The organism is Bifidobacterium apri, assembly GCF_009299485.1.
Taxonomy (GTDB): domain Bacteria; phylum Actinomycetota; class Actinomycetes; order Actinomycetales; family Bifidobacteriaceae; genus Bifidobacterium; species Bifidobacterium apri.
The window spans coordinates 57,672-173,014 of the sequence record NZ_WBSO01000004.1 but is presented as its reverse complement, the minus strand read 5'-3'; the positions used below and the strand labels follow the sequence as shown (position 1 = coordinate 173,014).

Sequence of the window (115,343 nt, the reverse complement as noted above, 5' to 3'; positions counted from 1 at the left end):
CACATCGTCTACAGTCAGTTCGCGTCCACCAGCCTGATACGCGAGCGAAGAGTCGAGATAGCGGTCCGTGATGACAATATCGCCACGATCCAACGCAGGAACGATGACCTCCGCCACATGCTGCGCACGATCGGCAGCGAACAGCAGCGCCTCCGTTCTCGGGGCTATGTCGCCTCCATGCAGCAGCATCTGCCGCAACCGCACGCCGAGTCCGGTGCCGCCGGGCTCACGTGTCACTACGACCCGTCTGCCTTGCTGCGCGAAATAGTCACGCAACCGTTCGACCTGCGTGGTTTTGCCCGCCCCGTCAACACCTTCAAAGGAAATGAACAGGCCTGCTGGGGCGTGTGCGGTCATTACTGCTCCTTCGTGCCGGTTGCGGTCTTGGCGCTGCGTTTTGCTCGGGATGACGATGAGCCCGCAGCTGCGGTCTTCTTGGCTGCCGCGGTCTTCTTCGCTGTGGACGTCTTGGCCGAAGTCCTCGTTGCCGAAGCTTTCGAAGCCGTCGAAGCGGTCGAGGCCTTCTTAGCGGCGGATTTCCTGGTTGTGGTTTTCTTCGCCGTCGTGCTCTTGGCGCTGGATTTCGAAGTGCGACGAGTGCGACGCTTGGTCGGACCAGCCGCGCGTTTCTCCGCAAGCAACCGGAAAGCCTCCTGCGGATCGATTGATTCGGGGGTGTACTGCTTGGGCAACGTACGGTTCGTCTCACCGTCGGTGATATATGCCCCGTAGAAACCGTCCTTGATTGTCACAGGCTTGCCGGTCTCCGGATCGTTGCCGAGTTCACGCAGCGGCGGCTTGGCGGTTCCGCTACCACGACCACGCCGATACTTCGGCTGGGCGAACAGCTCCTTGGCTTTTGCCAAGTCCACGGTGAAAATCTCGTCCTCACTGTTCAGCGACCGCGTCTCGGAGCTACCGTCAGCCGTGGTTTTGGTCAGATACGGGCCATACCGGCCGTTGCTCGCGGAAATGGTCGCCTGCTTGATCTCACCGGTCTTTGCGTCAGCCTCTTCAACAGTGCCGACGACACGCGGCAAACTCAGTAACTGCAACGCCTGTTCCAATGTCACCGTCTCCGGCTTCATCGACTTGAACAGCGAAGCCATCTTCGGTTTCGCGGCAGTACTCTTCTTACCGCTCTTTGCCGCGCCGGTCTTGCCCTGCGCGTCCTGCGCCTGCGGGATGGTCAGGGAGACATACGGGCCGAATCGGCCGTTGCGCACCTCGACGATGCCACCGGTCGCAGGGTCGGTACCCAGTTCGCGCGGACCGCCAGCGTTGCTGTCAATCAGCTCATGGCCTTTCTCGACGGTCAGCTCGTCAGGGGCGAGTGTCGGCGGCAAGGACGCCCGCTTGGGATTGCCTTCAGCGTCCACATGGTTCATATCCTCAAGATACGGGCCATAGCGCCCGACACGCACGTGCAGACCGTCGCCGATTTCAATGGTGTTGATGGCGCGCGCGTCGATCTCGCCCAGTTGCGCGACCTGCTGTTGCAGACCCTCATGCGCTTCATCGGCATTCGCCGCCGCTCCATCACCGGACCCGAAATAGAAGCGGGTCAGCCATTCCTTGCCGGTCTCCTTGCCTCGTGCGATGCGGTCAAGACCGTTTTCCATATCAGCAGTGAACTGATAGTCCACATACTTCGGGAAATTCGTCTCCAGCAGCTTGACTACGGCAAACGCCAGCCACGAGGGGATAAGCGCCCTGCCGCGCTCGTACACGTAGCCTCGATCGATAATCGTGGAAATGATGCTCGCGTAGGTTGACGGGCGTCCGATCTCCTTGGCTTCCAAGGTCTTGACCAGCGAAGCTTCCGTATATCGTGCCGGGGGCTGCGTTTCATGGCCGTCCGCCTTCACATCGTCGGCGTTGAGCACGTCTCCCGGTTGCATCGGAGGCAACGAAACGTTCTCGTCCTCCTTGCCCGTCTTGTGTTGTGAGGCGGACGCCTTATTCGACACGGCATCGCCGGCAGAAGCGGATGCCGGCTGTGCGGCACGCTTGCCTTCGCCGGTCGCCCGCATGAATCCGGGGAATTCGATGACCGTGCCGGACGCCTGGAATGTGGCCTCGCCGCGAGACCCCGCAGATGCGTTCAGACGCACCGTCGCCGTCGAACCCGTTGCGTCGGCCATCTGCGATGCCAACGTGCGCTGCCAGATCAGCCGGTAGAGTTTCGCCTGATCCGCAGGCACCTTGCGCGCCACATCGTCAGGATCGCGGAAACTGGAGCCTGCCGGGCGGATGCATTCGTGCGCCTCCTGCGCTCCAGCGGTTTTGGTCGCATACTGTTTCGGCGCATCAGACAGGAACTTCTTGCCGAAATGGAATTCGACGGCATGGCGAGCCGCAGCGATGGCCTCTTGCGACAAGGTGACGGAATCGGTACGCATATACGTGATGAAACCGTTCTCGTACAATCCCTGCGCGGCACGCATCGTCTGGCGGGAGCTCATGCCAAGCCGGTTGCCGGCGGTCTGCTGCAATGTGGATGTCGTGAACGGCGGCAACGGACGCCTGCGATACGGGCGGGATTCCATGGATTCCACCGTGAACGGAGCCTCACGCAACGCCTGCGCGACCGCCGCGGCGCCCTCGGCATCAAGCTGGCAGACGTTGTCAGCGAAGCCTGCCGGCGTGAGCTTGCCATCCGCACCGAAATCCTTGGATGTGGCGAGTCTTTTGCCACCAAGCTGCACCATCCGCGCGTCGAAGCGCACCGGCTCACCCTCAGCGCCCGGCGCCGACAAGGTCGCCACGACATCCCAGTAGGGGGCCTTCACAAAAGCCATGCGTTCGCGTTCGCGCTCAACGATCAGGCGTGTAGCCACCGACTGCACACGGCCAGCCGACAAGCCCGGCCCGACCTTGCGCCACAGCACAGGCGACAGTTCATAGCCGTACAGACGGTCAAGCACACGCCGGGTTTCCTGCGCGTCCACCATGTGGTCGTCAACATCTCGCGTCTTGGTCAGCGAAGCCTTGATCGCCTCAGGCGTGATCTCGTGGAACACCATCCGCTTGATAGGAACCTTCGGTTTGAGGGTCTGGACGAGATGCCATGCAATCGCCTCGCCTTCGCGATCCTCATCAGTCGCCAGATACAGCTCGTCAGCATTCTTCAACGCGTCCTTGAGCTGGGAGACTGTTTTCTTCTTATCCGGACCGACGATGTAATACGGCTCGAATCCGTCGTTCACATCAACGCCGAACTTGCCGAACTTGTCCTTCTTCGATGCGGGCACCTGGCTTGGCTGGGCAAGGTCGCGGATATGGCCGACCGATGCGAGCACGGTATATCCATCACCTAGGTATCCCGCGATTTTCTTCGCTTTCGTCGGAGACTCCACGATAACGAGCTTTGTGCCGGCTGTCATTGCCCCTCCTTACGTACTGCTTACGGAACGCCATAATACTCACGGCGTATGGTCAACGCCGCATCTGGTGTGCCGTGCTACTTTAACGGTGGGGCCGGCGGGGCACCGACCAGACCGAGTTTTGTCAACGGTGAAGCGGTGAGTTGCCGCATCGCAAGCACCAGCCCGAATACCAGCATCGACACGCCGCACACCAGCATGGTCGTCGCCACGCAAGCACCAGATTGCGTCCAGCTCGCCCCCAGCGAAAGTCCCGGTTCGATCTGCCACACCAGATACGCCCCATACAGACTCAGCATGATACCGCCGGTAATCATCACGCTGCCGACGATCTGGATACTCGCCGAAGCCGAACGCGTGCCAATCTCATCCATGCCAGACGTGCGCGTGAAAGCAAGAACCAGCAATGCCCATCCGCCGACAATCAGCAAACTCATCACGACATCCGTGGGACGATGCCACTTCCCAGCAACCAGCGACAGCGCGACAAGCATCGCATAGACCGAGCCGACGGCGGCACACGCGGCACGCCACGCACGAGACACCGCGCACACAAGGACCACAACAGCCGCCGCGGCAAGTAACGTATGCCCGGATGGCGCCGTATTGCTGGTCGAAGAATTGATGTTCTGCAAGTACGGACGAGGCAGAACACCTTTCAACAGCGAAGACCCGTAACATACGGCCGCGAACACGACAAGCTGCCCGAGCAGCCACCACCGTTTGCGGATGACCGCGACCACAATCCCTGCAAGCGCGCACACGACACTGATGGCAATCACAGTACTCGATACGGCGAGCAGATGCACCAGCGAGCGCAGCCAAGACGGCAGCGAGGCATTGAGCAACAGCCACACTTCATCATCGAAATTCTGCCCGTTCGCCGTGCGCACGCCCAGCCACCACACGCCAGCGGCGGCGGCAAGCAGCAACAGGGCGAACACCACGCACAGAATCCTGCTGGAAAGGCGCGGGTGGACGGCAAGCGGGTCAAGCCTGGCAAGGCCTTTGTCCATGCCTTCGACTGCGAGATCGCTGTCTCCTGATGCCGTTGCGTTGGCCGGCGACGATTCCGAGGCTTCCGGAGTGCGACCGTCCGAACCGGCGACGCCGCCGTCATGGCCGTCCGCGTTCGCCCGGTTACCGCGGGTGCGTTTGGACGACGCGGATGATTCAAGTGGGTCGGACGGCCAGAGCGCTCTGGTCTCAAGATTGTCGTCGTCGCTCTCCGTACCGGGCAGCGGAGTGAACATCGGTTTCGCCGGCTGCCGGCGCGCTTGCTGCCCCTGAATGTCATCAGTCTGTGGGAAGAGCATGGATGGGCGAGCGCCGGATTCGGCTTGGCCGGTATGGTCTGCGGGTTGGCTGGCCGACGTGGTGTCTGCCGGCTGTTGCGGAACTGTTGACGTTACCGAGTCTGAAGCACGTTCTGGCTGCGATTGCCTGTGTGGGTGTGACGTATCTGAGAATGACGGCTGATCCGGCTGTGTCCCAACGGCACGCACTGATACCGAGGGAAGCGGTGGCATCGGCGGAACACTGGGAATGTTGGGAGTGTGAGCGGCGAGGGCACCGTCTGTATCGCCTGATACGGGTCGAAGCGGCGCGGCCGGGGAAGCCGGCGAAGTCGGCGCCGAAGACGGTTCGGATGCCGCAAACCCGCCGGACGGCACAGATGCGCCGGACGATGGCGCACCCGGAGCAGTATTCTCCCGTGTCGGAGCCGGTGCCCCAGGCATCACCGGGGCAACCGGGGCTTGGTCCTGCTGTGTCACGTGCGGGTCTTGTTCATTCTCGTCCATAATCATTGACTATACCTGCCAGACCCGTACGTGGCATATCTGTGTGCATGTATGGAAACCCTTATTCAAACGATACGTCTATGCGCTATCCATGTTGCAATGCCCCAATCGGACTAATGCGTGATGCTCGAACAGCAGGGCATATTCCTGCCGCTACCCCAGATATCACACCGATGACAGGGCCAAGCAACAGGAGCAACGGATCGACTACCGCAGTCCATGATTGTGAAATGCTCACCACAACGATGATCACCAATCCGATATTGCCGCCGAGTAATCCACCGATAATGCCGATAACAGCGGTTTCAGTGATAATCTGTATCGCGATATCAGTTGTTCTGGCTCCAAGAGATCGCCTCAGACCGAACTCAGGAATTCGTTCGGTTACCGATGCCATAGTCGCGCCCGCAATGCTCACACAACCAATCAGCAATGACAGCCCCGCCAGACCAGCAACCAGACCAGTCATCGACTTGCGCACTCCGCGTGTTGCCTTTGACCAGTCTTGAGGTGCATCGGCAAGTGCACGTTCCGGGGCATCAGCACGCAATGCGTAAGGAGCTTGACGCGCGATGAGTGAAGCTGCCCCCGTTTCCGTTGAGGCCACGGCACGAGCCGGATTCCGCTGTGTCGGTGCACCCAACCAGCCAAGTGCTACCGTATCGGGAATCACCACAGACGTGTCGAGCTGCGGAATGCGCGACGAGGATGACATGATCCCGATTACGGAAAATGACTCTCCGCCCAGATAGATAGTTCGTGGGACAGCCAAATCTGTTATTCCCAACCGTTTCGCAGTTTGAGATCCCAGCATCGCGGCTCTGACGCCTGTATCAACCTGAAAGGCATCCAGTGCCGATCCCGCGGTCATGCCGTGATCGGCGAAACCGGCTATATGGTTATCCGCTGCAATCACGCTATAGCCTGGAAGCATAGACGCCTCCGTGTACGGGTCCGTTGCAATCGAAAGAGGGTGTGCCTCGTCGTCAACGACCCACATCAAAGTCGCATCCGATACACCGTTGAGATTGCACAGACGCTCCGCCGTATCGATCGGGAAGCCCAGAGATGCGTCACCTGCGAGTTTCGGCTCCTGATCGGTGACCCTTACTGTAGTCGCTTCGAGTTGCGAGAATCCGTCGCTGATTTGTCCAGTGGCAGTCTGAACGATCCCGGTGACCGCGACGAAAGCCGCCACGCCCAACACTGTTCCGAACAAAGTCAATATTGTGCGTCCCGGCTGAGCACACAACGACGCAACAACTTCGCGGAACACATCAACGCATCGAATGCTTGAGCCGCGGTACCGGTCTGGCCACGAACCATTCTCCGGATGTCCCGCATGAAAGTTCCATTCGCTATGCATCGGTGCCCTTGCTCACAGACTGTGCGCTGTCTTCGATAATCATCCCGTCGCTCATGTGTATCGTGCGATGGGCGAACCGCGTCTGCGCTTCATTATGCGTTACCATCACCACGGTTTGGCCTTCACGATTCAGGTTGCTGAAAATCTCCATGATTGACTCCGCGCGCTGTGAATCCAAATTTCCTGTCGGTTCATCACACACCACGACCCTCGGGTTGTTGCAAATTGCCCTAGCAATGGCGACGCGCTGACGTTCGCCTCCGGACAAATCCAACGGACCGGAGTTCGCCTTATGTTCCAGTCCTACTTTGGAAAGTGCCCGCCGAGCGCGCGACATTCGTTCTTGAACCGCGACCCCTGCATACAACCCCGACATCGCGACGTTCTCTTCGACACTGCGGTATGGAAGAAGATGAAAAGCCTGGAATACAAACCCGATGTATTGGGCTCGTATTTGCGATTTTCTTCGCTCAGGCATATCGTCTGTCCTCAAAGCGTTGAATCGGTACGTGCCACAGGTCGGAGCATCAAGCATGCCAAGGATGTTGAGCAACGTCGATTTACCGGCCCCAGAGGGACCAAGAATCGCGACAAACTCGCCTGGCATAATGGACAGTGAAACATCACGCAATGCTTCAGTTGGCACGACACCGGGGTATCTCCTGCCAACGTGTTCAAGTTCGATGAGCGGCGTCACCATCGTGTTTTTCACGATTTTCCTCCCACCACGACAGTTGTCCCCGCACGTATAGAACTGCCGTCAGTCCCTGCGATTTCAATCCGCCCGTTTGCATTCAGACCAGTCGTGACTGGGATACGCAGGAGCCTATCGCCTTTCTTGCGGACAATAACCGTTGTAGTACCGTCCGGAGCTTTACCGACAGCAGATAGCGGCACCGTAAGCACTTTCCCGTTCGAGGCGCGCCGGATTATTGTGGCGTCTACGGTTGTATTAGAGGGGATTGCATCCATTCCTCTGTCGCATGAAACCGTGACCATGGTGCTCGTGCCAGATGCCGCGCGAGCATCGCTGATGTTTGATACAGAGCAGTTCTGCATCGCTGATGCATCAAAAGTCACTGTCATTCCCTGTTTGATAGTTGCCGCGACAGCGGAATCGACCGATGCACGGTATACTGTCCCGGAAGTTGATAAGGATACAACAGTCCCGGATGCATTTGCCCCCACCGGCACAGGCAACTCGCTCACTGTCGCCTGCGAGGAAGGAATAAAACTGATTTCACCAATTGGTATCATAATGCCGGTCCGCCGTTCCAGCAGAGACAATGCATCTTGCGCATCGACAAGATCCTGAGTTGCGTCTTGAACGCTGATTACACCACCGTCACCAATCGTGCAGGAAGTATCATCCGTTTCCGATTCGCTCCCCTTTGATGAATCATGATTTGTACATGTGGTAGCAGTTTGAGCTTGTTGCAACTGTCTCCGTGCAGCGCGTACAGCTGCGCGGGCCTGCCGTAAAGCCGAGTCATCGCCGTCATCGGTGCGTTCTGCCCGATAGCCGTGTGAAGCATATAATGTGTCGACCACATTCCTGGTTGCAGAATCGAAAACGGATGTGATCTGCTTTTCCTTAAGCAATCCCATATCCACCAAAGCGCGCTGCAGCTGCGCTATATCCGGACCCTGATCGTCCGGTTTGATATCACGGTATGCAGGTATCGTCCCATGGAAAACAAACAGTGGACGTCCCGAGATCTCCGCGACGACTGTACCGTTGCCTACGCTGTCTCCGACCGCGACAGGCAGCGACGTCACCACCAATGACGAAGATATCGTCTCCTGCGATGTTCCAGCGGATGATGCTGAATCATGCGTCTGGTTTCCGGAGCTTGTCTGTCCCGAACCCGCACCATCTTGGCCTTGCCCAGTCAACTCGACAATATGCTCGGGCTGTATTGTCCCATGTACGTCCACACCATCGACCAGTTCTGTTTGCGTCACCGTCGCAGTGATTAACGATGGCTCCGGTTCCTGCTGAGATGCGGCAACATCCTGGGGAGAACGAATCGTTGACCCTAACATGAATCCGAAAACAGAAAACAGCAAAGAGCACGCCGCAACCACGATAATCCAATGAGCCCTCAACCAGCGCCCTATCGCATTTTTCCGCGTGGTGTGTACTGCCTCGTTCATGGGAACGATATCTTCCCTCATGCCGGCATCGGTAATGTGTTCGCGTTTGCTTCGCTTCTTACGCATTGTCACCTGTTTCACCGATGCTATGCAAGTTCTCGTTTCGCATTGGCATATATGGTTTCGGATAGTTGTTTTATCTGGTCCATCGTCGCTTGGTTGTCCGACACCGCCTGCCGCTCCGCTTCCGCGTATGATTCGCGAATTGTCTGCATGAATCCTGTGGATACCTTGCATGCGGCATCAGCCATGGCGGCTTTCTGCTCCGCAGTGTCCGGCGAAGTCCCCGCCTGCCTGTCAGCGTATTCACCGACCAATTCTCTCGGATCCCTGTTGGTATAACCACGATTTGCCATGCAAGTTCCCCACTGCTGCATCACTCGATGCACTTTGTCCGCAGCGAGAGCCTTGGCATCTGCATCATCGCGGATTTTCTCATATGCCCCCATGGCGGAGAACCAGGTATCGCCATACCCCAGTCGAGCATCGGCCTGGTCAATGCACCCGGTGTTCTCCTCGTTGATCAAGGCATGTATATAGCCCGAGGGATAGGATGCTGAAGCCGCTCCACCGCCTTCGCTGTTTGCCGTGATCGGCGCGGCGTATCCATACTGTCGCGCGGTATCCTCATCAGAAGGCCCCCATGTTGCAGCGAAATCAGCGTCTGCTTCACCTGCGGATTCGTCAGAGGCGCCCACATCACCTTGATATTCAAAACCTTGGGAAGTCATGCAAGCACGTACAAGACGATCTCGCGCCTGATCGACGACATGTTCTCTTTCTCCTTCGAGAAAATACGTGTCAAAGGGGGAAACCCATGGTGCAGCGTCCTCCGCTCGGGATGTCGTTGTCGACGACGGCTGACTCGTACTTTTGTCAGTATGCCCGGAACCGTATAAATCTGCGGCGCTGAGCGCATTGTCGTTCGTATTGTCAGCCCCGCAGGCAGCACACGAGATGCACAACAGCATCGTGCAAAGTACAGTAAGCGAGCGACGGCATGTTCCCACGATATTTCCCCCCGTATGTTCCTTGACTATCGGATAACTTGCAAATCAGTAGCAGCCGTGTGGCACGAGCCGATCCACCCGCAGATATCTTCCGAGGGAATACCCTTTGATGCGTGTCCTTCTGTTTTGATGATAGAACCAGTCCCCACTGTTTTCTTCGTAATTCCATTCCTCACAGTACGCCGTCAGCCGCTGGCCGGGATACCCTGCACCAAGCACTCTGCTACGCCTTACTCCTGTGGAATTACGAATGTTTACCCCAGCCGCACGGTAATCACCTGATGATGCTGCATTCGCTGGAATTGCAAGGCTGCATGTCAACAATGCAATCAGCACTGACACAGCTCCTTTTTTCTTATTCATATTGCTCCTTCGTGATGTGAATAAGTTTTATTACGCTAACATTCATTGTTCTCACTGAAAATGGTATGCCCGCCATTCGGACAGTCGATGCATCCACAACTGCCGACACCCAGCACGGGTGGAAGAAACGCGACGATAGCAGCAATCGACCGGCATCGGCACGTCCAATGACCGAAACTGGGTCTAGAACACCACGTTTTTCCTATACGCCCGACTCCACGTGCCCCTATGCGCAAATGGTAAAAGAAAACCTCCGCACACCCGTCAGAGGCCACTTACCCTTGCTGCATTCCTGCCCTGGGGGAGTTGGGTGACGTAACGCCATGCGGAGGCGTATGTGAGTATACACCAATCGCGCGGACAACACGAATCAGCCGCGCACAACAGTTCAACCCACGTCGCCACGGCCCCTACCCGATTACCAGGGAATGATGTTGTCCCGCGAGTAGTACACGTATCCCGGACGTGGATAGCGGTCAATCAATTCCGTAATCGTGACCGTCCTGTAGCCTTTCGCCCGCAAGGCATCAAGGATATGCGGCAAGGCTGCAGCCGTATGGCTGTGAATGTCATGCATGAGTATGATCGAACCCGACCGCACTTGGGCGGTGACCTTCCACTGGACCGACCTCGCGGTCGCGCCAACCGCCCAATCATAGGAATCGACATCATACAAGGCAATTCCCACGCCAAGTTGGTCGGCAAGATACTGTCGGCTTGCCTCATCCGCGACACCATGAGGGGGACGCAGCAGGGTGACCGGTCGTCCGCTTGCCTGAGCGATACGTGCCGACGCCTCGTCGAATTCCCGATGCTCAGCTCCTGAACGCATAATCATCGGCAAATCCATGTGGGACATCGTGTGGCTGCCCACCGGCATGCCGTACCGCGTATCGTTGCGCAGCATTGTCTGTGTGACATCGTCGACCGCCCCGCCTATCGCGAAGAATGTGGCCTGATCTCCCGCCCGTCGCAATGCCGCTGTGACCTGCTGGCTTGTGCCGGCGCGCGGGCCGTCATCAAAGGTGAGCGCCACGCACGCTGTACGTCCACAATCAATCCCCCGCTCAATATTCCGGGCACGCACCGCCGCATCAGCACGCGCGAACAGCTGTCGTTCAGTATCGAGCAGCGTTCCGTACGACGCCTGATTCGGCTTATCCGTCACGGATTGGGCGGCCTCGATAGCCTTATGCAGCTCGCGGGAAACGCGATGGTCATGCAATCCTGTGGTTTCCCGGGCCAGTTCGCGCACGCCCGGCAATGCTGCACGGATTCTGCCAGCTGTTTCATCCAGCGTCTGGCTGTCTTGCGCCAGCACGCGCACGGCCACCGGATGTTCAGACTTGCGCAGTCGCCCCACCCACGGTTTGAGCGCCAGAGCCGCATCACGATAGACGTTGACATGCGATCGAAGTGCAAGCGGCGACTGTTTCGCCCGGCATGCCGACGGGACATCGCCAACCGTCTGCACCGATGCCGTAGCCTGCCGTCGCTGCGCTGACGCCTGCGCTGCGGTGGCATCGAGCTTGTCCAGCGATTTGCGGTCCACATCTTTGGTCTGGGAGACGCGATTTGCGATCACAGTGGCCTGATTGGATAACGCTGCGACATGCTCATCCATCAGCCGGTACGTATTGCCCCATTCCACACAGTCCGCCAGTGCGCGGCGATACCACGCGTACGCGGCCAGACCGGCGAGCAGGAATACGCTCGAGGACAACGCCACAACGAGCGCCGCAGCGATTGCTAATCTGACGCCTTGTCTCGGCGTATGCGGCTTACGGGTTGCCGCAGTCGCTGAAACATGTGAGGTATCGCGCTGGAGCACCATGGCTTTCCCCTTCCGTGCGGATTCACGCCGTATGACAATCCCAACCCGCCGCATCATTGTCGCATCGCGTACGTCGCGATGTATGCCATTATCCCATGGGGCGGTGACGGGTCGCGGCGTGACAGGTCGATGTCACGACAAGTCCATGATGGATGATGCCACCGGTTCCGCACGGAGGATCAGCCCAAAGAAATCCAAATCAACAATCCGGTCGGTGGATTCTCACACATTTGCGGGAGTTTGGCGGGAATACGGCATTCCGCAGATAAACTCCCGACAGGAGGCTTCGGGGCCGATTTCGAGAAACGCCGGATTCCAACGTTCCTGTTGGGAGATTTTTCGCAAAGGCCCAGGAATGTGACAAACTCCCGGCCCCGGCGTGGGAGCATACCCCCGAATCACGGATTCCGCCGAGTTCTCCCACGATTCCGTGGGGGATCAGCGCCGGGCACGGCCCATCGCCGTAAACCCCGTATCGCATTCAGACATTACCGTCTGACACGCCGCAACCGGCCGGACACCCATCCCCACCGAAGTTATCGCAACCTGTGGAGCAAGACAGCACCCGACAGCATTCGGCACTGACGCCAACGCATGGACGAGGAAACACAAAAGCCCCCGGATTCGGGGGCTTTCGCATGCTTAAGCTCAGACTGATATGGTCATGTCATTTGCCTCAATCGGCGGCATGGCCGGAGTCTGGAATCGGTTACTCCGCGACGACCTTGACGGTGAAGGAAGCGGAGATTTCCGGGTGCAGGGCCACAGTGGCGGGGAATTCGCCGGTGGTCTTGATGGTCTCGACCTTGATGGACTTCGGGCTGATCGGAGCCTTGTCTGCAAGGGCGGAAGCGATCGCGTCTGCGGACACAGCGCCGAAGAGCTTGCCGGACTCGGACACCTTGGCGGCGATCTCGACGACCGTGCCTTCGATAGCGGCCTTGGCGGCGACGGCGTCTTCGCGGGTGGCGAGAGCCTTGGCCTGGCGAGCGCGCTTCATCGCTTCAATCTGAGCGGCGGCACCCTTGGTCCACTTGAACGCGAGACCCTGCGGGAAGAGGTAGTTGCGGGCGTAACCCGGACGCACCTCGACAACGTCACCGGCGTGGCCCAGGTTGGCCACGGTCTGGGTGAGAATGATCTTGGTTTCAGCCATGTCGATATCCTCCTGTTCAGCGACCGGTGGTGGCGTACGGCAGCAGAGCCATCTCGCGGGCGTTCTTCACGGCCTTCGCGATCTCGCGCTGTTCCTGGACAGTCACGCCGGTGATACGGCGGGAACGGATCTTGCCGCGGTCGGACACGAACTTGCGCAGCAGCGCGACGTCCTTGTAATCGATCTCGGTGATCTTGGCGGCCTTGAGTGGATTCGGCTTCTTCTTGAACGGCTTGACCGGCGGTTGCGGCCTCTTGCGTGACATCTGATGTTCTCCTTAGTGCAAACGTATTTACTGCTAAAAGCAAAGCTCTTCGTCAGAACTCGGGTTCTTCGGAATCACCACCGAAATCATCGCTGGATCCGAAAGATCCGAAGCTTGATCCCGACTGGCTGGAACCCGAGGTACCCCATGGATCCGCGGCAGGGGCGGCAGGTGCCTGCTGGATGGCAGGCGCAGCAGAAGCGCCACCGGTGTAGCCGCCCGAGTAGCCTGCGCCACCCTGGTAGCTACCGTTGCCGGCGAATCCGCCATTACCGGTGTTCCCCGCGTTGCCTGCGAACCCGCCACGGTTGCCGGCGAACCCGGAGCCGGAGCTCTGACGGGTCACCTGTGCGGTGGCGTACCGCAGGGAAGGGCCGATTTCGTCAACCTGCATCTCGAGAACAGTACGGTTGGAACCGTCCTGCGCCTGATAGGAACGCTGCTGCAGGCGACCCTGTGCGATGACGCGCATGCCCTTGGTGAGGGACTGCGCGACATGATTCGCCATGTCTCGCCACGCCGAGCAACGCATGAACAGCGCCTGCCCGTCTTCCCACTGGCCGCTGTTGCGGTTGTAGGTGCGTGGGGTGGAAGCAATGGTGAAACTCGCGACCGTCGCCCCGCTGCCGATAGTGCGCAGCTCCGGGTCGGCGGTGAGATTACCGATGATGGTGATTGTTGTCTCGCCTGCCATGACGCTACCTTCTTATCTGTTGCGGATCAGATTGTGAATCGGACGTTTTGTTGAGCTTTGTTTCAGCAATGCTGAACGACTTACTTATCCTTGCGAAGGATCTTCGTGCGGATAACGGACTCGCTGAGGTTAAGCAGACGGTCGAGCTCGTCGCTCGTGGCCGGCTCAGCGGTGTAGTTGACGACAACATAGTTGCCTTCGGTGTTGCCCTGGATCTCATAGGCGAGCTTGCGGCGACCCCAGTAATCGGTGCCGTCGACAGAACCGCCCTCCTTGGTGACGATCTCCAGATACTGCTCGGTCAGCTTCTTCAGACCGCGCTCATCCAGCTCAGGATCGGCAATGAACATCAGTTCGTACTTATGCGCAGACATCACCCACCTCCTTCGGACTAAAGGCCGCGGACCTTCCACGGCAGGAGTGTGTATGCGACTGCCCGCAGGTGCTGCGGACAACCATGCCAGCATACTCCCGGTCGCTGACTTTCGTCGCATGTTCCGCGGCACGCCCGATTTGCCGCCCACTGCGAAACCGTGCGCGCCAGCTTATGCCCCAGCCTTGTTATATTAGGTGATGTTCCAATCCCATCAATCGACCAAAGGGTCGGGAAGGCGCAAGATGTCGGCAATTCTCGAAGGCAAACCGGACAAGCGATTGGCAGTGGTCACGGGACGCGCCTATCCCCAGCTCGCCCAGGAAACCGCCGAATATCTGGGCACCCATCTGCTGGAGACCACCGCATATGATTTCGCGAACGGCGAGATGTACATCCGCTTCACCGAACCGGTTCGAGGCGCTGACGTGTTCGTCATCCAATCACACACCGAGCCAATCAACACATGGCTGATGGAGCAGCTCATCATGGTCGACGCGCTCAAACGCGCATCCGCGAAATCCATCACGGTAGTCGCGCCGTTCATGGGGTATTCACGTCAAGACAAAAAACACCAAGGCCGTGAACCCATCACCGCACGCCTGATGTTCGACCTGTTCCGCACCGCGGGCGCCGACCGCATCATGACCGTCGATTTGCACGCGTCCCAAGAGCAAGGGTTCTTCAACGGCCCGGTCGATCACCTCACCGCCATGCCGGTATTGCTCGACTACGTGCGCAGCTCCATGCCCATGGAGAACGCGACCGTCGTATCCCCCGACGCAGGCCGCATCAAGGTTTCCGAACAGTGGGCTGCGAAACTCGGCGGTCTGCCGCTCGCGTTCATCCACAAGACCCGCGACATCACGCGGCCGAATCATGCGGTCGCGCACGGCATCATTGGCGAGGTCGAAAACCGCGACTGCATCGTCGTCGACGACATGATCGACACCGCGGGCACGATTTGCGAGGCGGTACGAACCTTGCGGTCGGCCGGTGCGAAAAGCGTCACGCTCGTCGCCACGCACGGCTTGCTGTCCGGCCCAGCCATCGACCGGCTCAGGGACTGCGGCGCCCGCGAAATCGTGCTGATGGACACCGTGCCCGTACCGCAGAGCAAGCGCCTGCCTAATATGACCGTCCTGTCCGTCGCGCCGCTGCTGGCAGCCGGCATCCGTTCCGTCTTCGAGTCCGGGTCGGTCACCACGCTGCTCAACGGGCTGCCCGACGACATGCGACCGCGCAACATCTACGCGTAACCCACGGAGCACGCGTAACCCACGGAGCACCATCGAATCGGTTCACCGGCTTGCATCATCACAACGACGCGGTGCTGCAAGCCGCACGAAACCTTACTGCCGAGCCGAAACCAACCGACCACGATATGAAAGCCGGACGATTGCTGAGTATGCGTTCTGCTAGCATGGCTCGCACACGTACACGACCGAAGGTTCGGGCATTGTACTGCGCAGTTACCCTTGCAATCGAAAGGCCATAATGTCACAGAAAATCAAGGTCGGCATTCTCGGCGCAACCGGCATGGTCGGGCAACGCTTCGTCACCCTGCTCGAAAATCACCCGTGGTTCGAGCTGGTCACGCTCGCAGCATCGGCGCACAGCGCCGGTAAAACCTACGAGGAGGCTGTCGGCGGACGCTGGAAAATGGAAACCCCGATGCCCGAATTCGTCAAGTCCATGGTCGTCAAGGACGTGGCGGATGTCGAAGACGTCTCCGCGGATGTCGATTTCCTGTTCTCCGCAGTGAATATGCCAAAGGATGAGATTCGCGCCATCGAGGAACAGTACGCGAAAACCGAAACACCGGTGGTCTCCAATAACAGCGCCCACCGCTGGACGCCGGACGTGCCGATGGTCGTTCCGGAAATCAACCCGCAGCATTTCGAGGTCATCAAGTACCAGCGCAAGCGTCTGGGCACCACTCGCGGCTTCATCGCCGTCAAGCCGAACTGCTCGATCCAAGCCTATACCCCGGCTCTCGCCGCATGGAAGGAATTCGAGCCGCATGAGGTGATCGTCAGCACGTATCAGGCGATTTCCGGTGCCGGTAAGACCTTCAAGGACTGGCCGGAAATGGTCGGCAACATCATTCCGTACATCGCCGGCGAAGAGGCGAAGTCCGAGAAGGAGCCGCTCAAGGTCTTCGGCCATGTGGACGACGCTACCGGCCAGATCGTGCCGTTCGACGGCCCGCTGCGCATCACTTCGCAGTGCATCCGCGTCCCTGTGCTCAACGGTCACACGTCCACCGTGTTCATCAACTTCGGCAAGGATCCGTCGAAGGAAGAGCTCGTCGACCGTCTTGTGAACTACACCAGTGAGGCCGCCAAGCTCGGGCTGCCGCACGCGCCGAAGCAGTTCATCCAGTACCTCACCGAGGATGATCGCCCGCAGGTGAAGCTGGATGTCGATTATGAGGGCGGCATGGGCATTTCCATCGGACGTCTGCGCCCTGACTCCATCTTCGACTGGAAGTTCGTCGGACTCGCGCACAATACCTTGCGCGGCGCTGCCGGCGGTGCGCTCGAATGCGCTGAGATGCTGCACGCGCTCGGGTACATCGAGGCGAAGTAAGCAGCGAAGCAGGTAGCCACGGCAGGTTGCCACGGTAAGCAGCGCGGTAGGTTGCCACAGTAGGTTGCCACGGTAAGTTGCCACGGCGGCTATCGCTGCATTGGGCGGCGGTATCTGATCGTTTGTGTATGGCAAGACATACGCGAATGGGCAGATACCGCCGTTTTTATATCCGGCACGAGGTGTTTTGATCTGTTGTGTATGCCGGGACATACGCAACGGCACAGAGACACCAAAACACCCCAACATCCGAACCTCACCACGAACGTTACGCATGCCAGGGCATACACAACAGCACAGAACCAAGAACAAGAACCCGCCATACCAACAGATCCAGGCAGATACGTATGCCGGGACATACGCCGCTGCTTCCAGGTGACCTCCGATAGTTCCGGATAGTCCCGAATAGTTCCGATGGCATGGTTACCTGTGGCCGGTCACGCATCGCCAGCACCCGCCGTCAGCCGCACACATCGGCAGCACACAAGTTGTCAGCCGCACAGGGCGGTAGCCTGCAGCCAACAACAACCCACAACACAACAAACAACGGAGTGTCTGCACCGACGCAAAAACAGTCGGCACAGGCACTCCGCCATTGCCATCAGTCTGCTGTCCGCGCCCTGCCCACTGCCATACATAACAGGCAAGAGCAGGCAGGGTTCACACCTGAATCAGCGGCCAGTGCCGCCGTACACCACGGCCTCCACCTGATCCGCGTCGAGACCGTAAGCGGTGTGCAGCGCACGCACCGCATCATCGAGCTGATCAAGCGGAACAAGCGCGGCGATACGAATCTCGGACGTGGAAATCATGAGCACGTTGATGCCCGCGTCGCTCAACGCATTGAAGAACTTGGCGGCCAGACCGGCGTGCGTTTTCATACCCACGCCGACCACCGCGACCTTGCCGACGCTCGTGTTCACGTCGAAGGACTGGTAGCCCAGCTCATCATGCTTGTTCTGCAGCAGATCCTGCACCTGCTTGACGGCGGTTTCCGGGACGGTGAATGAAATATCCGCCGTGCCGGTGGACGCGCTGGCCTGTACGATCATGTCCACATTCACGCCGACTTCAGCAAGCTTGGTGAACACCTTCGCGGCCATGCCAGGCTCGTTGGGCACGCGACGCACGGTGATCAGCGCTTCGCTGCGATCGTGCGCGACACCGGAGATGACCGGGGTCTCAGGACCGAGGTCGGGGAACAGGTCGCCCATGGATTTGTTATCGTTCTCGTTCATTGTTTCCTCGAATCAGTGCAACTTACGGTATGTGTTGTGTACGTGTTGCGGTACGTATGTGTTGTGTTTTGTGATCTTGTGATGCGGTTATGTTCGGCGTTCGCCTCGCGTTGGCAGTCCGGAGCTGTCTGGATGCTACTTGCGCGTAAGGTTCGGCACCGATGCCGGGCTGACGCCCTCAGGCAGGATCAGCGTCCCGTTGCGGTGGGAGAAGGAGCTGCGCACATGCAGCGGCATGCCGAAGCGTTGCGCGTATTCGACACAACGCAAAGCGAGCACCTTCGAGCCGCAGGACGACATCTCGAGCATGGATTCATAATCGATGACCGGGATGCGGCGGGCGGTCGGAACGATACGCGGATCGGCAGTGAACACGCCGTCGACATCAGTGTAAATCTCGCACACATCGGCACCAAGTGCGACAGCCAGCGCGACAGCGGACGTATCGGAACCGCCACGGCCGAGCGTTGTGGCGTCGCCGTCCTCATTGATGCCTTGGAAGCCCGCGACGATTGCGACGCTACCTTTTTCAAGCGCATGACGGACACGGTCAGGCTTGACAGCGCGGATATGCGCCGCGCCGAACCGCGCGTCCGTCATGAAACCGGCCTGGGATCCGGTGAACGAGTAGGCGTGAGAACCGGCGGAATGAATGGCCATGGACAACAGGCTCATGGAAATACGCTCGCCTGCCGTCATAAGCATGTCCATTTCACGGGCCGGCGGGGTCGAATCGATGCTCATCGCCTGGTCGATGAGGTCATCGGTAGTGTCTCCCATAGCCGAAACCACTACAGCGACGTCGTTGCCAGCGTTCTTCGTCTCGATGATACGCTTGGCAACACGCTTGATCGAGTCAGTATCGGCGACCGAAGAGCCACCGTACTTCTGCACGATAAGAGCCACGATTGTCCTATCTTCTCTAAAGGAATGTCCTGCGCCCGTATTGTACGCAAGTGAGTCGATTATACGAGCCGCGGAATATGGCGGGTCGCATGGTGACCAGCATACGGAACGGCATAACGGCAAGGTTTTGGCGCTTTATGCCTCGCGTCTGCCGGCGAGTGCCCTGCCGAGGGTGATTTCGTCCGCGTATTCGAGGTCGCTGCCGACCGGCAAGCCGCTGGCGAGGCGGGTGACTTTGATGCCGAGCGGGGACAGCAGGCGGCTGAGGTAGCTGGTGGTCGCCTCCCCTTCGATATTCGGGTCGAGCGCGAGGATGATCTCTTTGATGTCAGGGTTCTGCAGGCGTTCGAGCAGTTTGGGGATGTTGAGGTCTGCCGGGCCGACGTTGGCCATGGGGTTGATGGCTCCGCCGAGTACGTGGTACAGGCCGTGGTATTCGCGTGTGCGTTCGATGCTCATCACGTCTTTGGGCTCTTCGACCACGCAAATCATGGACTGGTCACGCCTGGGATCCGAACAGACCGGGCAGGGGCTGGTTTCGCACACGTTGCCGCACACGTCGCAGAATCGGACTTTTTCTTTGACATCGGTGATCGCTTCGACAAGGTTGCGCACTTCGTCGTCGTTGGCGGACAGCAGGTAGAAGGCGATGCGTTGCGCGCCTTTGGGACCGATGCCGGGAAGTTTGGCGAATGCGTCGATCAGACGCTGGATTGCGCCGTCATAAGCCAATGCCATGGTCAGGCTCCTTCTTGCCTTGGGTTTGTCGACTGGATTGCAACCGTTATTGATTTCGAGCGACGAGTGTCGTGTCGGGATCGGTTGCGGGCGTTTCATCCGTCATTTCTGGGATGAAGCGTCCATACTATTGTGACGGTTCGGCGGCTGAAGATTCTTAGGATTCTTCGGATCGTCGGGGGCGAACTGCTCAATCTTCTTCACTTCGAACAGTTCTTTGAGCTCTTCGACGCTGAGCCCGGTGGCTGTTCCGAGCGATTCGTCGTTGAGCGAATACTCGTCTTCTTCCGGTGGGACCTGTGGACTATCAGGCGTTCCGGGCTGCGGTGACATGTCCCGTGATCCGAAATCGTCCGGCTGTTGCGCCCAGGGATCGTCCTGCGGTTCCACCGGTTCCGGGTAATCCTGCGGTTCTGGAGTGTGCGCATCGGCGATGTGCGCGGAATCCTCCGCCTCATTCCCATCCGCTTGCAACGGCATCCAGGGATCGTCTTGCGGGGTCGTCTGCGTTTGGTTGTTGTTATTGGACGATTGCTGGCCTGTAGTGGGCGATGATGCTGGCTTGTGTGCGTCAGTCGGCGGAATCGGTGCGTCGGGAGAGACGGACATGACAGGCGCGACAGGCGTGGCTGGTACTGCCCACGGGTCGATGCCATCGCTGATGTCAGGAACCGCCACATGCTTGCCATGATGCGGTTGCACGGCTGATTGTCCGTCATCTGCAGATTGTGATGCTTCCGCGTGCGCAGGCGAGGCGGGACCGTGGCCGGTGGTTTGTTTGTTGACCGGCAACGGCTGCATCCATGGGTCATCGTCGGCAAACGCCGCGTCGGCGGGTATGCTCGGGCTCAATCCTGCCGTACCGGCAGCGGGTGTCATTGTGGCAGTTGGCGTCATGGCAGCCGCTGCCGGGACGCTTCCTCTTCCTCGGTGGCTGGGATCGTCGGCATCTTGCGCGTTATCACTGCTTCCCGGGGTTTTCGCTTCCTTACCGGTGGAGCCGGCATGCATGCCGACCGTCACTGCTGCAAGGGTCGCCGCACTCTGTTTCGCTTTCGCGAGCGCGATTTCGCGTTTGACTTGGCTGACCTGCTCCGGCGACATCCGTCTAATGGATTCGACGGTTTCCCCGTTCGCCGCGGTCGGCGTAGGCGAAATGCGCGCACCTTCGCCGAAGATCTCTTTGACGGCGTCTTGAACCACAACCGCGGCTTTTTTGCCGTCGTGCGCTTCGTCGGAGGACACCGCGAGCGCGAACGCATGCTGGTCGATAGGCTTGGCAAAGGTCATGAGGAGCTTGGATTTTCCTGCAGGGCCGGTGATAAGCCGCACGGACGGCACCCGAGGATGATCGACATACTCGCGGATATCCGACGGCAACTTGTTCAGGACGGCCTGCCAACGTTCCTCGACACTGGCGGCGTCCTGCGGCGCAGGTCCGGCCTGTGCGGGGCTGTTGCCAGGCTGCGACGCCTGATTGTCGCCTGCGGATGGCGCCATGGCGGGTGTCTGCGTACCAGCGGAGGCATGATCCGACGCTGCGGCAGTGGAAGGCGCCTGCTGGGCAGCTGCTCCCGGAACACCCGAATCGCCGGTCTGAGGCATAGCGGTTTGATGTTGCCCGGCGAATTGGGCTTGCATGTTGCGCTTATTGCGCGTCGAGTCGATAAAACCGCCGCGCCTCGGAGCATTGCCGTTCTGCTGTTGTGCCGGAGCGGCCGATGAGCCTGGTGCACCTGATGCCGTCGCCGATGCTGAGGTAGAGGCCGGGCCGAATACATTCTCCTCGCGGCCTGCCAGCAGGCGGGCCGCCAGCAGTTCCAAACGCATGCGCGGCGACGTGGCACCGCTCATCGTGCCCAGCGTGTCGTTGATGGTGTCGGCAATGGAAGTCAACGAACGCAGCCCGAGCGCGGACGCCTGCCGATGCAGATCGGCGATATCTTCGACTGCGGCATCGTCGCTGAGCACGCTCTCAGCACGATCTCCGCCCAGCGTGAGCACCAGAAGATCACGGACGCGCGCCAGCAGATCCTCCACGAAACGTCGCGGCTCGAATCCACCGACCACGACCTTCTGCACAACCCCATACAGCTGCTCGCCGTTGCGATCGATAATCGCGTCAATCGCCTCGCCGATCAGCGAATCCGGGGTGAAACCGAGCAGCGCGACCGCTGCATCATGGGAGATGACACCATGCTCGGAACCCACCATGAGCTGGTCAAGCACGGACAGGGTATCGCGCACGGAACCACCGCCGGCGCGCATGGCAAGCTTGAGCACGCCCGGCTCCGGCTTGATCTGCTCCTTCTCGCAGATCCCCTCGAGGTATGGTCCCATGATTTCCGGCGGCACCAAACGGAACGGGTAGTGGTGGGTGCGGGAGCGGATGGTACCGATCACCTTGTCGGGTTCCGTGGTGGCGAAGATGAACATGACATGTTCCGGCGGTTCCTCGACGATTTTCAGCAACGCGTTGAACCCTTGCTGGGTGACCATATGCGCTTCGTCAAGGATGAAGATCTTGTACCGGTCGCGGGCCGGCGCAAAACCGGCGCGTTCACGCAGTTCACGGGCGTCGTCGACACCGTTGTGGCTTGCCGCGTCGATTTCCACGACATCAATGGAGCCCGGACCTCCCGTGGCGAGGTCTTTGCAACTGGGGCACTCGCCGCACGGATGCGAAGTAGGGCCTTTCGCACAGTTGACACAGCGCGCGAGGATACGTGCGGAACTGGTCTTGCCGCATCCACGCGGTCCGGAAAACAGGTAGGCGTGGGTGAGCCTGTTCTGGTCAAGCGCCCGGCTGAGCGGTACGGTCACCTGATCCTGCCCGATGACCCCGTCAAACGTATCGGGACGATACCGTCGATACAATGCCAACGCCATGTCCAACTCCTTCATATGCCGCAAACGTGCCTTACAAGCATACGCGGCGCAGACTACCGCGCCACATTCACCAATGTCCCTTCCACCAATCTAGCGTTGCGGCGGAACACGAACACGCCACAACACCTCACCCGCATGCCACCGGCCCCGCGCGCGAAGTTTTCACGATCACCATGCCGAAACCATGCCGGTACTCGTAGCGCACGCTCACCGTGACATCCTCGCCCTCGACCTTGCAGACCGATATATCCGCTCCGTCGGCGCGAGCGACACGCCTGGCCGCTGAACATGGATTCGCATGGCCATCACCCAGCGCGACCGCAGCGGACACTGCGGCGGTATCCGCCATCGATCTGACCCGATTCCCAGTGATTCTCGCATGGCCAACCGCAGCCGCGACAAGTACCGCGACACAGGCGACGGACATGACCATCACCATCAGCACCACCGCCGAGCCCCGCTGACGACGAGCGCCGATCACGAGGATGCTCCGCTCGCGGATCCACGCACTGACGCCGGCAGCACGTTGCCCATCCCGGATACGACCGGGCACTGCGTATGTACAGTGACCAATCCCCCATCCTCCGAGACCGTGGCCGTGGCCCCTTTCCCCGCGACCGCCACAGTAGCCGCCGACACCATATTCCGCGCCTGATCGCTTTGAGCGGGGACCTTGGCGACCACCAGTTCGCGGACGGCTGAGGACGCCGCGTCCTGGCACGCCATCGAGACAGTCGCCACATGCGTCAACGACAGCAACAGCACCATCAGCACGACAGCGATGGGAAGCACCATCGCGAACTCGGCGGTGATAGCACCCCGCTGACCGTCCTGCGTGAAGCCATGAGAACGGCCTTGTATGACACCGGCCCCCTGCCACTGTTCCCCCGACAACCGAGCGGGCATTGCCTCCGACGTGCCGAATCCCCCATCGACACTCCGGCGAGCACCCGATACGCCGCCCATCCCCTGAACGACGCCGTGGCCTCCGGTTGCTTTCATGCAAGGCCGTTCACATGTGTTCCCCATCTCAGCCCTTCTTCAACTCCAACGCACCCTTGATGAGAGCGATCACCAGATTCTTCACCACATCTGATTTGATGACCGCGAACAGTACAGCGGCAAAGCCACAAGCCGCGACCAGAACCATCGCGTATTCCGCGGTCGCCGCGCCTTTCTGCGGTTCAAGGGCTTGCAGGCGGATCGTCGCGTCAATCATGCACGCGCGTTCCCTGGCTTTGCGCGCCACCGCCTTCGGAGCATTGCGCATGGCTGTGATGAACCCCGTTTTCCCTGACATTGGAGGTTGGTTGATGCCGGTCATGGTTATTCCTTTCCGATACAGCCCGGAATTCCGGGCACCGCCTGCTTTGGCGGTATCCCCAGTGTGCCCGACGGGAACCTCAGGGAGGAACCCCTGCCTGGCAATGTGGTCGAAAGACGACTTTTGTCCACATTGCCTCGTCCACATTGCCTTGCCCACATGGTCAGATTCGCTCTTGCTCACGCACGACCATCACCCCATCGCACTGCCGGGATGCGTTCCCCGTCCGCCGCATCAACCCGCCCGTCGTACAGGACACCCCACCCGGCATCCCGCTGGACACCGGACACCGGCTGCTGCCAGTCATCCCCCAATCAGCGACATAGCCGTAGGCACCACGCCAATCATGACGAACGCCGGAAGAAAACACAACGTCATAGGCAGCAAAATACGCACCGACAACGCAGCCGCCCCCTGCTCAATGGCATGGCGGGCATCACGGTCAGCGCATTGCACCGCCAATTCCAATCCCCGCACCGGAGAAGAACCATGCTCCCACGAGTCGCGCAAACCCTCACCAATCAGTCGGCACACCGGCAAGCCGACATCATCCCCGACACGCCACGCATCATCCCACAAGACACCCCGGTACAACGCCTGCGACACCCGACACAACGCATCGCCCGACAACCCGCCGGCGACATCGCCCACCGCGTCCAACGCACACGGAATCGACGCACCCTTGCGCAGCGCGACCGCAAGCATCTGCAACACAAGCGCGTCACTGGGACCAAGCCCATCATCCGCAAGACGGCAAGCCGCCTCAACCCGGCCAATCGCAGACGGCCCCGACCTGCGCACCACCAACCACAATGCCGCGCAGCACGAGGCCAACGCAGCAAACATCATCGCAGCCTGAACACCCACACATTCCCCCTTCCCGAATCTGACCGGTTCCCTGACCTAGCCGCTTCTGCGACCCGGCCGTCTCCGGTCACGAGTCCTGCAAAGCCGAACGCATCATGGAACGCACCCAAACCGCACCAATCACATACCCGAACACGCCCAGACACAGACACACCGCCCCAGCAGGCGAACCGACCAAAGTCCGCAACGGATGCGCGCCGAGCAACCCACCAAACGCCCACGTCCCGACCGGCAATACGAGCAACAGCTTCACCGTCGCTTTCGGCATCGCGCTCGCTTGAGCAACCAGCCGGTCACGACCGACCGAACGGCGGAACGAAGCGCTTACCGTCTCCAGACAGGAACCCAATTCGCACCCCAATCGGACGCTCAACTGCGCGGCGGCACACACTTCCACCGCAATCCGCTCCACATACGCCAACTCACCATCACGGGCATGAACGGCGAGCGCCTGAACCACCGCATACCGATCCACAGCGCAGCCGAATCGTTGACCGGACATCCTGGACAACGACTCCTGCAACGTGCCTCCCGCACGCACCCCGGCAACCAGCATCGCCAGCGCCGCATCCAACCCCACGGCTGCAGGCGGATCCGCTTCCCAGGCATCGACGGCCTCACGCAACCGCCACCGCCGGAAGACACCATCCCACACCGGCAACAGCAGCAGCGCCACACAACATCCGGCGGCAATCACCGACCATGGCCATGACACCATCATGCCTCCACCGCCTTCGGCGGACCGCCACGCCACCCAGTCACCGCCGATGCGAGCCAATGCGCCGCGAAATCCTGCCACCCCTCAATCGCAAGCGGCTGCCCGACACCATCCCACGCCAACAACGGCACCCCGACCAAAGCGTCACGAACCACGGCAAGCGTGCCCACCTGCGCGATATGACGCCCAACCGACGTACGCTCCACATGAATCACCACATCAAACGCATCTTGCGCGAGCATACACAAGGCGCGCGTATCAAGCCCCGCCAGCAAACCCAAAGAAATCAGCCGCGCGGGCACGCGCTCCAAACGATCGGCATGCAATGTCGTAGCACCGCCACGATGCCCCGAATTGAAAGCGCGCAGCAAATCGGCGATCTCCTCGCCACGGCATTCCCCCAACACCACACGGTCAGGGCGCATCCGCAACGTCGCCTTCACCAATTCAGGCAAACCCACTGCACCCGCGCCCTCGACATTCGCCTCACGCACAACCAAAGACACATGATTGCCGCCTGAAACCGCCGCCAATTCGCCAAGCTCACGGACTTCCTCGACGCTGACAATGCGTTCGCCCACATCACACCGAGCAAGCAACGCCTTGAGCATCGTGGTCTTTCCGGCGCCCGTACCACCGGTGATGAGCATCGAGGCACGTCCGCGGACCAAACCGTCCAGCAGCGCCAGCCATGCAGGCGGAAACATGCCGGCGGCACACAACGATTCCAATGTCGGCGGCAAGCTGCCCGGCAGACGAATCGAAATCGAAGCCCCTTGCGGCACAATCGGCGCGACCACCGCGTGAACGCGGATACCATCCGCCGTTGACGCGTCAGCGATCGGACAGGCGTCATCAAGACGACGACCCATCTGCGCGCACAATCGCACGGCGTAATCGCGGACGACGTGCGGCGAGCGAAACGGCACGGCGATACGGCACGGCAGCATGCCGGCACCGCGATCAGCCCAGACACCGCCGTCACACGTCACCGCGATATCAGTGATCCGCGCGTCCTGCGCAAGCGACTGCAACGGGCCGAATGCGATAGACAATGCTCTGCGCAGCATGACGTTTGGCGGGCTCGACGCTTCAGCGCCTGGGGTGTTCCAGTCATCATTGTTCATGCGAAATCCCCATAACGGCGGTCGGCGCCGATCCTGCTGTTGTTCTTGTCGTCGCTGCCATTGTTGCCATTCGCGCTGCTGCCATCGCACTTGCAATCGTCGCAATCATCACCATTGCCTGTGGACTTATCGCAGTTGCTGTCGGCGTTGTTCCCGCTGCCACTTCAATTGCAGTCATCGCCACCCTCACCATCTCTGCATCCCTGCCGGCCTTGCCGACCCCCAGCCCCTGGCGTCAAGCCATGAAGCCACTGCACGCAATGCTTTCGCGTTCGCCCGATTCGGCTTGAGCAGACCTGATCCCTCAAGTATCGCCCCGCACAACCGCGCATCCGGATGGATGCTGCACACCATGTCAATGCCGAGGTATTCCGCAGCCTCATCTTCACCAAGCACGCCACGATTGGATGTTCGGGCAGCAGGCGGCACAACCCCGACCAAGACGATATCGTCCTCGGCGATTGTTCCCGCGGCATATCCGCCGGCGAGCGCAGACCGAGGTCTCGCCGTGCTTCGGTTGCCGCGGCCGGTCAATGCCTCGATGCATGCCTGGGCGCGGACCGTGCCGAGCACGGACAATTCGACCAGCAGAATCACCGCGGCGCCTTTGAGCGGCAGAGGAATCGCCTGGCCGGACGAATATCCGGCGCGCCCCGCATCGACAATCACCATGTTATACCGTTCAGCCAGCGCGCAAACCGCCACGGCAATCTCCCAATCCTGCGGCATCGGGGAAATCCACGGCCGGCTGGAGAGCACGTCAATACCATCCCATGCGGTAAGCCTGCGACGCAATGCCTCGCCATCCACCTCGCCCAGAGGAGCCGTGACGGCATTGAGCATTACACCAAGCTCGCTTTCCATGCCCAGTAGGACATCCAGCCCGCCCCCGGACAGGTCAGCGTCCACCAAGACGCAGTCCCGATCGTCGTGTAGGCCATGCAACGATTGTGCAAGCAGTGCCGCAAACGTGCTGGCGCCCAGCCCGCCGCTTGCAGACAGCACAATAGCCGCATTCGGCGCACGGTACACCGGCGACGGGCATGGGACGCCGAATGAATCGGCACCGGTTCGGTATGGCTGCGGGTTGTTGGTTCCTGCCGCTGCCGGGACCCTGACCCCGGCCCCTGCTTGGACCCGTGCCCCAGGCTCAGTCCGGTATGCCCGGGGGTCATGGGATTGTGCACTATGGCGGGCGGCTTGTTCAGAGCGACGCATATTCATCTGCATCTGGTTGGTGTGTGTCGTATGTGATGTCATACCGTTCAATCGAACACGGCATCAACGGTCGAGCGCTACCCCAAGTCGCCAATGTGGTCGAAAGATGATGACGGGCGTGTCATGGCCCTGGACAGGCACGCGAGCGATGCCACGCCAGCCGAAATCACCCAGATATTGACTGCAGCGCATGTCATGGATCGGGGCAGGCACGGGAGGAGATGATGTGATAACAGTGCATGGATGCGGCTCGCGGCGATAAGTCCGAGGCGCACACGGGAGATGATGCCCCGTGCCGTTTCTGCTCCCGCACACCATGCCTGCCCTTGGCGCCATCATCAGGGATGTAGCTTCATATACCAGCTCCGGGGATATCATCTGAAAATCTCCGCACAAACATGAGCCGGACAGTCCCCGGAAGCCGCTTGGAATCCGCCATCGTGCATAAAACCATCTCTGCTGAACACCTGATCGTGACGTTTGAAGCAATGTTTTCGGTTCCCATGCGCCGACCGCGTGGAGCTGACGATTCGGGAGACAGCGAGCCTTGGCGCCGCAACGTTCCCGGACAAACGAAGAGGCCCGCCGAAGCGGGCCTCCCGTACAAGGACTAACGAGCAGAATCTCTTCACAACACCATCGTTGTAACGGTAAGTCTTTCCAATGCCCGTTCAACGTAACAACCTTTCGTGGCTATACACTACTGTGGGCTTCTGCTCTGTTAAGTTTTCCTTGTACTTGTTATTATGCCCCGATTCCCGCCGTTCGCAACCCGGATACCCCGCCTACGGGGCAATTGTTCGTTTATTTTCGCAAGTGTTCGACGGCACACCCAAACGCAGCAATCTTGCGGGTTCATGTGCAAATCGAACCGGTTCGCATGTGCGATTGTGTGCGCACCGCAAGACACGCCGGTCACATCGGTCCGGTATCCGCACCTCCAACCGACCATCACCGCACAAACCGGTACCGAAACGCACATTCCATTCCCTCCCCACATTCCGCTCCATCACCATTCCATTCCGTCAACATTCCATTCCCTCCACGTTCCGCTCCATCACCATCCTTTCCATCACAGATGGCACTGGCTACCGGCAGAAAACCAGCCGAAACGCAAAGCGGCGTTCCTGTGCCGGCTGCACGCTATCCGCCACGTCAAACCCCGCCAACTGCCCTGTCATAAATCAGGAACACCATCAACCGCATGTATGCGAAGACATACATCATGTACTGAAAGCAGACATTCCATCACCGATACGCGCCGAAAACACCGAATCATGCATGTCACGACATGCACAACCCGACAGAAGCCGCCGAACACGACCGGTATTGCGGAAGTTCCACCGGATTGCGCATGCCATGACACACACAACCTGGCAGAAACTCCCCACACAACAGCCGCAGACCGTGATGCCGGACATTCCCATATGCCCGGATCACGAATACCACCGCAACTAGCACAACAGGGCTACAGCAATCTACCAGTCACGCTTCAGACCGTCGCCACAGCCCAACAGTCGCCACCACAGCCACCACCCCAGCCACACCGCCGCGCCACCAGCCACACCGCCGCACCCCACTCCGTACAGCACCCGCAACACGCCGAAATGTAAACACAGGCTAAATTTTCCCGACTTTGCCGCGACAACTCCAAGCCAAGTGCCTAGAGTAGTGGTATGGCACAAATTTTTGACGCACCCTCGAAGGCGATTCTGCGCAGCCAAATTGCTGAGCATATCGCCGAGACAGACAAGAATGACAAGCGGGAGACCCAAGAAGGCGAGCAGCCACTGCCCACCGACCGGTTCTTCGACCGCGAGCTCAGCTGGCTGAAGTTCAACAAGCGCGTCCTCGAGCTCGCCGAGAACGAAGACGTTCCGCTGCTCGAACGCGCCAATTTCGGCGCGATCTTCGCATCCAACCTTGACGAGTTCTTCATGGTCCGCGTGGCTGGCCTCAAACGCCGCATCGACACCGGCATCGCCGTCACCTCCTCCAGCGGCCTGAGCCCGCGCCAGCAGTTCCGCGCCATCAGCGAACAGGCACATCGCCTGCAAGACGAGCACGCGCACTACATCATCGACCATATCCTGCCCGCGCTTGCCGAGCAGCATATCGTCCTGCTGAGCTGGGACAAGCTCACCACCGCCGAGCAGGAACGCCTGTCACGCTACTACCGCCAGCAGGTGTTCCCCGTGCTCACCCCGCTCGCCGTGGATCCTGCGCACCCGTTCCCTTACATTTCCGGTAATTCGCTGAATCTCGCGGTGCTCGTCGAGAACCCGACCAGCGGTAAAACGCATTTCGCCCGCGTCAAGATCCCAGGCAATCTCAACCGTCTGGTTCCCGTCGACGACCTGACCGACGAGGAAAGCCGTGAGGAACGCTACGGTTTCATCACGATGGAGAACCTGATCATCGCCCATTTGGAGTCCCTGTTCCCGGGCATGATCATCAAAGAGGCGCGATCCTTCCGCGTCACCCGAAACGAAGATATCGACGTCGAGGAAGACGACGCCGAAAACCTGCTCAACGCGATGGAGAAAGAACTGCTGCGCCGCCGCTTCGGACCGCCGATCCGCCTTGAGATCTCCGACGCGACCAGCCCGTTCCTCTCCCAGCTGCTCGCCGACCAGTTGCGCGTCAGCGCCGACGAAGTCTACCGCCTGCCCGCTCCGCTGGATATGACCGTCCTGTTCGAACTGCAGGCGATCGACCGTCCGGACCTCAAATACCGTCCGTTCATCCCGATCACCAACCGGCAGATTGCGGAAGTCGAATCAAGCCATGCACAGGACATTTTCGCCGCCATCCGCGAGCGCGACATCCTGCTGCACCACCCCTATGATTCCTTCTCGACCTCCGTGCAGGCGTTCCTCGCGCAGGCCGCAGCCGATCCGAAGGTGCTCGCCATCAAGCAGACGCTGTACCGCACGTCCAGCAATTCGCCGATCATCGACGCGCTGATCGACGCCGCCCATGCCGGCAAGCAGGTGCTTGCGCTCGTCGAAATCAAGGCGCGCTTCGATGAGGATGCGAACATCATGTGGGCGCGCAAGCTGGAACGCGCCGGCGTGCACGTGGTCTACGGCATCGTCGGCCTCAAGACGCACTGCAAGCTTTCGCTCGTGGTCCGTCAGGAGGCGGATGGCTTGCGGCGCTACTGCCACGTGGGCACCGGAAATTACAACCCGAAGACCGCGCGTCTGTACACCGATCTTGGTTTGCTGACTTGCGACCCGGTGGTCGGTCAGGATCTGACCCGGCTGTTCAACCAGCTGTCCGGTTATGCGCCGAAGTCCAGCTTCCACCGTTTGCTGGTCGCCCCGCGTACCGTGCGTACAGGGTTGATTCAGCGCATCCGCCGCGAAGAAGACGCCGCCCGCGCCGGCAAGGAAGCATGGATCAAAATCAAGGTCAACTCAATCGTCGATGAGAAAACCATCGACGCGCTGTACCGTGCAAGCCAGGCGGGCGTGAAGATCGATATCGTCGAGCGTGGTATCTGCGCGCTCAAGCCCGGCGTGCCCGGCCTGAGCGAGAACATCCGCGTGCGTTCGATTCTCGGCCGCTTCCTGGAACACAGCCGTATCTACGCTTTCGCGAATTCCGATGGGCCGCAAATCGGCGAAGGCCCGATTTCCGGCCCTGAGGTGTGGATCGGTTCCGCAGATCTTATGCACCGCAATCTCGACCGTCGTGTGGAGGCGCTGGTGCGCATCACCGCGCCGGAGCAAGTGGAGGAGCTCATCCATTACGTCGACCTGCAGATGGCTGATTCCACCATCTCGTGGCATATGCAGGCGGACGGCACGTATGTGTTGCATTCGCGCGATGAGGAAGGCCGGCCACTGGTTGACTGCCAGGAATACCTGATTCACAAGCATCAGCGCAAGCCGGGAACCAACACGCTCGCGCATTGAACCCATCCGGCGCAAACCCGCAGGATACATGAGGTGCAAGAGGGATACCTGCCATGGCATCCCTCTTGCGATCACCTCGATCATGATGGCGGCCGACCGACTGCAACCGGTTGGTCGCCATCATCATGTTGCCGTTATATTGTCCTCGCGTTGTTCTCGCGTTATGCGCCTTCGTCGTTACATCGGCGTCATATGGGGGAACGTCATCCGAAGACTTCACGCCGGCGGATGACAGGCGGCATCCGGGCGATACCGCTGACAGCCAAGGGAAAGGAATCAAAGGAATCAGCATGCCAAGAATTGTGGAAGCCGCAGGCGGCATCATCTACCGCACGCAACAAGCCCTGCCGGGGGTTATGAAGTTCTCTGATGATGGCAGGCTGCCTGTCGGATCGAATCCGATATCAGCGCTCGACGCCATCGAGGTATGCGTCGTGCACCGGCCGAAATATGACGACTGGAGCTGGCCGAAAGGCAAGCTGGAAAACAATGAGTCCCATCGGCATGCGGCGGTGCGTGAAATGGGTGAGGAATCCGGCGTCGCCGTGGAATTGGGCGCGTTGATCGGGGATGTCGAGTACCCGTTGGCGGAAGAGGGGCGCCGCAAACGGCACACCAAGAACACGACCACCGATCAGAAGCATGTGGTGTATTGGATGGCGACACCGATCACCGAGGAGGCTGATGCCCGTCGCCATACAGCGCTCGGCCCGATTCTGCCAGCCGATAAAGACGAAATCGACACTGTTGTGTGGGTGCCGGTGCCCCGGGCGCGCAGACTGCTGACCCATGCGCTCGACCGCACGATTCTCGACCGGTTCGTGGCTCTGGTCAAAGCCGGAGCGGCACAAAGCCGCACTCTGCTCATCGTCCGGCACGGCAAAGCCGAGGCGCGCAAACAGTGGAAGGGGCAGGACTGCAATCGGCCGATTACACCGCGCGGGGCCGCCGCAGCATTCGCGTTGGGTCGTGAACTTGCGTGCTACAGCCCTGACCGTCTGGTCAGTTCGCCATGGCTTCGATGCATGCAGACCATCGAGATTTTCTCCTGGCAGACCGGTCTGCCCATTGATACCGCGGACGAGTTGACCGAGGATGCTTTCGCCGACAAGCCTGACGAGGCGTGGCAGCGGTTCCGCCGGGAAATCGACCGAATGCTGGACACCGGTATGGACACTGCCATTTGCATGCACCGTCCGGTGATCGGCGGCATGTTCACTCATCTGCGCCAAATGTGCGCGTCAGAAGCCTTGGCGAAACGGCTCATCGCGAAATCCCCCTACATGCCCACCGGCAGCGCAATCGCCTTGGCTATCATCGAAACGGGCGACGGCCCGAAAATCATCGATATACAGAAAGTTGGCCCACTTGTCTATTGACTCCTCCAGCTCAGGATCGATCCAATCCAGCAGATCAGGATTCCTCGCCTCGCCATCAGGCTCGTCACGTCCAGCCCGGCCTGCACAGCTCGACCCGGCGATTCTGGATCACCTGGGAGGCGGGCTCGACCCGGAAATCATCAGCGAGATGAGCCATGCTTCTGCCGCGGCCCTGCTTGACCGCGTGCACCACACCGAAGACCCCCAAGTGGTACAACGTGTCATCACACTTGTGGACACGGAAGGTGTGGATATCATCGCACAACTGTGGAGCAACGCGGAACCGGACTCCCTGCCCGGAATCATGTGGCGCCTGTATTTGCTGCGGACCTGGATGCGTCGCAATCGCGAGCAGATAGCGCGGTTATGGCGGTTCGGCGAACCGGTTGCGACCACAGCCTCCGCAATCGTCGGTGTCGATGAGACTCCGGATGCCGAGGATATCGCCCGGACCGCGGATTCCATCCTGTCAGGCGCGTTCACCGGTGATTTCGCGGTGGCGCTGGACCGGGCAAGCGCATTCACCGATGTCATCGCCAACGGGTTGCGCGTTCAAGCGCATCGCATCACCGCGGCGCAACAGGAAAGGACGTCGTCGAGCATCTCGGACGGCGACGAGCGCCTTGCGGCGCATGACGCCCAGACCCGCGCCGCACGGCTGATGCATACCGCGGCGAACCTGCTGACTACATCGCGCGACTTCCGTGAGGGCGCCCACTTGTGGCGTCGCGGACGGCTGGAATAGCCGGATCTGCGGATAGACCCAGCTCAAATCTGCGCTCTGTGTTCTGCCCTCGGCGTGTTCTGCATGCTGCGGCACGCTAACCCCGCCAACATCTACGTTTCGTATTCTGCATGCTGCGGCGCGACCTGCACGATACACACACGCCACGCCGGCACGCAGCCCTGCCGATGCCGCTATACTGGGCTGTGCGCCGAGCCGTGCTTAAGCCCCGGGCTCCATTTGTTGCCGCTGCGAGCGGCGTTTGCGCCGACAGGCGCTTTCGCGGTCCGGCGCATTTCATTGCTTTGTTTCGCGTTTCCCTTTTCTTTGGAACCTTACCCGCACATCAATCACATGCACGAGTGGCACCGGCTGTCGCATCGGCTGCATGTCGGCGCGCTTCGCCGGCCTCCACATCAACCAACCAGCGCGCATTCGCCACGCCGTCGAACCGGCTCGCCCAATCTCACGGATGGCGGTAATCTGGGAAGCATGGAATTGCATGTACTCAACCACCCGCTGGTGGAACACAAGCTCACTGTGCTGCGTGACAAAAACACGCCGTCCAGCACCTTCCGTGAACTCATCTCCGAACTCGTGATGCTCGAAGCCTACGAGGCGACGCGCAACCTCGACGTGGTCGACAAGCCCATCGAAACCCCGGTCGCCCCAATGATCGGCAAGCACATCGCTGAACCTCGGCCGATCATCGTGCCGGTGCTGCGTGCCGGTCTGGGCATGCTCGACGGCATGACCAAGATGATTCCATCCGCAGAAGTCGGTTTCCTCGGCATGAAGCGCGACGAAGACAACCCGACCAAGCAAATCACCTACGCGAATCGTCTGCCTGACGATCTCACCGGGCGCCAGTGCTTCCTGATCGACCCGATGCTCGCCACCGGCGGCACGCTGGTTGCTGCGACTCACTACCTGGCTGAGCGCGGAGCGAAGGACATCACCGCGATCAACATCATCGCGGCGCCGGAAGGCCTGAAATTCGTGCAGGAGCAGATTGATCCGAGCATCGCATTCAAGGTCGTCGTCTGCGCTGTCGACGAGAAACTGAACGACAAGGCGTATATCGTGCCTGGTCTCGGCGACGCCGGCGATCGTCTGTACGGCGTCATCGACTGAGTGCACGCCTTACAACCGCCGCTGTATTAATCGAAGCAATCAACCAGCCGGGAATCCTCGCTTGCGCTAGGGTTCCCGGCTGGTTGTTTTCCCATGACCATCGCAGAAGCCATCGGCTAAATCATCATCGGCGAATTGGCACCAGCGATGGCGGCAATGATTCCGTGACGATGACGCCCGTCAAACCGGCGACACCGGTAATACCGGCTGCACCGCAACACCGGCATATGCCAGTCCTCTACGCCAATCCTGCAGCCCATGGACCGACTCAGCGGCCGACCCGACTCAGGGCAACAGCCATCGCGTCAGGCCTGATCGGATGTATGTTCCGGGACGAACGCCTCGAAAATGTGACGGTCGAACCACCGGTCGCTGATTTCCAATTCCGCGCGGCTGCGAATCGTCCACGACACTGCAGTCGCCCCCATCGCACGGGTCGCGCGCATCTGCGGCAAATCACCGCCTTGCCAGTCATACGCCACGAAATCAGGACGGCTCAGCCAATCGAAGGCGAGAAGCCCAGCCAGCCACGCCTTCCAGTCTGCCTGCTGCCCCTGCTCCGGTGGCTCAGCCAACTGGCCGCGGCATACCTCCGGACGATGCTGCCGATACCATTGCACCGCCGCCGGATGGAACGATTCAATCACGTACTGGCCGTCATAGCGGCGCAGCAACTCGTCTCCGCGCCGCATCAGAGCTTCATCATGTTCATCCCACAAGGAGTTGTCGTCGAACTTGTACTCCACAATCAACGGCACACGGCCGTTCACCACACGCAGCACATCGGCGAACAGCGGGACATGCTGGTAATAGCCTTCCGGCGCGCTGAGCGGAGTGGACGGCCTCCCTTCGGCGAAATCAATCCGCTGCGCAACAGCGTCACCAGGAGCGGCCGGAGCGGGGAACAGCGGAATCCGCGTCAATTCATCATAGGTGAGATCTTCGATTCTGCGCGGGTCTCCCGCCACACGCAACAAGTCGCCGTCATGCACCACAACGACCTTGCCGTCACGTGTCAGCTGCAAGTCAAGCTCAATACCGTACCCCGCCTCGCAAGCGGCAGCGAACGCAGCCAAGGAATTCTCAGGCGCAATCGGCCCTTCGACCACAGGCGAACCATACCCCGCCTGCATGGCCATCCGGCGCGCCAACGCCACATACTCGCCGCTTTCCGCCGCATACTGCTCGGTCAGACCCGAACCTGCATCGTGCAAGCCGCGATGCGCATACCACACATGCGGCACAACGGGTACGAAGTTGTTGCGTTTGTCGTTGAACGAACGAGGCGCGATGGCCCAAGCTGCGGCCCCAGCCACGGCAGCGGCGCCGAACAGCAGATGCGTAAGTTGCTTATTACCGGACATGATTCCTCCTCGTGGACATGCTTATTCGAGCCTACCGTACTGGCAGAACCGATGTCCGGGAATCCGGTGAACGCAGCGTAACCAGTTCGGGAACTCACACAAACCAGCTACGCTAACCGACCGCCCAGCGTAACCAGTTCGGGAACCCACACAAACCAGCAACGCTAACACACCCGCCAGCGCAACCAGTTCGGGAAGACACACAAACCGGCTACGCAAACCGACCTCCCAGCGCAACCAGTTTGAGAAGACACACAAACCAGCTACGCAAACACACCCACCAGCGTAACTAGTTCGAGAACCCACACAAACCAGCAACGCTAACACACCCGCCAGCGCAACCAGTTCGAGAAGATGCACAAACCAGCAACGCTAACACGCCCGCCAGCATAACCAGTTCGAGAAGATGTACAAACCAGCTACGCAAACACGCCCGCCAACGCAACCAGTTCGAGAAGATGCACAAACCAGCCACGCAAACCGACCGCCCAGCGCAACCAGTTTGGGAAGACACACAAACCAGCAACGCTCACATGCCCGCCAACGTAACCAGTTTGGGAAGACACGGGACGGTGAGGCCGGGCGGGCGGCTCGATTCAGTGCTTCTTTTTGCGGCCTTTGAAATAAATGTCGAACACAATCCACACCGATAGGATGAACGCGACGACATACCCCATGAACCCGACAACGGGAATGCCGAAAATAATCGGTTTCATACCCGCGTAATACACGATGGACGAGCCGATGAACAGTCCGACCACAATCAACGCCATCGTCAGACGATTCACCATATCGCTGAGCAGTTTGAACGGCTCGTCAAACCCGACAAGCTGCATGTTGGCACGCAATTGGCCGCGAGTGAGCATGCGGGATGCGGTTTTCATCTCGGCGAGCGCCTGCAACGCGCCATGCAACGCCTTATGCCCCTCGATGCCGAGCGTCTGGATCTCGTTCTCGATCGTGGCGACATTCGTTTTGCTGTTGGCGATGTGCTGGGAGATGATCTCGATCATGTTGACATCCGGAATGAACTCGTCCAGCAGCCCTTCCAACGTCACCAGCGCCCTGCCGACCGTGGTCACCGAACTTGGCACTTCGATGCCATGCCGTTGAGCGAGCTGGGTGAGCGATGTGATGAAACTCGCGATATCCAGCTCATCCAGATCGACCGTGCCGTATTCTTCGACAATCAAATCAAGATCGGCAAGCAGTTCCGGGTAGTTGTCCACCGCGGCGCCCGTCGTGGCGAAACGCAGCAGCCCGTCGGCAAGCGAAGGCGAATCCTGCTTGGCGACAGCGAAAATCATATCCCGCATCACCGTGCGGGTTTTCTTGTTGAGCCGGCCGGTCATACCGAGGTCGATCAGAATGATTTTCCCGCCGGAAATGATGATATTGCCCGGATGCGGGTCGGCATGGAAGAACCCTTCATCCAGCACCTGAGTGGCATAGTTGTCGACAAGCTTGGTGCCGATTTCCTTGAGATCATAGCCTTTGGCGACAAGCGCGCCCGGGTGCGACAGCGAGATGCCGTCGACGTAATCCATGACGACGACATGCTCAGTGCATAGATCCATATACGGTTTCGGGCAGTCCATATATGCGAAGCGCGAGCAGAATCGCTTGAACTCCTGCAAATTGCGCGCCTCGACCAAGAAGTCCGTTTCCGATTCGAAGGTGTCCCACAGCTCTTCGACGACACCCTGGAAGTCGACGACCTGCGCGTTGTGCATGATTTTCGTTGCGCCCTTGGCGATGGTGCGCATGATGGACACGTCCTGCGCCATGGTTTCGCGCACGCCAGGACGCTGCACTTTGACGGCCACGTCTTCGCCGGTCAGCAGGGTCGCGCGATGCACTTGCGCGAGCGAAGCCGAGCCGAGCGGCGTCGAATCGATGGACTTGAAAATATCCTTGACCGGTTTGCCGTACTCGTGAGACAACGTGTCCAACACGGTCTGGTAGGGCATGGGGTCGGCGTTGGCGCGCAGTTTCGCCAGTTCGTCGCAGAAGGGTTGCGGCAGAATCTCCGAGCGCATCGACAGGATCTGGCCGACCTTGACGAAGGTGGGACCGAGCGCTTCGAACATGAGACGCATTTTGACCGGTGTCAACCCGTGAATCGCATCGAACTGGTTGGCGATCCGGATGATCTGGTCGAGACGTTTGAGTTTGCCTCGCCGGGTGAGATGGTATTTTTCGGAGAAGTCGTTTTTTCGGCCGCTGAACAGGCCGATTTTCTCGTCGATATGGTTGGATGTGGCGTTTGGGGCTTGCGACTGGGGATCATCATATGCGAGCGGGGTGTTGCCGGGCGCGGCGGCATTGTCGGAACGGCTGTCGGAACGGGATGATGCGTCCTGCGCGCTCACATGCTCTTCCGCCCCGGATGCCTTCTGCTGGCCGGGTTCCTGCTTCGCGGCTTCTTGCGATGTCTCGTTGTGATTGTCTGCCATATCAGCCATATATGTACTGTCTGACGTTCCTATCTGACGCCGGGCATGCCACATGCCGCCGTCCGCCCCGCCACATGGGAATACCATACGGCAGACGCAGACGGCGGTACGACGGCAAGCGACCGGAAGTCAGTCCTTCTTCTCGTCGGAAGCGGGCTTGGCTTCTTCAGCCTTGGCTTCCTCAGCCTTATGCTTGAGCTCGGCGTTCAACGCCTTGCCTTGTTCAACGGTGATCTCGCCCTTCTTCACGAGATCGTCCACGATTTCCTGGCTCTTCTCGACCGTAGTCGCCAGAGCACCGACACCTGCGAGGAACACCTTGTGCAGCAGGCCGTCGTTGAAGTTGAAGTCAGCCATCATTACCTCCTTGTATCAGGTCCTTGTACGTCCAACATTACTCCACGGAAGGCACGAAGGGGAGGCAGGACACTCCCTTCCGCGTGCCGCGTAGACGAAGTGCGGAATACGCGACCCGCCGGTCAAGGCTCATTCGTCATCTCATCATCTCGGCCGGGATGCGGCCACGGCCCGCGCATGCCGGGCGATATCGTCAATACGCCGCAGCTCAGACGCCTGCCGTTCATCTTGATGGGGGGAAAACGCGCCGTACCGCCGTTCGACGGCGATACGAATCAGACCATCCGCCAGACGCGGGTTCTTCGGCAGAACCGAGCCGTGCATGTACGTGCCGATCACGTTGCCGAACCGCGCGCCCTCGGTGTGGTCCGTGCCGTTGTTGCCGGTGCCTTCGGCGTCCACACGGCCGAGCGGCTTGGTTTCGCCGGTCAGGAAGGTCTGCCCGGAATGGTTCTCGTAGCCGATGATGTCGCCGAACTGCTCGCTGTGCTCGACCAGATTGCCAATCATCCGGTGTTCGCGGCCTACGGTGTACACGCCGAGGATGCCGATGCCGTCAAGCCTAGTGCCGTCAACGGTTTCGAAATACTCGCCGAACAGCTGGTACAGGCCGCAGATCATGAGCATCGGCACGCCGTCCGCGGCAAGCGCACGCAGGGTGTCAGCGCGGGCGAACAGGTCGTCGGTGATTTTCTTCTGCCCGTTGTCCTGCCCGCCGCCGCCAAGAATCAGATCCACATGCTGCGGCCACGGGTCGCCTTGATTGTATTCGTGCAGGACTGGCTCATACCCGTACAGTGACAGGCGACGCATGATGGTGAGCACATTGCCCCAGTCACCGTAAATATTCATATCCTTCGGATACAGGGACATGACGTCGATACGGCGATCTGTGTGCTGGTAGGTTTCGCCCCCCGACGGATGCCGGGTTGCTTCGTTCACTGCTGGCATGACAAGCTCCTTCGTGTCTTCGCTGGTTCCGTCCATGAGCGATGCGTTGGCATATGCCGATATGCGCTGATTACGCTGATCTGCGCGTCACCGCTATCCGCGGTTATCTGCCGACGCCCGCATCCGCGACGTTGGTGATATGCGAAAGTTTCGCGCGCGTACGCAGCATCGCCGTATACGTGCAGTAGATGCGTTTCGGCGTGGTCGGGTCGGCGGCGACGAAATCGGCGACCGCCTGTTCCACATCAGTATCGACATGCTTGACCGGCACTTGGTCGTATTCAAGCCGCAAAGCCATATCCCAGGCGCGCGTGCCAGATACCGCAGCCACACCGGTGTCGCGCAGCCCAGTGAAATCAACGTCCCACAGCCAGCTCATATCACGGCCGTCGGCGTATTCATCGTTGATGATGATCATCGTGTCGTGCCCGGCGGGAGGGAACGAGGCGAGCGACAGGCGGAAGCCCATCGGATTTTTCACCAGCAGCAGTTCGACAGGAGTGCCGTTGACGCTGATGGTTTCTCCACGACCGAATGCTGGTGTCACATGGGATAGCGATGCGATCAGAGCGTCATCTGAAGCGACGCCTTGCGGGGTGTCGGCGGTGACCGCACGCACGATTGTCGCAGCGGCGGCTGCGTTGAACAGGTTGTAGACGCCTTCGAGCCTGACGGATGTGGCGATGTCGCGATCGGCGATTCGGTAGGTGGCCTCATGGTCGCCTACGCGGGTGAGGGTCACGTCGGCGGTGAGACGATCGGGGGCGTCGGTACCGGCAGATCGCGCCTTGGCTGTGTCGTGCGGTTCGGCATTCGCCGCGGCGGGCGTTTGTTTGTCAGCATCGTGCATGTCGGCATCATGCATGTCAGTATTGTGCATGTCATCGTCCGAGGGGAAATAACTGCGCAACGCTTGAGACAAACCGAAATACCGCACCTGCACACCCGGCTGGACCTGCTCGGCGAGCCGTGCGATACGCGGATCCTCACGATTGAGCACCACAGTCCCAGTCGTCGCACGCGCCACGTGGGCGAGCAGGCGGGCGGTGTTGTCGATTTCGCCGAAGCGGTCAAGCTGGTCGCGCATCACGTTCAGCAGCAACGCGTATCGGGGACGAACCTGACGGACGAAATGCACGGCATACGCTTCATCAAGCTCCAACACCGCAATATCCGCGTGAAGATGGCCGAACGCGCTCACCTGCGTAAGCAGTGAGGAAACCACGCCGCGCGTGAAATTCGAACCGGTAGGATTCGTGAACACGCGCAACCCCATATCCGACAGCATGGAAGCGACCATACGGGTCGTAGTGGTCTTGCCGTTCGTACCGGACACCAACACCACCCCATACGGCAGCGAGCTCAACGTCCGGGCGAGAAAACCAGGGTCAATGCGCTCGACCACCTTGCCGGGCAACGCGCTGCCGCCATGATGCAGCAAACGGGATGCGTGTCTGACCGCGCGGCCGATCGTCGGCGTCGCGAACGCGTACCACGGGTGCTTGGGCTGGAATACCGGTTCCTGCTCGGCAGCAGGCGTGGTCTGTGACCCGCCCGTCGCAGCGGCATCCCGCCGTCCGTCCGATAGCGCACCATCCGAGGAAAACTGCTGCGCCATGTCACACCTCCTGCTGTTGCTGATAATCCTGCGGCATGTCCTTGAACTTCGACGTGGCGCCAAGGAACGCAAGATGGAACGTCTCAGTCGGGCCGTTACGGTGCTTCGCCATGATGATATCGGCCTCGCCCGGACGGTCTTCCTTATCGTAGAAATCCGGACGATGCACAAGGAACACCACGTCAGCATCCTGCTCAATCGAACCGGACTCACGCAAATCAGACAACTGCGGCTTGCGGTCGTTACGCATTTCCGGACCACGATTCAACTGGCTCAACGCGACGACCGGCACCTCAAGCTCCTTGGCAAGCAGCTTCAACGCACGGGAAAACTCGGAAACCTCCTGCTGACGGCTTTCCACCTGCTTACCGGAACTCATGAGCTGCAGGTAATCGATCACGACAAGCTTCAAGTCGTTCGTTTGCTTGAGGCGACGGCATTTCGCGCGGATTTCCATCAGACTCATATTCGGGCTGTCGTCGATGAACAGAGGCGCATCCTGCATCTTATTCCAGAAATTATTCAGCGTATTCCACCGTTCGGGCGTGATATCGTCCGCACGGCGCAACGCGACCAGTGGGATGTTCGTCTCGGCAGAGATGATACGCTGCGCAAGCTCCACGCGACTCATCTCGAGAGAGAAAATAATCGTCGTCATATTATGGTGGAGCGATGCGGAGCGCGCAAAATCAACGCCGAGCGTGGACTTGCCCATAGCCGGACGGCCCGCGACGACAATCATCTGCCCCGGTTGCAAGCCCTGCGTCACATCATCAATATCGCGGAAGCCCGTCGGCACGCCGCGCTCGACCTCGCCATTTTGCAGTTTATCAAGCTGATCAAGCGCATCATGAACCACCGGGCCGATGGCCGAATAGTCTTGGCGGACCTTGCCGACACTCATCTCGTAGACCTCGGCCTGGGCCATATTCACGACGTCTTCGGCCTGCGAACCTTCCGCAGAATAGCCCAGCTGCGCGATTTTCGTACCCGCCGCGATCACATTGCGCAAAATCGCGCGCTGATGCACGATTTCGGCGTAATACGTGGCGTTCGCGGCGGTCGGGACTGAGGCGACCAGGCTGTGCAGGTAATCGGCGCCGCCGACTTTCTCAAGGTCGCCGTTTTTCATGAGTTCGTTTGCGACCAGCACGGCATCAACCGGCTGCGAGGCTGAGAACAAGTCGATAATTGCCTGATAGATCGTTTGGTGCTTCGGCTGGTAAAAATCGGACACACTGATCATCTGCGAGACTTCGCCGATAGCGTCCTTGCTCATAAGCATGCCGCCGAGGACAGCCATCTCCGCGTCATCGTCATGCGGGGGCACACGGTCGAACACCGCGTCACGAACCGGGGCGCCCGTCTCCCCCTGCACATAACCGGAGGACCGGCCCGACCGGTCGCTGCGGGCATTGTCCCATGGATTTCCTTCTGCCATACCCATGAGTATAGGGGGCGTTGAGTATCGGTGGCCAAGTGTTTGCCGTGGTGGAAACCGTGCGACGCGAAGCCGATTGCCGATGCGATGCCTCCGGCCTCCTGCGCGCGTCCGCGTGTCATCGGCGGGGAGGGTGGGGAGCAGGGGGATGGGTGCAAGTACGCCAATGTGTGAGCCAATCCTCACACAACCCAGCCCAAACACGCCAAAACACCACGCACACCACAATCCAACCACCCACTTTGTGAGCCAATCCTCACAAACCGCGTAATCCACACCTTCCAGCCTGCTGATTCCGAGCATCCGACCCCCGTTGTGTGAGCCAATCCTCACAAACCGGGTACACGTGCCATAAAAACAGCGGATTCCCGCTTCCCAACCACCCACTTTGTGAGCCAATCCTCACAGGACTGCCCACCAAGCATTCTTGCCAATCACGCATGTCTGGGCATACACAACACAACAGATGACACCCACATACCGCACCAACCACAGGTTCTCCCCGATCACGCATGGCGGGACATACACAACCCTGTCAGATACCACCCGGATACCACCGCCCGTCACAGGCTCTCGCCCATTACGCATGATCAGACATACACAACGACCCAGTTGACACACAATCCAACGGACTCCGGGAACTTACCACCCAACCGAGCATGCCGGGACATACACAACCAGCCAGATGACACCCTCACACGGCTGCCCACCAAGCATTCCCGCTGGTCACGCATGGCCGGGCATACTCAACTACCCAGATATCGCCTGCATACAGCTGTCCACCAAGCATTCCCACCGATCACGCATTACCGGACATACACAACCCGTCAGATACCACACGGATGCCGCCATTCACCACGGGTTCACGCCCGTCATGTACGGCCGGGCATACACAACCCGCCAGTTTGTCCCAAGATCAATCACAGCCTCCGATGTCTGACAATCCGCTTGGCTGCATGTGAGAGTCCAGTCTGTCGGCAGCGCCGGTCGTGCATCTTCGATCCGCTGTATCTGTATGCGGTTTTCATATTGTTCACCTGTGCGACACGCGGATGCCACAAAATGTGGATAGAAAATCGAGTTATCCACATTGTGGGGATAACCGTGTGGATAACGCATGTGATTATCCACAAATTGGGGATAATTCTGTGGATAGCTTGGGGACAATCCGCCGGCCGTACCAGATCGACTTGCACCAACCCCGTCAAAGTGCTATGTGCAACAATCCGAGCGGAACGCACGCCCACACCGCCTGCCCTGCGGCCGGTCATCTGCAAATGCCCATCACCATCACGTTCCCTGTATGACGGCAATAACTTTCGGAATTATTGACACTGGCGTCAGAAATTCCGAAAGTGATGGACGATTGCTGCGGCGAGCGCAGGGCATGGGAAGGGACAGTTGCGCGAGTTCGGCAGCCCGACTCAATCCAGCCCGATTCAACCAGCATTGCTGCCATCCGGCCCACGTTCAGCCCAGCTCCAGCCGACTCCGGCAAGCTTCACAACAGCCCCGTCAGTCTGGCCCGTCTGAGCCCAGTCCAGCTCAGCCCTTCATCGCCTCGCGCGCGGCCTGGTACATCATGCGCACGGTCGCTTCGCGCCAGCGCGACCAGCCGTACTGCTTGGTGATCGCTTCGCCGGATGTGGCACCCAGCGACGAGCCGTCCGCCCGCGTCAGGTCGAACAGCATGTCAAGGAGCACCGGATCGTTCTCGACACGCTCCGCAAGCTCACGCCCGACCGCAGGATCTTCCGGATCCTTGCCTGTCGCGAACTGGGACAATGTCAGATGCTCACGCACCAGCAGCGTCGCCCGGTCGACCACCCGCTGATCGAACCCCATACGCCCCAGAATGACAGGCACATGCCTCGCCCCCTCGGCAGCGTGGTCACGCACACCCGGCCGCTTGCCGATGTCATGCAGCAGACCAGCCAACAGCAGCGTCGCGTACTGCGTGTCATCGTAGCGCATGCCGCTCGGCGCCTCGCGTCCAAGTCGTGAGACGACTTCGATCATATGGCGATCAATCGTATACCGGTGCGCCGCAGACGCGGACGGGCGGTTGCGCACACCCAGCCATTCCGGCATCCACCTGCCCGGAAGATCAACGAAATCAAGCTCCTCCCACACAGGCGGCAGCGACTCACCCGTAGCCAAAAACCGAATGAACAGTTCGCGCGTCTCATCATCCCAGCCTTTATCACTGACCGGGCACTGCTTAAGATTCAGCAAGGTCGACGGGTTGACCGGCAGCCCGTATTCCGCAGCAGCAACCCCGACACGCAACGGCAACGTCGCATCCCGGCTCGGATCAACGCCCACAGCGAGCGCCACCTCCTGCTCATGCTCGACCACGCCGGGCGCAATGGTCTTGAACGTCGGCGCCTCGCGTTTACCGCCCGCCCGCGGCTGGAACATCTGGAAGAACGCAAACCGCGGTTTCTCATGCGTGAGCGTGTGCCGCGCGTGCGAAGCGGTGGAATCCAACGAGAACGCAATACGACGACCCAACGTCGCCAACAGGGTCTGCAACCCTTCAACCGCATCAGCCTCTCGCTCACCTTCAGGCAAGGTAGGATCGGCCAAGCCAAGCATCGCGGCGACTTTCGGCTGATAGGCAGGCAACAGCAGGTTGGTCTCCTTTCTCGCAACCACATGCAGGCAGTCACGCACATCCAGCAGCCGTTCAACCGCCTCATCGTAGGAACCATGCGGACGGTCGGCAAGCCAGGACGCCGCAAGCGCGGACACCAGCACCGTGTCACGCAACCCGCCGCGCGCCTCCTTGATATCCGGCTGGTTGAGATACGGCAGCCGACCGAATTCCTCAAGACGAGACGATGCCGAATCCAACAGTTCCGGCAACCGTTTGCGCGCCGCTTTGCGCCACCGTTCAAGGATGGATGTCGCCGTGTTCTCGATAAGCCCGGTGTCCCCGGCGACCGGCTGCACGAACAACCATCCCATGGCGGCAGGCAAATCATGATCAGTCACCGATTCGCACTGTTGCCGGGTGCGGACCGCATGATCGAGGTCAAGACCGCTGTCCCACAGGGGATACCACAGTTTGTTCGCCAACTGATTGAGCTGATCATCCTTCAAGGCGTGCGGCTCGACCATGAGCACGACATCAATGTCGGAGCTTGGGCCAATCTGCCCGCGCGCAAGCGAGCCGACCGCAGCGAGACCCACGCCGTGCTCAGGAACGTCAAACGGCACTGATTCGACCGCTTCCTTCCATAAGCCGCGCAGACTGGTCATCGCGATATCGGTGCGTCGCTTACGTTTGTCCCTGCCATGACGGTACATGCCGTCGGCATCAGGCTTGCTGACATCCATGAAGCGTTGTTTCAATCCATCAACCGCGGAAGCCATTTCCCCTCCAACCGAGTTTGTGCCACGGAAGCCACGGCGGGCGAATCGCACGGCAATCGCGTTCCACCGCAACAGGCGAACATACTCAGGCGCACCACCCGCCGAAACGTGGGCGCATACGCGAATAACCACGTATATCGCGTATAAAGAATCCCCGCACTGCGCCAGCACGTGCGGGGACCTGTCTTATCAATACCCGACCGTCAGCGCCACGGCAAACAGACGAAACCGCGACACCGGGGACGGGAGCTTTCAGATGGCGGCCGAACCGGTTTCGCCGGTACGGACGCGGGTGACGGAGTCAAGAGGCGTGACCCAGACCTTGCCGTCGCCGATGGTTCCGGTGCCCGCGGACTTCACGATCACACCGACCAGCGTTTCCGCGTCGGCATCATCGGAAAGCACTTCCACGCGGATCTTCGGAATGAGATCCACCGTGTATTCGGCGCCACGGTAAACCTCAGTGTGGCCGCGCTGGCGACCATATCCATTGGCTTCCGAGACGGTCAGGCCATGCACGCCCGCAGCTGCGAGCGCTTCCTTGACATCATCAAGCTTATGGGGCTGAATAATAGCGGTAATAAGCTTCATCTCACTTCACCTCCTTGAGGACAGAGCTGGCAGTGCCAGCAAAATCATATGCACGCTCACCCTGGTCGGCCATATCAATGCCGGCGACCTCCTGGGCTTCGGTGACACGCCAGCCCATCGTCTTCTCAAGCGCGAAGACGATGATCGAGGTCACCACAGCGGAATAGAGGATGGCAACAACGGCCACCAGGATCTGGACGACAAGCTGACGCCAGCTGCCACCGGTGAACAGGCCGGTGCCGACACCGAAGAAGCCGATGAGCACGGTACCGATCAGACCACCGACGCCATGGACGCCGACCACGTCGAGCGAATCGTCATAACCGAACTTGAATTTCAAACCGCACGCCAGGCACGTAACCACACCGGCGATAGCGCCGATCACCATGGCCCACAGCGGGGAGACCACATCGGCGGCAGGGGTGATGGCGACCAAGCCGGCCACCATACCGGATGCCGCACCGACCGCGGTGTAATGGCCGGAACGCACCTTCTCGGTGAAGCCCCAGGCGAGCATCGCGGCAGCTGCAGCGGCGGTCGTGCTGACCCACGCGTAGCCGGCGGTGCCGTTCGCACCGAACGCGGAGCCGGCGTTGAAGCCGAACCAGCCGAACCACAGCAGGAACGCGCCAAGCATCACGAACGGTACGTTGTGTGGGCGAATCGGCTGCGTGCCGAAGCCCTTGCGCTTGCCGATAATCAGCACGGTGACAAGAGCCGCGGTAGCTGCGTTGATGTGAACCACTGTTCCGCCTGCGAAATCATGCGCGGCAGCGCCGAGCGCCTGCGAAATGGCACCCGTCGGAGACAGCAGGCCGCCGTTCCACACCATGTGCGCCATCGGAGCGTAGTCGAACGTAATCCACAACGCTACGAACAGCATCCAGGTGCTGTACTTCACGCGCTCAGCAATCGCGCCGGTAATCAGCGCAACCGTGATCATCGCGAAGGTGGCTTGGAACGCCACGTCAATGCTGCCCGGATAATCCCCGGACGTGTTGGCTGCGGTGAACACACCATCCTTGGCGACCATGGAGTCCTTGAGCAGGAAGCCGGTGGCCGGATCGCCGAAGATCCCGCCGATATCCTTACCTGCGTAAGCGATCGACCAACCCCAGAACGTCCAGATGATCGCAGTGACCGAAATCGCGGCCGCCGACAGCATCAACATGTTCAGGACGGCCTTCGCGCGGACCATGCCGCCGTAGAAGAACGCCACACCAGGCGTCATCAAAAAAACCAGAGCCGCGGATGTCAACATCCACGCTGCATTTCCGGTGTCCATACAATTACCTCCCTCTCCGGCGCCCACCTTGGACGAGGCGGGCGGGCGAGCGAACCACTCACTGGCAATCCCCCGAATGGGGACCGACACGGTTATGGAACGCCCGCCGGGTTTTCGAAACGTTACGGAATGTTACGCCAACGTTACAGCGCTTGTACAATTATCCGCGACTCGTCTCGAATTCCGCGCTTCGCGGGAAACCGTGGACAGGAATCCCTGCCGACTTTGATGACCACATTGTGGGCATTGTCCAACGGCGTGCCACAGGTGACGGGCCAAAGGACGGTTGCCAGTCTTGCTACTTGGCGGCGGCGGCCTCCTTCGCCGTTGCGCCAGCGGCAGCAGCGGCCTCGGCCTCAGCTTCGCGGGCGACACGGGCCTCATAGGAGTCCTCGCTCTTGGTGAGCACGCTCGGCTCGAAATCAGCGTAAGCGGCAACCAGGCCGTGCTCCGGCAAATCAAGGCCAGACAGCTCTTCCTTGGCGGAAACACGCAGGCCGATCGTATGCTTGATGGCCCAGAAGATGATGATCATCGTGACCGTAGTCCACGCCGCAACCACGACAACACCCAACAGCTCAACGCCGAAGAGCTTCAGACCGCCGCCGTAGAACAGGCCACCGTCCTTGGCGAACAGACCAACCAGCAGCGTGCCGCCGGCACCGCAGCAACCATGAGCGGCGAACGCGCCGACCGGATCATCGATCTTGAACTTGTTTTCAACGATGGACGCAGCATACACATAGATGAACGCGCAAATCAGGCCGATGAAGAAAGCGCCGACCGGGCTGACCACATCGCAGCCCGCGGTGATGCCGATCAGGCCGGCGAGCGCGCCGTTGATGGTCAGACCGACATCCGGCTTGCCGTACTTCTTCCACGCGAGGAACATCGCGGTGAGCGCGCCGACAGCGGCCGCCAGGTTCGTGGTGATGAAGATACTGCCCATCTCCACCCAGGTGTCCTTGCCGTCAGCGGTGATTGTGGAGCCGGGGTTGAAGCCGAACCAGCCGATCCACAGCAGGAAGATGCCGAGCATGGCGAGTGTCATGCTGTGGCCCGGGATCGCGCGGGCCTTGCCGTTCTTGTCGAACTTGCCGATACGCGGACCGAGGAAGATCGCGCCGACGAGCGCGGAAATCCCGCCGACCATATGCACCACGGTGGAGCCGGCGAAATCATGGAAGCCAAGCTGGGCGAGCCAGCCATCCGAGTTCCAGCACCAGTGGCCTGAAATCGGGTAGACGATTGCGGAAATCAAAGCGCTGTAAATCAGGTATGCGGAGAACTTCGTGCGTTCCGCCATAGCGCCGGAGACAATGGTCGCGGATGTCGCGCAGAACACGGTCTGGAACATCAGATACACCATCGTCGGAACGTACTGGTTGTACTGGTAGTTGCTCATCACGAAGAAATCAGGCTTGCCGATAATGCCGCCGATGGACGGGCCGAACATGATGCCGAAACCGAAAATCCAGAACAATACTGTGCCGATGCAGTAGTCCATCAGGTTCTTCATGGCGATATTGCCGGCGTTCTTTGCTCGTGTGAAGCCTGTCTCCAGCATCGCGAAGCCGGCTTGCATCATGAACACCAGTGTCGCGGCAAGCAATGTCCAAATGACATTGGTCGATGACATGGCACCCACTTCCTTTCCTCTCTTATGGATGGCCGTCTGAATCCGAAGGACGTGGACGCGGGTCCGGACGCGAGGCCCGGACGCCAGGTCCGGTCGCGTTGTCCGGACGGTGCCCGGACGCTATGCCAAAGGACTGACCTCAACCCGTCTCTTGTTGTCCCGGATTCTGGCAACCATGCTAAACAGGCGGATTTCCGAGGAACGCAAGCCTTGTTACACGCAGGTCACGTAGATTGCGCGGAAGTAACGGGCGATACCGCGGCGAGATTACAGTGATTCCTATATACCCGGCACACGGCATCAAACAGCTTGGATTCCCGCGTCTTGCGGCTCATGCAGTCGCGTGGAAACAGTTGGACGCCAATGCCCGAAATGTCCAACTACCGAAGAGAGAAGGTTCCGAGATGGCGGTATTCGTCGCGACATTGTGCGCAATCCTGGTTCTGACCATGCTATCCGGCGCGATTTGCCGGAAAACCGGGCTGCCTGAAGTCGTCGGCCAAATCGTAGTGGGCATCGTGTTCGGGCCGACCGTCCTCGGGCTGATGCAGCCGAGCAGTTCGACGGAATTGTTCAGCAATATCGGCATTATCGTGCTCATGTTCCTAGGCGGGGTGGGCTGCGATCTGGGGTTGCTGAAACGCTATTCCAAAGCGGCGCTCATTGTGGCGTGCATGGGTGTGGTCGCGCCGGTGCTCATCATGGGCGGGGTGAGCATGGTGTTCGGGTTCGACCTCATGTCATCACTGTTCATCGGCGTCGTGTTCTCCGCGACATCTGTGTCGATTTCGGTGGCGGTTTTGAAGGAGGCAGGGCGTCTTGACACGAAGGAAGGCGCGTCGATTCTGGGCGCGGCCGTCGCGGATGATGTGATCGGCGTGATTCTGCTCAGCGTCATGAGCACGCTGATCAGCACGGGCAGCGTGTCGTTCCAGCAGCTCGGATTGATTGCGCTCAAGCAGGTCGCGTTCTTCGCGCTGACCGTCGTGGTGGTGCTGTGGGTGGCGCCGTGGCTGATGACCTTCGCCGCGCTGCTCAAAGCGCCGAGCGGCATCGCGATCATGGCGACAATCATCTGCCTGGCGATGGCCTGGTGCTCGGAGCTGGTGGGGCTGAGCTACGCGGTGGGCGCGTTCTTTGCGGGCATCGCCGTGAGCCGCAGCGACTACCGCGAGCAGGTGGATCGAGATATCGAGCCGATTGGCGACTGCTTCTTCGTGCCGCTGTTCTTTGTGAGCATCGGTTTGAACACCGAGGCGGTACATGACATGCATCTGGTGTGGTTCATTGTGGTGATGACCGTGCTGGGTGTCATCACGAAGATTGTCGGCTGCGGGCTGGGCGCCCGGATGGCCGGGTTCAACGGGCGCAGTTCCATCGTCATCGGCACGGGGATGATTCCGCGCGGCGAAATGGCGCTGATCACCGCGCAAATCGGCTTCTCGCAGCATATTCTGTCGGACGACTACTATTCGACGATTATTTTCACGATTTCGCTGGTGACGCTTATTGCGCCGTTGTTCTTGAAGGCTGCGCTGCGCGGGGCTCCGGCGCGCGATGATGCGGCTGAGGCTGGGGGCGCGAAGGCAGAAGCCGCCATCGAGGCGGACAGCGCGACTGCGGACATCATTGATGCGCAGACGACAGACACCAGCGCGGTCGGGATGGCTGCACCAGTCGCCTGACATGTTATGACCCGTCCGGATTCCATTGCCGGCGCGGCCAGCCGATGATATGGGGCCCTGAATCGAGATTCGGCGGGTGTATCCGCGCTATCTGTAGTACATGCCGGAAAGCAACTCGCTTATCAGGGTTCGCTGGGCGTCAATACCGCAAGAGAACCATGGGAAATCCGCTGTCTGTACTCGCCGGTTTGATCGGCCGCGAACCCTCGTAGCAACGATATGTTCCGCAACGTACTACAGATATGCAAGATGCTACGGGATCGCCGCATATATCTCGACACCGCGCCCAACGTCAGAAGGCCAATGGGTCGGCACCATACCCATCATCATCAAGACCGATGGGCGCAGGCGGGCGCTTGAGACGGATTCAGCGCCGCCGGAACGTCACTGTATGCGGCGGCGCTGAACGTTGCATTCAGGCGAGAATGCCGTCGACGAAATCCTCCGGATTGAAGGGTGCCAGATCGTCCGGTCCCTCACCCAAACCGACCAGCTTGACAGGCACACCGAGCTCCTTCTGCACGGAAATCACAATGCCGCCCTTCGCGGAACCATCCAGCTTGGACAGCACGACACCAGTGATGCCGATCGCCTGGGCGAACACCTTCGCCTGTTCCATGCCGTTCTGGCCGGTGGTCGCGTCGAGAACGAGCAGCACCTCGTCAACCGGCAGATTCTTCTCGGTGACGCGGCGGATCTTGCCAAGCTCATCCATCAGATTCGCCTTGTTCTGCAAACGGCCCGCGGTATCGATAATCAGCACGTCGGCGTTATCGTCCTTCGCGCGCTGCGACGCTTCGAACGCGACAGACGCCGGGTCGGCGCCATCCTTGTCGGAACGCACAACCGGCACGTTGACCTTCGCGCCCCAGGTTTCCAGCTGGTCGGCGGCCGCCGCGCGGAAGGTGTCCGCCGCGCCGAGCATGACGCTCTTGCCGTCGGCTACGAACAGGCGCGCGAGCTTGCCGGCGGTCGTGGTCTTGCCGGTGCCGTTGACACCGACCATGATGATGACGCTTGGCTTGTGCGCTTCGGGCTTGTCGGCGTTCAGACGACGATCAGTATCCGTGCCGACCATCGCAAGCAGCTTGGAGCGCAAGGCCTCGCGCACCTGGGCGGGATCATGCGTGCCGGTGATGCGGGCGTCGTTGCGCAGCTCATCGACGAGCTGTTCGGAGGCATCCGCGCCAACATCGGCCATAAGCAGGGTGTCCTCGACGTCCTCCCAATCAGCCTCGGACAGGTGATCCTTGGCAAGAATATTGAACAGCGCCTTGCCGAAGGGGTTCGCACTGTTCGCGAGGCGCGCTTTCAGCCGGGTCATGCGCGAGGTCGCGGATTCCGGGGTTTGCGGCTGGGGTTCGGCGGTTTGGGAAGCCTCCTGGCTCTCAGGCTGCGCAGGCTGGGTCGAACCGGCAGATTCGGCCGACGAAGCCACAGATTGCGTTGATTCGGCTTGTTTCGTCGATTCAGTTCCCGACTTCTGATCGGACTGTGTCGACGCAGCCCCGGCAGCGGCCCCGGCTTCGGTGCCGGCCTGTGCCGCCTGCTTCGCCGCAATCGCCTTGTCGGCGGCCACTTTCGCAGCAGCCTCACGGTCTTCACGGGCCTGTTCAGCCGCATCGATGCGCTTCTTGCGCGAACGGTCGGCGAGCACGCCGGCGACAATCAGCGCGATGGCGATAACCGCCACCACAACAATCGCAATAATCTGTTGAGTATCCATACCCCCAGCCTATGGTTTTCAAGGGACAGACCGGACTGGACGCATCCGCCGATCGTGCACACCAATCGCACCCGCCGATCAAGCCTGATACAACGTCTTCGACTCACCTTGATACACTGGGGTCAGCGGAAGGCACATTGTTGTATTTCCCGCATCGCTGCATTTCCACACCGCTGCGCGTCGTCGACCCCCGTATCGGCGCAACCGCATATGACGTGAGATATCAACTATCGACGACAGGACATGACATGAACGCCAAGCATTCGATAACCGCACTGACCGTATTCGAAGCCGCACAACCTTACGTGTTCTGGCTCATGTTCAGTGTCTGCGCGCACGTGTTCGAAGATGCCGACTGGTTCTCCGACAATCTCCCGCTGATCGCGACCGTGTGGGTGCTCGCTACGGGAATCATCGGGGCGCTGTACATCTGGCTTTCCTGGAACAGTGAATTCCGCTCGCTCGCACGCAATGCGATGATCATCAAACTCGCCCATATCCCCTACTATCTGCTGGTGTTCGCGTGCGCCGCGCTGTCGATCATCCTCTCGTTGAAAATCCCGTTCATCACGGTGGCGGTGTGGGCGTTCTGTTTCATCGCCGACGCGACACTCATTGTGACGAGCGGATTGTATGAACTTGCCGCAGTGATTGTTGGGGTGCGGTACGGCCGACTGACACCTGTACAAAGCGTGATGTACGGCATCGCGGGATTCCTGTTCTGCGTGGATGTGGTGACGGCGATTATCCTGTTCGCACAATCACGCCGGGAACTAGTCATGTCTGTCGGCGCGAGGGCGATGCAACCTCCGGCGGCGGGGAGTTACGGGCCCGGCGGGACTTACGGTCCTCGGCCGATGGGAGCGTAAGTGTGCGAGACTGTACGGGAACCCGTGGATAGGTGCGTAAGTGTGCAAGGCCGTATCGTTGCGGTCGCAGGAACCGGGAGATAGTGGCTCATCCCCTACTGCATCGGTATGATACGCACGCAACTGACAGTTCCTGTGCTGGATTGCGCCCGGCAAACGCAAGATGGGCGCGCAAGTCCGAAAGGCCGCTCCCGCGCACCAACAGGAACCCGCAGATGGGCACGGGCTTCCGACAACACCGGCTGGATGCACATACATCTGCCGGTTCCCGCGCCAACGGCACCATCACCGCGCCTGGTAACCGGCAGATAGGAACGCATCTCGGACGGGCCGACACTGCCCGATCACAGCAACCCACGAATACGGGCGCATCTCAACAGCACCGGCGAAATACGCGTCCATCCGCCGGTTCCCGTGCTGCAGGGCGAACAGGAGCCTCGGGATACACTGCTATCCTTGAGTGCCCGCACCCAGCACGGCACCACAAGTCCACCGTCCCTCCCCACAGCTGAAATCCACAAGCAGTGAGAAACTAGGCACTATGGCAAGTAGTTCGAGGATGACGTCGTATCAGCGGCGAGAGCAGCTTATCGAAATCGGGCGGTCGCTATTCGCGTCCAAAGGGTTTGAAGCGGTGAGCGTCGAGGAAATCGCCGCCAGTGCGAAAGTCAGCAAGCCCATCGTCTATGAACATTTCGGCGGCAAAGAAGGCCTGTACGCCGTGGTCGTCGACCGTGAGATGCGCGCGCTCACCGACGCTCTGATTGGCTCCCTCAATGACGCCGACGCCCACCCCCGGCAAATCGTGGAACGCGCCGCCCTCGCACTGCTCACCTACATCGAAGAAAATCCCGAAGGCTTCCAAGTCCTGGTGCGAGACTCCCCGAGCACCGATCCGACCGGCTCGTTCAGCTCGCTGCTCGGCGACGTGAGCTCCAAAGTCGAGCAAATCCTCGTCGAATGGTTCAAACGCCAGCATCTTCCCGTCAAAAGCGCGCCATACTACGCGCAAATGCTCGTCGGCATGACCGTATTCACCGGCCAGTATTGGGCGGACCGACCCAAGCTCGGCAAGGAACAGCTCGCCGCGCTGATCGTCAACCTCGCCTGGCACGGCCTGTCCCGTCTTGAAGCGAAGCCGGAACTGCGCTACGAGGGGTCGAAAGCCAAGCGTGCGCGCGAAGCGGCAGAGAAAGCCGAGCAGAAGGCAGAACAGAAGGCGAAGCGCGCGGAGTCGAACAAGGGCAAGACGGCGGATGCAGCCGGGTCACGCGATGGCAGCAGTCATGATTCCGCCACGGAGAGTGATGCCGCCGGCGACATCGACAATACTGACGGTGACGACACTGACGGTGGCGACGCTACCGGTGTCGCTGTTGACTCTACCGACACCAACACCGGCGCCAACCCCTCCGGCACTGTCACCACCACACCATCCGTCCCAACACCTGAAGCATGAGTCCGCATCCTCATCCATCCGCACCTCATCCATCCCCATCCTTCTTCAAGGCTGAACCGACGGTAACGCTTCTGTGAAATCATCATGCAAATTATGGTGATTTCACAGCAAATGGGGTGATTCCGCCTACACGCAGTTCCACCTCGTGGTAGCCTTGCACGGGACATACAGAAGGTGGAGCAATGACCAATTTCACGGACACCACGCCGCAGCCGCAGCCGAATCTTCAACGAGGAACGATTCCGTCGGCAGACGCCGATGACGGCAAGCAGCCTACGGGACGCGCGCAAGGGAAAACATTGACCTTCGTAGTGCCCGCATACAACATGGAACAGTACCTCGAACGCTGCGTCGCATCGCTGCTCGACACGCCCGACACTAGCGATCTCGAAGTGCTGATCGTCGACGACGGCTCATCCGACACAACCCCGGCGCTCGCCGACCGGCTCGCAGCCGCGCATCCGGGCGTGGTCAGGGCAATCCACCAGCCGAACAAAGGGCACGGCGGCGCGGTCAACACCGGTATCCGCGAGGCCGCAGGCATGTACGTGAAAGTCGTGGACGCCGACGATTGGGTCGGCAAAGATTCACTCGGCAAGGTCTTGGAAACCCTGCGGGCGCAGCGCGACGAGCGGGAGCCGATCGACCTGCTGGTCACCGATTACGTGTATGACAAGGTCGGCAAACGCAACAAGCATGTCGTGCATTTCAGCAACGTGATGGATGCGGGCCGGACGCTCGGTTGGGACGATCTGCGGCATTTCGGCATCGCACAGTACATGATCATGCACGCGCTCACCTTCCGCACTTCGGTTGTGCGCAAATCCGGCATGATTCTGCCCGAGCACACGTTCTACGTCGATTTCATTTACTCGTATCAGCCGTTCCCGTGGGTACGCAGGCTCATGTACCTGGATACGCCGTTCTACCACTACTTCATCGGCCGCGAAGGCCAATCCGTGCAAACGGACGTGATGATCAGGCGTGTGCGGCAGTTGCAGCTCGTCAACCATCTCATGCTCGAGGCGACGCCCGAACGCGGCACCGTGCCGGACGGACTGTACCGGTATATGATCCACTTCCTGTCGATCAACAGCGTGGTGACCAGCGTCTTCCTGATTTTGTCGCGCGACCGTGAGAATTATCGTCAGAAGGATCAGCTGTGGCATGAGATTGATGCCGCTTCACCGCAAATCGGCCATGATGTGCGGCATAAGCTCGTTTCGCGCGCGATCAACCTGCACGGGCGGACCGGGCGCTTCGTCATCCGGCACGGATACAGCATCGCCGAGCACGTGGTCGGTTTCAACTGATTCGCTCCATTCGTTCCGTTCTCTCCGGATTCGGCCGGACTCAGTCGAACTCGTAAGCGCGAGCGTTGCTAGTTTGCGAAAACACCCAAACCAGCAACGCCAAAGAACCCACCAGCGTAACCAAATTGTGAGGATACCCAAACTGTCTACGCCAAGGAACCCACCAGCGTAGCTAGTTTGCGAAAATACACAAACCAGCTACGCCAAGAGACCCACCAGCGTAACCAGATTGTGAGGATACCCAAACCGGCTACGCCAAGAGACCCACCAGCGTAGCTAGTTTGCGAAAACATCCAAACTGGCTACGCACACAGACCCGTGAACGTCACCAGAACCTTCTACCGACACTCACAAGCCACTCAGTGTCGGCAGAAACATCTACCGACACTGACACACACCTGAGTGTCGGTGGAAGTGGAGTCATCAGCGGTCGGACATGGCGAAGGAGTTGCGCATCAGATTGCTGGACGTATACAGCACCTTGCCAAGTAACTCCTGGGTCTGCGCACGCAAGTAGTCCGCCATCCGCTGGTTCGCTTGCTCGAGAGCACCGCACACCACATCAGCATCCGCAGCATCGGCAGAACCCAATCCGCCAACTCCGGCAGCACCAGTCGCGTCCGCCGAACCATCACTACCGGCAGTCCCGGCCACGCCAATCGCAGCAGAACCGGCACCATCCGCGCGTGAAGCATCATCCGTCGCATCAAGCATCTCGGCAGTTCCACTCGCACCCGCCGCGCTCACGCCAGCCGCGCTCACACCATCCATACGCACGCCGCTATGCTTGATGCCCTCAACATCCTCGATATCAGCGCAACTGACGGCATGCCCAGCACCCGCACCAGCACCAGCCGCACCACGCAACGCGGCATCAACGCGCGCAATATGCGTGTGCCCGCGCGACATGACATTCTCACGATAATGCTCAATCGCATTGCTGTTCGACACGTAATGCGGATCGGCGAGCGCCGCGATAATCCGGCTCGTCCAGTAGAACGAATCCGTCGAAACCTCCGCGCCCGTGTCACGCAGATACGCGGGCGTATCACGCACATTCGTATAGAACGGCGTGAGCGTAGTGAACGGCCCCGACCCGTACTGCAGCCACATCACCGACCGGTTCGTTTCCGGCTCATACGGGCGGATTTGCAACAGCCCCATTTGCCCAGTGCGGTTGATGCCAATCGGACGGTAGCGGCGCCGCGTCTCATCCGTGCCCCGCGAACCGTACGGGTCATACGGCGTGTCCTCGAAATGCGACGCCATCAGAAACGCGACATCCTCAACCGTCACGCGGTTCTCCGGCCGGCGGCACCACGGAATGTCATCGGATATCGGCGTGTACCGGGCAGCAGGCGAATCCCAATCCTCGCTCGGGTTCAGATAACGCTCCATATACCAAGCGCGCGGGGTGTTGTAAATATGGTCTTTTGTCGTGCGCGTGCCGAACAGCGTGCGCGGGTTGAACTTCTCCGCGAACCGCACGCCATTGCCCATGCCGTTGCCCATGCCGCGGTCAAGATGATTATCACGGATGAACTCCACCAAATCGGCGCTGCACATATGATTACGGGCATCGCCGAAAGCATCCTCCAAATCGAAGCCGTCAAGCCCCAACTGGTTCGGAATCGCGGCATAGCAGTCATCCGGCACACGCCTGGCGATCCAATGATGCCCGCCAATCGTCTCCACATACCAGATTTCATCCACATCCGAAATGGCGATACCGTTCGCCTCATACGTACCGAACCGCTCCAGCAGCTCCCCCAGCCGGCGGACGCCCTCACGCGCGGAACGCACATACGGCAGCACGAGCGTAATGAAATCCTCCTCGCCGATACCACCAGGGACTTCCGGCCGATAATCGTCATCGCCTGGCTCGCCTTGCGCCGCCTGCAATTCGACCATCGGATCAGCGCCGAGCACCCGCTCGTTCACCGCAATCGTCTCAGTCGCACTCATCGCGATATTGCGCTCGCTGATGCCACATTCCGCGAGGATTCCGCGGCCGGGCAACGCGTTGGGAACGATGCTGTAGCGGCACGGGTCGTCCGGCAGCTCGATGCTCACGTGGCTCAGCTCGCTGCGGTAATGCCGCGGCTGGTCGGCAGGGTTCACGGCGATGAAGCGTTTCGGATCGTAACGACCGGAACCGGAATCGTCGTTGCGGGCGATCATGGTGGAGCCGTCGATAGTCGCGGATTTTCCGACAAGAAGCGTAGTACAAGACATGATTCCACTGTAGAACGGCATCGGGATGGGCCGGATCGGCGCCGCAGGGACAGGGACAGGAGGGGAAAACGCCGTCCGCGAAAGAATCGACCCCGCGAGGGGACGGGGCAGGAACGCCGTCCGCGTTGATAACGGGCGATAGGGGATTGATATAGCCGCACCGCTACCCGCATCCCGCGCACCCTCTAAGGTGGGATGAGGCAATCCGCCGTGAGGATCCTCGTGAAAGGAGCATCGATGATCACTATCCGTGACGTGCACAAGCGCTACAGCGAACATGACGTGCTCAACGGCATCGATCTTGATATTCCGCACGCGGCGACGGTCACCGTCATCGGCCCGTCCGGATCCGGCAAATCCACGCTGCTTCGCGTGATTGACGTGCTCGAACATGCCGATAAGGGGACCATCGATTTCGGCGACGGTCCTGTTGATTTGACGACCCGCGACAAGGCGACGATTCGCGACATCCGTTCACGAATCGGTTTCGTCTTCCAAAATTACAATCTCTTCGCCAATAAGACCGCGCTGCAGAACGTGACCGAACCGTTGATTTACGCGCAAGGCAAGTCACGCAAGGAAGCCGAAACCATCGGGCGTGAACAGCTCGATCGGGTCGGGCTCGCCGATTTCGCCGACCGCTACCCCAGCACCCTGTCCGGAGGCCAGCAGCAGCGCGTGGGCATCGCCCGTGCCATCGCCGCGAAACCGGAGCTCCTGCTCCTTGACGAGCCGACTTCCGCGCTTGACCCGGAGATGGTCGGAGGCGTGCTTGAAGTCATTCGGCAGCTCGCCTCGGATGGCATGACCATGCTGATGGTCACCCACGAGATGCGGTTCGCCCGGGAGGCTTCCGACCACGTCGTGTTCTTTGAGCACGGCAGTATTGTGGAACAGGGCTCGGCAAGCGATATCTTCGATCATCCGTCGCAGCCGAGAACCGCGGAATTCCTGCAATCCTTCGCATCCTGACCCGCCGACGCCCCGCGCAGTCCGTCCGGCAGGCCAGCCGGCCACTGACCCGCCGGGCTCGCGCAACACACACCGCACCGTCCGCTACCCGGTCACCGCGCCGGCACCCATACCGGAGATGCACCCGAACCGGCATGCATCACATACGTCATCACCCGATACCAACCACACAGAAACACATAAAACACATCAACACATAAGGAGAGAAACCATGACCGCACACACTGCACATACGCGCCACGCCCTGCGGCTCGCCGCGGCGGCACTCGCAGCAATCGTCACCATCGCGCCGCTGAGCGCATGCGGCTCCTCCAGCTCATCCACCAGCGCGCTGCAGGAAGTCAAGAACAAAGGCACGTTGGTCTTCGGCACCGAAGGCACGTACGCGCCCTACAGCTATCATGATTCGAAAACCAACAAGCTCACCGGCTACGACGTGGATGTCGCCACGGCCGTCGCCAAAGACCTCGGCGTGAAGGCTGAATTCTCCGAAGCGAATTTCGATTCGCTGCTCGCCAGCGTGGATTCCAAGAAAACCGACAGCGTGGCCAACGAAATCACCGTCACCGCCGAGCGCAAAGCAAAATACGATTTCACTGAGCCATACGCCTACTCCTACGGCGTGGTCGTCACCCGCAAGAACGACAACTCCATCAAATCCTTCGACGACATCAAAGGCAAGAAGGACGCCGGACAGAACGGCAGCAACTGGGCGAAAGTCGCCCAGGACAAAGGCGCGACCCTCGTCCAGGTCAACGATTTCTCGCAGGCCGTGGAAACCCTGACTTCCGGGCGTGCGGACGTCATCGTCAACGACGGCCTCGCCGTGCTCGACTACCTCAAGCAGAAGCCGAACGCTGACATCAAAATCGCCGTGAAGAGCGAGAAGACTCCTGCCGCGCACTTCCCGCTGCGCAAAGGCAGCGACGATCTGACCCAGGCGATCAACAAGTCCATCGCCAAACTGCGTAAGGACGGAACGCTCAAGAAGATCTCCGAGAAATACTTCGGCGAGGATATCTCCACCAAGTAGCATTGCCGTACCGTAGCGCGGACGGCGCAGGGCTGGATTCCGGCATAGATTACGAAAGGAGCCGCAATGGACGGCAGGGTATGGCAGATTGTCGTCGATTCGTTCGGCAAACTACTGATTCCGGGAATCACGGTGACGATTCCGCTCACCCTGGTTTCCTTCGCCATCGGACTCGCGTTGGCGATTATCGTGGCGCTCACCCGCGTGGCGCGCACGCCAGTGCTCACGCAAATCGCGCAGTTCTACGTGTGGGTGTTCCGCGGCACGCCGCTGCTGGTGCAGCTGTTCGTGATCTTCTTCGGTCTGCCGTCCATCGGCGTGACCATTCCGGCGATTCCTTCCGCCATCATCGCGTTCTCGCTTAACGTGGGCGCGTACGCGTCCGAAACCCTGCGTGGGGCGATTGAAGCGGTGCCGCGCGGACAGTTCGAGGCCGGGTATGCGACGAACATGTCGTATGTGACCATCATGCGGCGCATCGTACTGCCGCAAGCGTTCCGATCGGCGTTCCCCGCCCTGTTCAACACGTTTATTTCGCTGGTCAAGGACACGTCGCTTGCGGCGAATATCACCGTGGTCGAGATGTTCATGACCGCGCAGCGTATCACCGCCGTGTATTACGAGCCGCTCGCGCTGTATCTTGAGGTCGGGGTGATCTATCTGTTGTTCTGCACGGTGCTCACCTGGGTGCAGCACTGGTGCGAGCGGCGGTTGGCGGCGCACAGCTGATTGTGCTGATTGCGGGGCCGCGGGACGATGCACGGCAGTGGTCGGGCCGGGCTGATGCGGCTGGGCGGGACGGCTTTGCTTGCCGGGCTGGCTTTTTGCCTGCGGGACTGGCGAGGCCAGTTGGACTGGCACAGTCGGCGGAACTGTCCGTTTTGCGCGGACTGCGAACCTTGGAATCAAACAGCTGCAACCGACGCTGACATGCCATAGCATAGGCAACCAACGTGCGGGGCGAACGGACGGGAGCCTCGGCAATCATAGCAACGAAAGAAGGAAGTATGAGCGATATCAACGTGTATGGCGCAAGCTGGTGCGGCGACTGCAAGCGGGCCAAAGAGGCACTGAACCGCTTCGGAGCGGCGTTTGACTGGCACGACATCGAGCAGGAGGACGGCGCCGCCGACAAGGCCGCCGAAATCAGCGGACAGAAGCACATCCCGGTCGTCCAGTATGCGGACGGATCGTTCCAAGTTGAGCCGTCGACAAACGACATCAAAGCGAAACTGCAGGAGCTGGGCACGCTGCCTGCCGAAGCATAAGATCACCCCGAGCCGCTCTTTCCACAGTGATGACGCAGCTGCGGGAAGAGCGGTTTGTCGCAAGCGCTGGCCTGCCACAGCCCCAGCCACTTGCGCACTTCCATGGCGATGACCGGCGTGGCGGTCGCGGCATGGTGTACAATACCGTTTGTTGCCCCTCTAGCTCAATTGGTTAGAGCAGCGTCCTTTTAAGTCGTGGGTTGTGGGTTCGAGTCCCACGGGGGGCACCACATAGCGAATCCGGTGCATACCGTTGAGCGTGCACCGGTTTTTTGTCATTCCGCTCCCCACCCGTCGCATCAGCTGTTATCCGCGGCGGATTCCGCCCGGTTTTGTGGGGGTATTCGGCTTATGTGCAATGCTTACGCGCAACGAATCTGTACTATGCGTAGGGCTATTGCGCGATTCCGCCACGGCCACACAACCGCAATGATACAATAAATGATACAATAAATGATACAATACACGCGGCAAGGATGACCATGCTCTCACGCGAAAGCGAAACCGTCGAGTTCAAGAAAACCACTGCGCAGCTTAAAGAAGGCGTCATATCCCTGTGCGCAATGCTGAACAAGCATGGCGAAGGAACCGTGTATTTCGGCGTGAAGGACGACGGCAGTATCGCCGGACAACATGTCGGGAAAAAGACAACCTCCGACATCTCCCATGAAATCAGAACCAACCTCAAACCGCTCCCCGACATCAGCATCGACATCCACAGCATCAACGACAAAACCATCATCGCAGTGCAAGCCAAAGGCACGGACACCCCGTATTCCGCATACGGCAGGTATTACACTCGCGTCGACGATGCGGACACATACATGGATTCCAACCAGCTCCTGCGGTTCTTCGAATCAAAAGATACAACATACTCAACCTGGGAAGAGCAATCATCCGGCTGCGGCATCGACACAGTGAATGAGGATCTTCTGATCCAATACATCCGAACCGCAAACGATGCCGGGCGCATGCACTATATCTTCAACAACACATCCGAAGCGTTGAACAAGCTGAATCTCATCGCGAATGACGGGCAGCTCAACAACGCCGGCCATTTCCTCTTCGGCAACGACGGTCCCGTACTGCTCAAAGAAGTCATGTATCCCACCGACGACAGGCGGGATTTCGCGGATCTGAAGCAATACCACGGCAACATCCTTGAATGCATCCAGGAAGGCATGCGATACATCGAGAACAACATCCGGTACAGCGCGCGCATCGATGGACTGCAAAGGACAGAAACGCCTGAGATTCCCATCCGCGCCATCCGGGAAATCATCGTCAACTCATTCGCACATTGCCGATACCAGAAGGGGGACAGCAATGCAATCACCATCACCCAATCACGTGTGACCGTCTACAACCCCGGTGGGCTGCTGCATGGCACTGAGCCACGCGACTTTGCCAGCGGCCGGGTAGGAAGTAAAATCCGCAACCCCCTGATTGCCGCTGTGCTATTCAAGAATGGCATGATTGACGCATTCGGCACCGGTTTCGACCGGACATTCAAAGCATGCGCCGAGAGCGGCGTGGAGTACTCATACCGAAATGACGAATTCGGTTTCACGTTCACATTCGCGCGGAAAAGCACGGAAGCGAGCAGGACGATACCGGGCCGGTCGGAACGTTTGAGGAACGACACCGACAGGCGCATCATGGAGCTCATATCGAAAGACCAGTACATCACCACAACAGAACTGGCGGAGCACATCGGAGTGTCGCGCCCGACCATCGCCCGCCATATCAAAGGACTCACCGAACGCGGAGTACTCGAGCGCGTCGGTTCGCGCAAAAGCGGGTATTGGAAAGCCCTGTACTGACCCCTTGCGTGTGGCGGATTGTCGGCGATTTTGCGGGGGTATTCGGCTTATGCGCGGCCGATTCTGCTCGGAGTTGCGGGGATTCGGCTTATCAGCGGCGGATCCCGGCCGGTTTTGCGGAGGGTATTCGGCTTACGCGCGGTGGATGTGCATCACACGTACCATCGACCGGACCGCCGCACCGGCATGCTGGGCGGCCAAAGCCATGTCCGACTGGTGGCGATTGAGGTCTTCATATGCCTCGCCACAGCGATTGCTCATCGCACGCACGGCGAGGAAAGGAACGTGATTTTTCGCGCACACGTGAGCGACCGCAGCGCCCTCCATCTCCTCGCAGTCGCCGTGCCAGACGCGGCGGGTGTGATCAAGCACCTCGGGATCGGTGTTGAACTGGTCGCTGGTCGCGATGGTGCCGAGCGAGTATCGGCTGGTGCCGTCAGAGACCGTGGCAGCGTCTGTGTCGTCGGCAGCGTCTGTGTCGTCGGCAGCGCTCATCTCGGCGAGCGACGGAACGCGACGATACCCCTGCTCGTCCAGCACCCGGCAGGCGAGCGCGGAAAGATGATCATCGGACGCATAGGTGTGCAGGAAGGGGTCGCATTCGGCGATGATGTCGTTGTTGGTTTCCAAATACACCAGTGAACGGCCGATTACGATGTCGCCGATCTCCAACAGCGGATTGAGACTGCCCGCAATACCGCTGAATATCAGGGTTTCCGGATGATATTCGCAGATGAGCATCTGGGCGGCGGCGCCAGCGGCGACCTTCCCCATACCGCCTACGCATACGACGACCGGCACATCGCCAAGTTGACCGGCGACCAGATCCGTGCCATACCGCCGGCTCCGCTCGGCACCCTGCAAGGCATTGACAATGGGTTCAGCTTCCAGCGGCAGCGCACACAGCACCGCAACGCGATGATGAGTCTCCATACCTTCGATCGTCGGACACGGTTGCGACATTCGGCGGGGTTGTTGATGCGTCCGACGAGATCGCGCCGAATCCAGCCACTGTGCGACACAACAATCACACCGCTGACAGTTAGCCACCAAACAGAACCGGATTCCTGCTATATCTCCACACTGTGCGACTCGTCAGTCACACAGCAGAGCGATTGCCCTATGACACGACTGGAATCCGCAGGTATCCGTCAGCCATGCGACCAAACCGTCACACAGCAGGGCGGTATCTCATCGAACATCGTCGAACATCGATCGAACCATACTGCCGCCCCGCGTCCATCAACCCGCACCACCACCGTCACTGCCGCTCACTGCCAACGGGAAAACCCACCGTCACCGCTCCCACCGTCACCGCCACCATCACACCCACCTGTCCGCCGCAATCGATACGCCAGTCGTGAAATCCGCATCATACCGCGGACAATCGCTTGGCTCGTGACCCCCGGCAAGTACGATGGAGGCATGAGCAACACACCAACCTGGACCAACCCGCTGCGCGACCCGCGCGACCTGCGTCTTCCGCGCATCGCCGGCCCATGCAGCCTGGTGATTTTCGGCGTGACCGGTGATCTGGCTCAGAAGAAGCTCCTGCCAGCCGTATACGACCTGGCAAACCGCGGCCTGCTGCCGCCGAGCTTCGGACTGACCGGCTTCGCCCGACGCGACTGGACCAACGAGCATTTCATCGAATTCGTCAAAACAGCAGTCAAAGCCCGCTGCCGCACCCCGTTCAAGGAATCCACGTGGGAGAACCTCGCCAAGGGCATCCGCTTCGTACAAGGCACTTTCGACGATCCCGCCGCATTCGAACGGCTGAGCAACACCGTGCAGGAGCTTGACCGCGACCGCGGCACGCAAGGCAACCACGCCTTCTACATGTCAGTACCGCCGCGCGCATTCCCGCTCGTATCCAAGCAACTCGCCGCATCCGGCCTGTCACGCTCCAGCGAAGGCGCATGGCGGCGCGTCATCATCGAAAAGCCGTTCGGCCACGACCTGCAGAGCGCCAAGGAACTGGACCGCGTGGTTTCTGAAGTCTTCGACCCGAGCTCGGTGTTCCGCATCGACCATTATCTCGGCAAGGAAACCGTACAGAACATTCTCGCGCTGCGCTTCGCGAACGAAATGTACGAGCCGATCTGGAACTCCAACTATGTGGATCACGTGCAGATCACGATGGCCGAGGATATCGGCATCGGCGGCCGCGCCGGTTACTATGACGGCATCGGCGCTGCACGCGACGTCATCCAGAATCATCTGCTGCAGCTTATGGCGCTCACCGCGATGGAGGAGCCGGTCAGCTTCTCTGCGCAGGATCTGACAGCCGAGAAAACCAAAGTGCTCTCCGCCGTCCGCCTGCCCAAGGATCTGCGCGCCAATACGGCCCGCGGCCAGTACGCTCGCGGCTGGCAGGGTTCGCACGAGGTGGTCGGCTATCTGGACGAGAAAGGCATCGACAAGTCAAGCACCACGGAAACGTATGCTGCGATCCGTCTCGATGTGGACACCCGCCGTTGGGCCGGCGTCCCGTTCTACCTGCGTACCGGCAAGCGTCTGGGCAAGCGCGTCACCGAAATCGCCGTCGTGTTCAAGCGCGCCCCGCACCTGCCGTTCGAACAGACCGCGGTCCGCGAGCTGGGCAGCAATGCGGTCGTGATCCGCGTGCAGCCGGATGAGGGCGTGACCATGCGATTCGGCGCGAAAGTCCCCGGCGGCTCCGCGATGGAAGTGCGTGACGTATCCATGGACTTCAGCTATGGCCGTTCCTTCACTGAAAGCTCCCCGGAAGCTTATGAACGTCTGATTCTTGACGTGCTGTTGGGCGATCCGCCGCTATTCCCGACCACTGAGGAAGTGGATTTGAGCTGGAAGATCCTCGATCCGATTGAACAGTTCTGGTCGACGCTCGGCCAGCCGCAGCCGTACCGCGCCGGCACGTGGGGCCCGACGGAAGCCGATGAGATGCTGGCCCGTGACGGCCGCCATTGGAGGATGCCATGATTATCGACCTGCCTAATACTCGAACCCGCGAAATCTCCGCGAAAATCGACGAGCTGCATGAGGAACGCGGCGAGTCAGCGACCGGGCGCGTACTCACGCTGCTGATCCGTACCGACGACGCCGAGCTTGAGAACTCGCTGGAAGTCGCGAATGCGGCAAGCCGCGAGCATCCTTGCCGCGTGATTGCGATTGTGCCGAACACGCAGGTGAATGCCGCCTCCGGAGCACCTGCCGACGAGACGACCGCCCAAGCTTCCGACGCCGACGCGGCTGATGAATCCAATCTCGACGCGCAAGTACGATTCGGCGCGGACGCCGGCGCCGGCGAAGTGATTGTGCTTCGCCCGCGCAACGGCCTGATCAATCACCTCGACACGCTGGTCATCCCGTTGCTCGTGCCGGACGCGCCGGTCGTGGCCTGGTGGCCGACGAACCCGCCGTCCAACCCGTCGAAGGATTCTCTGGGCGCCATGGCGTCCAGCCGCATCACAGACGCGATGCGTTCCAGCAACCCGGAAGCCACCATCGAACGGCTCCGCCGCAACTGGTCCGCCCAGGATGTGGACCTGTCGTGGACACGCCTGACCGTGTGGCGTGCCATGCTCGCCTCCATGGTCGATCAGCCGCCGCACATCCCGATTGTGCACGCTCGCGTCATCGCGCCAAGCGATTTTCTGCCAGCGGACCTCTTGCGCGCATGGTTGCAGCTCAAGCTCAACGTGCCGGTTGATTTCGAGGCCGACGAGAACGCTGAGGCCGTCACCGGCGTGTATCTGACCCGCGAGGACGGCGGCGTGCTGTCGCTGGAACGCCCGCACGAGGACCAGTCGATCATCAGCGTTCCCGGGCAGACCCCGCAGCCGATCAGCGTGCCGGTGCGTACGCTCGAAGACTGCCTGACCGAGGAGCTGCGCCGAATGGACCCCGACGAGGTCTACGCGGACGTCATCAACAAGGGCTGGGATCTGATTTCGCACTGAGCCAGGCGGATTTCTGCCGCGTAAGGCATGCTGGCTCAGGAACGCCCGGTCGTATAGCACTGATGGGCAAGTGTTGTATGACCGGGCGTTCTTGGTATGTAGCGGCATAATCAATCCGCTCTCCCATCGCCAATCAGCGGGCGAAGGCCTCGCGGATTACGGATTCGGCGGGTTTGTTGTAGAACTCGTAGTAGCGGTCGGAGGCTGCAGCGTCGGCGCTGTACAGGACCGGCGGCCAGCTCCACAGCACGCAGCCGCGGATCCAGTCGCGCGAGGCCATCGCGTCGAACAGGCTGCGATACCAGTCTGCCTGCGCTTGCAGATCGACCGGTCCTTCGAGCGTCCAGCTGTTGGGGATGTGCTGCGATCCGGCGGTGGACATGCAGCCGGCTTCCGCGAAGAAGAACGGCTTGCTGAAACGCTTCACGACCTGTTCGATGCGGTCGAGCTGCCGAGGCCAATCCTCAATCGGGTAGTAGCCGCTCGCCGAAATCATGTCGCATGCGTCCCACCAGCGCACGTTGTGCTCCTGATATTTGTCGGTGTTGTAGCTGATCGGGCCGTCATAACAGTCACGCACGGCGGCGATGATCTGCCGCCACTGCTGTTCGCGATGCTCACTCATCACCATTTCGCAGCCAGGGATGAACAGGTCTACGCCCTCCTGCTGCGCGAGCCGAGCATAATGCCGCTGAAACGCTTCATATTGAGCGAACCAGACGCTCCACTTCGGTTCGCACACTACGTCCTCGTCAAAGAAGCTGATGTAGGCGCGCCACGTACCGTCGGTGCAGTTGACCGTGGGTTTGAGGCCGACCGCCATGCCGAGGCTGCGGGCGAGGTGCATCATGTCGATGAGTTCGGCGTCGGACATTGTGGCGTCCGTGGTGTAGTCGATGCGCTGGCTTTGCGGGTGTTCCTGTGCGCCGAGCGGTACGAATACCACCATATTGGCGCCTGTGCGTTCCTTCATAATGCGTAGGCTTTCGCAAGCCTGGGCAGTGGACAGTTCGCCGCGGCGGGCGAACGGGGCGAAGGTGATGCCGTGGATTTGTTTGGGCAGCATACGATTCTCCTTTGATGTGCTGGCGCTTGTGCGGGCGGGCTGTGTCGGGCGGGCTCGGCGCGAGGGGCGACTGGCGACACGGCACGTCGGGCGCTTGAGTGTGTGCCGGGCAAATCCCAGTACTTCCAAGCGCGCATCCGGGTGCATCCAAGCACATATCCGGGTGCATCCAGTTGAACCCGAGCACGTAGGCCGAGCGCTAGCGGATGTGCATTCGCATCGCCGGGCCGACGCGCACAGCTTCGTATCCCTGCGCATTTGTATCCGTCCGCATTCCCAAGCATAACCGCTTAAGTTATTGCGACAGGCCGAAATCAGGAATTAATACCACCAACGATGGCACAACAGGACGCACGGCAGGACGCCGGAAAACCCACCGGGCACAATGCAGCGCCGCCGATTCCCGCGCGGCGACTATGCTGGCAAGAAGATCCAACAACACGCCCGCCAAACGAATGCCGGCACGCCGAATTGCCGAATCAGGAGGAATCATGGCCAAACGCACACTCGTGGTATACCCGACCAAAGATGCAGTCGCCCAAGCGGGAGCACAACGGCTGCTGCTCGCCATCGCCGACATGCTCGGCGAACGGCTCGACGGCGGCAAAACCCGCAACCGTGTCGACGTGGCGCTCACCGGCGGCTCAGACACCATCAAAGCGTTGGAATACATGGCATCCAACCCGCTGACCGACACCATCGACTGGACGCGCGTGCACTTGTGGTGGGCGGATGAGCGGTTCGTTGCCGCCGACGACAATGATCGCAACGCACTGCAGGCGCGCCGCATGCTGCTCGACCGGCTTGTCGCCGATGGGCGGCTGCCCGAGTCCAACATCCACGAGATGGCCGCAGATACGCGAAATGCTGCGGATATCGCAGCGGCAGACGACGCGACGACCGACACACTGCTCGACAAGGCGGCGCGCGCATACGAACGCGAGCTGACCCGTGAGCTGGGTGCCGTACCGGTGATGGATATCGCCGTGATGGGCATGGGGCCGGACGGTCATTATGCATCGCTGTTCCCGGGGCATGCCGAGGTGTCCATCGCAGACCGACTGGTCGTCGGCGTGAACCACTCCCCCAAGATGCCGCCGCTGCGCCTGAGCATGACCGCCCCGCTGCTCGCCCAGACGCGCCGCATGTGGTTCCTGACCGCCGGCGCCGGAAAAGCCGACGCGCTCGCCCACGTGTTCGCTACACGCAATGACCCCGCTTGGCCATCATCCTTCGCGGACGCCACCGGCGAACTCGTCTGGTTCACCACGCCCGACGCGGCTGCGCAACTGTAAGGCGCTTGCGAATCGTTTGCGAATCGTTTGCGAATCGCTCACGTCCGTTTCTCACAAACTGGCTACACTGAGAGACCAATAAGCGCAACCAGTTGGTGAGAATCCGAACATCCCGACCCAAAAGGCTCACATCTGATCCCCACAAACTAGCTACGCCGAGAGACCAATAAGCGCAACCAGTTGGTGAGAATCCGAACATCCCGACCCAAAAGGCTCACATCGCGAAAGCTCACATCGCGATTCTTCAGATGTCGGTCCGCAAACCCGACGGAAGAGGTTGATTCCTCGAGCGCTTGCGCAATCGGCATAGCCGCCTGCGCGACCGGTTCCGTAAGAGCCTTAGAATCCCAACGATTTCGAGACGCACGATAGGCAGCCTGGGCGCTGAATCTCGAAGAGTCCATCAGATGGCGTTCGGTCGCGAGATGTTGACTGTTCCAGCGATCTCGCGACGGGTTGAATCGAAAGACACTGAGATTGATTGGGCGAGAAGGAACGCTGCCAGCGCTCTTTGGATATCGGATATCGTTTGGATGCCGTTCCGATGTCGGTGTGTATTGCGGACGCGGGCGTGCCGATTGCAGGCGCGTCTCACAGCTGCTGGAGCCCGTCACGAATCACCACAAGACGCCGAACCCCCGGATATTCGCGGGAGTTTAGGGCGAAAGCATGAATCTGGCGGAGTTCTCCCCAAAACGGCTTTGAGGCCGATTTTTGAGAATCGCGGAATTCCAACGTTCTTGTTGGGAAATCATGCATGAGAATGCCGGATTCTCGTAAACTCCCGCGTCCGGCACGGGAGTTTAGCGAGGAATTACCTAAATCAGCATAAACTCCCGCAGAATCTGGGAGATTAGGGCACGACAAGGACTATCAGCATAAACTCCCGGGCCAGCCAACGTTCAGCAGGCAAAACGACATCAAGACAAACAGCTGCCGGTGCCCACGGCGACCCAATTACACAAACTGGTTACGCTGAGAGAGTCGTCAGCGTAACCAGTTTGGAGGCATCTGATTTGCAAGGGCGCGGCCCGGCTCGCCTCCGGCCCTGCAATTATTGACCGACCTACGGCCGGGCTCAATATTTACTGCGGCGCGCACTATCGCGCCCCGCAGCCGAACCCTCGACACGGCCCACCGGGCCGTGCCTACCGTCCTGAAATCACGCAGTGATTTCGGGACGGCCGGGTTCGGCCCACAACGTGTGGAAGGCGCCCGGCTCGTCGATGCGGCCGTAAGTGTGCGCGCCGAAGTAGTCGCGCTGGCCCTGAATCAGGGCGGCAGGCAGACGGTCGGAACGCAGGCCGTCATAGTAGGACAGCGAGCTGGCGAACGCCGGGGTCGGCATGCCGTTCAGCGCAGCCTTGGCGACCACGCGACGCCACGAATCCTGCGCCTTGGCGATCGCATCCTTGAAGTACGGGGCGAACAGCAGCGAGATATCAGCCTCGCCGGATTCGAACGCCTCAGACACGCGGTTGAGGAACTGTGCGCGAATAATGCAGCCGCCACGCCAAATCCGCGCCACCGCAGCCAAATCAATATTCCAGCCGTACTCCTTGGCGCCGGCCTGAATCTCGTCGAAGCCCTGCGCATAAGCGACGATCTTCGACGCATACAACGCGTGGCGAATATCCTCAATGAACGCGGCACGCTCCGCCGGCGCGACATCAAGCTTCTGCACGGGGCCCGCGAGATGCTGCTTCTGCGCTTCGGCACGCTGCTCGGACATGCCGGACAGGCCACGCGCGAACACCGCTTCGGCGATGCCCGTCACCGGAATCGCAAGCGACAGCGCGGTCTGCACGGTCCATGTGCCGGTGCCCTTCATGCCTGCACGGTCAACAATCACGTCCACCAGCGCCTTGCCGGTCTTCGCGTCCACCTGATGCAGCACTTCAGCGGTGATTTCAATCAGATACGAGTTCAGTTCGGTCTTGTTCCACTCCTCGAACACGTCACCAATCTCAGCGGCGTCCATGCCGAGCCCGCGGTGCATCAGATCGTAGCTTTCCGCGATAAGCTGCATGTCCGCGTATTCGATGCCGTTGTGGACCATCTTGACGAAGTGGCCGGCACCGTTCTCGCCGATATGCGTAACGCACGGCTCACCTTCAGCGACAGCCGCGATGGACTTGAGGATCGGTCCGAGGGTCTTCCAAGATTCCTCGGTGCCGCCGGGCATAAGGGACGGGCCGTTGAGCGCGCCTTCCTCGCCGCCGGACACACCGCAGCCGACGAAGTGAAGACCGCGAGCGCGAATCTCCTTCTCGCGGCGGATGGTGTCTTCGAAGTAGGAGTTGCCGCCGTCGACGATGATGTCACCCGGCTCCATGGCGTCAGCGAGTTCGTTGATCACCGCGTCGGTCGGGCCGCCCGCCTTGACCATGATGATTGCGGTGCGCGGACGCTTGAGCGAGGCGACGAACTCTTCGATGGTCTTTGACGGCACGAACTTGCCTTCGTTGCCGTGCTCGTTGATGAGCTTTTCCGTGCGCTCGTAATGCCGGTTGTACACGGCGACGGTGTTCCCGTGATGCGCCAGGTTGCGGGCGAGGTTGGAGCCCATTGCCGCCAGTCCGACGACGCCGATATTTGCTGTAGCTTCTACGGCCATTACGTTACCTTTCCCAAATCCAATGACACGGTCCGATGACACGTTCATACACAGGAGCGGCGATTGCGCCGCCTACGTCAGCTGCCAGTCTATCGCGAGGCTTGGGCGGAGCGCCTGTCGCGTTCCACGAATACGCCCAGAGCGGCACTGCGGATGGCGCTTGGCGGATGGCAGTTGGCGGCTAGAGCATCGCGTGCGTGCGGGCTTGTCAAGTCCGGATCGGGTATTTGTCGGATACCTCACATTTTGGATGCCGATCGATACCGTCGCCATCCCGCCCGCGCACGCCCTGGAATCGTTCTCTTGACTGTGATGGATGACTTCCGGCAATCACTACATATAGTGGCGACACGCTCGACACGCCACTAGCGATGGTGGTTTTTCGTTCCAGCGTGGTCGTGTAGCGTAGCAGTTCCGACACCACCGCGACAGCCTCGGACGACAGCCTCGGACGCGCTGCCGGGCGACGCTTTCGACCAAGGAGGACAGTTGACCATCACCGTGTTCACCAAACCGCAATGCCAACAATGCGAGGCGACCAAACGTCGTCTGCACGACCGGGGCATCGCATTCGAAACCGTTGACTTGAGCGAGAACCCGGAAACGCTCACCCAGTTGATACACGCCGGATACCGGCAGGCGCCCGTCGTGATCACGCCGGATGCCGCCTGGTCGGGCTACAGGCCGGATCTTATCGACGCGCTGGCTGGAACGCTCACAACCGCCGATACAAACGTTCAGCCCGCTCTCGCGACCGACGGGAACCAGGCATGACCGCAACACCAGCGATATCGGGCACGATACCCGGCAGCACTGCGATTACGCCACAGTCGCGTATCGCCTCGCCGCGCACGCCGGAACCGGCACTAACACCGGCAGAACAAGCGCAACACGAACAGGCGCAGCCGGCTCAATCCGCGAGCGCCCCGGAATCCAACGCCATCGGCACGCATATCGGCGCGGTCGTGTACTTCTCCTCGGCATCGGAGAACACCGCCCGGTTCATCGCACACTGCCGTCTGCCCGAAGTCGGAATCAACGTCTACCGCATCCCGTTGCGCCCGAAAGACGCCCCGCTGGTTGTCAACGAACCATTCGTGATCGTTGTGCCAACATACGGCGGCGGCGACATCTCGAAAGCCTTGCCGCCGCAGGTTCGCCGCTTTCTCAACGACCGCGGCAACCGCAGTCAGCTGCGCGGGGTCATCGCGTCCGGCAACACGAATTTCGGCGACGCGTTCTGCGCCGCTGGTGACGTGATCGCCGCCAAATGCCACGTGCCGTTCCTGTACTCCTTCGAACTGACGGGCACGCCGGAGGATATGCGCAAGGTCCGCGAAGGCCTGCACGGCTTCTTCTCGCAGCTCGCGTCATCGAAACCGGCAGGAGCCGACTGACTCCCATCCATTCACCCACCATCCACAGCCCATCCACAGCCCCATCAGACATCAATCAACATCAGAAAGTCCAAGATGACCACAACAGCACCACAGCCCCAACTCGCCATTGTGCCGGCAACCCCCGATTATCACGCCCTCAATGCAATGCTCAACCTGGTCGATGACCACGGTCGCATCCGGTTCGACGCCGACCATCAGGCGGTTGAGGCGTATATGCGCGACCAAGTTGAGCCACGTACCATGCGGTTCGCCTCCACTCGCGAGCGTCTCGACTACCTGCTGACGAACGGCTATTATGACCGTCACGTCTTTGACCAGTATTCGGACGATTTTCTGGACAGCTTCTATGACCATGTGGAACATCAAGGCTTCATATTCGAGACCTTCCTAGGCGCGTTCAAGTTCTACGCGTCCTACGCGCTTAAAACCTTCGACGGCTCGCAGTATCTGGAGGATTTCCCACAGCGTTGTGCCGCTGTCGCTCTGGAGCTTGCGGACGGTGACGAGCAGCGTGCGATCGAGTACGCAGACGCCATCATTTCCGGCCGCTACCAGCCCGCCACGCCGACCTTCCTGAATCTTGGCAAAGCGCAGCGCGGTGAGGCGGTGAGCTGCTTCCTGCTGCGTATCGAAGACAATATGGAGTCGATTTCGCGCGGTATCAACGCGGCTCTGCAACTGTCCAAGCGCGGCGGCGGCGTAGCGCTCCTGCTGACGAACCTGCGCGAGGCGGGCGCCCCGATCAAGCGCATCGAACACCAGTCAAGCGGCGTGGTGCCGGTTATGAAACTGCTCGAGGATTCGTTCAGCTACGCGAACCAGCTGGGGGCACGCCAGGGCGCCGGCGCGGTGTATCTCAACGCGCATCACCCTGATATCATGCGCTTCCTCGACACCAAGCGCGAGAACGCAGACGAGAAAATCCGCATCAAATCGCTGGCCCTCGGCGTGGTGATTCCGGACATCACCTTCGAACTGGCCAAACGTCGCGAGCGTATGGCCCTGTTCAGCCCTTACGATGTGGAACGCGTCTATGGCGTGCCCTTCGCCGATATTTCGGTGACGGAACGCTATGACGAGATGGTGGCCGATGACCGCATTCGTAAAACCTATATTGACGCGCGCGAATTCTTTATGACACTCGCCGAATTGCAATTCGAATCCGGCTACCCGTACATGCTGTTCGAAGACACCGTCAACCGCGCGAACCCCATCGACGGACGGGTGACCATGAGCAACCTGTGCTCCGAAATCCTGCAGGTGCAAGAGCCGAGCACCTACCGCGAAGATCTGGGGTATGAGCATGTGGGCCGCGATATCTCCTGCAATCTGGGCTCACTCAATATCGCCAAGGCGATGGACGGTGGCCTCGCCGCGAGCGTTGAAACCGCCGTGCGAGCGCTCACCTCAGTCAGCGACCACACACGGCTTGATTGCGTGCCATCCATCCGGCGCGGCAACGAGGAAAGCCACGCGATCGGCTTAGGACAGATGAACCTGCATGGTTTCCTCGGCCGCGAGGGCCTGCGTTACGGCAGTGATGAGGCGCTCGATTTCACGGATATGTATTTCCTGACCGTCGCCTACCACGCCTACCACACTTCGCACGAGATCGCCGTCGAACGCGGCACACGATTCGCAGGGTTCGCCGACAGCGCGTACGCCAAACCTGCCGGCGACGGCAATTATTTCGACAAGTACATCGACGGCACCTATCGCACCGAACCGCGGACCGATACCGTGCGCAAGCTGTTCGCCCGATTCGGCGTAGCGATTCCTTCGTCCGATGATTGGCGTGCCTTGCAAACCGACGTGCTGCGCGACGGCATCTACAACGCCTACTTGCAGGCTGTGCCGCCAACCGGGTCGATTTCGTACATCAACCATTCCACGAGCTCGATCCACCCGATCGCCGCGCGCATCGAAATCCGCAAGGAAGGCAAAACCGGCCGCGTGTACTATCCCGCGCCATACATGACCAACGAGAACCTCGGCTTGTTTGAGGATGCGTACACCATCGGCTGGAAGGCGATCATCGACACGTATGCCGAAGCCACGAAGCACGTGGACCAGGGGCTGTCGCTCACACTGTTCTTCCCCGACACCGCCACAACACGCGACCTCAACAAAGCGCAGATCTACGCGTGGCGCAAAGGCATCAAGACGCTGTATTACATCCGCATCCGCCAGCAGGCGCTTGAAGGAACGGATGTGGAGGGATGCGTCAGCTGCACGCTGTGAAACGCGCAATCGCCAAGTCCCTGCCATCGACAATTCCCGTCACCGAAATCCAAGTCACCGAACGTCACTGCGAACCGAAGGACCATCATGATCAACACCACAACAATCCGCGCAACCGTGCCGAGCGCCGCAACGCCAGACGCAACCGTACCGACAGCGCACCGCACTGTCCGCATCGCCGATGACGCGATGATGGACGCGTCCATCACCCCGGCGCAATACCGGTACCATCACGGTTCGCGCGTGCGGCCCATCAACTGGAACCGCATCATCGATGACAAGGATCTCGAAGTATGGAATCGACTCGTCGCCAACTTCTGGCTGCCGGAGAAGGTGCCGCTCTCCAACGACGTGCCCAACTGGCGCGCGCTGAGTGAACGCGAGCGCACCACTACCGTGCGCGTGTTCACCGGTCTCACGCTGCTTGATACCACGCAGGCCACCATCGGCGAGATCTGCCAGATTGAGCACGCGCGCACCGAACACGAGCAGGCGGTGTACACGAATATCGCGTTCATGCAGTCCATTCACGCACGTTCGTACTCGTCAATTTTCTCCACCTTGTGCTCCAGCGAGCAGATTGATGAAGCGTACCGTTGGGCCGTGGGCAACGACATCCTGCAGGAGCGCGTCGATACCGTGCTCGAACAGTATGAAAGCGACGACCCGCTCAAACGCAAGGTCGCCGCCACGCTGCTGTCGTCGTTGCTGTTGTACGCGGGTTTCTATCTGCCGCTGTATTTCGCAGCCCGCGGCACCATGATGAACACCGCTGATATGATTCGTCTCATTCTTCGAGACAAGGCGATCCACGGGTATTATTCAGGCTACAAGTTCCAGCGCGGACTTGAGACCCGCAGCGCCGAAGACCAGCAGATGCTGCACGACTTCACGATGGACCTGCTCGACCGCCTCTACGAGCTGGAAATCGAGTATTCCAAGGACGTGTACGCGGGCTTCGACTTCCTGCCCGATGTGCTTGCGTTCGTGCGATATAACGCGAACAAGGCACTCATGAACCTCGGCTACCCCACACGCTTCACCGCCGAGGAAACCCAGGTGAGCCCGGAAATCCTGGCTGCGCTGTCACCTTCGGCGAACGAAAACCACGATTTCTTCTCCGGTTCAGGCTCGTCCTACGTGATGGGCAAGGCCGAGGAAACCGACGACGACGATTGGGATTTCTAGGTCGGAATCAAAAAGTCGGATTCCGAACGTCGGAATCCGTCTCGTCAACCCTCAACCGATGGCGCATCCAGAACAATCGTGTTCCTGGATGCGCCATCGGTGTTCTCCGGGTGCACCCTTCAGGAACCCTCGACACGCCGGGAACATATGTGATGGCGCTCACGCTGCGACCTGCGAATATAGAACGCGCAAGCAAGCATATAATTATTTCAATATTGATATCTTCCGGTCAACGCATCCGACTGGAAGATGTCACAACTCGCCGAAAGATATATCGAAGTATCCCGGCAGATGAAGAGAGACAGCCTCCGCAGGCGGAAGCTGATAACAGAAGAAAGAGAATAGCGCGGTATGAGCAGTATCACCGTCATTCGTCGAGGTTCGGGCACGCCCAGAACCTATCGCAGCACCCACTCGCAACTGGGGTACACCCTAGTCGAGCTTCTGACCGTCGTCATTATCATCGGCATCCTCGCCGCCATCGCAGTACCGGTCTACACGGGCTCCCGCAAAGCAGCGTGGAACGCCGCGACCCTGTCTGATGTGAAAAACGCGTCAAGCGTCATCGAAACCTACAGCTCGGAGCTCGGCGGAAAACTGCCCCCGAGCTTTGAACGCAAAGCAAGCCCCAATGGCCGCATCTACACGTTGAAAACATTCGATCAGGAAGCCGGCACCAATACCACCTCGGATATCCAGCTCACCATGTCGCCCAACATCTCGCTGTGCTACACGCCAGGAACCGCTTTCGTAGACAAGGACGGCAACACCATCCCATACACGCCCGATAAGCAGACTGGCGATTACGGCGTCTACAACGGCCAGAACTACCGCATCTACGCCACGAACAGCAACAATCTCGACGTGTATTATGTCTACGATTCCGCGACCGGGCAACTGTCCAAGGAACAGAACCCGGACCATATACCGGCGTCATCCCAAGACACCGAGGGCTCAACGTCCAAAACAACCACGAAGACGAACGGACACAACGGCCGGTGGCGCTACGGAACTGTCGGAACGATCATGCTGCCCCACCCGACGCTGTGGGGAAGTCCCTTCGGCTGGGGCGGAGACCGGGACTGGGGCGGCTGGCTGCCGTGGAATCCCGGAAAGAACAAAGGCAAGAATCCGGGCAGAGGCGGCTCCGGAGGCGGCACCACCACCGAGAAGGAGACAGGAATCACCTACTGCGATCTTGAGCTGTATTACCATCTGTACGGCAACTGACCGCCAATCGCGGCTGTCGTGAACAGTGCTGGCCACGCCAACGACGGCTAACCGACTCCCGGCGCGCCATCGGCTGTCTTCGGACATGCTCCAGGCACGCACGAGCGGCCACCGCGCAACTCGCGGAATCCGCAGCCACAGATCCGTCGAAGTCAGGCAATACGCCCGGACTTCGACGGGTCGATGGTCATGGTCTGGAACCGGTGCTGCATATACGCATCATCGAAATGCTGGGCGAAGAACTGCGTGACCGGGGCGTTCTGCGGCACGCCAGAAACGCGGCTGTACCAGCAGTCCAGCGCCATCAGCGTCATCACGATGTCAACCAGCATCAACACCGTGCACACCGCAGTCAACGAATACCTGATCTTCCACGGAATCCTGTTGATCAGACGCAACAGGTACGGCAGCACGAACTTAATCCACGCCAACCCGAGCAACCCCCAAAACACCATATATTTGCCCGACGTGCGCCCGCCGATAGACAACCATTGACCGGTGTAATCCCACGCAGTGATGCCGAACGCCGCCTCCATGAACCAACTGACGAAGAACTCGAACGCACCGCCGATCACCGCACTCGCGAAGAAAATCAGCACCGCGTTCTTACGCCACAACCGGTTCAAGCACACGGTCAGAATCACCGCACCGCAACCATAAATCGGAGAGAACGGCCCCCAAAGCAGACCCGCGCGATCCTGATATTCGTGCACAAGCACAAAATGGTAGATGGTCTCGATAATCAGCCCCACCACGCAACCGACGACAAACAGCCAGAAAATATTGAAATAGTCAAGGGAAATATAGCCTTTGCCACTCTGGTCGCGGCCGAGCATATCCTCTTGGACGGCCTTGTCATACGCCTCGCGGTCGTCCATACGTTTGAGATGCCATTGCAGCTGGCGTTCCTGCAACAGCGCCGGGTCCAGCGTCACCGACAGGGCGACCAGGATAGTCATCTGGATGAACGGACCGAGCAGGTTGGTGCCAAACCCTTCCAACGCAAGCGACAACATGCCATGCGCCAAGGTGAGCGGCATCAGCGCGTAAGCCCAGCGGGCGGCATGATGCCGGCGGCTGCGCAGCAATTGGATGCCGAACACCGCCATGCATGCGGCGTCGGCGATCAGCACAACCACTTCGACGCAGGAAAGGATGAACGGCAGCGCAAGCGCATCGATGGTGACCTTGCCGTCGAGAATCTGGCGGATGCTGTAGGTGAGTTCGTAGATGATCAGCGGGATGGTGCACACGCCGAGCACCATGACCAGGCCGCCGTACAAGCGGGTGATGAACGGCAGGGTGTGTTTGCCGTTGTCGAGCAGCTGCGATGATTCCTCGTCGGCGTTCAATTGGGTTGCTGTCGCTTCACGCTCGGCAGCGGTAACCGTCAGCGCCGCAATCGCGCCGGATACTGCGGACAGGCCGGAGGGGGTGCTGGGTGTGTGAACTGCGGGGGTGCTGGCCGCAGTCGAGATGCTCGCGACGGAAGCATCAGCTGCGGTGGAAGTGCGCGCTTCGCCGGAGTTATCGCCCTTCCCGGCGGTATCACCTGCGTGTGTGGTGTTGCTCGCATCACGCGCCGGTGCCGGCTCGCCCACGCCCGCCGATTGAAGACCGGCATTATCAGTTCCTGTCATGCGCTTCTCCTGTCCAACCAATCGCCCAACCGAAATCCGCAAGGACCCGTGCGTCGCCACGATGCATTGTTGTCAACATATCTGGTTCTAACGTAACATCAGCCCGGCCCGCACCATGCGGCACATGCGCGCCCTGCCGGACAAACGTGGAATTCTCAATATCTTGCCGAAACAGACATCACCGCGAGATTTTCAGACTTTGTTCCTAACATCTCTCGAAATATTGCATCACCCCACAAACCGGTTTCGCTGGCAACGCCCCCAGAGTAGACAGTTTGCGTCGGTGCGACAACCGGTTTCGCCCAGTGAGCCGCCAGCACTGGCAATCCCGCGCTTTCAGGTTTCCTCCATGATTTTGACAGACCGCCATACATGACTTTTTGGATGCCCATATGCGGATTGGCAGTGAGCCCAAGGGTTGATGAGGTTAGCTGAAATCAATAAGAAAACCGGGCGACATGGCTCGGCGGTCCACGATAAGCCGCACATACCGCGGCACAGCGAGGACAGCGAATCGATATTGAAGGGAGCAACTATGAGTGCAGATCAACAGGCGCAGAACCCGCAAAGCAAGCGGAGCCAAGATGCGCAGGCGACGCAGCAGATTCAGGACACACTGCAGACGCAGCAAAATGCCGACGCCAAGACACCCGCGACGGACGGAAAAGCCACTGCCAACAAGGCATCCATCGCGAATACACCCGTAGGCGAGGCAGTCGGCGGCAAGGCGACCGGCGACGACGCCACAGCGAGCAGTGGCACCGCAGCGAACGGCGACACCGTGGAAGCGCCGAACATCGACGGCGTTTCTTGGAACTGGGCCGCCACGCATCGCGGCGAAACGCAGCAAGCAGGCGCTGAAACCACAGCGCAGGAACCCGGACAGGCAGGTCCAGCCGGTACGGCCCCGGCAAACGACACAGGTCGAGCAACCGGCGCGGGCGCGGCGCAGATTCCACCGCAAGCGTCACCGTACGGGTATGCGCCCCAAGCTTACCCGCAACAGCCTTACCCGCAACAGCCGCAATACCAGTCACCGTATGGGGCTCCCGGAGCATACCCGGCACCGGTACCAGTACCTGTGGGCAATCAGAAGAAACCGAAGAAACCGTCGAAAATTCGCGCGTTCTTCGCCAGCCTCAACACCGGTACCATCGTGTTCGCCGCTGCGGCGGCACTGATTTGCGGGCTCCTCGGCGGCGTCGCGGGCGGATTCATTGTGCGTGCGACCACGCCCAGCCGCCAGCAGCAGACCGTGCAACCATACGGATACGGCCGCATGATGCCGGGCAGCTCAAACGGGTCGGGATCAAGCTCAGGCAATGGATCCGGAAACGACAGCTCAAGCTCGTCAAGCGATGAAAGCGGCCTCGGTCTCGGCACGAACGGCATCTTCAACGACACCGGCAGCATGTGAACCGCTGGCGAAATGCAGCCGTAATACCGTCAGAGTCGGCGACTGCGGTATACCCTGCAGCCGCCGACTCTGACGGTATTACGACTCATACGCGGCCCGCACCCGCCGCCGGTGGACCGAACCGATCTCGAGGCCCGATCTGCGAATCAGTCCACGCAACAAGAAACCAGCAGAGGCAGTAGAACCGATGGGCAATAGAGTCAAAGAACCAACAACACCAAAACCGACAACACCAATGAACCAATAGAAAACATCAGAGACCAGTGGCCAACACCAGAGCAGAAAACCGGCTGAAACACGCAATCCCAACCAACGACCCACAACATATCCACGCACATCAAAGCCACCCCGAGGCGAACCGTCCCTGACGGAACCGGACGCAGCATATCTAGACACACCGAGACGACACGCGCAGAAGCGTCAATCCGGCAGCGAACTCTTCCACACCCGCCGTTACGCTACTTATCTCGTAGCGCTACGTGTCGCGTATCGCTTTTACCATTGAGATATGCACGTCAAACGAGTAAGGGGCCGCCATATGAGGAATGCGTTGAAAATCCTGCACCGCGATCTTCTGCGCTGGATCAAGGCCCCCACCGCTTGGGTGATTGCATTCGGCCTGTGCCTCATTCCGCCGATGTACGCGTGGTTCAACGTGCGCGGCTTCTGGAACCCGTACAACAACACCAACGGTATCAAAGTCGCCGTCGCCAACAAAGACAAAGGCACCACCAGCACGCTTACCGGTAACCTGAACGCAGGCAAACAGGTCGTGGCCGAGCTGAAGAAGAACAAGCAAATCGGCTGGACCTTCATGAGCGAAAGCGACGCCTTGAAAAGCGTCGAATCCGAACGCTGCTATGCGGCGATCATCATCCCCTCCGATTTCAGCGATTCCCTCGTCAACGTAGTCACCGGCAGCGGCGACCGGCCCGAACTCAGCTACTACGTCAACGAAAAAGCCAACTCCGTGGCCACCAAAGTCACCGATACCGGCGCCAACACGCTTGATCAGCAGATCAACAGCAATTTCGTGTCCACAGCAAGCAAAGCGATTGTCAACATCGTCAACAAAACCGCCGACACTATCGACGACCAAGCATCCGCCGCGGGTGGCAGCGCAGCCAAAGACCTCAGAACCACGTCCACCAATCTGGCGACCATCCGCCAGATCATGACCGACCTTGACACAACACTCGCGCAAGTGCCCGCAAAAACGGCGGCATCACGCGCATCCTTGAACACCGCCACCCAACTGGCAACACAGGCGGGCAACGGGCTGGCCGGCACCTCGCAACTACTGAAAACCGCTCAAACCGGCATCAACGCCTTCGCCGCGGAATCCTCAACCGCACTCGACACCGGCTCCAGCCTGCTCTCACAAGCCAGCTCGGAGACCAGCCTCACCGTCGCCGCGCTCGGCACGGCACTGGCCAAAGCCAACGGTTCAGTCCAAACCGCGCTCGACGCCACCCAAAACGTCAGCGATACGAACGCCACCATCATCACTGAACTCACCGAGCTGAACACCGATCTGAGCAACGCCGGTGTCGCCACCGACGCCAGCACTGCGGCGCTCAAACGCCTCCAACAGCAGAACGACAATCTGCAAGGCTCCATCAATGATCTGAACGCCTTGAACCGTGATATCAACAACACCGTAACCGCGGGCACTGCCGCATCGCAATCGTTGAACACCGCCACGCAAAACACACTCAAATCAACCGATGAGGCTCGCAACACCATCAACACCAAGGCTATGCCGCAACTCAACAGCGGGCTGAGCAGCCTCGCCTCGACCAGCGCGACGCTCAGCGCCTTGGTCACCGGGCAGGACTCACTGATCACACAAGTCAACACCGTGCTCGACCAGCTGGATCAGTCCGCGGCCAGCACACGCAGCGCCATCAGCAGCGCCGGCAACAGTCTCGACCGCGTGCAAAGCAAAGTAGACACCCTCGCCACGGATCTGACCGCATTGAGCACATCAAACGCGCTGAGCAACATCCTCGGGGAAAACGGGAAACTCGACGCCAAGAAAATCTCCGAGTTCATGCTCTCCCCCACCGTGCTCTCCACGAAAACCCTCTACCCGGTGAATTCATACGGCTCAGCCATGGCGCCCCTGTTCACCGCTCTGGCACTGTGGGTGGGAGCTTTCGCGCTCACCGTCATCCTGCGCACCGAGGCCGACGACGACGGCATCGACAACGTGACGCCAGGCGAACGTTACTGGGGTCGATGGCTGCTTCTCGCGATTATCGCGGCCGGGCAGGGCATCAGCACAACAGTCGGCGAAATGCTGCTCGGCGTGCAGGCGGTCAATCCGTTCGCCTTCGTAGGCACCGGTATCATCGTCGCGCTCGTCTACCACAGCATCATCTACGCGCTGGCCACCACGTTCCTCCACATCGGCAAAGGCATAGCCATCGCTTTGGTGATGGTGCAGATTCCGGGCGGAACCGGCCTGTACCCCATCGAAATGATGCCGAGCTTCTTCCGCAAGGTGTACCAACTGTTCCCGTTCACCTATGCAATCGGCGCGCTGCGCGAATGCATCGCCGGCTTCTATGACGGCCAATGGCTTGACGACATCGGCAAACTCATGATCTTCGCCGTCGCGTTCTTCATCCTCGGCCTCTGGCTGCGTCCGAAAACCGCCAACTTGAACCGTCTGTTCACTCGTGAACTCGAGGAAGGCGACATGGTCGTCAGCGAGAAGATGGAAATGCCCGGCCGCACATACGGCTTGACGCAAGTCATCCGAGCGCTTTCCGGCCGGGACGAGTACCGCGAGCGCATCGAACGCCGGGCGGCCCGCTTCACCCTGCTCTACCCGAAGCTCAAACGCGCAGCACTCATCATGGGCATAGTCGTGCCAGTGATTCTCGCCGTCGTACTGTCCATTCTCACGCCGAGTAGCAAAGTCAACGCCATGGTTATCTGGCTGATTTGGATTCTGCTCATCATGGGGTTCCTTATGGCCATCGAGCTCATCAAAGACAACATCGAGCGGCAGACACGCCTCGGCAACCTTGACGAAAGCGCGATCCAGCAGATTCTGCTCGACGAACAAGACAACCGTCCGAGCCGTCTAGGAAGGCATTCCGCATGACAACAGTGAAAACGGCATGGAAACTGTTTACCGGCGACATGCGGCGTATGTTCAGCAATGTCGTCTCGGTCATCATCGTAATCGGGCTTGTCGTCATCCCCGGCCTGTTCACCTGGTTCAACGTCGCCGCAGCATGGGATCCGTTCGGCAACCTCAATCAGTTGAAAATCGCCGTCGCGAACACCGACAAGGGCTACAAAAGCAGCCTGATTCCAGTGAAAGTCACCGTCGGCGACAGCGTCGTCAACGCGTTGCGCGCCAACGATCAGCTCGACTGGACCATCACCGACAAGGAAGACGCGATCGACGGGGCAAAATCCGGGAAATACTATGCCGCCGTCGTCATTCCCGCCAGCTTCAGCAAAGACATGATGACGTTCTTCTCCGACGACGTGCAGCATGCGAAACTCACCTACTACACGAACGAGAAAATCAACGCCGTAGCACCGAAAATCACCGGGCAGGGCGCCGACCAGGTAGCCGCGCAAGTCAACCAGACGTTCGCGCAGACCATCGCCACAGTCGCGTTGAGCATCGCCGGCGACCTGTCCAATGAGCTCAGCACCGACCAGGCGTCGAAACTGCTCGACGCATTCAACGCGAACGTGGGAGACATGGCAACACAGCTGGGCGACGCGGCATCCATGCTCAACACCTTCGCCGGGCTCACCGACACCGCCCAATCCCTGATTTCCAGCTCGGACCAACTGGTGGACAGCGTGTCAGCGAGCGCGAACAGCGCAAGCAGCTCGCTCAAAGACACCAAACAGGGCGCCACCGATATCACCAGCGCGCTGACCACCGCGTCGAAAGCCATGACCACGGCGTTCACCAACTCAAGTTCAAGCTATCAAGCCGTCGCCGATTCCATTGGCTCCACACTCGATAACGCGGGGACGGGAGCATCGGACGCATCATCCAGTCTGAAACGGCAGGCGGGCATTGTCGATCAGCAGATCACGGACTTCCGAGCGCTCAAAGACAGCATCGCCGGCATCACCGTGCCCGACACATCCGACACCGCAGTACATGATCGACTCGTCACGGCACGAGACAACATCGTCAAACAGCTGGATGCGGCAATCAGCGCGCAAACCCGGGTCCGTGATGCCATCAACGCCGCGGCCACCGCCATCGATACCGGCAAAGCCGATGCCGAGCAGCAGCGCAACGAAATCAGTTCGCTAGCCAAGCAGGCGAAGCAATCCATCAGCGGCTTGAAAACCAGTTACGACAAGGAAATCAAGCCGCAAATCACAGCAATCAGCGATTCGATCTCCAGTGTGACGTCCACGCTCGCCAGCGGGTCCGACACCTTGGATACCACGCTCGGTGATCTTGATTCCACGTCAAAAACAGCAAGCAAGGCGCTATCCAACATGCGCAGCGTGCTGACATCCACCGCGCAGCTTCTCAACAAGAACAGCACCAAGCTGAACGAGCTGAACAGCAAGCTGGCGCAGGCGCTCAATAGCGGCGATATGAGCGAAGTCCGCAGTGTGCTCGGCAACAACCCGGAAACGCTCGCCACATCGCTTGCGGCGCCGGTGAAGCTCAGCCGCAAAGCGCTGTTCCCCGTGGAGACCTTCGGCACCGGCCTCACGCCGTTCTATACCTTCCTGCCCCTGTGGGTTGGCGCACTGCTCATGGCGGTGACTCTGAAAACGCAGGTGTCGGCGCGGATCCGCAAGGAGCTGGGCGATCCGAAACCTCGGGTCCTGTTCTTCGGGCATTACGGGGTGTTCGCTGTGCTTGCGTTCTTGCAAAGCACGTTCTCATGTGGCGGTACGCTGCTGTTTCTGCGCGTGCACGCTGAGCATCCGCTGCTGTTCATGTTCAGCGGGTGGCTCAGTTCATTGGTCTACTCGTTCTTCATGTATGCGATGGTGGTGAGCTTCTACAACGTCGGCAAGGCAATTGGCGTGATCATGCTGGCAATGCAAATCTCAGGATCAGGCGGAGGCTATCCGTTGCAAGTACTGCCTGATTTCATCACGTGGATCAGCCCGTTCCTTCCCGCGACGCATTCGATTATGGCGATGCGAGCGGCAATCGCCGGCATCTACAACAACGACTATTGGATTGCGATGGGCAAGTTGGCGTTGTTCATCATTCCGGCGCTGCTTGTGGGATTGGTGATCCGCAAACCGGTGATGCGCTTCAACCGCTGGTATGCGCACACGCTTGAGGCGACGAATGTGATCCAGTGACGCGGCGGGCGCAGCAGACGCTGCAGGCGCAACAGGCTACGAGAGCGGGTTCGGCTTCACGAGAGAAGAAGCCACAGCCGCAATGACTACCAAGAGCTACAAGAGAGAAGAGAGACAAGAAGGTTCCTTATGGTTATCGAAGACAAGCATGACGACAGGGACAGCAGCACCCTGTCGGGTCTGGAACATGCCACGCTCGCGTTGCCGTTGTCAGCGCAATCGCGCGCGCGACGCGATAACCGGCGACGTGAGGAAACCGACCGGAAAATCCAGCAGGCGATTCTGCAGATTGCGGCGACACAGGGTGTCGGGGCGGTGACCATCGAAGAGGTCGCCAGGCGCAGTGGCGTCGCGAAAACCACGATTTACCGCCGCTATCGGAACACGAATGACATGCTGCGCCGCTTGCACGCCATGGAATGGACCGACACCGATTCTGATGCGAATCCCGTCAACCTTGCGCCGAGTCGGAAGAACCTGCAACAACTGCTTGAAGCGGCAACCACCCGATTTGACGAGGAAATCGGTCTGAAGGCTGTCGGCGTGGTGCTGTCAGCGAATAACGGGTACTTCGAGCAGATTGTCCAGCAAGTGATCCGGCCGATCAAGCAGCGGTTCACCGAATTCTTCGACCGCGGCCAACAGGCGGGCGTGTTCCGCAATGGTCTCGATTTGAGCTTTATTTTCGCCACGATTGTCGGATCGATGATGGCGAGCCAGGCGTTGACCGATGAGACGGCCACGTCGTGGGCGGGGAAGATGACCGATCTGCTGTGGCCGATGATTGCGGCATAGGCGGCGGCGTAAGCAGCGGCGCGGAGGGGACTGGTCAGACAGGGCCGGCGACGACGTGAGAATACGGGCGGCTGCGGTCAGGCTATCCGCCTAGAACGCGACAGCGCAGTCGCACAACAAGCCGATACCACACAGAAAACAGCTGCATCCGCCGCCAATCCCACCATCGTGCGACAATCCGCTCCCACAACAGGCAGATAGGCGACATATCGCGAGCGCGAAACCGGGTATCCGGTTGCGGTGCAACCCGTCAGTCACACAGCAATCGGATACCCGGCCAGACAACCCGAAGTCGCATAGCTCCCAACCCGGAACACGACAACAGACCACCACAACCGGCGCAAACGCTCAGGTTTGCCACGGCGACGCCAAGCAATCAGCTGGTTGTTAGCGCCGCCACAGATATCTACGGGACAATCCGACAGCATCAGAGACACTCCGGCGTGTCGTCCGAAATTCCGCGGTTTTCTGGAGACTTATTGTTGCCGCGATGACGACGGACTCAGCACTGCGAAGCGGATGACGGGCAACGCGGACGGCATCACGATGGGCGCCGATGCGGACAGCGAAGACCGCGCTTGGGATTGTTGGTATCTGCGTTATCTGTAGTACCTGCCAGAAGGTATCTCGCTTATTTGTGTTCGCCGCGGACCGATACCAGGAGTACGACCGTCGATATTCCGCGGATCGTACTCGCGGTATCGGGCGACGACGAACACAGATAGCGCAGATGCGTCTCGGGATGTACTACAGATAAGCGAGATACCGATGCCGATAGGCGCCAGCACCCAGGGCGCGTCCCGCTGACTCCCACTCAGATCCCAGCCGTTCGGTTCACGGGCAACACCGACCGTCTCCGTGCGAGCGAATCCTTACACAATGACGCCTTCGGACCAACAAGCGGGCCGATTCCGACCACCAGACCGTGACCGTGTGAGCGAATCCTCACACGATGACACCTCGGCACCTCCAAACCAGCCGATTCCGACCATCAATCCGTCACTGTGTGAGCCAATCCTCACACAACACAGCATCCGCACCTGCCAGCCCTGCTGATTCCGGGCATCCGACACCCACTGTGTGAGCGAATCCTCACAAACCGGGTACACGCACCACAAAAACAGCAGATTTTCGCCGCACAACCACCCGGTTTGTGAGCCAATCCTCACACGACGGGGGACAGACCGGTTCCTCACATCTTGCCCATCCGAATACACGCAACCGCGCTCTTGTCAACGCCTGCCACAACCGGCGCGTCGCCGACCGCTCCTGACTAACCTCAGCCCCGGCTACCAGCCACCAGCCCCGCAAGCTCCAGCGCCGCCAGCCACGGACCCACCCGCAACACCCGTCAGCCGCTACCAGGTTTGTTCCCGCAGCAGGCAGCCCGGCCAATGACCCCGTGGCCCGCCCGCAACACCCGTCTGTCACTGCGAGGCTTGCTCCCGGGCGGTTTCGAGCGCTTTGTTGAAGGCTTCGGTCGTCCAGCTTGCCCCGGCGACCGTATCCACATCCAGCCCCTTGAGCTTCTTGCCGACCACGACACCGGGAATCGCCTTGGCGAAGGCATCCTGATGCTTTTGGGAAATCGACGTGAACGGGTGTCCGGTGACCTCGACATCCGTGATTTTCTGGTCTTTGACGGTGACCTTCACGTCGATCGAATCCTCGTTGACCGGCCCGTACTTGCTGTTGACACTGTACGTGCCATTACGATAGTCGCCGGAATCCTTGCTGTCTGTGGCCGCCGACGACGAGGACGCCGATGGGGAAGCCGAACCGGCGGATAACGACGACCATCCGGATGAACCGGAGGCATCCGCCGAAGCCGATGAGCCATCCGAAGACCCCGAAGCATCCGCGGAACTGGAGCTGTCTGGCGCCGCGCTCGATTCGCCGGAGTTGCCCGCGTATTCGTCATTCATCGGAATCGCTTCCGAGCTGCCGCAGCCGCCGAGCAGGGTTGTCGCCGCGACCAGTCCGACCGCGGCAATCGCCAGTGTGCGACGACCACCTCGAGTCACGTTCACTGCAGCGCTGCCAGCAGCGTCCCGCCTGCTTCGGCCTGCGTCCGTCCCGTCTGCATGGTCGGTATGGTCCGCATCGTCCGCATGGTCGGCGCACAGCCCGGCAGCACACAGCCCAGCCGCACTCCGGCAGGGGTTGTCACGCCCGCCACCACGGTCGGTATCATGCGCGCCGGCACCTGCTTCGCATTCGCCGCCAGCCCAGCCCGGCGCCTGGGATTCTTCGGTCATCGTTCATCACCTCCGGTTTTGGCCGCCTTGGTCGGGTCGTCGAAATCAACCGGCAGGTCGCCATGCTGCGCGCCTTCCACTTCAGCTCCGGTGGACGCGGGGCGCCCGCCCATCGCCTCATATTGTGCGCGAGCGCCCTCGCTGTTCCATTTCTCTCCGACCAGCACGCCGTGGTTTAGCATGATTTCGCGCTGTGCGCAGGAAGCGACCAGCGCGTCATGCGTCACCACAATGATCGTGGTGCCCTGCTCGTGCAGTTCTCGGAACAAATCCAGTACGATGTGTTCGTTCTTCTCGTCAAGATTGCCGGTCGGTTCGTCCGCGAGAATCAGCTTCGGGCAGTTGATAAGCGCCCTCGCGATGCACACGCGCTGCTGTTCGCCGCCTGACAGTTGACCGGGCAGATGGTGAGCGCGGTCTTTGAGACCGACTTTGTCGAGCGCTTCGAGCGCCTGCCGCTCATCGACCACGGAATGGTAGTATTGCGCGACCATCACGTTCTCTACCGCGGTCAAATGCGGCACGAGGTAAAACTTCTGGAAGACAAGCCCAATCACGTTCTTGCGCACATCGGCGAGCTGGCTCGCGTTGAGATCATCAAGCCGCCTCCCCTCAAGCTTGACCGACCCCTTGGTCGGCGTGTCCATGCAGCCGATAATGTTCATCAGCGTGGTTTTGCCCGACCCCGACGAGCCGACAATCGCCAGCCACTCGCCTTGCGGCACGGTGAGGCTCAAATCGTCCACGGCATGCAAGTCCCCGTAAATCTTGGAAATGTGGTCAAGTTCCAGCAGCATGCCGCCGTCATTGCCGCGAGGCTCACGAAGCTCATGCCGGTCTGCCGCCGCAATCGCGTCACGCGGTCCAGCTGGTTGCGCGATACCCGCCGAGCCCGCCAGTCCCGCCGATTCCGTTGATCCCGTTGGTGTGGTATTCATAGTCACTTCCCGATCTGTGTCATGTCCTTTTGATTTCATTGCTGCGCCTTCGTTCGCTCTTGGGTACGCTCTCGGGTTCGCTTTTTCGTCCGCTTCAGCGTTCATTCCGGTCATGTCATTCCTCTCTCAGCACGACTGCCGGATCAATCCGCGAGGCGCGACGCACCGGCGGCACGGATGCCAACACCGCCACTATCACGCTTAACAGCACCGACCCGACCGCCAGCGGCCAATCAAATCCAAGCGTTCTGCCGAACACGGTGGATGTCAGCAGTCGCGCGAGCAGATAGCCGACCGCCGTGCCCAGCAATCCGCCGACCAGGCCGTATAAGCCCGATTCCACATAAAATTCGACACCAATGCTCCCCGAGGATGCGCCGAGAGCCTTGCGCAGGCCGATTTCGTTGCGCCGCTGGGCAACGATGGATGAAATGGTCGTGGACACGCCGACCAGTGTCAAGGCGAGCACGACGACCGACACCATCCAGAACAGGGTGCGCAGCATGGTGATGATACGCGTGTCGGATGACGTGATTTTGGTGACTTGCTGCGCTTGCACATGCATCGAGGTCATATCGTTGATGCTTTGCACGACCTGCGACACATCCGCTGCCCCCGACGAGTATTCGATGACGTCAACGCCGCGCGTGCCTCCGGCGAGTTTGTCGACATCCGAGGCGAGCGCATAGATGATCTCATCTTCGGAGCCGCCCGTATCGACGATGCCGCAGACGCGGAATTCGGTGCCGCTGGTGTCGAGGATGTCCCCAGAGCCGCCCGCTGAGGCGCCGGAATCCCCGGAACCGCCGGTTGAATCCGCCCCGGAAGCGGAATCGGAATCCGTTCCACTGGTCGAATCCGCCCCGGCTGCCGTCGTCCCGGTATTGTCCGACGCGCGATACCCAATGGTGATGCGCGAACCGACAGTCAGCCCCATCGCATCGGCGACATCACGCCCGACCATCACGTTACCGGCGCTCGGCCAAGCTCCATCCACATTCCAATGATGGTTCAAAGCCCGCACTTGGGCAGTGTGCACGCCCGCCAGCACGTAAGGCGCAGCATTCACGCGAACGTTTTCATAGCGATACGTCGCGTAGGTCGCCTCCCCTTTGGCTCGCACCATATCGGTCGTATGGTTGACCATCGCCGTGCTGATTCCGGTTTTCCCGTCACCGCTTTCGATTGGCGTTACAATCAGGTTCGCGCCGTATGAGCGCATTTCCTCGTTCATCTGCTGCGGTACGGCGATGCATGTCGCCGCCAGGCAGAACAACGTCGCCGCCCCGACCAGGGACGCCACGACCGCCATGACGGCTCTGCCGCGGCGGCGGAATATCGCGCCCCACAGCATCACGAGGAACATTTTCGTATTGGTCATTGTGCTTGGTTTGTTCGACACCACTGATTCTTTCTGTCGCTTACGGTTCCCCTGCTTACGGTTACCCGGATCGTTTGGTTTACCGGCCATGCAGCACCTCCGCGGGGTGGACGCTCAGGATGGATCGGATGGATGACAGCGAGGCGACGCACACCACGACCGCCAGCAGCACGAACACCAGCAGATACACCATCGGCCGCATGGTGATGCCTGAGCCGAACACCACGTGCCCGATGACTTGCGCGAGCCCTGAGCCGACGATGCCGCCGGCGAGCGCGCCCACCAGTGATACGGACGCCGTTTCCGCCAGCATGAGCCGTGACACTCTGCCGTCAGTTGCGCCGATGGCTTTCAGCAGCGCCAATTCGCTGGACCGTTCGGCCATCGAGGCGGCCATCAGATTCGCGACCGCCACGGCGGCGGCGACCAAGGTGAGTGCGGTCATCAGCATCATCACCGCTTGCGTCTTGTTGAGCACGTTGCCTTGCAGCGCGGCGACCTGCCGCACTTGCTTGGCGACCGCGCCAGGCAGCACTTCCTCTATCTGGTAGGCGATGGAGCTCGGGTATGCGGTGCAATACCAGGTCTCCCATTCGTCTTGGCTGAGCGCCGCGGGGTTTTTCGCGGCTTTACGTGCCAGATCGTTGTCTGGCGTGGTGAGCGCTTTCACTTCGATTTTGTTGATGCTGTCGGTCAGCCCGGCGAGCATCTGGGTCACGGCCGTCGGCGTGTAGATGGCGTTGTCGTCACCGTCGCCTGACGTGTATTGTCCGACGATGGTGATGGTCTGCGTACGTCCAGCTTTGCTCAGTGTGATGCGGTCACCGGTGTGTACGCCGAGTGTTTTGGCGGCGCTCGCCCCGATCATGCCTTCTGAAGCGCCGTCTTTGGGCCATCTGCCGCTGGTTTTCCACCATGACCGCATGCCTCCTTCAACACCGACGACTGTCGTCTCGCCTGAGGCCAGATGCAGGGTTTTGTTGAACCAGGTGCCTACGAGCGGAATATCAGTGCCGTCCACACTGGCGTGGATGGTCAGTTCCGGCGCGAAATTGGTGATGTTGTATGCCCAGAAAATCGTTTTGATGTTTTTCGCATCGGATTCTTTGAGGAACGCGGTCGGATCCTGGCTGGTTGCCGCTCCGCTGTTGCCGCTGTCGGAGCCGGTTCCGGTGCTGTACAGATCGGAGACGACGGCGTTGGATTTGGGTTGCACGATGATGTTCGAACCGTAGGTGGTCAGTTCGGCGGTGAGTTTGTCGCCGACGTCGAAGACGACGCCGAGCATGGCGACGGATACCGCGGCGGATAGGCCTACGGTCAGCGCGATGAGCAGCCGTTTGCGTAGCTGTCGGCTGAAGGAGCGGTACACCATTGTCAGAAAGAACATGGAATCTCCTGTGCTTACTGGGTGAACTTACTGAGCTGTCTTACTGGACGGTCTTACTGGAAGTGGGCGCTGAGCGCGTCAAGATCCGCGGTCTGGATGGTGATTTTCCCGTTGCCTGCCTTGTACGGCAATGGCACCGGGTTGCAGCCGCCTTTGAACCCGATGGTGGCGAGATTGATGGCGACATCGCATTTCTTGCAGATGATTTTGCCGTCTTTCTCGTAGTATCCGGCATCACCGCAGTTGTCGCACGCGTCAAGGCCTATGCCGTAGGCGCCGCCATTCTTCTTGATGATGATGAAGCGCATCACCGTGCCGTCTTTCGCCTTGTACTGGAAGCGGTGGAGATGCCCGTCGGACACTTGCGCGAATGTGATCGTCGCCACGCCGTGCTTCAGGGAGTAGTTTTCCGGCGGGGACAGCGTGACGGTTTGTGTGGTTGCGTTCACGCCGACGGTCAGAGTGAGGCTCACGCCGATCATGGCGATCAGGCTCCACGCGGCGGCGCTGATCGCTTTGCGCCGGAACGCGCGGTGTTTGCGGCTTTCCGCTGCATCCGCGCCCTGCAATGGCATACGCACGCCGGCGATGATGGAAGCGAATGCCGGCACGGCGAACACCCATGCCTGCGCCTGGACGAGCCATGACGCATGGTTGATCAGCCAGACCAGGATTCGGAACGCCACGCCGTGCAGCATGATCATGCCGCCTTGTGCGATTTGCAGAATCGCTGTCAGATGTTGAATGGTGACGAGGATGACCACGGCGGTCGCGGCGATGGTGAAGGCGGACCGGAATGCGGTGGTACGCATGGTCCGGCAGATCGCCGCCACGATGATCGACATGCCTACACCGAGCAGGAAGCCGAGCGCGCGCAACAGCATTTCCGAGGTGAACGGCGATTCGCCGGGCTCGACGAACACGGTCAGCTGGAGAATCACGTCGGGGACGGCGTAGAACACGCTGAGCGCGATGCACAAGGCGGCTACGGCGTTTGCCGCGTTGAGCAGCGCCGGGTGGCGTTTCCAGTTCGCGGTGAGCCGCCGAGCGTTCGTCACGGCGACTATGGCTGCGATGTCTGCGATGATGGCGACGACCAACACAGGGAAGTTCACCGCCGAACGCTGGTTGATGACCGATGTCGCGCGCAGGACGCCGAATATCACGGCGGCGACCATGCCGATAGCAAGTCCCCAGCGTCGCCATGTGGCGCTGACGGGTCGGTCCCGCCCTTCGCCGACGTCGAGCATCACGCCCAGGCTCATCACCAGCAATGCCACGGGCAGTGTTCCGGGCATTACGGTTACGAATTGTTTGAGCATCTGTGCCTCTCTGTGCTTCTGATTGTCTGTGTTTCTGTGTTTCTGTGTGTATGTGTGTATGTGTGTCTGTGTTGGCTGCGGTTTGCCGCTTGTGTCGCGGCGGCGCCAGAACGCGAGAAAACCTTCCTCGCCGTCTCACGGTTGGATGTAATCCATGAGACGGCGGGAAGGACTCAGGTTCGCCCGCACCCCGAATCTGCCCGGGATGGCGTGCACCGTGGCGTCCCGGTTCCGTGCGGTGCCGGAAACCGGAGCGCGCGGCGGGTCACCACTGGCGTGGCGTGTAATCCCAGTTGTCGAACGTCACTTCGATCGGTTCCGTCCAGAACCTGCCGGTGACACCGGTCTCCTTGTCCACGTGGAGCATCCAGCCCTTCTTCGCCGGGGATTCAATCGACAGCTTGAGCTTGTACGATCCCGCCTGGTCAAGCTTGATATTGGCGCCATAGTGGGGGCCGTCGGACGCGTTCATCTGCATGAACGTGCCGGATTGCACGGATTTATTGGTGGACTTGTCGATGATGCTGTAGTTGACGGTCAGATCGGGGATGAAATCGCCCTTGCCGTAGCCGAGTGTGGTGCCCTTCTTGTTCGCGTGAATGTCCGCCTCAAGATGGAAGCTCGCATCCGCGGCCTTGAGGCCCATACCGGAAGGTTCCATGTCGACCGGCTGGAAGTAGACGGCGCCGACCATCAGCGGGCCGACTTCCTGATCCTGATCCGGGCCGACCGGGACTTCTTCAAAACCCGCGCTGTCCGAAGAGCTGGAGCTCGAGCTGGACGCGGACGAGCTGGAGGAGGATTTCGCGCTTGATGAGCTGGACGCGGACGAACTGCCGCACCCGGCGAGCGCGAGGACTCCGGACAGCATGAGCGCCACGAGCGCGATTGCTTTGTTCTTCTTCATATGTTTCTCCTGATTCCTTGTTGTGAATGGATGAAAGTCAATCGGATGGGTGTGCGCGGGTCGGTCTGCGCGTCCCCGTCACGTTCAATCAGCGGCCTGACCGGGCGCGTCGGGTTTGCCGGACAGGTCAGTCTTGCCGAGCAGGCTCGCGGCAGGCTCCCCAAGCAGGACTGCCTCCCCGGATGCCGCTGTTTCCTCGGCCAAGTCAGTCTTTCCGCTCGCAGCAGTCTCCCCAGACGCGGCAGACGCCCCGGCCAAGTCAGACTCCCCTGCCAGCCGGCGGCGCGTCTTCGCATCCTTGACGAGCGCCACCACCATCAGCGCCACCACCACAATCGCGGCAACCACCTGCGCGCCAATGGTTTCGGCATACGGGTACAACCCGAGCCAGTCGCTCGTCGGCACGCCCTGCAAGTAGGTTCCGTTGATCGCGTCGCCTTCAATCAGCGCGTGCACACCGCCGCCGGCGAAAATCACCACCAAGATGGCCATCAGCACGCTCGTGACGAGGAAGAACGGCCTGATCGGCATATTCACCGAGGTGAAGCGAATCAGCAGGAACACAATCACCAGCACGACAGCAGCGCAGGCAGCGCCCCACCAGATGCTGGACGTGTCGCCGGAAACCATCGAGAAAATCGCCTGATAGAAAATCACCGTCTCGGCACCCTCACGGAACACCGCAAGGAAGCTCAACATCGCCAGCGATACCAGGCTGCCCTTGGACACCGCGGCGACCGTCTTGGTCTTGATGTACTCGTTCCACGCCTGCGTCGAGGAGCGCGACAGCATCCAGTTGCTGGTGTACAGGAGCATCAGCATGGCAATCAGCGCGACCACGCCTTCCGTGATTTCCTGCTGCGGACCGGACCCGCCGAACAAGGCGGTGAACACAGCCGCCAGCACACCACTGGCCGCAAGCCCCGCCACCAGGCCGATATAAATGTAGCGGGTCATCGGCTTGTTGCCGGATTTGATGAGATAAGCGATGATCGCGGCGACCACGAGAATCGCTTCCAAGCCTTCGCGCAGCAGGATGATGAACGCCTGGCCGAATGCGCTGGTGACGAATTTGGTGAACGGGTTAATGTTACCGGCGGCACCGCCGTCCAGCGTGGCGGCATCTTCGACCAGCATGGCTTTGAGGTCAGTGACATACTGTTGCGTCTGCTTGAACGACTCGCCGTTGTTCATCGCCTGGCGGCTTTCCTTGAACTGGTATTCAACCTGTGAGACACGGCTGCCGCTGATCGCGTTCATCACGTTCTTCTCGAAGCCAAGCTTCTCGTAATACTGGTAGTAGGCGTCGTTCACGTAACTCGCGCCTTTGGCACCGTCACCGTTCTTGTATGCGGCAACGGCCTTGTCGAGCACATCGCCCATTTCCTTGGCGACTTCGCTCCACGTGCGCGTGCCTTTGCCGTTGTTCTTTTTCTTTGCGGCGTCCAGTTTCTTGCGGTCGGCTTTGATTTGCGCGGCGAGCTTTTGGGCATAGACGTTCGGCTTGTCAAGGCTGGTCGTCGCGTCCAGCGTGGCGGCGGATGCGTTCAAATCGGATTCGAGCGCCGCCACCTGCTGGCTGATCTGTGATTCATTGCCCGCGGTGTATGACAAATCGACGATGGATTGGAACTGCTGCTGATGGCTGGTCTGCTTGTCGGCGCCCAGCGTGTCATGGACGACCGTGGTGAAGTTTGAGCCGACGTAGATGGTGTTGTAGGCAGCCATGAAGTCCGACGAGGCGCCCGCCGTATTGCCATCTGCGTATGCTTGCTTGCCTTGATTGAGCTGGGCGGCCATGGCGTCGGCGACCTGCTGCCATGTGGTGTAGGTGACTTCGGCGGCATGGGCGCGGGATGGCATGATTGCCGGGGCGAAAGCCGCTGCGAGCATCATGGCGCATACCGCTACGATGGCGAGCATCGCGCCGATATGTGCGACGATTCGGCGGGCTACAGACGCGGGTGCAACACCGTGGGCAGCGGCGGAGATGCCGGAGACGGCGGAACCGCTGGCACTGCTGGTACTGCTGACACCAAGGGCATTCCCGGAATCAGCAGGGTCAACGGCGATGTGATGCCGCCAAGACTCGCTGATTGAGCCGCCGCTCGTTGTCATTGCGTTTATCCGCATTCGTCCGCACCTCGGTTGCTGTTCGGCCGTGACAGGACACCGTGGTCGGCGACCCGCCAGAAGATACACTTATCCCAGTGTTTTCAAGGGTTGTGTTGAAATGAATCCCGTGGCTTGTGGCCACGAGCAATCATGAGTATAAGAGAAAAAATTCTCAGTCAACAGTCTTGTTTTTTTGAAAGATTTGAGGTATGAAAGCGCCTCGTTGCGCTCTGTAGGAGGCTCGATTATCGGCGTGTCGCAAGCGTTGACGATGACCGCTCAGCGTCGGGAAGTCCACAATATGGACGCGATGGCCGAGGAAATCGCACCGTGTGAGAATCGACTCACAAAGTGGGTGGTCGAACACCCGAAACCACAGATTGACCCGCGCGGAGGACGCACCGTGTGAGGATTCACTCACAAACCGGGTAGCACAACCACCCCAACACGACGATTCAGCCCGCCCAGGTACCAGTGTGTGAGGATCGGCTCACAAACCGGGTAGTCGGAGACCCCAAACCCACAGATTGACCCGTGCGGAAGACGCACCATGTGAGAATCGGCTCACAAACCGGGTAGCACAACCACCCCAACACGACGATTCGGCCCGTCCAGGCACCAGTGTGTGAGGATCGGCTCACAAAGTGGGTAGTCGAACACCCCGAACCCACAGATTGACCCGTGCGGAAGACGCACCATGTGAGGATCGGCTCACAAAGTGGGTAGTACAACCACCCCCAACACGACGATTCTGCCCGCCCAGGCACCAGTGTGTGAGGATTGGCTCACAAAGTGGGTAGCACAACCGACCCAACACGACCATTCAAGGCGGCCCAAGTACCGCCGTGTGAGGATTGACTCACAAAGCGGGTAGTCGGAGACACGGAACCCACAGGCCGACAGGTGCGAATGACGCATCGTGTGAGGATCGGCTCACAAACCGGGTAGTCGGATACCCCGAACCCACAGATTGACCTGTACGGATGACGCACCGTGTGAGGATTCACTCACAAACCGGGTAGCACAACCACCCCAACACGACGATTTGGCCCGTCCAGGTACCAGTGTGTGAGGATTCGCTCACAAAGTGGGTGGTTGACGGGGATGCTGGCGGAAACCGGCCGAGGCAATCCGCCCGCCATGCGACCGACCAGTCACACGGCGAACAGATACCGACCACCACAACGGAATCCCATTACGAAACCGCCCGCCGTGCGACACCACAGTCGCACGACGGGCGGATCGGGCGGTCAGCCATCACACCATCACAGCATCACGCCTCGCTCACGATTCCAGCACGGACAACACCTTGTGCTCGTCGTAGAACGCGAAGATGACACCGCCGATCGCGCACAGCACCGCCGCGCAGATCGCCGCGACGCGATACCCGGTCCCGGCAGCCGCACCGATGGTGCTTACGCCGGTGAACAGCAGCATCGCCACACTCTGCCCCATTTTCATGGCGAAGGTGCGGGCAGCATAGAACATGCCTTGACGGTCCTGCCCGGTGGTTTTGGCACTGGCATCGGCAATGTTCGCGACGATCGCTTGCGGCAGAATGCCGAACGCCGCCATCGGCACCGCGCCGACCACCGACAGCAGCACGCCCTGCGCCATCGGCGGAATCGCGCTGATGACGCCGGAACCGAGCATCCCCGCGAAGGCGAACGCAACCGTGAATATCACGAATGCGACCAACAGCAGCCGCTTCTTGCCTACGCGGTTGGCGAGCACGTTCACCGGCATGTAGAACAGTACGGATACCGCGGTCATCAGCACGAAGTACACGGTGGTCACGGATTCGGGCAGTTTCAGCAGGCTGGTCACGAAGAACGGCAATCCGGTCTGGAATGTGGTAATCGCCACCCAGTAGATCACGTCGGAACCGACAAAACGGCGGAATTGCACGTCACCGAAGGTCTGCTTCAACGATTCGATGGTCGATTCGCTGGTCGGCTGCGAACGCACGTAGCGTTTCTCGTCGATGGCGAGCGGCGGCACGAGCATGCAGATGAACGCGACGATCGCCATCAGCGTGAAGGTGAGTCGTATGGCGGGCACGCGACCCATTGCGGGCACGAACGCGCCCCAAATGACCGGCGCCACGTATGCGAGTGCGGTTCCCGCTACCCATGTGAATGAGATTGCTGTGGAGATGGCGAGTTGCTGCTTGGAATTATGCCCCAGTTCGGCGATGAGCGCGTTGTATGGCGTGCAGTAGAAGGTGAGCGCCACGTAATAGGCGATGACGGCGATGAACAGGAAGGCCGCGTTCAGCCAGCTGGTGCCGTTAATCGGGCTCCAGAATACGAGCACGGTGATGATGGCGAGCGGTAGTGCCGCCCAGCGGAGGAACGGCATGCGGCGGCCGCGCGGTGACCGGCAGCGGTCGGACAGGCTGGCGACTGCCGGGTCGACGAACGCGTCGAAGAACCGTGCGAAGGCGGTGATGCCGCCGACCACGGTTACGATGCCGAGAATGGCGAGGCCTTGCGGCACGAAGACGGTTTGGCCTTGGCGGATGGTTTCGGCGTCCGGCTGGTAGAAGTAGACGAGCCAGTTGGAGATGATGCCGGACAGCAACGCCCAGCCGAATTGGCCGATGGCGAATGCGCGGATTTTGGAGCCGGGTAGGGATTGCGGTCCGGGTGCAGTCGTGTCTGCCGGGGGTTGTTGTTGTGCGGCCTGGTGCGTGCTTGCCGCCGCCATGACGGTAGCGTCTGATACGTCTGGTGCCGCTGATTCAGCGGTGGTGCGCATGCTTGCGCGTTGTGTCTCATCCATGAGAACGCCTCCGTGTCTCTGCCGGACTCCATTGCCGGCCTTCTAGCAGTCTACCGCGCATTCGCGTGCGCTGCTGACGGCATGGGCATATGGGCAGGTGAGAAGCCTCAGCCGTGGCAGGGTAGGCCGTGTGCACGGGAACCCGCATACCGCCTACCCGATATACGCGAGTGGGTCCGCACGCCACGTTCGGTGTGCGGACCCACTTGTGATCCGAAATCTGGGGGCTTACTGCCGGTTGAATGTGGATGATGTGCCGCGCGGCTCAGTTCGTAGTCAATGAGCCGTCTGAGGACTTGTATGTCACATTCGGCTTACCGGCACTTCCGCCGAGGTTCGAGTTCCACCCGATAATCTTGTATTCGTTTGTGCCGTCTTGCGTGATTTTTAACGTGTTGCCCTCGGATACTACGATTTTTTGACCATTATCCCTATCATCAGGGTAGTCATTCAGGGTGCCTCTGCCGTTGGTTGTGTTCACGCTGAAATAGCACATTGTGTGGCCAGATGGGGTGCATGTAAACCCATTTTTGCCAGGTATGACAATCTTTCCGTTGCTGTCCTCGGCGATGGTTTCCAGTGCGAGCGACGCGTTCTTCACATCGGACTCGACCGAAGAACGCCACGCGGACTTACGCTGGTTCAGGTAGATCGGCACGGCCACAGCGGCGAGGATGCCGATGATGATGACCACAACGAGCAGCTCCACCAGGGTGAAGCCTTTCTCGCCCTTCTTACGACGGTTCAACGCAGTCTGAACGCTTCTCATGACTCACTCCTTCACGCGACGCGAAAAGCTTGATGGTTCTGTTCATCGGCTCACCGGTGAGCCGATGAATTATTTACCATCATACATGAATCGTCGCCGACAGCGTTCAAAACGGCGTTTGGCCCAGCACGTCATATTACGTGCTGGGCCAAACCTCGGAATAAGGAGTGCTAGTCAGCGACACACATGTATCTCACATGGCTGCCGGACCAGCGGTATCAAAGTCAGGACAAAGAACCGGTCGCGGAGTTGTAAGTCACATCGGGCTTACTAGCCGTTCCGCCAAGGTTGGTGTTCCAACCCTTGATTTCATAGGTGTTATCGCTCTTGAAATCAACGCTGATATGGTTGTCCTTGCTCACCGTGAATTCTTCGCCGGTGGCAGTAGTGCCATTCATAATTTGCGTCTTCGTCGTAGCATCCGTAATGTCTGCGAAGTTCTTGATCTGCCCATTCGCATTCGTTGAAGCAGTTTCAATAGCCAGCGATGCGTTCTTCACATCGGACTGCACCGAGGAACGCCACGCGGACTTGCGCTGGTTCAGGTAGATCGGGACGGCCACAGCAGCGAGGATGCCGATGATGATGACCACGACGAGCAGCTCCACCAGGGTGAAGCCCTTCTCGCCCTTCTTACGACGGTTCAGCGCGTTCTGAACACTCTTCATTTTGCTCTCCTTAGAACAATTTCTCTTCTTGTCTTGGGCAATCCGCCATAGGATAGCTCAAGATATAACTTAATATACTCCCATTGCCAGCTCGATACGAGCTAGAAACCCGCTGAATTGCCAATGGCATTTTGTTGACGAAGCCCCTCGATACGGCAGAGGCAGTGTCTTCTACAGCCGTGAAAGCCTATGAACGGCAGCGAATCGGATGCCGACGCTACCGCTCGGCACTCGTGCTGCATGATATGACTTGGCCTGCTCGCTATGTGGCGCACAGGCCAAGTCATATTTTCGGTTATTGATTACCTTGAATGAGAAATTGGATTCTGCGATGAATCTCTCGCAAAAAACCAACTCTCAATAAGGGTGTTTACTTTTGCGGCGAAATGTACACGTTCCGCCCAGCATAAGACTACTCAGTTATGGCTGGACAGCGAACCCGTGGCAGAACTGTACGTGGTCTTTGCGGTGCCTGAACCATCGCTGTTCAAATTCTCGTTATAACCAGTAATGGTGTACGTGTTATTAGTCGCATCAATAGTAATCGCGAGATGGTTGCCCTTGGAGACTGTAATCGTCTCTGAGCCTACCGTGCAGTTCGGATTCGTGCAGTCAGTCTTGGCCCAGGTAGAGTCCAACGCTCCGTTGTTCTCGGTGGAAAGGGTCTCCAGCGCGAGCGACGCGTTCTTCACATCGGACTCGACCGAGGAACGCCACGCGGACTTACGCTGGTTCAGGTAAATCGGAACGGCCACAGCGGCAAGGATGCCGATGATGATGACGACGACCAGCAGCTCCACCAGCGTGAAGCCCTTCTCGCCCTTCTTACGACGGTTCAGCGCATTCTGAACACTCTTCATAATTCTCTCCTTAGCACTAAGGTTCTTCGTTTCTCCATTCCCCCACCATCGGGGGATTGGAATATCTTCATTGTAAACGATTGCAACGACGACAACGCCGAAAATCGCATGTCAAACGTTTGACGAAATGAAAATCTTCACAATTTATCGTCCCTTACCGGCGTGTTTACGCCCAACACGCCATTCAACACGGCGGGACACAACCTGCCTGCCAACGGCATACAACAGCAGCGTGCAAACGATCGCATCTACTGAGCATTCCGCACCATCGCAAGGCATTCGCACCCATCGCCCCGCGCGACTTGTACCATGGTCGGCATGAGCCAATTGCAGCAGCGGATGCCATACACCACAGCGTTCCCAGACGCGCTGGGAACCGGCATCATCATACGGAGCGCACAGCCAATCAGCCCCAGCATGAAGCAAGACCTGCAAACATTCATCAACGAATACGACGCCACGTTGTCCCGGTTCCGTTCGGATTCCCTGGTCGGGCGCATGGCGGCAGCAAACTGTGGCGGCACCTACGAATTCCCCGACTGGGCGCTGCCACTGTTCCATCTGTATGATGCGCTGCATACCGCAAGCCGCGGGGCGATCGACCCGTGCGTGGGCGAGGATCTGACCCGCCTCGGCTACGGCGCCGACATGACCTTCACCGTCGAGCCGGATGCGCGCGAGTATACCGGCAGCATTCACGGCCGCCCGACATGGCGTAACGACGTGGAACGGCACGGCACCACGCTGGTCACACAGCGTGCGGTGCACCTTGATTTCGGCGCGTGCGGGAAAGGTTATTTGGTCGATCTGCTCGCCCGGCGATTACGCGAGAACATCGGGGGTACCGGGAGTATCGAGGGCATCGGGAGCACCGGAAACGAATGGCTGATTGACGCCGGCGGCGATATGGCCATCAACGGTTCCGATGCCGCGCAACCGGTATCAATCGGGATGGAAGACCCTGACGATACGTCAAACGCGATCGGCATTGCGCATATGTCACACGGGTCGTTCTGCGCGTCCGCACCGAGCCGACGGCATTGGGGAGCCGCATACGAGCTGCACCACTTGCTCAACGCCATCGACGGACTGCCCGCACGTGGCGTGGCCGCAACATGGGTTGCCGTGAGTACGTCTGACGAAACCGACGGGAGCCCAGCCACGGGCGCGCGACCGGGCACAGCACCCAATACAGCACCGGGCGACACAGCACCGGGCAGCACACCTGAAGTCGCGCGAACCGCCGCGCTTGCGAACCGTCCGGGCGTCTCAACTGGCACTCCTACCGACACTGCGGCGGACGCAACATTCACGGCGTTCCCGACCGCCGCCGCCGACGGATTGGCGACCGCCCTGTTCGTCACCGAGCCGGACCGTCTCGCGCAATACTTCACGTTCTCCTGCGCGCTGCTGACCCCTGACCGTCGCGCGATGATGGACAGCGGATTCCCCGGCCGTTTCCTTACGGCATAACCGGACAGCGCGGATGGTTTGCACGACGAACGCTACGATTACCGTGTTGCGGCGGCCTGCCCGTCAGACGACACCGGTGCCGGGCATCGGCGTTGCACGGTGTCGGGCGGACTGCGGGGTCGGCGGCTCGACACCATGGTCAATTCCTGTGTTCGAGCTCAGGAAATGACCGGCTGCGCTTCAACGGGTGACTTCTTCATTCGGTACCGTTCATTCGCTACCGGACAGTTATGTGATGATTCAGTCGCACTGTAGATGGGTACCGTGCCCGTCAGTGCGGGTATCGTGACACTATCTGTCTGCTATGCGACGGGATAGTCACACGACAGGCAGAATCAGTCAGCCCGCACACAGGAACATTCAAACTCAACCCCAAACCAAGAAGAACATCCAACATCCAAGAACAACAAAGAAAAGGGGAGAAAACAGGAACTCCTGTTCTCTCCCCCTATGCGGATGCATTGAGCATCAGTGTGAGCCGAACTCACGCACCGAGATACGCCTTGCGCACCTTCTCGTCATGAAGCAGATCGCTGGCCTTGCCTTCCATGGTGATACGCCCGGTTTCCAGCACATACGCACGGTCGGCAATCGACAGAGCCATCTTCGCATTCTGCTCGACCAGCAGCACGGTGATACCCTCCTCGTGCAGCTTTTCGATGATGCGGAAAATCTCCTTGACCAGCTTCGGCGACAAACCCATCGACGGTTCATCCATCAAAATGGTGTTCGGCCGGCTCATCATCGCCCTGCCCATCGCGACCATCTGCTGCTCACCGCCCGACAAGGTGCCCGCCAACTGACGGCGACGCTCCTTCAGCCGCGGGAAATACGTGTACACCTTATCCAGATCCTCACTGACATGCGAGGTGTCCTTGAGGCTGTACGCGCCCATTTCGAGGTTCTCCTGCACGCTCATGCGGGTGAACACGTGGCGGCCTTCGGGCACGTGCGCCATGCCGAGGGTCACAATCTTGTTCGCCTTGGTTTTCAGCAGGTCCTGGCCGTTGAACACGATACTGCCGGACTTCGCCGGAACCAGCCCGGTGATGGTGTGCAAGGTCGTGGTCTTGCCGGCGCCGTTCGCACCGATCAGCGACACGATCTCGCCGTCATCCACATGCAGGCTGATGCCCTTGACCGCGTCGATGGCACCGTAGGATACGCTCAGGTTCTTGATATCAAGCATCGTGCTCCTCCTTGCCATCAGCGTCTGCAGTCGCGTCTGCCGTATCAGCCGTATCAGCTTCAGCGTCAGTGTCGGCATCATCCTCATCGTTACCGAGGTATGCGGAAATCACCTTCGGATTATGCGCAATCTCATCCGGCGAACCGGACGCAATCGTGCGCCCGTAATCAAGCACCTGAATGCGCTGGCACACGTTCATCACGAGACTCATATCATGCTCGATCAGCAGAATCGCAATGCCAAACCGGTCGCGGATCGTGTTGATGCATTCGAGCAGATCCTCGGTCTCAGTCGGGTTCATGCCGGCAGCCGGCTCGTCAAGCAGCAGCAGCTTCATGCCGGTCGCGAGCGCACGTGCGATTTCGAGCTTGCGCTGGGCGCCGTACGGCAGGTTCGCCGCCTGCGTCTGAGCAAGACCCTCAAGCTTGAAAATCCGCAGCAGGTCAATGGCCTTCTGATGCATCTCCCGCTCTTCACGCCAAAAACGCGGCGTGCGGAAAATCGCGCCACCCATGTGGTAGCTGAAGGACTCGTTGAACGCGACAAGCACATTCTCCTCGACCGTCATCTGCTTGAACAGGCGGATGTTCTGGAAGGTTCGAGCAATGCCGGCACGCACAACCTGATAGGTCTTCTTGCCGTTCATTTTCTCGCCGTCCAGCCAGAATTCGCCATCAGTAGGCTTATACACGCCGGTCAGCAGGTTGAACACGGTCGTCTTGCCGGCGCCGTTCGGGCCGATCAGGCCGACAAGCTCACCCTTATTGATGGTCATGTTGAAATCGTCGACAGCGCGCAGACCACCGAAGGTGATACCGAGATGTTCGGCGCGCAGAATCGGTTGTTCAGCCATCTCACGCCTCCTTTCCGGCGGGTTCCGCGGTTTCCGCTGCGGCCGCTGTTGCAGTCACGTCGCCAAATTCCGCGATTTCTGCCGCGATGGCCGCCTTCGCCGCACCGCCACGACCGTTGCGGTAGATGATGCGGTTGATGAGCTTCGGCAGCGAGAACTCCCACGAACCGAAGATGCCTTGCGGGCGGAAGATCATGAACACGACCAGCACCACCGAGTAGGCGAGCATGCGATAGTCGGAGAACGCGCGCAGCGCCTCCGGCAGAATCGTGAGCACGATAGCCGACAGAATCGAGCCAGTAAGCGAACCCATACCGCCGAACACAACCATAATCACGTAATTCGTGGATTGCAGCCAGCCCGCATACGCCGGGGTAAGCGAACCCATATACTGCGCGTAAATACCGCCGGCAAGCCCCGCAAAGAACGCGGAAATCGCGAACACCAACACCTTCAGGTACGTGATATTCAAGCCGGATGCACTCGCCGCAATCTCGTCGTCACGAATCGCCTTGACCGCGCGGCCATAACGGGAACGGGCGAACATGAACAGCAGCACAACCGTGATCACCGTGATCCAGAACACCACATACAGGTTGGCGATACGGTCGATGCCGATAAGCGCCTGGCCGGCCTGGCCCTTGTCAAGGCCGACACCGCCGGCAGCCGGAATATTCTGGAGCACAACGCGGATGATCTCACCGAAACCGAGGGTGATAATCGCCAGATAATCGCCATGCAGACGCAGCGCCGGAATACCGACCAGAATGCCGAAAATGCAAGCGATTACAGCGCCCACGAAAATCGTGAGCAGGAAGCGAGCGGTCGGGTCCATCGCGATGCCCTTGGCGACAATCATTTTGCTGAGCAGGGCCGCAGAGTAGGCGCCGATCATCTCGAAACCGCAGCAGCCGAGTGTCAGCTGGCCGAGCACGCCGACCGTCAGGTTCAGGGATGTCGTCATGATAACCGCGATGCAGCAGGTCATCAGGATGCCCTTGATATACGTGTTCGCGGCCCCGGATTCGCATACCGCCATCAGCAGGCCGAACAGCACGGCGATACCCACAGCGCACACGATATAGGACTGTTTCATGGAAAGCGCGGATTTCTTCATCGTCACACCTTCTCCGTCTCAGGCTCGCCCATCAAGCCGGACGGGCGCACCAGCAGCACGATGATAAGAATCGCGAACACGATCGCGTCAGAGAACGCGGAGGTGATCACGCCGCCGGTAATCGTACCGATATAGGCTTTCGTCAAGCTCTCGACCAGGCCGATCGCCAAACCGCCGACCATAGCGCCCGGAATCGAACCGATACCGCCGAGCACGGCCGCCACGAAGGCTTTCAGACCGAGCATCATGCCCATGGTCGGAGACACCTGCGGGTAGGACACGCAATACATGAGCGCGGCGATGGCGGCGAGACCAGAACCGATGGCGAACGTCAGGGTGATGGTGCCATTCACATTGATGCCCATCAGCAAGGACGCTTCCTTGTCTTCGGACACCGCGCGCATGGCCTTGCCCTGCTTCGTGCGCTTCACGTACAGCTGCATGGCGGCCATCATGATGACGCCGAGCACGATGGACACGATGGTCGCGCCGTCGATTTTCAGCTGGCCGATGGTCAGCGTCGGAATGGAAATAATGGTCGGTACCGTTTTGAAATCAGCGCCGAAAATCGCCTGCGAGCCGTTTTCAAGCAGCAAGCTCATGGCAATGGCGGTGATCAGGGCGGTCATGCTGTTGCCCTTCTCGCGCACCGGCTTGTATGCCAGGCGTTCGACAAGCACGCCGACCAGCGCGCAGACCAAGGTTGCGGGAATGACAGCCGTCCAGGCGGGCAAGCCCATGACGGCGAGTGCTGGAATGCTGAGCATCAGCGTATATGCGCCGATCATGATGAAGTCGCCGTGGGCGAAGTTCAGCAGTCGGATGATGCCGTAGACCATCGTGTAGCCGAGCGCCACGAGCGCGTACACGCTGCCGATCTTCAAGCCGTTGAAAATCTGGCTGATGAACATGACGAAACCGCTCATCATTCCTCCTTTCGTGTGTGTGAATGTGTGTGAATGTGTGTGAATGCGTACGAAATGTGCGTCAATCGTTGACTCAGTCAATCAGCGAATCAATCAATCAGCGAATCAGCGAACGCAAGCATAAAGCAATATGCATGTAAGCGTGATGTCGCCTGAAAAAGGCGACTAGTACGCGAATGGAGAGGGCCGAAAACGACCCTCTCCTACGGGATTGGTTGCCTCACCGCGTCGGATGCCCGCCGCGGACTGCGGTCAGCCTCACTTGGTGGACGGCTGGATGGTGGTGCGGTACGTCGGCTTGCCGTTCTTGAGCTCAAGAACGATCACGGACTTGTTCGGCGAACCCTTCTTGTCGAGCGTGAACTTGCCGGTCACGCCGCTGAAGGACATGCCGGAAATCGCGTTGCGAATCTGCTCGCGGGTCGGGTTCTTGCCGGCCTTCTCGTAAGCCTGCTTGAACATGTACACGGAATCGTACGCGAGTGCGGTGAAGGTGTTCGGCTCCTGATTGTTGTTGGCCTTCTTGTAGGACTTGATGAAGTCCTGCACCTTGCTGTTCGAGGTGTCGTCAGGCGAATAGTGCGTGGTGTACAGCACCTTGTCGTACTGGGACTTGTCGCCGGTGAGCTTCAGGCCGTCGTAGCCATCGGGGCCCATGACGTAGCCCTTGTAGCCGAGCGAACGAGCCTGCGGGATGATGTACGGGCCAGCGACCGAATAGTAGTACGGCGCATACAGGAACTCGGCGCCGGATGCCTGAATCTTCTGCAGCTGCGAGGAGTACTCGGTGTCGTCGGCGCTGGAGGAGTTCTCCTCGTCGACCACGTCGAGGCCGGCCTTCTTGGCCGCCGCGGCGAAGGCCTTGCCCACGCCGGAGGAGTACGGATCGCCGGTGCCGTAGAGCACGGCGACCTTCTTGACCTTCAGAGTCTCGGCGGCGAACTTGGCCGCGATCTCGCCCTGGTAGGAATCCTTGAAGCAGGTGCGGAACAGGTAGCCGCCGGTGGCGATGGAATCGGAGGTTGCTGCCGGTGCGATGGCCGGGAGCTTCGACTGGTCGGCCAGAGGCGCGACCGCCGCCGTGGTGGAGGAGATCGTCGGGCCGAGCACAGCGAGCACGTTGTTGTCGCCGGCGAGCTTGTTGAAGGCGTTCGACGCTTCAGTGGCGTCGCCCTTGTCGTCCATGCTTTCCAGCTTGATCTTCTTGCCGTTCAGGCCGCCCTTGGCGTTGATCTCGCTGATGGCCAGCTTGAAGCCCTTGAGCTCAGCCTCGCCGTACGCTGCAGCGGTGCCGGAGTTGGTGGTGATGCTGCCGAGCGTGATGGTGTTGCCGCTTGCCGCGCCTGCGGAGCTGCTGGTATCGTCCATGCTGCCGCCGGAGCAGGCCGCCATGGACATCATCATGGCAGCGGCTGCCGCGATGGCGGTCGCCTTGCCGAAGAACTGTGCGTTCATCAGAATCTTCCTCTCTACAAAAGATTCAGGGAATAATCGCGAGAATTCACCGGAATGTTGCCGTCGGATGGTGCCATCGGGCAGTGCCGACGGATGGTGCCGACGGACAGTGCCATCAGACAGCCGTCGGGCAATGCCATCGGACAGCGCCGTCAGACGGTGCCGACGGGCAGTGCCGTGGGATGGTGCCATCAGATGGCGCCAACGGGCAGTGCCAACGGGCAGTGCCATCAGACAGCCATCGGGCAATGCCGTGGGATGGTGTCGTCAGACAGTGCCGCCGGGCAATGCCATCAGATGGTGCCATCGGATAGTGCCAACGGCCAAGGATCGAGAATACGAACCACGATGGAGCCATCTGGGACCGTCTGGGAATCATCTGGATGACATCATCTGCGCGGAACCGTCGCGATGGCATCATCTGCATAGCGTCACATGACACCAGCACGGCACCACATGGCAATTCTGAAGGTGAATGCCTCGGGCGTGTGCGACAGCGCAATCGGGTGAATCCGCTAATCGCCGCCCAGCAAAGGTTCTTCGGGCTTTTGGCCTTACTTAAATAAACCTCTTCTCATCTAGTGCTGGTTCTCTTTTATACGCGAGGATTGCGGATATGTAAATGGCTTGTCCTTATATTGAACTTTTGGATAACCTCATCTTGAGACAATTTATGTCCACTATGCGGACACCTCGAGCGGAATCGGCGGAATTGTGCGCCTTTGCTCGGTTGCATTCAGGCGGGGCAGATGATTCGGACAGGGACATGTTCAGGAAATCATCATGTTGCCGGCGTATTGGCGGGGCGTAACGCGCGATTGACGGTGACACAGGCGCAGGCGGCGGGCACGGGCGCGAGGCAAGGCCCAACGAGACAAGACGGGTGCGAGCGAATCCTCACACAACGACCCGGCACAACTAATGGCGGGCGAATCGGCTGGGTCACGTATGCGGGGGCATGCGCCATCCGACAGACCCCGCCATCGGCCGCGATATCAGACGCAATCCGGCACATCGCGCGTGTCAGGACATACGCAATCGGGAACAACACCACGGGAGACGACGGGATCTGGCAACATCCGTCGGCTCACGCATGTCAGGACATACTTAATCGCTTGCATCGCCCCTATGCACAGAGATCCTCGGCTGAAACCGGCCGATACGCACTTACTGCCGACGGATCATCTCGGCGTATTCGTCCAGAGCATCCAGAACGCGACGCTCCTCCCAGACCCGCCCGCGTTTGCCGCCAGACACTTCCACCAGCACCCCGGCGCGCTGAAGCTGGTCCACCGCACGCGTCGCCGAAGCTGCCGGCACGCCCAAAACCCGCGCGACATACGGCACATTGACCACCGGCTGCTCCACCACCAGCGGCAACAGCTTCCAGCCGAGCGCGTTGCGTCGCAACGGCAGGCCATGCAGCCGGTCGGCATCATCATCGAGAATGGCGCTCAAGGTGTCGATGAGTTCCGTTCCCGTGTGCGCAGCGTATCGCGCGGCAGACGCGAAACACTCCAGAATCGGCCGCGAGTCGCCCTCCCGATACGCAGTGAGCGCATCGAAATACCGCTCAGTATCGTGCAAAATCCCGGCAGACACCGGCGGTGTCATGGTCGGCGTCAACCCCTTGCCGCGTAGCATGGCGTGAATCAGCGCCCTACCCACACGCCCGTTGCCATCGATGAACGGATGAATGGTCTCGAACTGCGCATGTGCGATGGCGCATTGCGCGAGAATAGGCAGGTCGTCGCGGTCGATGAAGGCGACCAGATCGGCCATACAATCCGGCACCTGGTCAGGCTGCGGGGCCACATGCGAGGCACCGCGCGGACCGGCGGAACTGACACCCACCCACACCAGCTGGTCGCGGTACCGGCCCGCGCGATCTTTCCACTCGTCACTACCGCCCAACAACGCGGAATGCATCGCAAGAATATTCGCTTCATTCAGATTCCGGGCGAATTCAAGCGCGGTTTCCATGGCCCGCACATTGCCCACCACCAGCGCGGCGTTGCCTCCCTGGGATCCGTCAAGCGATTCTCGCGCAAGGCGTCGCGCACCCACGGTGAGGTTTTCTATACGCGACGATGATGTGGACTCGGTTCGCAGCAGCACCGCAGACAGCGGGCCCAAAGTACGCCCGCCAGCGCTGAACCGTTCGGCGGCGCGACTGTCGAATGCCACGAGCTGCTGCGTCGCTTCGTCGAGGTCGGCAGCAAGATCGGAGGGAATCGTCAAGCCGATTGCCGCGATGCGCGCCGGACGGGTGGAATAGTAGGTCCCCGACGCTTTGAGACGCGCGGTGCGCGAATAGTATCCGTCATCCGATGGGGTCCAGTAGTGCTCTTCGAGCTCCACCGGGGGCACGCGGCACGGTTCCGGAGGGACAGGTTGCGCAGCGTCCATCGGCGGCATAGTCTGCGCGATGTTCGCCGTCAGCACGGCATCCGCAGACGTCCCGGCGCTATCCGCATCGCCAAAAGACACACCAAAAGACAAGATGCTTTGAGCTTTGGCGTTTTGGGCTTTGATGCCCGGCTTTTTCACGGTGCTTGTCGTCGCGCGGTGCGATTCGTCGCCGGCGGGGCGGCTTGCATTGGTGACAGTCATCGCATTCCTCTCGCCTGTGTTCACGCTAACTGTGTTCACGCTATCGGTAGCGCCATTTCAGCGACATCCGATTCGCGCTTATTATCACTTATCCCATAACTGATAATAACATTGTCCCTTATTATCACTTAGCTGCTAAGTGATAATAAGGGACAATGGGAACGACGTCAAACGCGAGACGCCGGACGAAACGCCAAAAGCGAGATGCCGGGTAACACGTCATCCGCGACTGTCGGTCCGCCGATTCCGAACACCCAACCACCCGGTTTGTGAGCAAATCCTCACACACCGACACCTGGACGAGCCGAACCGCCGCGTTGGGTCGATTGCACCACCCGGTTTGCGAGCCAATCCTCACACAACACGTCATCCGCACCCGCCAGACCGCCGATTCCGGGCGCCCGACCACCCGGTATGTGAGCCAATCCTCACAAAGTGGGTGCTGGCGGACGGATTGTGGGTCTGCCCACCAGTTGCCGGGTGCCGTTGTGTGAGCGGATCCTCACAAAGTGCGGTGTGGGGGATGTGTGACGGGCTGGTTTTCAGTCGCCAGGTGCGCGTTGTGTGAGCGAATCCTCACACGACTCGTCGTCCGCACTCGTCGGTCTGCCGGTTCCAGGCACTCAACCACCCGGTTTGTGAGCCAAACCTCACACACCGGCACTTGGACGAGCCGAACCGCCGTGTTGAGTCGATTGCTCCACCCACTTTGTGAGCAAATCCTCACACGGCGAGCGCCGACCAGCCGCGCCGGCTTCACGCAAACCACTCAACTCAGGCGCCGGCCAGCCCCCCGCCTCACGCGACGAGCGAAGCGAACTGGCTGTTGTACAAATCGGCGTAGAAACCACCCTTGTCAAGCAGCTCCTGGTGCGTGCCGCGTTCGATGATGTCGCCGTGGTTCATGACAAGAATCATGTCCGCATTGCGAATCGTGCTCAGGCGGTGCGCGATCACAAAGCTCGTGCGGCCTACAGCCAGCTGGTCCATCGCTTTCTGAATCAGCTCCTCGGTACGCGTATCGACCGATGATGTCGCCTCATCCAAAATGAGGATCGGCGCATCCTGCACCATCGCGCGCGCAATCGTAAGCAACTGCTTCTGCCCCGCGGACAGCGCGGCCTTGTCATCAAGCACCGTGTCATACCCCTGCGGCAGCGACTCGATGAAACGGTCAAGCCCCACAGCCTTCGCCGCGGCACGGACCTGCTCGTCGGTGACGCCCTGCTTGTCGTACACGATGTTCTCGCGCACCGTGCCCTGGAACACCCACGTGTCCTGCAACACCATGGAGAACTGGCGGTGCACCTCGGAACGCGGAATCGATGCCGTCGGCACGCCGTCGATGCGGATTTCGCCGCCGTCCAGCTCGTAGAACCGCATCAGCAGATTGACCATCGTGGTTTTGCCGGCGCCCGTCGGCCCCACAATCGCAACCTTCTGTCCCGCTTTCACGCTCGCGCTGAAATCATGGATGACAGGCTTGCCCGGCTTGTAGCCGAAGCGCACATGGTCGAAATC

General features: G+C 60.0%; 88 protein-coding genes, 1 tRNA gene, 1 other RNA gene and 1 pseudogene (2 of these 91 cut by a window edge). 30 read left to right on the top strand and 61 right to left on the bottom strand.

Going from position 1 to position 115,343, the window contains the following annotated elements:
* The 14 genes and pseudogenes from tmk to rpsF all read right to left on the bottom strand — a co-directional run.
* Window positions 1-357: the 5' portion of a dTMP kinase gene (gene tmk / locus DSM100238_RS04525; protein ID WP_152355502.1), read on the bottom strand. Its footprint begins 333 nt before the window's first position; the window shows 357 of its 690 coding nt (coding positions 1-357); it begins with the start codon at window positions 355-357; the stop codon falls past the left edge of the window.
* A gap of 244 nt (window positions 358-601) precedes the next feature.
* Window positions 602-3,386, bottom strand: a pseudogene (gene topA / locus DSM100238_RS04520) (type I DNA topoisomerase); the annotation flags it as partial.
* A 77-nt stretch (window positions 3,387-3,463) separates the two neighbouring features.
* The gene (locus DSM100238_RS04515) at window positions 3,464-4,702 is read right to left on the bottom strand and encodes a phosphatase PAP2 family protein (protein ID WP_240812340.1); all 1,239 of its coding nucleotides are present in this window, start codon (window positions 4,700-4,702) and stop codon (window positions 3,464-3,466) included.
* A gap of 571 nt (window positions 4,703-5,273) precedes the next feature.
* Window positions 5,274-6,407: an ABC transporter permease gene (locus DSM100238_RS04510; protein WP_167511033.1), complete on the bottom strand. Its 1,134-nt coding sequence runs from the start codon at window positions 6,405-6,407 to the stop codon at window positions 5,274-5,276.
* A 139-nt stretch (window positions 6,408-6,546) separates the two neighbouring features.
* Complete coding sequence (locus DSM100238_RS04505) at window positions 6,547-7,266, bottom strand: ABC transporter ATP-binding protein (protein WP_152355499.1); 720 nt, start codon at window positions 7,264-7,266, stop codon at window positions 6,547-6,549.
* Window positions 7,263-8,777 carry an efflux RND transporter periplasmic adaptor subunit gene (locus DSM100238_RS04500; protein WP_152355498.1) on the bottom strand — a complete coding sequence of 505 codons (1,515 nt, stop codon included), beginning with the start codon at window positions 8,775-8,777 and terminating at the stop codon, window positions 7,263-7,265. Before DSM100238_RS04500 ends, DSM100238_RS04505 begins: the two co-directional genes overlap by 4 nt.
* Window positions 8,778-8,797: 20 nt before the next feature.
* Window positions 8,798-9,442, bottom strand: coding sequence for a hypothetical protein (locus DSM100238_RS04495; protein WP_152355497.1), 645 nt, complete (start codon window positions 9,440-9,442; stop codon window positions 8,798-8,800).
* Between the two features lie 324 nt (window positions 9,443-9,766).
* Window positions 9,767-10,084, bottom strand: coding sequence for a hypothetical protein (locus DSM100238_RS04490; protein ID WP_152355496.1), 318 nt, complete (start codon window positions 10,082-10,084; stop codon window positions 9,767-9,769).
* Between the two features lie 241 nt (window positions 10,085-10,325).
* An RNA gene (gene ffs / locus DSM100238_RS04485) (signal recognition particle sRNA small type) lies at window positions 10,326-10,422 on the bottom strand.
* Window positions 10,423-10,502: 80 nt separating this feature from the next.
* On the bottom strand, window positions 10,503-11,918 hold the full coding sequence (locus DSM100238_RS04480) for a polysaccharide deacetylase family protein (RefSeq protein WP_167511032.1): 1,416 nt from the start codon (window positions 11,916-11,918) through the stop codon (window positions 10,503-10,505).
* Between the two features lie 709 nt (window positions 11,919-12,627).
* The gene (gene rplI / locus DSM100238_RS04475; RefSeq protein WP_026650709.1) at window positions 12,628-13,074 is read right to left on the bottom strand and encodes a 50S ribosomal protein L9; all 447 of its coding nucleotides are present in this window, start codon (window positions 13,072-13,074) and stop codon (window positions 12,628-12,630) included.
* A gap of 16 nt (window positions 13,075-13,090) precedes the next feature.
* Entirely contained in the window at window positions 13,091-13,339 is a 249-nt protein-coding gene (gene rpsR / locus DSM100238_RS04470) for a 30S ribosomal protein S18 (protein WP_015449763.1), read from the bottom strand.
* Between the two features lie 52 nt (window positions 13,340-13,391).
* A complete protein-coding gene (locus DSM100238_RS04465; RefSeq protein WP_152355494.1) occupies window positions 13,392-14,033 on the bottom strand; it encodes a single-stranded DNA-binding protein in 642 nt (213 codons plus the stop codon).
* An 80-nt stretch (window positions 14,034-14,113) separates the two neighbouring features.
* Complete coding sequence (rpsF, locus tag DSM100238_RS04460) at window positions 14,114-14,407, bottom strand: 30S ribosomal protein S6 (protein WP_015449761.1); 294 nt, start codon at window positions 14,405-14,407, stop codon at window positions 14,114-14,116.
* 244 nt (window positions 14,408-14,651) lie between these two features.
* On the opposite strand from rpsF, the gene DSM100238_RS04455 reads away from it, so the two are divergent.
* Together DSM100238_RS04455 and asd are read left to right on the top strand one after the other, a co-directional pair.
* Entirely contained in the window at window positions 14,652-15,665 is a 1,014-nt protein-coding gene (locus tag DSM100238_RS04455) for a ribose-phosphate diphosphokinase (RefSeq protein ID WP_152355493.1), read from the top strand.
* A gap of 238 nt (window positions 15,666-15,903) precedes the next feature.
* Window positions 15,904-16,998, top strand: a complete 1,095-nt coding sequence (asd, locus tag DSM100238_RS04450; protein WP_152355492.1) for an aspartate-semialdehyde dehydrogenase — start codon at window positions 15,904-15,906, stop codon at window positions 16,996-16,998.
* 671 nt (window positions 16,999-17,669) lie between these two features.
* On the opposite strand, the gene DSM100238_RS04445 is transcribed toward asd, so the two are convergent.
* From DSM100238_RS04445 to DSM100238_RS04390, 12 genes are all read right to left on the bottom strand, one after another.
* Window positions 17,670-18,236, bottom strand: a complete 567-nt coding sequence (locus DSM100238_RS04445; RefSeq protein ID WP_152355491.1) for an ACT domain-containing protein — start codon at window positions 18,234-18,236, stop codon at window positions 17,670-17,672.
* A gap of 135 nt (window positions 18,237-18,371) precedes the next feature.
* Complete coding sequence (locus tag DSM100238_RS04440; RefSeq protein WP_015449757.1) at window positions 18,372-19,142, bottom strand: aspartate kinase; 771 nt, start codon at window positions 19,140-19,142, stop codon at window positions 18,372-18,374.
* A 135-nt stretch (window positions 19,143-19,277) separates the two neighbouring features.
* Window positions 19,278-19,880 carry a recombination mediator RecR gene (recR, locus tag DSM100238_RS04435; RefSeq protein WP_152355490.1) on the bottom strand — a complete coding sequence of 201 codons (603 nt, stop codon included), beginning with the start codon at window positions 19,878-19,880 and terminating at the stop codon, window positions 19,278-19,280.
* Between the two features lie 102 nt (window positions 19,881-19,982).
* The gene (gene dnaX / locus DSM100238_RS04430; RefSeq protein ID WP_152355489.1) at window positions 19,983-22,769 is read right to left on the bottom strand and encodes a DNA polymerase III subunit gamma/tau; all 2,787 of its coding nucleotides are present in this window, start codon (window positions 22,767-22,769) and stop codon (window positions 19,983-19,985) included.
* Between the two features lie 127 nt (window positions 22,770-22,896).
* Complete coding sequence (locus DSM100238_RS04425; protein ID WP_152355488.1) at window positions 22,897-23,250, bottom strand: Rv3654c family TadE-like protein; 354 nt, start codon at window positions 23,248-23,250, stop codon at window positions 22,897-22,899.
* Window positions 23,247-23,771, bottom strand: a complete 525-nt coding sequence (locus DSM100238_RS04420; protein ID WP_240812339.1) for a TadE/TadG family type IV pilus assembly protein — start codon at window positions 23,769-23,771, stop codon at window positions 23,247-23,249. Before DSM100238_RS04420 ends, DSM100238_RS04425 begins: the two co-directional genes overlap by 4 nt.
* A gap of 28 nt (window positions 23,772-23,799) precedes the next feature.
* The gene (locus DSM100238_RS04415; protein ID WP_152355487.1) at window positions 23,800-24,093 is read right to left on the bottom strand and encodes a DUF4244 domain-containing protein; all 294 of its coding nucleotides are present in this window, start codon (window positions 24,091-24,093) and stop codon (window positions 23,800-23,802) included.
* 303 nt (window positions 24,094-24,396) lie between these two features.
* Window positions 24,397-24,960: a type II secretion system F family protein gene (locus DSM100238_RS04410; RefSeq protein ID WP_152355486.1), complete on the bottom strand. Its 564-nt coding sequence runs from the start codon at window positions 24,958-24,960 to the stop codon at window positions 24,397-24,399.
* A 67-nt stretch (window positions 24,961-25,027) separates the two neighbouring features.
* Window positions 25,028-25,681 (bottom strand): type II secretion system F family protein, encoded by a 654-nt coding sequence (locus DSM100238_RS04405; RefSeq protein ID WP_152355485.1) that lies wholly within the window; start codon window positions 25,679-25,681, stop codon window positions 25,028-25,030.
* The gene (locus DSM100238_RS04400; protein WP_152355537.1) at window positions 25,678-26,748 is read right to left on the bottom strand and encodes a TadA family conjugal transfer-associated ATPase; all 1,071 of its coding nucleotides are present in this window, start codon (window positions 26,746-26,748) and stop codon (window positions 25,678-25,680) included. Before DSM100238_RS04400 ends, DSM100238_RS04405 begins: the two co-directional genes overlap by 4 nt.
* 46 nt (window positions 26,749-26,794) lie before the next feature.
* On the bottom strand, window positions 26,795-26,983 hold the full coding sequence (locus DSM100238_RS04395; RefSeq protein WP_152355484.1) for a hypothetical protein: 189 nt from the start codon (window positions 26,981-26,983) through the stop codon (window positions 26,795-26,797).
* Between the two features lie 8 nt (window positions 26,984-26,991).
* Window positions 26,992-28,065: a CpaE/TadZ family protein gene (locus tag DSM100238_RS04390; RefSeq protein ID WP_152355483.1), complete on the bottom strand. Its 1,074-nt coding sequence runs from the start codon at window positions 28,063-28,065 to the stop codon at window positions 26,992-26,994.
* A gap of 1,634 nt (window positions 28,066-29,699) precedes the next feature.
* On the opposite strand from DSM100238_RS04390, the gene DSM100238_RS04385 reads away from it, so the two are divergent.
* The 4 genes from DSM100238_RS04385 to upp all read left to right on the top strand — a co-directional run bounded on the left by DSM100238_RS04385 (window position 29,700) and on the right by upp (window position 35,183).
* A complete protein-coding gene (locus DSM100238_RS04385; protein WP_152355482.1) occupies window positions 29,700-31,946 on the top strand; it encodes an RNA degradosome polyphosphate kinase in 2,247 nt (748 codons plus the stop codon).
* 290 nt (window positions 31,947-32,236) lie between these two features.
* On the top strand, window positions 32,237-33,325 hold the full coding sequence (locus tag DSM100238_RS04380) for an NUDIX hydrolase (protein ID WP_152355481.1): 1,089 nt from the start codon (window positions 32,237-32,239) through the stop codon (window positions 33,323-33,325).
* The gene (locus DSM100238_RS04375; RefSeq protein WP_240812338.1) at window positions 33,315-34,070 is read left to right on the top strand and encodes a hypothetical protein; all 756 of its coding nucleotides are present in this window, start codon (window positions 33,315-33,317) and stop codon (window positions 34,068-34,070) included. The genes DSM100238_RS04380 and DSM100238_RS04375 overlap by 11 nt, the downstream gene beginning before the upstream one ends.
* A 471-nt stretch (window positions 34,071-34,541) precedes the next feature.
* Window positions 34,542-35,183, top strand: coding sequence for a uracil phosphoribosyltransferase (upp, locus tag DSM100238_RS04370; RefSeq protein ID WP_152355480.1), 642 nt, complete (start codon window positions 34,542-34,544; stop codon window positions 35,181-35,183).
* Between the two features lie 305 nt (window positions 35,184-35,488).
* Here upp and DSM100238_RS04365 read toward each other — a convergent pair whose 3' ends face one another.
* From DSM100238_RS04365 to DSM100238_RS04320, 10 genes are all read right to left on the bottom strand, one after another.
* Window positions 35,489-36,547, bottom strand: coding sequence for a glycerophosphodiester phosphodiesterase family protein (locus tag DSM100238_RS04365; protein ID WP_152355479.1), 1,059 nt, complete (start codon window positions 36,545-36,547; stop codon window positions 35,489-35,491).
* Window positions 36,548-37,143: 596 nt separating this feature from the next.
* Window positions 37,144-39,012, bottom strand: coding sequence for an ABC1 kinase family protein (locus DSM100238_RS04360; RefSeq protein WP_376831100.1), 1,869 nt, complete (start codon window positions 39,010-39,012; stop codon window positions 37,144-37,146).
* Between the two features lie 120 nt (window positions 39,013-39,132).
* Window positions 39,133-39,360, bottom strand: a complete 228-nt coding sequence (locus tag DSM100238_RS04355) for a hypothetical protein (protein WP_026503476.1) — start codon at window positions 39,358-39,360, stop codon at window positions 39,133-39,135.
* A 144-nt stretch (window positions 39,361-39,504) separates the two neighbouring features.
* Window positions 39,505-40,233, bottom strand: coding sequence for a type 1 glutamine amidotransferase (locus DSM100238_RS04350; protein ID WP_240812347.1), 729 nt, complete (start codon window positions 40,231-40,233; stop codon window positions 39,505-39,507).
* A 181-nt stretch (window positions 40,234-40,414) separates the two neighbouring features.
* Window positions 40,415-41,929: a Mur ligase family protein gene (locus DSM100238_RS04345; protein WP_240812337.1), complete on the bottom strand. Its 1,515-nt coding sequence runs from the start codon at window positions 41,927-41,929 to the stop codon at window positions 40,415-40,417.
* Window position 41,930: 1 nt separating this feature from the next.
* Window positions 41,931-43,370, bottom strand: coding sequence for a replicative DNA helicase (dnaB, locus tag DSM100238_RS04340; RefSeq protein WP_376831102.1), 1,440 nt, complete (start codon window positions 43,368-43,370; stop codon window positions 41,931-41,933).
* Between the two features lie 1,545 nt (window positions 43,371-44,915).
* Complete coding sequence (locus tag DSM100238_RS04335) at window positions 44,916-46,748, bottom strand: [protein-PII] uridylyltransferase family protein (protein WP_152355477.1); 1,833 nt, start codon at window positions 46,746-46,748, stop codon at window positions 44,916-44,918.
* 252 nt (window positions 46,749-47,000) lie between these two features.
* Window positions 47,001-47,339 carry a P-II family nitrogen regulator gene (locus tag DSM100238_RS04330; RefSeq protein ID WP_015449732.1) on the bottom strand — a complete coding sequence of 113 codons (339 nt, stop codon included), beginning with the start codon at window positions 47,337-47,339 and terminating at the stop codon, window positions 47,001-47,003.
* Window position 47,340: 1 nt separating this feature from the next.
* Window positions 47,341-48,624, bottom strand: a complete 1,284-nt coding sequence (locus tag DSM100238_RS04325) for an ammonium transporter (protein ID WP_101454800.1) — start codon at window positions 48,622-48,624, stop codon at window positions 47,341-47,343.
* 298 nt (window positions 48,625-48,922) lie between these two features.
* Complete coding sequence (locus DSM100238_RS04320) at window positions 48,923-50,263, bottom strand: ammonium transporter (protein WP_152355476.1); 1,341 nt, start codon at window positions 50,261-50,263, stop codon at window positions 48,923-48,925.
* Window positions 50,264-50,667: 404 nt separating this feature from the next.
* On the opposite strand from DSM100238_RS04320, the gene DSM100238_RS04315 reads away from it, so the two are divergent.
* On the top strand, window positions 50,668-51,948 hold the full coding sequence (locus DSM100238_RS04315; protein WP_240812336.1) for a cation:proton antiporter: 1,281 nt from the start codon (window positions 50,668-50,670) through the stop codon (window positions 51,946-51,948).
* 415 nt (window positions 51,949-52,363) lie between these two features.
* Here the strand turns inward: DSM100238_RS04315 and ftsY are convergent, their stop codons facing one another.
* Complete coding sequence (gene ftsY / locus DSM100238_RS04310) at window positions 52,364-53,674, bottom strand: signal recognition particle-docking protein FtsY (protein WP_152355475.1); 1,311 nt, start codon at window positions 53,672-53,674, stop codon at window positions 52,364-52,366.
* Window positions 53,675-53,685: 11 nt separating this feature from the next.
* Here ftsY and DSM100238_RS04305 point away from each other — a divergent pair, with 11 nt between their 5' ends.
* The 3 genes from DSM100238_RS04305 (at window position 53,686) to DSM100238_RS04295 (ending at window position 57,315) form a co-directional block, all read left to right on the top strand.
* Entirely contained in the window at window positions 53,686-54,543 is an 858-nt protein-coding gene (locus DSM100238_RS04305; protein ID WP_167511031.1) for a DUF6652 family protein, read from the top strand.
* A 541-nt stretch (window positions 54,544-55,084) separates the two neighbouring features.
* Window positions 55,085-56,002, top strand: a complete 918-nt coding sequence (locus DSM100238_RS04300) for a TetR/AcrR family transcriptional regulator (RefSeq protein ID WP_152355473.1) — start codon at window positions 55,085-55,087, stop codon at window positions 56,000-56,002.
* A gap of 182 nt (window positions 56,003-56,184) precedes the next feature.
* Complete coding sequence (locus DSM100238_RS04295) at window positions 56,185-57,315, top strand: glycosyltransferase family 2 protein (RefSeq protein WP_152355472.1); 1,131 nt, start codon at window positions 56,185-56,187, stop codon at window positions 57,313-57,315.
* Window positions 57,316-57,738: 423 nt separating this feature from the next.
* On the opposite strand, the gene DSM100238_RS04290 is transcribed toward DSM100238_RS04295, so the two are convergent.
* Window positions 57,739-59,550, bottom strand: a complete 1,812-nt coding sequence (locus tag DSM100238_RS04290) for a C69 family dipeptidase (protein WP_152355471.1) — start codon at window positions 59,548-59,550, stop codon at window positions 57,739-57,741.
* Between the two features lie 237 nt (window positions 59,551-59,787).
* On the opposite strand from DSM100238_RS04290, the gene DSM100238_RS04285 reads away from it, so the two are divergent.
* The 6 genes from DSM100238_RS04285 to DSM100238_RS04260 all read left to right on the top strand — a co-directional run bounded on the left by DSM100238_RS04285 (window position 59,788) and on the right by DSM100238_RS04260 (window position 64,646).
* Window positions 59,788-60,522, top strand: a complete 735-nt coding sequence (locus DSM100238_RS04285; RefSeq protein WP_152355470.1) for an amino acid ABC transporter ATP-binding protein — start codon at window positions 59,788-59,790, stop codon at window positions 60,520-60,522.
* A gap of 211 nt (window positions 60,523-60,733) precedes the next feature.
* Window positions 60,734-61,555, top strand: coding sequence for a transporter substrate-binding domain-containing protein (locus DSM100238_RS04280; RefSeq protein ID WP_152355469.1), 822 nt, complete (start codon window positions 60,734-60,736; stop codon window positions 61,553-61,555).
* A 66-nt stretch (window positions 61,556-61,621) separates the two neighbouring features.
* On the top strand, window positions 61,622-62,284 hold the full coding sequence (locus DSM100238_RS04275; protein WP_033506597.1) for an amino acid ABC transporter permease: 663 nt from the start codon (window positions 61,622-61,624) through the stop codon (window positions 62,282-62,284).
* A gap of 278 nt (window positions 62,285-62,562) precedes the next feature.
* The gene (locus tag DSM100238_RS04270; RefSeq protein WP_152355468.1) at window positions 62,563-62,823 is read left to right on the top strand and encodes a mycoredoxin; all 261 of its coding nucleotides are present in this window, start codon (window positions 62,563-62,565) and stop codon (window positions 62,821-62,823) included.
* Between the two features lie 153 nt (window positions 62,824-62,976).
* Window positions 62,977-63,053 (top strand) — tRNA-Lys (locus DSM100238_RS04265).
* Between the two features lie 252 nt (window positions 63,054-63,305).
* Entirely contained in the window at window positions 63,306-64,646 is a 1,341-nt protein-coding gene (locus tag DSM100238_RS04260; RefSeq protein WP_167511030.1) for an RNA-binding domain-containing protein, read from the top strand.
* A 132-nt stretch (window positions 64,647-64,778) separates the two neighbouring features.
* On the opposite strand, the gene DSM100238_RS04255 is transcribed toward DSM100238_RS04260, so the two are convergent.
* Window positions 64,779-65,579: a 5'-methylthioadenosine/S-adenosylhomocysteine nucleosidase gene (locus DSM100238_RS04255; protein ID WP_240812335.1), complete on the bottom strand. Its 801-nt coding sequence runs from the start codon at window positions 65,577-65,579 to the stop codon at window positions 64,779-64,781.
* Window positions 65,580-66,071: 492 nt separating this feature from the next.
* On the opposite strand from DSM100238_RS04255, the gene zwf reads away from it, so the two are divergent.
* Window positions 66,072-67,610: a glucose-6-phosphate dehydrogenase gene (gene zwf / locus DSM100238_RS04250; protein WP_152355465.1), complete on the top strand. Its 1,539-nt coding sequence runs from the start codon at window positions 66,072-66,074 to the stop codon at window positions 67,608-67,610.
* A complete protein-coding gene (locus DSM100238_RS04245; protein WP_152355464.1) occupies window positions 67,607-68,590 on the top strand; it encodes a glucose-6-phosphate dehydrogenase assembly protein OpcA in 984 nt (327 codons plus the stop codon). Before zwf ends, DSM100238_RS04245 begins: the two co-directional genes overlap by 4 nt.
* A gap of 133 nt (window positions 68,591-68,723) precedes the next feature.
* Here the strand turns inward: DSM100238_RS04245 and DSM100238_RS04240 are convergent, their stop codons facing one another.
* On the bottom strand, window positions 68,724-69,656 hold the full coding sequence (locus DSM100238_RS04240; RefSeq protein WP_152355463.1) for a glycoside hydrolase family 113: 933 nt from the start codon (window positions 69,654-69,656) through the stop codon (window positions 68,724-68,726).
* A gap of 491 nt (window positions 69,657-70,147) precedes the next feature.
* Here DSM100238_RS04240 and pgl point away from each other — a divergent pair, with 491 nt between their 5' ends.
* A complete protein-coding gene (gene pgl / locus DSM100238_RS04235) occupies window positions 70,148-70,951 on the top strand; it encodes a 6-phosphogluconolactonase (RefSeq protein ID WP_152355462.1) in 804 nt (267 codons plus the stop codon).
* 1,162 nt (window positions 70,952-72,113) lie between these two features.
* Here pgl and gndA read toward each other — a convergent pair.
* On the bottom strand, window positions 72,114-73,568 hold the full coding sequence (gene gndA / locus DSM100238_RS04230) for an NADP-dependent phosphogluconate dehydrogenase (protein WP_152355461.1): 1,455 nt from the start codon (window positions 73,566-73,568) through the stop codon (window positions 72,114-72,116).
* A 489-nt stretch (window positions 73,569-74,057) separates the two neighbouring features.
* Here gndA and nrdH point away from each other — a divergent pair, with 489 nt between their 5' ends.
* The 5 genes from nrdH to DSM100238_RS04205 all read left to right on the top strand — a co-directional run bounded on the left by nrdH (window position 74,058) and on the right by DSM100238_RS04205 (window position 79,627).
* A complete protein-coding gene (gene nrdH, locus DSM100238_RS04225; RefSeq protein WP_152355460.1) occupies window positions 74,058-74,342 on the top strand; it encodes a glutaredoxin-like protein NrdH in 285 nt (94 codons plus the stop codon).
* Window positions 74,339-74,965, top strand: a complete 627-nt coding sequence (gene nrdI / locus DSM100238_RS04220; RefSeq protein ID WP_152355459.1) for a class Ib ribonucleoside-diphosphate reductase assembly flavoprotein NrdI — start codon at window positions 74,339-74,341, stop codon at window positions 74,963-74,965. Before nrdH ends, nrdI begins: the two co-directional genes overlap by 4 nt.
* 75 nt (window positions 74,966-75,040) lie before the next feature.
* Window positions 75,041-77,209 (top strand): class 1b ribonucleoside-diphosphate reductase subunit alpha, encoded by a 2,169-nt coding sequence (gene nrdE, locus DSM100238_RS04215; protein WP_152355458.1) that lies wholly within the window; start codon window positions 75,041-75,043, stop codon window positions 77,207-77,209.
* Between the two features lie 192 nt (window positions 77,210-77,401).
* The gene (nrdF, locus tag DSM100238_RS04210; RefSeq protein ID WP_205730688.1) at window positions 77,402-78,397 is read left to right on the top strand and encodes a class 1b ribonucleoside-diphosphate reductase subunit beta; all 996 of its coding nucleotides are present in this window, start codon (window positions 77,402-77,404) and stop codon (window positions 78,395-78,397) included.
* Between the two features lie 351 nt (window positions 78,398-78,748).
* On the top strand, window positions 78,749-79,627 hold the full coding sequence (locus tag DSM100238_RS04205) for a type II secretion system protein (protein ID WP_152355457.1): 879 nt from the start codon (window positions 78,749-78,751) through the stop codon (window positions 79,625-79,627).
* Between the two features lie 152 nt (window positions 79,628-79,779).
* Here DSM100238_RS04205 and DSM100238_RS04200 read toward each other — a convergent pair whose 3' ends face one another.
* Together DSM100238_RS04200 and DSM100238_RS09325 are read right to left on the bottom strand one after the other, a co-directional pair.
* A complete protein-coding gene (locus DSM100238_RS04200) occupies window positions 79,780-81,267 on the bottom strand; it encodes a putative ABC transporter permease (protein ID WP_152355456.1) in 1,488 nt (495 codons plus the stop codon).
* A gap of 155 nt (window positions 81,268-81,422) precedes the next feature.
* Window positions 81,423-81,659: a hypothetical protein gene (locus DSM100238_RS09325; protein ID WP_167511029.1), complete on the bottom strand. Its 237-nt coding sequence runs from the start codon at window positions 81,657-81,659 to the stop codon at window positions 81,423-81,425.
* A gap of 143 nt (window positions 81,660-81,802) precedes the next feature.
* On the opposite strand from DSM100238_RS09325, the gene DSM100238_RS04195 reads away from it, so the two are divergent.
* The 4 genes from DSM100238_RS04195 (at window position 81,803) to DSM100238_RS04180 (ending at window position 88,804) form a co-directional block, all read left to right on the top strand.
* Complete coding sequence (locus DSM100238_RS04195; RefSeq protein WP_152355455.1) at window positions 81,803-82,684, top strand: hypothetical protein; 882 nt, start codon at window positions 81,803-81,805, stop codon at window positions 82,682-82,684.
* 538 nt (window positions 82,685-83,222) lie between these two features.
* A complete protein-coding gene (locus tag DSM100238_RS04190) occupies window positions 83,223-85,799 on the top strand; it encodes a YhgE/Pip domain-containing protein (protein ID WP_152355454.1) in 2,577 nt (858 codons plus the stop codon).
* A gap of 5 nt (window positions 85,800-85,804) precedes the next feature.
* Window positions 85,805-88,009 (top strand): YhgE/Pip domain-containing protein, encoded by a 2,205-nt coding sequence (locus DSM100238_RS04185; RefSeq protein ID WP_167511037.1) that lies wholly within the window; start codon window positions 85,805-85,807, stop codon window positions 88,007-88,009.
* Between the two features lie 129 nt (window positions 88,010-88,138).
* Window positions 88,139-88,804 (top strand): TetR/AcrR family transcriptional regulator, encoded by a 666-nt coding sequence (locus DSM100238_RS04180; protein ID WP_152355452.1) that lies wholly within the window; start codon window positions 88,139-88,141, stop codon window positions 88,802-88,804.
* A 1,427-nt stretch (window positions 88,805-90,231) separates the two neighbouring features.
* Here DSM100238_RS04180 and DSM100238_RS04175 read toward each other — a convergent pair.
* From DSM100238_RS04175 to DSM100238_RS04145, 7 genes are all read right to left on the bottom strand, one after another.
* Window positions 90,232-90,828: an FMN-binding protein gene (locus DSM100238_RS04175; RefSeq protein WP_376831106.1), complete on the bottom strand. Its 597-nt coding sequence runs from the start codon at window positions 90,826-90,828 to the stop codon at window positions 90,232-90,234.
* Between the two features lie 230 nt (window positions 90,829-91,058).
* On the bottom strand, window positions 91,059-91,859 hold the full coding sequence (locus DSM100238_RS04170; protein WP_152355531.1) for an ABC transporter ATP-binding protein: 801 nt from the start codon (window positions 91,857-91,859) through the stop codon (window positions 91,059-91,061).
* 256 nt (window positions 91,860-92,115) lie between these two features.
* Window positions 92,116-93,381 carry an ABC transporter permease gene (locus DSM100238_RS04165; RefSeq protein ID WP_152355450.1) on the bottom strand — a complete coding sequence of 422 codons (1,266 nt, stop codon included), beginning with the start codon at window positions 93,379-93,381 and terminating at the stop codon, window positions 92,116-92,118.
* A 79-nt stretch (window positions 93,382-93,460) separates the two neighbouring features.
* A complete protein-coding gene (locus DSM100238_RS04160) occupies window positions 93,461-94,771 on the bottom strand; it encodes an ABC transporter permease (protein ID WP_152355449.1) in 1,311 nt (436 codons plus the stop codon).
* A gap of 53 nt (window positions 94,772-94,824) precedes the next feature.
* Window positions 94,825-96,093, bottom strand: a complete 1,269-nt coding sequence (locus tag DSM100238_RS04155; RefSeq protein ID WP_152355448.1) for a DUF2318 domain-containing protein — start codon at window positions 96,091-96,093, stop codon at window positions 94,825-94,827.
* Window positions 96,094-96,358: 265 nt separating this feature from the next.
* Window positions 96,359-97,000 carry an iron transporter gene (locus tag DSM100238_RS04150; protein ID WP_152355447.1) on the bottom strand — a complete coding sequence of 214 codons (642 nt, stop codon included), beginning with the start codon at window positions 96,998-97,000 and terminating at the stop codon, window positions 96,359-96,361.
* Window positions 97,001-97,084: 84 nt separating this feature from the next.
* Window positions 97,085-98,923 carry an FTR1 family iron permease gene (locus tag DSM100238_RS04145; protein WP_152355530.1) on the bottom strand — a complete coding sequence of 613 codons (1,839 nt, stop codon included), beginning with the start codon at window positions 98,921-98,923 and terminating at the stop codon, window positions 97,085-97,087.
* Between the two features lie 385 nt (window positions 98,924-99,308).
* Here DSM100238_RS04145 and DSM100238_RS04140 point away from each other — a divergent pair, with 385 nt between their 5' ends.
* Window positions 99,309-99,524: a hypothetical protein gene (locus DSM100238_RS04140; RefSeq protein WP_167511028.1), complete on the top strand. Its 216-nt coding sequence runs from the start codon at window positions 99,309-99,311 to the stop codon at window positions 99,522-99,524.
* A gap of 875 nt (window positions 99,525-100,399) precedes the next feature.
* On the opposite strand, the gene DSM100238_RS04135 is transcribed toward DSM100238_RS04140, so the two are convergent.
* The 4 genes from DSM100238_RS04135 to DSM100238_RS04120 form a co-directional block, all read right to left on the bottom strand.
* Window positions 100,400-101,875 carry an MFS transporter gene (locus DSM100238_RS04135; RefSeq protein WP_376831108.1) on the bottom strand — a complete coding sequence of 492 codons (1,476 nt, stop codon included), beginning with the start codon at window positions 101,873-101,875 and terminating at the stop codon, window positions 100,400-100,402.
* Between the two features lie 289 nt (window positions 101,876-102,164).
* Window positions 102,165-102,668 carry a prepilin-type N-terminal cleavage/methylation domain-containing protein gene (locus DSM100238_RS09620; protein WP_152355445.1) on the bottom strand — a complete coding sequence of 168 codons (504 nt, stop codon included), beginning with the start codon at window positions 102,666-102,668 and terminating at the stop codon, window positions 102,165-102,167.
* 224 nt (window positions 102,669-102,892) lie between these two features.
* Window positions 102,893-103,336, bottom strand: coding sequence for a type IV pilin protein (locus DSM100238_RS04125; RefSeq protein ID WP_152355444.1), 444 nt, complete (start codon window positions 103,334-103,336; stop codon window positions 102,893-102,895).
* Between the two features lie 416 nt (window positions 103,337-103,752).
* On the bottom strand, window positions 103,753-104,196 hold the full coding sequence (locus tag DSM100238_RS04120) for a type IV pilin protein (protein ID WP_152355443.1): 444 nt from the start codon (window positions 104,194-104,196) through the stop codon (window positions 103,753-103,755).
* A gap of 318 nt (window positions 104,197-104,514) precedes the next feature.
* Here DSM100238_RS04120 and DSM100238_RS04115 point away from each other — a divergent pair, with 318 nt between their 5' ends.
* Window positions 104,515-105,669 (top strand): FAD:protein FMN transferase, encoded by a 1,155-nt coding sequence (locus DSM100238_RS04115; RefSeq protein ID WP_152355442.1) that lies wholly within the window; start codon window positions 104,515-104,517, stop codon window positions 105,667-105,669.
* Window positions 105,670-106,153: 484 nt separating this feature from the next.
* On the opposite strand, the gene DSM100238_RS04110 is transcribed toward DSM100238_RS04115, so the two are convergent.
* The 7 genes from DSM100238_RS04110 to DSM100238_RS04080 all read right to left on the bottom strand — a co-directional run.
* Window positions 106,154-106,858 (bottom strand): ABC transporter ATP-binding protein, encoded by a 705-nt coding sequence (locus DSM100238_RS04110; protein ID WP_152355441.1) that lies wholly within the window; start codon window positions 106,856-106,858, stop codon window positions 106,154-106,156.
* Window positions 106,851-107,711 carry an ABC transporter ATP-binding protein gene (locus tag DSM100238_RS04105; protein WP_152355440.1) on the bottom strand — a complete coding sequence of 287 codons (861 nt, stop codon included), beginning with the start codon at window positions 107,709-107,711 and terminating at the stop codon, window positions 106,851-106,853. The genes DSM100238_RS04110 and DSM100238_RS04105 overlap by 8 nt, the downstream gene beginning before the upstream one ends.
* Before the next feature lies 1 nt (window position 107,712).
* The gene (locus DSM100238_RS04100; RefSeq protein ID WP_152355439.1) at window positions 107,713-108,828 is read right to left on the bottom strand and encodes a branched-chain amino acid ABC transporter permease; all 1,116 of its coding nucleotides are present in this window, start codon (window positions 108,826-108,828) and stop codon (window positions 107,713-107,715) included.
* A gap of 2 nt (window positions 108,829-108,830) precedes the next feature.
* Window positions 108,831-109,754 carry a branched-chain amino acid ABC transporter permease gene (locus DSM100238_RS04095; RefSeq protein ID WP_152355528.1) on the bottom strand — a complete coding sequence of 308 codons (924 nt, stop codon included), beginning with the start codon at window positions 109,752-109,754 and terminating at the stop codon, window positions 108,831-108,833.
* Between the two features lie 258 nt (window positions 109,755-110,012).
* On the bottom strand, window positions 110,013-111,209 hold the full coding sequence (locus tag DSM100238_RS04090) for an ABC transporter substrate-binding protein (RefSeq protein WP_152355438.1): 1,197 nt from the start codon (window positions 111,207-111,209) through the stop codon (window positions 110,013-110,015).
* A 1,167-nt stretch (window positions 111,210-112,376) separates the two neighbouring features.
* Window positions 112,377-113,822: a Fic family protein gene (locus DSM100238_RS04085; RefSeq protein WP_152355437.1), complete on the bottom strand. Its 1,446-nt coding sequence runs from the start codon at window positions 113,820-113,822 to the stop codon at window positions 112,377-112,379.
* A gap of 798 nt (window positions 113,823-114,620) precedes the next feature.
* On the bottom strand, window positions 114,621-115,343 hold the 3' end of the coding sequence (locus DSM100238_RS04080; RefSeq protein WP_205730687.1) for an ABC transporter ATP-binding protein. 1,152 nt of this gene lie beyond the right edge of the window; only the last 723 of its 1,875 coding nucleotides appear in the window; the start codon falls outside the window, past its right edge — the gene reads right to left on this strand; the stop codon is at window positions 114,621-114,623.

Coding starts and splice junctions, on each gene's coding strand:
- DSM100238_RS04515 (WP_240812340.1), bottom strand. CDS start 4,702: ATGCTCTTCCCACAGACTGATGACATTCAGGGGCAGCAAGCGCGCCGG.
- DSM100238_RS04500 (WP_152355498.1), bottom strand. CDS start 8,777: ATGCGTAAGAAGCGAAGCAAACGCGAACACATTACCGATGCCGGCATG.
- DSM100238_RS04495 (WP_152355497.1), bottom strand. CDS start 9,442: ATGACTTCCCAAGGTTTTGAATATCAAGGTGATGTGGGCGCCTCTGAC.
- DSM100238_RS04490 (WP_152355496.1), bottom strand. CDS start 10,084: ATGAATAAGAAAAAAGGAGCTGTGTCAGTGCTGATTGCATTGTTGACA.
- DSM100238_RS04480 (WP_167511032.1), bottom strand. CDS start 11,918: ATGGTGCTCCAGCGCGATACCTCACATGTTTCAGCGACTGCGGCAACC.
- rplI (WP_026650709.1), bottom strand. CDS start 13,074: ATGGCTGAAACCAAGATCATTCTCACCCAGACCGTGGCCAACCTGGGC.
- rpsR (WP_015449763.1), bottom strand. CDS start 13,339: ATGTCACGCAAGAGGCCGCAACCGCCGGTCAAGCCGTTCAAGAAGAAG.
- DSM100238_RS04465 (WP_152355494.1), bottom strand. CDS start 14,033: ATGGCAGGCGAGACAACAATCACCATCATCGGTAATCTCACCGCCGAC.
- rpsF (WP_015449761.1), bottom strand. CDS start 14,407: ATGTCTGCGCATAAGTACGAACTGATGTTCATTGCCGATCCTGAGCTG.
- DSM100238_RS04455 (WP_152355493.1), top strand. CDS start 14,652: ATGTCGGCAATTCTCGAAGGCAAACCGGACAAGCGATTGGCAGTGGTC.
- asd (WP_152355492.1), top strand. CDS start 15,904: ATGTCACAGAAAATCAAGGTCGGCATTCTCGGCGCAACCGGCATGGTC.
- DSM100238_RS04445 (WP_152355491.1), bottom strand. CDS start 18,236: ATGAACGAGAACGATAACAAATCCATGGGCGACCTGTTCCCCGACCTC.
- recR (WP_152355490.1), bottom strand. CDS start 19,880: ATGGCATTGGCTTATGACGGCGCAATCCAGCGTCTGATCGACGCATTC.
- dnaX (WP_152355489.1), bottom strand. CDS start 22,769: ATGGCGTTGGCATTGTATCGACGGTATCGTCCCGATACGTTTGACGGG.
- DSM100238_RS04420 (WP_240812339.1), bottom strand. CDS start 23,771: ATGAAAGCAACCGGAGGCCACGGCGTCGTTCAGGGGATGGGCGGCGTA.
- DSM100238_RS04415 (WP_152355487.1), bottom strand. CDS start 24,093: ATGACCGGCATCAACCAACCTCCAATGTCAGGGAAAACGGGGTTCATC.
- DSM100238_RS04405 (WP_152355485.1), bottom strand. CDS start 25,681: ATGATGGTGTCATGGCCATGGTCGGTGATTGCCGCCGGATGTTGTGTG.
- DSM100238_RS04400 (WP_152355537.1), bottom strand. CDS start 26,748: ATGCTGCGCAGAGCATTGTCTATCGCATTCGGCCCGTTGCAGTCGCTT.
- DSM100238_RS04395 (WP_152355484.1), bottom strand. CDS start 26,983: ATGACTGCAATTGAAGTGGCAGCGGGAACAACGCCGACAGCAACTGCG.
- DSM100238_RS04390 (WP_152355483.1), bottom strand. CDS start 28,065: ATGACATCACATACGACACACACCAACCAGATGCAGATGAATATGCGT.
- DSM100238_RS04385 (WP_152355482.1), top strand. CDS start 29,700: ATGGCACAAATTTTTGACGCACCCTCGAAGGCGATTCTGCGCAGCCAA.
- DSM100238_RS04380 (WP_152355481.1), top strand. CDS start 32,237: ATGCCAAGAATTGTGGAAGCCGCAGGCGGCATCATCTACCGCACGCAA.
- upp (WP_152355480.1), top strand. CDS start 34,542: ATGGAATTGCATGTACTCAACCACCCGCTGGTGGAACACAAGCTCACT.
- DSM100238_RS04365 (WP_152355479.1), bottom strand. CDS start 36,547: ATGTCCGGTAATAAGCAACTTACGCATCTGCTGTTCGGCGCCGCTGCC.
- DSM100238_RS04360 (WP_376831100.1), bottom strand. CDS start 39,012: ATGGCTGATATGGCAGACAATCACAACGAGACATCGCAAGAAGCCGCG.
- DSM100238_RS04355 (WP_026503476.1), bottom strand. CDS start 39,360: ATGGCTGACTTCAACTTCAACGACGGCCTGCTGCACAAGGTGTTCCTC.
- DSM100238_RS04350 (WP_240812347.1), bottom strand. CDS start 40,233: ATGTCCCTGTATCCGAAGGATATGAATATTTACGGTGACTGGGGCAAT.
- DSM100238_RS04345 (WP_240812337.1), bottom strand. CDS start 41,929: ATGGCGCAGCAGTTTTCCTCGGATGGTGCGCTATCGGACGGACGGCGG.
- dnaB (WP_376831102.1), bottom strand. CDS start 43,370: ATGGCAGAAGGAAATCCATGGGACAATGCCCGCAGCGACCGGTCGGGC.
- DSM100238_RS04335 (WP_152355477.1), bottom strand. CDS start 46,748: ATGGCTTCCGCGGTTGATGGATTGAAACAACGCTTCATGGATGTCAGC.
- DSM100238_RS04330 (WP_015449732.1), bottom strand. CDS start 47,339: ATGAAGCTTATTACCGCTATTATTCAGCCCCATAAGCTTGATGATGTC.
- DSM100238_RS04325 (WP_101454800.1), bottom strand. CDS start 48,624: ATGGACACCGGAAATGCAGCGTGGATGTTGACATCCGCGGCTCTGGTT.
- DSM100238_RS04320 (WP_152355476.1), bottom strand. CDS start 50,263: ATGTCATCGACCAATGTCATTTGGACATTGCTTGCCGCGACACTGGTG.
- DSM100238_RS04315 (WP_240812336.1), top strand. CDS start 50,668: ATGGCGGTATTCGTCGCGACATTGTGCGCAATCCTGGTTCTGACCATG.
- ftsY (WP_152355475.1), bottom strand. CDS start 53,674: ATGGATACTCAACAGATTATTGCGATTGTTGTGGTGGCGGTTATCGCC.
- DSM100238_RS04305 (WP_167511031.1), top strand. CDS start 53,686: ATGGTTTTCAAGGGACAGACCGGACTGGACGCATCCGCCGATCGTGCA.
- DSM100238_RS04300 (WP_152355473.1), top strand. CDS start 55,085: ATGGCAAGTAGTTCGAGGATGACGTCGTATCAGCGGCGAGAGCAGCTT.
- DSM100238_RS04295 (WP_152355472.1), top strand. CDS start 56,185: ATGACCAATTTCACGGACACCACGCCGCAGCCGCAGCCGAATCTTCAA.
- DSM100238_RS04290 (WP_152355471.1), bottom strand. CDS start 59,550: ATGTCTTGTACTACGCTTCTTGTCGGAAAATCCGCGACTATCGACGGC.
- DSM100238_RS04285 (WP_152355470.1), top strand. CDS start 59,788: ATGATCACTATCCGTGACGTGCACAAGCGCTACAGCGAACATGACGTG.
- DSM100238_RS04280 (WP_152355469.1), top strand. CDS start 60,734: ATGACCGCACACACTGCACATACGCGCCACGCCCTGCGGCTCGCCGCG.
- DSM100238_RS04275 (WP_033506597.1), top strand. CDS start 61,622: ATGGACGGCAGGGTATGGCAGATTGTCGTCGATTCGTTCGGCAAACTA.
- DSM100238_RS04270 (WP_152355468.1), top strand. CDS start 62,563: ATGAGCGATATCAACGTGTATGGCGCAAGCTGGTGCGGCGACTGCAAG.
- DSM100238_RS04260 (WP_167511030.1), top strand. CDS start 63,306: ATGCTCTCACGCGAAAGCGAAACCGTCGAGTTCAAGAAAACCACTGCG.
- DSM100238_RS04255 (WP_240812335.1), bottom strand. CDS start 65,579: ATGGAGACTCATCATCGCGTTGCGGTGCTGTGTGCGCTGCCGCTGGAA.
- zwf (WP_152355465.1), top strand. CDS start 66,072: ATGAGCAACACACCAACCTGGACCAACCCGCTGCGCGACCCGCGCGAC.
- DSM100238_RS04245 (WP_152355464.1), top strand. CDS start 67,607: ATGATTATCGACCTGCCTAATACTCGAACCCGCGAAATCTCCGCGAAA.
- DSM100238_RS04240 (WP_152355463.1), bottom strand. CDS start 69,656: ATGCTGCCCAAACAAATCCACGGCATCACCTTCGCCCCGTTCGCCCGC.
- pgl (WP_152355462.1), top strand. CDS start 70,148: ATGGCCAAACGCACACTCGTGGTATACCCGACCAAAGATGCAGTCGCC.
- gndA (WP_152355461.1), bottom strand. CDS start 73,568: ATGGCCGTAGAAGCTACAGCAAATATCGGCGTCGTCGGACTGGCGGCA.
- nrdI (WP_152355459.1), top strand. CDS start 74,339: ATGACCGCAACACCAGCGATATCGGGCACGATACCCGGCAGCACTGCG.
- nrdE (WP_152355458.1), top strand. CDS start 75,041: ATGACCACAACAGCACCACAGCCCCAACTCGCCATTGTGCCGGCAACC.
- nrdF (WP_205730688.1), top strand. CDS start 77,402: ATGGACGCGTCCATCACCCCGGCGCAATACCGGTACCATCACGGTTCG.
- DSM100238_RS04205 (WP_152355457.1), top strand. CDS start 78,749: ATGAGCAGTATCACCGTCATTCGTCGAGGTTCGGGCACGCCCAGAACC.
- DSM100238_RS04200 (WP_152355456.1), bottom strand. CDS start 81,267: ATGACAGGAACTGATAATGCCGGTCTTCAATCGGCGGGCGTGGGCGAG.
- DSM100238_RS09325 (WP_167511029.1), bottom strand. CDS start 81,659: ATGGGCATCCAAAAAGTCATGTATGGCGGTCTGTCAAAATCATGGAGG.
- DSM100238_RS04195 (WP_152355455.1), top strand. CDS start 81,803: ATGAGTGCAGATCAACAGGCGCAGAACCCGCAAAGCAAGCGGAGCCAA.
- DSM100238_RS04190 (WP_152355454.1), top strand. CDS start 83,223: ATGAGGAATGCGTTGAAAATCCTGCACCGCGATCTTCTGCGCTGGATC.
- DSM100238_RS04180 (WP_152355452.1), top strand. CDS start 88,139: ATGGTTATCGAAGACAAGCATGACGACAGGGACAGCAGCACCCTGTCG.
- DSM100238_RS04170 (WP_152355531.1), bottom strand. CDS start 91,859: ATGCTGCTGGAACTTGACCACATTTCCAAGATTTACGGGGACTTGCAT.
- DSM100238_RS04165 (WP_152355450.1), bottom strand. CDS start 93,381: ATGACCAATACGAAAATGTTCCTCGTGATGCTGTGGGGCGCGATATTC.
- DSM100238_RS04160 (WP_152355449.1), bottom strand. CDS start 94,771: ATGTTCTTTCTGACAATGGTGTACCGCTCCTTCAGCCGACAGCTACGC.
- DSM100238_RS04155 (WP_152355448.1), bottom strand. CDS start 96,093: ATGCTCAAACAATTCGTAACCGTAATGCCCGGAACACTGCCCGTGGCA.
- DSM100238_RS04150 (WP_152355447.1), bottom strand. CDS start 97,000: ATGAAGAAGAACAAAGCAATCGCGCTCGTGGCGCTCATGCTGTCCGGA.
- DSM100238_RS04145 (WP_152355530.1), bottom strand. CDS start 98,923: ATGCTCGCCATCGTAGCGGTATGCGCCATGATGCTCGCAGCGGCTTTC.
- DSM100238_RS04135 (WP_376831108.1), bottom strand. CDS start 101,875: ATGCGCACCACCGCTGAATCAGCGGCACCAGACGTATCAGACGCTACC.
- DSM100238_RS09620 (WP_152355445.1), bottom strand. CDS start 102,668: ATGAGAAGCGTTCAGACTGCGTTGAACCGTCGTAAGAAGGGCGAGAAA.
- DSM100238_RS04125 (WP_152355444.1), bottom strand. CDS start 103,336: ATGAAGAGTGTTCAGAACGCGCTGAACCGTCGTAAGAAGGGCGAGAAG.
- DSM100238_RS04120 (WP_152355443.1), bottom strand. CDS start 104,196: ATGAAGAGTGTTCAGAATGCGCTGAACCGTCGTAAGAAGGGCGAGAAG.
- DSM100238_RS04115 (WP_152355442.1), top strand. CDS start 104,515: ATGAGCCAATTGCAGCAGCGGATGCCATACACCACAGCGTTCCCAGAC.
- DSM100238_RS04110 (WP_152355441.1), bottom strand. CDS start 106,858: ATGCTTGATATCAAGAACCTGAGCGTATCCTACGGTGCCATCGACGCG.
- DSM100238_RS04105 (WP_152355440.1), bottom strand. CDS start 107,711: ATGGCTGAACAACCGATTCTGCGCGCCGAACATCTCGGTATCACCTTC.
- DSM100238_RS04100 (WP_152355439.1), bottom strand. CDS start 108,828: ATGAAGAAATCCGCGCTTTCCATGAAACAGTCCTATATCGTGTGCGCT.
- DSM100238_RS04095 (WP_152355528.1), bottom strand. CDS start 109,754: ATGAGCGGTTTCGTCATGTTCATCAGCCAGATTTTCAACGGCTTGAAG.
- DSM100238_RS04090 (WP_152355438.1), bottom strand. CDS start 111,209: ATGAACGCACAGTTCTTCGGCAAGGCGACCGCCATCGCGGCAGCCGCT.
- DSM100238_RS04085 (WP_152355437.1), bottom strand. CDS start 113,822: ATGACTGTCACCAATGCAAGCCGCCCCGCCGGCGACGAATCGCACCGC.